102 protein-coding genes, 4 pseudogenes and 3 CRISPR repeat arrays (2 of these 109 cut by a window edge) are annotated in these 114,063 nt (G+C 70.1%); of the genes and pseudogenes, 44 read left to right on the forward strand and 62 right to left on the reverse strand.

Annotated elements, in window-relative coordinates:
- A protein-coding gene (locus tag OG912_RS10970) for a phospho-sugar mutase (protein ID WP_327709193.1) crosses the window boundary here: on the forward strand, positions 1-698 show its 3' portion. 946 nt of this gene lie to the left of the window's left edge; 698 of the gene's 1,644 nt are visible here — the last part of the coding sequence; its start codon lies off the left edge, out of view; its stop codon occupies positions 696-698.
- 93 nt (positions 699-791) lie between these two features.
- On the opposite strand, the pseudogene OG912_RS10975 reads toward OG912_RS10970, so the two are convergent.
- From OG912_RS10975 to OG912_RS11000, 6 genes and pseudogenes are all read right to left on the reverse strand, one after another.
- Positions 792-971 (reverse strand): annotated as a pseudogene (locus tag OG912_RS10975) (phosphate ABC transporter ATP-binding protein); the annotation flags it as partial.
- A 5-nt stretch (positions 972-976) separates the two neighbouring features.
- Positions 977-1,126, reverse strand: coding sequence for a hypothetical protein (locus OG912_RS10980; protein WP_327713654.1), 150 nt, complete (start codon positions 1,124-1,126; stop codon positions 977-979).
- A 287-nt stretch (positions 1,127-1,413) separates the two neighbouring features.
- Positions 1,414-2,163, reverse strand: coding sequence for a bestrophin-like domain (locus OG912_RS10985; RefSeq protein ID WP_327709194.1), 750 nt, complete (start codon positions 2,161-2,163; stop codon positions 1,414-1,416).
- A gap of 56 nt (positions 2,164-2,219) precedes the next feature.
- Positions 2,220-3,764 (reverse strand): hypothetical protein, encoded by a 1,545-nt coding sequence (locus OG912_RS10990; RefSeq protein WP_327709195.1) that lies wholly within the window; start codon positions 3,762-3,764, stop codon positions 2,220-2,222.
- A gap of 168 nt (positions 3,765-3,932) precedes the next feature.
- Complete coding sequence (locus OG912_RS10995) at positions 3,933-5,159, reverse strand: beta-ketoacyl-[acyl-carrier-protein] synthase family protein (protein ID WP_327709196.1); 1,227 nt, start codon at positions 5,157-5,159, stop codon at positions 3,933-3,935.
- Positions 5,160-5,329: 170 nt separating this feature from the next.
- Positions 5,330-6,313 (reverse strand): acyl-CoA desaturase, encoded by a 984-nt coding sequence (locus OG912_RS11000; RefSeq protein ID WP_327709197.1) that lies wholly within the window; start codon positions 6,311-6,313, stop codon positions 5,330-5,332.
- 488 nt (positions 6,314-6,801) lie between these two features.
- Here OG912_RS11000 and OG912_RS11005 point away from each other — a divergent pair, with 488 nt between their 5' ends.
- Both OG912_RS11005 and OG912_RS11010 read left to right on the forward strand, forming a co-directional pair.
- Positions 6,802-8,991 carry an acetoacetate decarboxylase family protein gene (locus OG912_RS11005; RefSeq protein ID WP_327709198.1) on the forward strand — a complete coding sequence of 730 codons (2,190 nt, stop codon included), beginning with the start codon at positions 6,802-6,804 and terminating at the stop codon, positions 8,989-8,991.
- Between the two features lie 73 nt (positions 8,992-9,064).
- Positions 9,065-9,346: a hypothetical protein gene (locus OG912_RS11010; RefSeq protein ID WP_327709199.1), complete on the forward strand. Its 282-nt coding sequence runs from the start codon at positions 9,065-9,067 to the stop codon at positions 9,344-9,346.
- Between the two features lie 35 nt (positions 9,347-9,381).
- Here OG912_RS11010 and OG912_RS11015 read toward each other — a convergent pair whose 3' ends face one another.
- Positions 9,382-10,986, reverse strand: a complete 1,605-nt coding sequence (locus tag OG912_RS11015) for a peroxidase family protein (protein ID WP_327709200.1) — start codon at positions 10,984-10,986, stop codon at positions 9,382-9,384.
- An 80-nt stretch (positions 10,987-11,066) separates the two neighbouring features.
- Entirely contained in the window at positions 11,067-12,458 is a 1,392-nt protein-coding gene (locus OG912_RS11020) for a cytochrome P450 (protein WP_327709201.1), read from the reverse strand.
- A gap of 405 nt (positions 12,459-12,863) precedes the next feature.
- Between OG912_RS11020 and OG912_RS11025 the strand changes: the two genes are divergently transcribed.
- Complete coding sequence (locus OG912_RS11025) at positions 12,864-13,937, forward strand: terpene synthase family protein (RefSeq protein ID WP_327709202.1); 1,074 nt, start codon at positions 12,864-12,866, stop codon at positions 13,935-13,937.
- Between the two features lie 15 nt (positions 13,938-13,952).
- Here the strand turns inward: OG912_RS11025 and OG912_RS11030 are convergent, their stop codons facing one another.
- Complete coding sequence (locus OG912_RS11030; RefSeq protein WP_327709203.1) at positions 13,953-14,591, reverse strand: PH domain-containing protein; 639 nt, start codon at positions 14,589-14,591, stop codon at positions 13,953-13,955.
- Positions 14,592-14,772: 181 nt separating this feature from the next.
- On the opposite strand from OG912_RS11030, the gene deoC reads away from it, so the two are divergent.
- From deoC to OG912_RS11045, 3 genes are read left to right on the forward strand one after another with little or no spacing between them, the layout of a single operon-like run.
- On the forward strand, positions 14,773-15,720 hold the full coding sequence (gene deoC / locus OG912_RS11035; protein WP_326740746.1) for a deoxyribose-phosphate aldolase: 948 nt from the start codon (positions 14,773-14,775) through the stop codon (positions 15,718-15,720).
- Between the two features lie 5 nt (positions 15,721-15,725).
- Complete coding sequence (locus OG912_RS11040) at positions 15,726-17,162, forward strand: aldehyde dehydrogenase family protein (protein ID WP_327709204.1); 1,437 nt, start codon at positions 15,726-15,728, stop codon at positions 17,160-17,162.
- Complete coding sequence (locus OG912_RS11045) at positions 17,155-18,108, forward strand: aldehyde dehydrogenase family protein (protein WP_327709205.1); 954 nt, start codon at positions 17,155-17,157, stop codon at positions 18,106-18,108. Before OG912_RS11040 ends, OG912_RS11045 begins: the two co-directional genes overlap by 8 nt.
- Before the next feature lie 57 nt (positions 18,109-18,165).
- Here OG912_RS11045 and OG912_RS11050 read toward each other — a convergent pair whose 3' ends face one another.
- Complete coding sequence (locus OG912_RS11050; protein ID WP_326738306.1) at positions 18,166-18,582, reverse strand: hypothetical protein; 417 nt, start codon at positions 18,580-18,582, stop codon at positions 18,166-18,168.
- A 141-nt stretch (positions 18,583-18,723) separates the two neighbouring features.
- On the opposite strand from OG912_RS11050, the gene OG912_RS11055 reads away from it, so the two are divergent.
- Positions 18,724-19,368 (forward strand): uridine kinase, encoded by a 645-nt coding sequence (locus tag OG912_RS11055; protein ID WP_326738305.1) that lies wholly within the window; start codon positions 18,724-18,726, stop codon positions 19,366-19,368.
- 248 nt (positions 19,369-19,616) lie between these two features.
- Here the strand turns inward: OG912_RS11055 and OG912_RS11060 are convergent, their stop codons facing one another.
- Entirely contained in the window at positions 19,617-20,378 is a 762-nt protein-coding gene (locus OG912_RS11060) for a SigE family RNA polymerase sigma factor (RefSeq protein WP_327709206.1), read from the reverse strand.
- Positions 20,379-20,570: 192 nt separating this feature from the next.
- On the opposite strand from OG912_RS11060, the gene afsQ1 reads away from it, so the two are divergent.
- From afsQ1 to OG912_RS11085, 5 genes are all read left to right on the forward strand, one after another.
- Positions 20,571-21,248, forward strand: coding sequence for a two-component system response regulator AfsQ1 (afsQ1, locus tag OG912_RS11065; RefSeq protein WP_026249390.1), 678 nt, complete (start codon positions 20,571-20,573; stop codon positions 21,246-21,248).
- Positions 21,245-22,783, forward strand: coding sequence for a HAMP domain-containing sensor histidine kinase (locus tag OG912_RS11070; protein WP_327709207.1), 1,539 nt, complete (start codon positions 21,245-21,247; stop codon positions 22,781-22,783). The genes afsQ1 and OG912_RS11070 overlap by 4 nt, the downstream gene beginning before the upstream one ends.
- A complete protein-coding gene (locus tag OG912_RS11075) occupies positions 22,780-23,397 on the forward strand; it encodes a hypothetical protein (RefSeq protein WP_327709208.1) in 618 nt (205 codons plus the stop codon). Before OG912_RS11070 ends, OG912_RS11075 begins: the two co-directional genes overlap by 4 nt.
- A 106-nt stretch (positions 23,398-23,503) precedes the next feature.
- On the forward strand, positions 23,504-24,070 hold the full coding sequence (locus tag OG912_RS11080) for a VanZ family protein (protein WP_327709209.1): 567 nt from the start codon (positions 23,504-23,506) through the stop codon (positions 24,068-24,070).
- Positions 24,071-24,181: 111 nt separating this feature from the next.
- The gene (locus OG912_RS11085; protein WP_326738300.1) at positions 24,182-24,391 is read left to right on the forward strand and encodes a PspC domain-containing protein; all 210 of its coding nucleotides are present in this window, start codon (positions 24,182-24,184) and stop codon (positions 24,389-24,391) included.
- Between the two features lie 86 nt (positions 24,392-24,477).
- On the opposite strand, the gene OG912_RS11090 is transcribed toward OG912_RS11085, so the two are convergent.
- Both OG912_RS11090 and OG912_RS11095 read right to left on the reverse strand, forming a co-directional pair.
- The gene (locus tag OG912_RS11090) at positions 24,478-24,792 is read right to left on the reverse strand and encodes a hypothetical protein (protein WP_219568771.1); all 315 of its coding nucleotides are present in this window, start codon (positions 24,790-24,792) and stop codon (positions 24,478-24,480) included.
- Positions 24,793-24,926: 134 nt separating this feature from the next.
- Complete coding sequence (locus OG912_RS11095) at positions 24,927-26,081, reverse strand: adenosine deaminase (RefSeq protein WP_326738298.1); 1,155 nt, start codon at positions 26,079-26,081, stop codon at positions 24,927-24,929.
- A 113-nt stretch (positions 26,082-26,194) separates the two neighbouring features.
- Here OG912_RS11095 and OG912_RS11100 point away from each other — a divergent pair, with 113 nt between their 5' ends.
- Positions 26,195-26,956 carry an alpha/beta hydrolase family protein gene (locus OG912_RS11100; protein ID WP_327709210.1) on the forward strand — a complete coding sequence of 254 codons (762 nt, stop codon included), beginning with the start codon at positions 26,195-26,197 and terminating at the stop codon, positions 26,954-26,956.
- Positions 26,957-26,975: 19 nt separating this feature from the next.
- On the opposite strand, the gene OG912_RS40045 is transcribed toward OG912_RS11100, so the two are convergent.
- A complete protein-coding gene (locus tag OG912_RS40045) occupies positions 26,976-27,746 on the reverse strand; it encodes a helix-turn-helix domain-containing protein (RefSeq protein WP_443060966.1) in 771 nt (256 codons plus the stop codon).
- Between the two features lie 226 nt (positions 27,747-27,972).
- On the opposite strand from OG912_RS40045, the gene OG912_RS11115 reads away from it, so the two are divergent.
- Together OG912_RS11115 and OG912_RS11120 are read left to right on the forward strand one after the other, a co-directional pair.
- Positions 27,973-28,644, forward strand: coding sequence for a DUF4097 family beta strand repeat-containing protein (locus OG912_RS11115; protein ID WP_327709211.1), 672 nt, complete (start codon positions 27,973-27,975; stop codon positions 28,642-28,644).
- Between the two features lie 70 nt (positions 28,645-28,714).
- Positions 28,715-29,533: an alpha/beta fold hydrolase gene (locus OG912_RS11120; RefSeq protein WP_327709212.1), complete on the forward strand. Its 819-nt coding sequence runs from the start codon at positions 28,715-28,717 to the stop codon at positions 29,531-29,533.
- Between the two features lie 157 nt (positions 29,534-29,690).
- A CRISPR array of direct repeats spans positions 29,691-31,793; the repeat unit is 29 nt; unit sequence GGGACCATCCCCGCGGGTGCGGGGAGCAC.
- Positions 31,794-31,886: 93 nt separating this feature from the next.
- Here the strand turns inward: OG912_RS11120 and cas2e are convergent.
- From cas2e to cas3, 8 genes are all read right to left on the reverse strand, one after another.
- Positions 31,887-32,246, reverse strand: coding sequence for a type I-E CRISPR-associated endoribonuclease Cas2e (gene cas2e, locus OG912_RS11125; protein ID WP_327709213.1), 360 nt, complete (start codon positions 32,244-32,246; stop codon positions 31,887-31,889).
- The gene (gene cas1e, locus OG912_RS11130) at positions 32,243-33,220 is read right to left on the reverse strand and encodes a type I-E CRISPR-associated endonuclease Cas1e (protein WP_327709214.1); all 978 of its coding nucleotides are present in this window, start codon (positions 33,218-33,220) and stop codon (positions 32,243-32,245) included. The genes cas2e and cas1e overlap by 4 nt, the downstream gene beginning before the upstream one ends.
- 4 nt (positions 33,221-33,224) lie before the next feature.
- Positions 33,225-34,001, reverse strand: coding sequence for a type I-E CRISPR-associated protein Cas6/Cse3/CasE (gene cas6e / locus OG912_RS11135; RefSeq protein ID WP_327709215.1), 777 nt, complete (start codon positions 33,999-34,001; stop codon positions 33,225-33,227).
- Positions 34,001-34,729 carry a type I-E CRISPR-associated protein Cas5/CasD gene (gene cas5e, locus OG912_RS11140; RefSeq protein ID WP_327709216.1) on the reverse strand — a complete coding sequence of 243 codons (729 nt, stop codon included), beginning with the start codon at positions 34,727-34,729 and terminating at the stop codon, positions 34,001-34,003. Before cas5e ends, cas6e begins: the two co-directional genes overlap by 1 nt.
- A complete protein-coding gene (gene cas7e, locus OG912_RS11145; protein WP_327709217.1) occupies positions 34,726-35,946 on the reverse strand; it encodes a type I-E CRISPR-associated protein Cas7/Cse4/CasC in 1,221 nt (406 codons plus the stop codon). The genes cas5e and cas7e overlap by 4 nt, the downstream gene beginning before the upstream one ends.
- Before the next feature lie 224 nt (positions 35,947-36,170).
- Positions 36,171-36,839, reverse strand: coding sequence for a type I-E CRISPR-associated protein Cse2/CasB (gene casB / locus OG912_RS11150; protein WP_327709218.1), 669 nt, complete (start codon positions 36,837-36,839; stop codon positions 36,171-36,173).
- Positions 36,836-38,542 (reverse strand): type I-E CRISPR-associated protein Cse1/CasA, encoded by a 1,707-nt coding sequence (gene casA / locus OG912_RS11155; RefSeq protein WP_327709219.1) that lies wholly within the window; start codon positions 38,540-38,542, stop codon positions 36,836-36,838. The genes casB and casA overlap by 4 nt, the downstream gene beginning before the upstream one ends.
- Positions 38,535-41,483 (reverse strand): CRISPR-associated helicase Cas3', encoded by a 2,949-nt coding sequence (gene cas3, locus OG912_RS11160; RefSeq protein WP_327709220.1) that lies wholly within the window; start codon positions 41,481-41,483, stop codon positions 38,535-38,537. The genes casA and cas3 overlap by 8 nt, the downstream gene beginning before the upstream one ends.
- A 230-nt stretch (positions 41,484-41,713) precedes the next feature.
- A CRISPR array of direct repeats spans positions 41,714-43,201; the repeat unit is 29 nt; unit sequence CTGCTCCCCGCACCCGCGGGGATGGTCCC.
- A 675-nt stretch (positions 43,202-43,876) separates the two neighbouring features.
- Here cas3 and OG912_RS11165 point away from each other — a divergent pair.
- Entirely contained in the window at positions 43,877-44,539 is a 663-nt protein-coding gene (locus tag OG912_RS11165) for a class I SAM-dependent methyltransferase (protein WP_327709221.1), read from the forward strand.
- 14 nt (positions 44,540-44,553) lie between these two features.
- Here OG912_RS11165 and OG912_RS11170 read toward each other — a convergent pair whose 3' ends face one another.
- Positions 44,554-45,492, reverse strand: a complete 939-nt coding sequence (locus OG912_RS11170; protein ID WP_327709222.1) for an outer membrane protein assembly factor BamB family protein — start codon at positions 45,490-45,492, stop codon at positions 44,554-44,556.
- 179 nt (positions 45,493-45,671) lie between these two features.
- On the reverse strand, positions 45,672-46,136 hold the full coding sequence (locus OG912_RS11175; RefSeq protein WP_327709223.1) for an ATP-binding protein: 465 nt from the start codon (positions 46,134-46,136) through the stop codon (positions 45,672-45,674).
- Between the two features lie 144 nt (positions 46,137-46,280).
- On the opposite strand from OG912_RS11175, the gene OG912_RS11180 reads away from it, so the two are divergent.
- Together OG912_RS11180 and OG912_RS11185 are read left to right on the forward strand one after the other, a co-directional pair.
- On the forward strand, positions 46,281-47,129 hold the full coding sequence (locus OG912_RS11180; protein ID WP_327709224.1) for a helix-turn-helix domain-containing protein: 849 nt from the start codon (positions 46,281-46,283) through the stop codon (positions 47,127-47,129).
- On the forward strand, positions 47,126-47,320 hold the full coding sequence (locus OG912_RS11185; protein ID WP_327709225.1) for a DUF397 domain-containing protein: 195 nt from the start codon (positions 47,126-47,128) through the stop codon (positions 47,318-47,320). Before OG912_RS11180 ends, OG912_RS11185 begins: the two co-directional genes overlap by 4 nt.
- A gap of 49 nt (positions 47,321-47,369) precedes the next feature.
- On the opposite strand, the gene OG912_RS11190 is transcribed toward OG912_RS11185, so the two are convergent.
- Together OG912_RS11190 and OG912_RS11195 are read right to left on the reverse strand one after the other, a co-directional pair.
- Positions 47,370-47,492, reverse strand: coding sequence for a hypothetical protein (locus tag OG912_RS11190; protein ID WP_327709226.1), 123 nt, complete (start codon positions 47,490-47,492; stop codon positions 47,370-47,372).
- 125 nt (positions 47,493-47,617) lie between these two features.
- Positions 47,618-48,866: a CRISPR direct-repeat array (repeat unit 29 nt; unit sequence CTGCTCCCCGCACGCGCGGGGATGGTCCC).
- An 87-nt stretch (positions 48,867-48,953) separates the two neighbouring features.
- Positions 48,954-49,907 (reverse strand): LysR family transcriptional regulator, encoded by a 954-nt coding sequence (locus tag OG912_RS11195; protein WP_326738284.1) that lies wholly within the window; start codon positions 49,905-49,907, stop codon positions 48,954-48,956.
- Between the two features lie 62 nt (positions 49,908-49,969).
- Here OG912_RS11195 and OG912_RS11200 point away from each other — a divergent pair, with 62 nt between their 5' ends.
- The 4 genes from OG912_RS11200 (at position 49,970) to OG912_RS11215 (ending at position 53,685) form a co-directional block, all read left to right on the forward strand.
- Positions 49,970-51,286, forward strand: a complete 1,317-nt coding sequence (locus tag OG912_RS11200; protein ID WP_327709227.1) for an MFS transporter — start codon at positions 49,970-49,972, stop codon at positions 51,284-51,286.
- 147 nt (positions 51,287-51,433) lie between these two features.
- Positions 51,434-52,150 carry a L,D-transpeptidase family protein gene (locus OG912_RS11205; RefSeq protein WP_327709228.1) on the forward strand — a complete coding sequence of 239 codons (717 nt, stop codon included), beginning with the start codon at positions 51,434-51,436 and terminating at the stop codon, positions 52,148-52,150.
- 99 nt (positions 52,151-52,249) lie between these two features.
- Positions 52,250-53,248, forward strand: a complete 999-nt coding sequence (locus tag OG912_RS11210) for a sigma-70 family RNA polymerase sigma factor (RefSeq protein ID WP_327709229.1) — start codon at positions 52,250-52,252, stop codon at positions 53,246-53,248.
- Positions 53,249-53,289: 41 nt separating this feature from the next.
- A complete protein-coding gene (locus OG912_RS11215) occupies positions 53,290-53,685 on the forward strand; it encodes a hypothetical protein (RefSeq protein WP_327709230.1) in 396 nt (131 codons plus the stop codon).
- Positions 53,686-53,725: 40 nt separating this feature from the next.
- Here the strand turns inward: OG912_RS11215 and OG912_RS11220 are convergent, their stop codons facing one another.
- The 6 genes from OG912_RS11220 to OG912_RS11245 form a co-directional block, all read right to left on the reverse strand.
- Positions 53,726-54,421: an SDR family oxidoreductase gene (locus OG912_RS11220; RefSeq protein ID WP_327709231.1), complete on the reverse strand. Its 696-nt coding sequence runs from the start codon at positions 54,419-54,421 to the stop codon at positions 53,726-53,728.
- Complete coding sequence (locus tag OG912_RS11225; protein WP_327709232.1) at positions 54,418-54,870, reverse strand: VOC family protein; 453 nt, start codon at positions 54,868-54,870, stop codon at positions 54,418-54,420. Before OG912_RS11225 ends, OG912_RS11220 begins: the two co-directional genes overlap by 4 nt.
- Positions 54,871-54,956: 86 nt before the next feature.
- Positions 54,957-55,739: an antibiotic biosynthesis monooxygenase gene (locus OG912_RS11230; RefSeq protein ID WP_327709233.1), complete on the reverse strand. Its 783-nt coding sequence runs from the start codon at positions 55,737-55,739 to the stop codon at positions 54,957-54,959.
- A 47-nt stretch (positions 55,740-55,786) separates the two neighbouring features.
- Positions 55,787-57,157: an MFS transporter gene (locus OG912_RS11235; protein WP_327709234.1), complete on the reverse strand. Its 1,371-nt coding sequence runs from the start codon at positions 57,155-57,157 to the stop codon at positions 55,787-55,789.
- 54 nt (positions 57,158-57,211) lie between these two features.
- Positions 57,212-58,345: a ferritin-like domain-containing protein gene (locus OG912_RS11240; protein ID WP_327709235.1), complete on the reverse strand. Its 1,134-nt coding sequence runs from the start codon at positions 58,343-58,345 to the stop codon at positions 57,212-57,214.
- A gap of 35 nt (positions 58,346-58,380) precedes the next feature.
- Positions 58,381-59,175: a DJ-1/PfpI family protein gene (locus OG912_RS11245; protein ID WP_327709236.1), complete on the reverse strand. Its 795-nt coding sequence runs from the start codon at positions 59,173-59,175 to the stop codon at positions 58,381-58,383.
- 303 nt (positions 59,176-59,478) lie between these two features.
- On the opposite strand from OG912_RS11245, the gene OG912_RS11250 reads away from it, so the two are divergent.
- The 5 genes from OG912_RS11250 (at position 59,479) to OG912_RS11270 (ending at position 63,424) form a co-directional block, all read left to right on the forward strand.
- Positions 59,479-60,204, forward strand: a complete 726-nt coding sequence (locus tag OG912_RS11250; protein ID WP_327709237.1) for a cupin domain-containing protein — start codon at positions 59,479-59,481, stop codon at positions 60,202-60,204.
- A 21-nt stretch (positions 60,205-60,225) separates the two neighbouring features.
- The gene (locus tag OG912_RS11255) at positions 60,226-60,771 is read left to right on the forward strand and encodes a DJ-1/PfpI family protein (protein WP_327709238.1); all 546 of its coding nucleotides are present in this window, start codon (positions 60,226-60,228) and stop codon (positions 60,769-60,771) included.
- Positions 60,772-60,867: 96 nt separating this feature from the next.
- Positions 60,868-61,599 carry an HAD family hydrolase gene (locus tag OG912_RS11260; protein ID WP_327709239.1) on the forward strand — a complete coding sequence of 244 codons (732 nt, stop codon included), beginning with the start codon at positions 60,868-60,870 and terminating at the stop codon, positions 61,597-61,599.
- A gap of 50 nt (positions 61,600-61,649) precedes the next feature.
- On the forward strand, positions 61,650-62,312 hold the full coding sequence (locus OG912_RS11265; protein WP_327709240.1) for a type 1 glutamine amidotransferase domain-containing protein: 663 nt from the start codon (positions 61,650-61,652) through the stop codon (positions 62,310-62,312).
- A gap of 215 nt (positions 62,313-62,527) precedes the next feature.
- The gene (locus OG912_RS11270) at positions 62,528-63,424 is read left to right on the forward strand and encodes a LysR family transcriptional regulator (protein WP_327713393.1); all 897 of its coding nucleotides are present in this window, start codon (positions 62,528-62,530) and stop codon (positions 63,422-63,424) included.
- Between the two features lie 186 nt (positions 63,425-63,610).
- Here the strand turns inward: OG912_RS11270 and OG912_RS11275 are convergent.
- From OG912_RS11275 to OG912_RS11285, 3 genes and pseudogenes are all read right to left on the reverse strand, one after another.
- Positions 63,611-63,730: pseudogene (locus OG912_RS11275) on the reverse strand (hypothetical protein); the annotation flags it as partial.
- Between the two features lie 1,043 nt (positions 63,731-64,773).
- Entirely contained in the window at positions 64,774-65,244 is a 471-nt protein-coding gene (locus tag OG912_RS11280; protein WP_327709242.1) for an NUDIX domain-containing protein, read from the reverse strand.
- Between the two features lie 2 nt (positions 65,245-65,246).
- A pseudogene (locus OG912_RS11285) lies at positions 65,247-65,636 on the reverse strand (XRE family transcriptional regulator); the annotation flags it as partial.
- A 39-nt stretch (positions 65,637-65,675) separates the two neighbouring features.
- Between OG912_RS11285 and OG912_RS11290 the strand changes: the two are divergent.
- The 3 genes from OG912_RS11290 (at position 65,676) to OG912_RS11300 (ending at position 66,484) form a co-directional block, all read left to right on the forward strand.
- Positions 65,676-65,837, forward strand: a complete 162-nt coding sequence (locus OG912_RS11290) for a DUF7848 domain-containing protein (RefSeq protein ID WP_443060967.1) — start codon at positions 65,676-65,678, stop codon at positions 65,835-65,837.
- A 135-nt stretch (positions 65,838-65,972) separates the two neighbouring features.
- On the forward strand, positions 65,973-66,230 hold the full coding sequence (locus tag OG912_RS11295; protein ID WP_032763654.1) for a type II toxin-antitoxin system Phd/YefM family antitoxin: 258 nt from the start codon (positions 65,973-65,975) through the stop codon (positions 66,228-66,230).
- Positions 66,227-66,484, forward strand: a complete 258-nt coding sequence (locus OG912_RS11300) for a Txe/YoeB family addiction module toxin (RefSeq protein ID WP_327709243.1) — start codon at positions 66,227-66,229, stop codon at positions 66,482-66,484. Before OG912_RS11295 ends, OG912_RS11300 begins: the two co-directional genes overlap by 4 nt.
- Before the next feature lie 162 nt (positions 66,485-66,646).
- Here OG912_RS11300 and OG912_RS11305 read toward each other — a convergent pair whose 3' ends face one another.
- Together OG912_RS11305 and OG912_RS11310 are read right to left on the reverse strand one after the other, a co-directional pair.
- The gene (locus OG912_RS11305) at positions 66,647-67,177 is read right to left on the reverse strand and encodes a hypothetical protein (protein WP_327709244.1); all 531 of its coding nucleotides are present in this window, start codon (positions 67,175-67,177) and stop codon (positions 66,647-66,649) included.
- 467 nt (positions 67,178-67,644) lie between these two features.
- The gene (locus OG912_RS11310; protein ID WP_327709245.1) at positions 67,645-67,989 is read right to left on the reverse strand and encodes an STAS domain-containing protein; all 345 of its coding nucleotides are present in this window, start codon (positions 67,987-67,989) and stop codon (positions 67,645-67,647) included.
- Positions 67,990-68,428: 439 nt separating this feature from the next.
- On the opposite strand from OG912_RS11310, the gene OG912_RS11315 reads away from it, so the two are divergent.
- A complete protein-coding gene (locus OG912_RS11315; RefSeq protein ID WP_327709246.1) occupies positions 68,429-71,710 on the forward strand; it encodes a S8 family peptidase in 3,282 nt (1,093 codons plus the stop codon).
- Between the two features lie 101 nt (positions 71,711-71,811).
- On the opposite strand, the gene OG912_RS11320 is transcribed toward OG912_RS11315, so the two are convergent.
- The 6 genes from OG912_RS11320 to OG912_RS11345 form a co-directional block, all read right to left on the reverse strand.
- On the reverse strand, positions 71,812-73,089 hold the full coding sequence (locus OG912_RS11320) for a thymidine phosphorylase (RefSeq protein ID WP_327709247.1): 1,278 nt from the start codon (positions 73,087-73,089) through the stop codon (positions 71,812-71,814).
- Between the two features lie 143 nt (positions 73,090-73,232).
- On the reverse strand, positions 73,233-73,655 hold the full coding sequence (locus tag OG912_RS11325; protein ID WP_326738276.1) for a cytidine deaminase: 423 nt from the start codon (positions 73,653-73,655) through the stop codon (positions 73,233-73,235).
- Positions 73,652-74,941: an ABC transporter permease gene (locus OG912_RS11330; protein WP_326738275.1), complete on the reverse strand. Its 1,290-nt coding sequence runs from the start codon at positions 74,939-74,941 to the stop codon at positions 73,652-73,654. Before OG912_RS11330 ends, OG912_RS11325 begins: the two co-directional genes overlap by 4 nt.
- Positions 74,938-76,053: an ABC transporter permease gene (locus tag OG912_RS11335; RefSeq protein ID WP_326738274.1), complete on the reverse strand. Its 1,116-nt coding sequence runs from the start codon at positions 76,051-76,053 to the stop codon at positions 74,938-74,940. Before OG912_RS11335 ends, OG912_RS11330 begins: the two co-directional genes overlap by 4 nt.
- Positions 76,050-77,735 (reverse strand): ABC transporter ATP-binding protein, encoded by a 1,686-nt coding sequence (locus OG912_RS11340; protein ID WP_327709248.1) that lies wholly within the window; start codon positions 77,733-77,735, stop codon positions 76,050-76,052. The genes OG912_RS11335 and OG912_RS11340 overlap by 4 nt, the downstream gene beginning before the upstream one ends.
- 283 nt (positions 77,736-78,018) lie before the next feature.
- A complete protein-coding gene (locus tag OG912_RS11345; protein WP_327709249.1) occupies positions 78,019-79,059 on the reverse strand; it encodes a BMP family lipoprotein in 1,041 nt (346 codons plus the stop codon).
- 536 nt (positions 79,060-79,595) lie between these two features.
- On the opposite strand from OG912_RS11345, the gene OG912_RS11350 reads away from it, so the two are divergent.
- From OG912_RS11350 to OG912_RS11360, 3 genes are all read left to right on the forward strand, one after another.
- Entirely contained in the window at positions 79,596-79,913 is a 318-nt protein-coding gene (locus OG912_RS11350) for a hypothetical protein (protein ID WP_327709250.1), read from the forward strand.
- 83 nt (positions 79,914-79,996) lie between these two features.
- The gene (locus OG912_RS11355; RefSeq protein ID WP_327709251.1) at positions 79,997-80,329 is read left to right on the forward strand and encodes a hypothetical protein; all 333 of its coding nucleotides are present in this window, start codon (positions 79,997-79,999) and stop codon (positions 80,327-80,329) included.
- A gap of 92 nt (positions 80,330-80,421) precedes the next feature.
- Positions 80,422-80,763, forward strand: coding sequence for a hypothetical protein (locus tag OG912_RS11360; RefSeq protein ID WP_327709252.1), 342 nt, complete (start codon positions 80,422-80,424; stop codon positions 80,761-80,763).
- A 456-nt stretch (positions 80,764-81,219) separates the two neighbouring features.
- Here OG912_RS11360 and OG912_RS11365 read toward each other — a convergent pair whose 3' ends face one another.
- Positions 81,220-82,464 carry an amidohydrolase gene (locus OG912_RS11365; protein ID WP_443061084.1) on the reverse strand — a complete coding sequence of 415 codons (1,245 nt, stop codon included), beginning with the start codon at positions 82,462-82,464 and terminating at the stop codon, positions 81,220-81,222.
- Positions 82,465-82,635: 171 nt separating this feature from the next.
- Complete coding sequence (locus tag OG912_RS11370; protein WP_327709254.1) at positions 82,636-83,154, reverse strand: hypothetical protein; 519 nt, start codon at positions 83,152-83,154, stop codon at positions 82,636-82,638.
- Between the two features lie 334 nt (positions 83,155-83,488).
- Between OG912_RS11370 and OG912_RS11375 the strand changes: the two genes are divergently transcribed.
- Positions 83,489-83,731 (forward strand): type II toxin-antitoxin system Phd/YefM family antitoxin, encoded by a 243-nt coding sequence (locus OG912_RS11375; protein WP_327709255.1) that lies wholly within the window; start codon positions 83,489-83,491, stop codon positions 83,729-83,731.
- Positions 83,732-83,870: 139 nt separating this feature from the next.
- On the opposite strand, the gene OG912_RS11380 is transcribed toward OG912_RS11375, so the two are convergent.
- From OG912_RS11380 to OG912_RS11395, 4 genes are all read right to left on the reverse strand, one after another.
- Positions 83,871-84,929 (reverse strand): hypothetical protein, encoded by a 1,059-nt coding sequence (locus tag OG912_RS11380; protein ID WP_327709256.1) that lies wholly within the window; start codon positions 84,927-84,929, stop codon positions 83,871-83,873.
- A gap of 11 nt (positions 84,930-84,940) precedes the next feature.
- Positions 84,941-85,876 (reverse strand): N-acetylneuraminate synthase family protein, encoded by a 936-nt coding sequence (locus OG912_RS11385; protein ID WP_148020346.1) that lies wholly within the window; start codon positions 85,874-85,876, stop codon positions 84,941-84,943.
- 15 nt (positions 85,877-85,891) lie between these two features.
- Positions 85,892-87,124 (reverse strand): acylneuraminate cytidylyltransferase, encoded by a 1,233-nt coding sequence (locus tag OG912_RS11390; RefSeq protein WP_326738267.1) that lies wholly within the window; start codon positions 87,122-87,124, stop codon positions 85,892-85,894.
- Positions 87,125-87,317: 193 nt separating this feature from the next.
- Complete coding sequence (locus tag OG912_RS11395; protein ID WP_327709257.1) at positions 87,318-88,667, reverse strand: DUF6716 putative glycosyltransferase; 1,350 nt, start codon at positions 88,665-88,667, stop codon at positions 87,318-87,320.
- Between the two features lie 220 nt (positions 88,668-88,887).
- Here OG912_RS11395 and OG912_RS11400 point away from each other — a divergent pair, with 220 nt between their 5' ends.
- Positions 88,888-89,871: a glycosyltransferase family 2 protein gene (locus OG912_RS11400; protein ID WP_327709258.1), complete on the forward strand. Its 984-nt coding sequence runs from the start codon at positions 88,888-88,890 to the stop codon at positions 89,869-89,871.
- Complete coding sequence (locus OG912_RS11405; RefSeq protein WP_327709259.1) at positions 89,868-91,256, forward strand: polysialyltransferase family glycosyltransferase; 1,389 nt, start codon at positions 89,868-89,870, stop codon at positions 91,254-91,256. Before OG912_RS11400 ends, OG912_RS11405 begins: the two co-directional genes overlap by 4 nt.
- A gap of 159 nt (positions 91,257-91,415) precedes the next feature.
- Here OG912_RS11405 and OG912_RS11410 read toward each other — a convergent pair whose 3' ends face one another.
- The 3 genes from OG912_RS11410 to OG912_RS11420 all read right to left on the reverse strand — a co-directional run bounded on the left by OG912_RS11410 (position 91,416) and on the right by OG912_RS11420 (position 96,046).
- Positions 91,416-93,755, reverse strand: coding sequence for a glycosyltransferase (locus OG912_RS11410; protein ID WP_327709260.1), 2,340 nt, complete (start codon positions 93,753-93,755; stop codon positions 91,416-91,418).
- On the reverse strand, positions 93,752-95,308 hold the full coding sequence (locus tag OG912_RS11415) for a hypothetical protein (RefSeq protein ID WP_327709261.1): 1,557 nt from the start codon (positions 95,306-95,308) through the stop codon (positions 93,752-93,754). Before OG912_RS11415 ends, OG912_RS11410 begins: the two co-directional genes overlap by 4 nt.
- A 246-nt stretch (positions 95,309-95,554) precedes the next feature.
- Positions 95,555-96,046 carry a hypothetical protein gene (locus OG912_RS11420; RefSeq protein ID WP_327709262.1) on the reverse strand — a complete coding sequence of 164 codons (492 nt, stop codon included), beginning with the start codon at positions 96,044-96,046 and terminating at the stop codon, positions 95,555-95,557.
- 206 nt (positions 96,047-96,252) lie between these two features.
- Between OG912_RS11420 and OG912_RS11425 the strand changes: the two genes are divergently transcribed.
- On the forward strand, positions 96,253-98,760 hold the full coding sequence (locus OG912_RS11425; protein ID WP_327709263.1) for a YfhO family protein: 2,508 nt from the start codon (positions 96,253-96,255) through the stop codon (positions 98,758-98,760).
- A gap of 34 nt (positions 98,761-98,794) precedes the next feature.
- Here OG912_RS11425 and OG912_RS11430 read toward each other — a convergent pair whose 3' ends face one another.
- Entirely contained in the window at positions 98,795-99,439 is a 645-nt protein-coding gene (locus tag OG912_RS11430) for a TetR/AcrR family transcriptional regulator C-terminal domain-containing protein (protein WP_327709264.1), read from the reverse strand.
- Between the two features lie 62 nt (positions 99,440-99,501).
- Here OG912_RS11430 and OG912_RS11435 point away from each other — a divergent pair, with 62 nt between their 5' ends.
- Complete coding sequence (locus tag OG912_RS11435) at positions 99,502-100,935, forward strand: FAD-dependent monooxygenase (RefSeq protein ID WP_327709265.1); 1,434 nt, start codon at positions 99,502-99,504, stop codon at positions 100,933-100,935.
- A 37-nt stretch (positions 100,936-100,972) separates the two neighbouring features.
- Here the strand turns inward: OG912_RS11435 and leuE are convergent, their stop codons facing one another.
- Both leuE and OG912_RS11445 read right to left on the reverse strand, forming a co-directional pair.
- Complete coding sequence (gene leuE, locus OG912_RS11440) at positions 100,973-101,641, reverse strand: leucine efflux protein LeuE (protein ID WP_327709266.1); 669 nt, start codon at positions 101,639-101,641, stop codon at positions 100,973-100,975.
- 88 nt (positions 101,642-101,729) lie between these two features.
- Positions 101,730-103,310, reverse strand: a complete 1,581-nt coding sequence (locus OG912_RS11445; protein WP_327709267.1) for an acyl-CoA mutase large subunit family protein — start codon at positions 103,308-103,310, stop codon at positions 101,730-101,732.
- Between the two features lie 228 nt (positions 103,311-103,538).
- Here OG912_RS11445 and OG912_RS11450 point away from each other — a divergent pair, with 228 nt between their 5' ends.
- On the forward strand, positions 103,539-104,465 hold the full coding sequence (locus tag OG912_RS11450) for a L,D-transpeptidase family protein (RefSeq protein ID WP_327709268.1): 927 nt from the start codon (positions 103,539-103,541) through the stop codon (positions 104,463-104,465).
- Between the two features lie 203 nt (positions 104,466-104,668).
- On the opposite strand, the gene OG912_RS11455 is transcribed toward OG912_RS11450, so the two are convergent.
- The 7 genes and pseudogenes from OG912_RS11455 to OG912_RS11485 form a co-directional block, all read right to left on the reverse strand.
- Positions 104,669-105,889, reverse strand: a complete 1,221-nt coding sequence (locus tag OG912_RS11455; protein WP_327709269.1) for a hypothetical protein — start codon at positions 105,887-105,889, stop codon at positions 104,669-104,671.
- Positions 105,889-106,731, reverse strand: coding sequence for an RNA polymerase sigma factor (locus OG912_RS11460; protein WP_327709270.1), 843 nt, complete (start codon positions 106,729-106,731; stop codon positions 105,889-105,891). The genes OG912_RS11455 and OG912_RS11460 overlap by 1 nt, the downstream gene beginning before the upstream one ends.
- Before the next feature lie 371 nt (positions 106,732-107,102).
- The gene (locus OG912_RS11465) at positions 107,103-107,777 is read right to left on the reverse strand and encodes a DNA-binding response regulator (RefSeq protein ID WP_327709271.1); all 675 of its coding nucleotides are present in this window, start codon (positions 107,775-107,777) and stop codon (positions 107,103-107,105) included.
- Complete coding sequence (locus OG912_RS11470; RefSeq protein WP_327709272.1) at positions 107,774-108,964, reverse strand: ATP-binding protein; 1,191 nt, start codon at positions 108,962-108,964, stop codon at positions 107,774-107,776. The genes OG912_RS11465 and OG912_RS11470 overlap by 4 nt, the downstream gene beginning before the upstream one ends.
- A gap of 450 nt (positions 108,965-109,414) precedes the next feature.
- Entirely contained in the window at positions 109,415-110,104 is a 690-nt protein-coding gene (locus OG912_RS11475) for a response regulator transcription factor (protein WP_327709273.1), read from the reverse strand.
- A 262-nt stretch (positions 110,105-110,366) separates the two neighbouring features.
- Positions 110,367-111,026 carry a TetR/AcrR family transcriptional regulator gene (locus OG912_RS11480; RefSeq protein ID WP_327709274.1) on the reverse strand — a complete coding sequence of 220 codons (660 nt, stop codon included), beginning with the start codon at positions 111,024-111,026 and terminating at the stop codon, positions 110,367-110,369.
- A gap of 56 nt (positions 111,027-111,082) precedes the next feature.
- Positions 111,083-111,486 (reverse strand): annotated as a pseudogene (locus OG912_RS11485) (transposase); the annotation flags it as partial.
- Between the two features lie 193 nt (positions 111,487-111,679).
- Here OG912_RS11485 and OG912_RS11490 point away from each other — a divergent pair.
- The 3 genes in view from OG912_RS11490 to OG912_RS11500 are tightly spaced (each overlapping or abutting the next) and all read left to right on the forward strand, a layout consistent with a single transcriptional unit that may run on beyond the window.
- Positions 111,680-112,747, forward strand: coding sequence for an ABC transporter permease (locus OG912_RS11490; protein ID WP_327709275.1), 1,068 nt, complete (start codon positions 111,680-111,682; stop codon positions 112,745-112,747).
- Positions 112,744-113,634, forward strand: a complete 891-nt coding sequence (locus OG912_RS11495; protein WP_327709276.1) for an ABC transporter ATP-binding protein — start codon at positions 112,744-112,746, stop codon at positions 113,632-113,634. The genes OG912_RS11490 and OG912_RS11495 overlap by 4 nt, the downstream gene beginning before the upstream one ends.
- Positions 113,631-114,063 carry the beginning of an ABC transporter ATP-binding protein gene (locus OG912_RS11500; protein ID WP_327709277.1) on the forward strand. Its footprint extends 455 nt past the window's final position, so only the first 433 of its 888 coding nucleotides appear in the window; its start codon is at positions 113,631-113,633; its stop codon lies beyond the right edge, outside the window. The genes OG912_RS11495 and OG912_RS11500 overlap by 4 nt, the downstream gene beginning before the upstream one ends.

The raw sequence follows: 114,063 nt of genomic DNA on the forward strand, positions 1-114,063 counted from the left end.
TGCTGAGCGGCGACGAGGTCGGCGCACTGCTCGCCGCCCACCTCGTCCGCCGCGGTGTCACCGGTGTGTTCGCCGAGTCGATCGTGTCCTCGTCCCTCCTCGGCCGGATCGCCGAGAAGGCGGGCCTCGGCTACGAGGAGACGCTGACCGGCTTCAAGTGGATCGCCCGCGTGGACGGTCTGCGGTACGGATACGAGGAGGCGCTCGGCTACTGCGTCGACCCGGACGGCGTCCGCGACAAGGACGGCATCACCGCCGCGCTCCTGGTCGCCGAACTCGCCTCCGTACTCAAGGAACACGGCCGCACGCTGCTCGACCTGCTGGACGATCTGGCGGTCGAGCACGGGCTGCACGCCACCGACCAGCTGTCGGTCCGGGTCGAGGACCTGTCCGTCATCGCGGACGCCATGCGGCGCCTGCGCGAGCAGCCGCCGACCGCACTCGCGGGCCTGGCCGTCACCTCGGCCGAGGACCTTGTCCACGGTACGGAGCTGCTGCCTCCCACCGACGGACTGCGCTACCACCTGGAGGGCGCCCGGGTGATCGTCCGCCCGAGCGGCACCGAGCCGAAGCTCAAGTGCTACCTGGAGGTCGTGGTGCCGGTCGGATCGGCCGACGGACTGCCCGCGGCCCGCGCGAAGGGCGCGGAACTGCTGGCCGGCATCAAGCGGGACCTGGCGGCCGCGGCCGGAATCTGACCCGGCGGAATCATCCGGCACCAGCCGCTCCGCTTGGGGGCGGTGACATTCGCCTGAGGTGAAAAGGTGGCCCCGTCCGTACCGGTGGAGGAGTCACCCGAAGCGGCCGTTCACATAGTCGGCGGTCCGGCTGTCCTGTGGGCGGTGGAACATGTCGTCGGTCGGTCCGTGTTCGACGATGACGCCGGGGGTGCCCTGTTCGGCCAGGAAGAACGCGCAGTGGTCGGAAACCCGCGCCGCCTGCTGCATGTTGTGCGTGACGATGACGATGGTCCCGCCTACTTGAGATCCGCGAGGGGTGTGTGCTGCACCCCGCCCGTCAACTCCACGGCACGCGCGCACACTTCGTCGAAGGCGGCCGGACACTCCCCGTACTCCGCGTGGGAACCGGCGGACACCGCGACCACGCGACCGTTCTGCGCGATCATCCGCCACTCGTACCCGCCGTCCGCCCCGACATCGACCCGGCACCGCGCCCCACCGGCCCCGGATCTCCCTCCGCCATCGGTTCCGCCGGAACTCGCCATCACGCCCCACCCCCCGCCGCCCGATCGGATGCCGGGCGGCAGGCGCAATGTATGGAGACAGAAGTGACCGGCGGGACCGAAAGAAGCCTGAACGGTCCGCTTTCACAAGGAAGTTGCCTGTAGGGAGCCCGGCATACACGCAAGCGTTCCGGCGGTGTCGTGCAGCGGCGGGGCCGGCCGCGGATCGCTCAGGCGAGCGGGAAGTACCGGGTGAAGGACGACGCGTCGACGGCGAGAAGGCCGCTGAACGGCTGGTTCAGCTGGTAGACGAGCACCACGGTGAACGCGATCAGCGCGGTGAGCCCCATGACCATGGTGACGTGGGTGAGGTTTCGTTTGACGCCGAACATGAACATGAACGCCACGGTGAGGGCACCGCCGATGATCAGTCCGAGCCACAGGGTCGGGGACAGGGTGTTGAGGACGTCGGCCTCCCGTCCGCGCCGTGCGTCGTCCAACGTACTGAGTTGCGCGAGGACTTCCTGCACGGTGGCCTGCTGCACGGGCGTCGCACCGTCGGGGACCTGGTTGGCGGTACGCACCTGGTGCAGGAGGGTCCAGCCCTCCGCGCCGAGCGGTTGCCCTCCCACCATCGAGGGGAACTCGGCGCCGACCACGTGGTGGACGTAGGCCGCCATCGACGTACGCACCTGCTCGGCGTTGCCCGGGGGCAGTCCGTCGGCCAGCAGATAGACCTGATGGGCCGCACTGGCCTCGGTCTGCACATGCCCCTCGGCGCCGGAACGGGTCTCCCAGACCGACACCAGCGACAGCCCCAGGATCAGCGCGTAGAGCACGCCGACCATCATCGAGATGTACTCGGCCACGTCCTCGCGCGGTTCGTCGTCGGGGTCCGCGGGCCAGTAGCGGTGTCGTACGAGCACGCATGCGGCAGAGAGCATGGCGACGCCGAGAACGATGGCGATGATTTCGGTCATCGGGGTCCGGCTCCTGTCGGCGGAGGTGGGTCACGGCGGGGCGGTCCGGCCACCCGCTATCCCCGCCGGGATCCGAGGACGGCGGCGGCGATGGCGGCGGGCATCAGCACCAGGAAGAGCGCGGTGAGCAGCCCCAGTCCGGTGGGGCCGCGTCCCGGGCGGTAGAGGCGGCTCAGGATCGACTGGCGCTGCTCCCGTTGTGCCGGTTCCTCGGGCCGAAGAGCGGCGATTCCGGCGGTGTTGGCGCCGGTGCCGGCGTCTGTCCCGGTGCTGGTGCCGGAGCTGGTGCCGGTGCTGGTGCCGGTGCTGGTGGCGGAGCTGGTGCCGGGTCGGGAGCTGGTGTCCGTGCCGGTGCCGGAGCTCGTACCGGTGCCGGAGCTCGTACCGGTGCCGGAAGCGGAACCGGTGCCGGACTCGGAGCTCGTACCCGATTCGACGCCGGTGCCTGAATCGGCGCCGGTGCCGGATCTCGTACCCGAACCGGTACCGGAGCCGGAGCTCGTACCTGATCCGGGGCTCGTACCGGAACCGGAACCAGAAACGGAGCCCCCCGCGTCGGCCCCCGGCGGCGGCTCGGCCGCAGCGGCAGCCGCAGCCAGGAGGCCGGGGGCGGCGACGCCCGGCGGTGGCAACGGCAGCCCGAGGGCGCCTCCCGGAACCGGCTGAACCGTGGGAAGCAGCGGCGGGGCCTCGGGCGGGGGCGGGCCCGCCGCAGGTGGCAGGACCGCCCCCGCCGACGGGCGAGGCGCGGTACGCGACGGAGCCGGCGCATGGTCCGGCGCACGAGCCGGGGGCCTCGGGCTGATGGCAGGCGCGGGCCTCCCGGAGAGCGTGAAGCGTCCGGACGAGCGTGCGGTCAGCCGCGGTGGCGGAACCCTGCCGCCCGTGCGGCCGATCGTGGTGATCCGGTCACTGCCCTCGGCGATCCCCTTGCTGACATACGCGCCGGGTGCGCGGCGTACGACGGCCCGGCACCGTGCGGAGCGCCCCGGCTCGATCCGCGCCACGACGGGCCGCCCGCCCCCGCAGTCGATGCCGCCCGCGGTGACGAGCGGATCGCGGAGCCGGACGTCGTACACGACGTGCCGGCCCCGGTTCGTCACCTGGTACCGGATGGCCGCCTGCCGGCCCGTGACGGTCACGCGTTCCGTGAGCGCGAGGGCGCTCACGACGCCTCGGTACCCCGACCGCGCCTCGGCCTTCGAGTCGGTGTGCAGATAGGGGATGCGGCCGGAGGCCCGGACCTCGCCCGTCCAGGTCCCGGGCCGGGCCCTCGTCTCCGCGGTGCAGCGCGTCGAGCCGAGGCCGCGCAGCAAGGGCACCCGGTCGCCGCCGGAGCAGCGGATCGCCGCTCCCGGCAGGCCCGGATCGGTCACGTGCACGTCGTACAGATCGGCGCTGCCCCGATTGATCAGCCGGTAGGTCTTCACCACCGGATCACCCACCCGGATCCCCGGTCGCAGCGCGCCCAGCCCGGGGCGGGAGTTCACGCTCACGCCGAGCGCCAGCCCGTGCGTCCCGGCGCCGTCGGCGCGGGCCGGAGCGGGAGGGCCGATGCCCGCGACCGCGGCGAGCATGGACGACAGCAGCAGGGATGCCATGCGACGGCGGCGGCGTAAGCCGGGTTCCGCGTTCCGATGTCGTCCGATGATCACACCGGGATGCTGGTGGCGTTCGGCCCGTTGCCGCTCCTGCCACGCCCGACGCCCCTTCGGTAGCGGCCGATTTTCCCTCGAACGGCGCCCGTGGGGCTCCGGTCGGCCGGTGCCTCACTCTGCGGTGGTGAGGGCGAGTACCGCGTTCTGGCCGCCGAAGCCGAAGGAGTTGCTGATCGCCGCCCGCATGGGGTGCGGACGGGGGGCCTTGGTGACGATGTCGAGGTCGAACTCCGGGTCGAGGGTGTCCAGGTTGGCGGTGGGCGGGATGAGTTGGTGCTCCAGGGACAGCACCGTGCACGCCGCTTCGATGGCCCCGGCGCCGCCGATGGCGTGCCCGATCGTGCCCTTGAGCGCGGTGACCGGCGGCGGGCGGCGGAACACCTGGTGCAGGGCGTGGTGTTCGGCGGCGTCACCGCTCGGTGTGGCCGTGCCGTGGGCGTTGACGTGGTCGACGTCCTCGGGCGAGAGACCGGCGTCGGCCAGGGCGCTGCGGATCGCTTCGGCCGCGCCGTCGCCGCGGGGGTGGGGCGCGGTGAAGTGGTACGCGTCGCAGCTCGCCCCGAACCCGGCGACGTAGGCCCGTGGCCGTGCGGCCCTGGCGCGGGCGTCCTCGGGGCGCTCCAGGACGAGGACGGCGGCTCCTTCACCGAGGACGAAGCCGTCGCGGTCACGCTCGAAGGGGCGGGACGCCGCGTGCGGTGCGCCGGAACGGCGGGAGAGCGCCCGCATCTGGGCGAAGCACGCGGCGGTCATCCGCAGCCGGGCCGACTCGCTGCCGCCGGCGAGCACCACGTCGCAGGCGCCGGAGAGCAGCAGGTCCCGGGCCAGTCCGATGGCGCTGGTGCCGGAGGCACAGGCGGTGGAGACGGCCAGGTTGGGGCCTGTCGCGCCGAGGTCGATGGCGATCTCGGCCGCGGCCATGTTGGGCACGCTGCGGGACAGCGCGAGGGGCGAGATCCGGGTGGGTGCCTGGTCCGCGAGCCGGTCGAACTCGGCCTGCCAGCTCTGCATGGAACCGTTGCCCACCCCCATGACCACGCCCACGCGCGGACCGGCCGGCCCGTCCGCCGTGAGCCCGGCGTCCGCGACGGCCTCCCGGGCGGCGAGCAGCGCGAGCGTGGCGAACCGGTCGAGCCGTCGCGCGCGTTGGTGTCCCAGGAGCTGCCGGGCGTCGAAGTCGGGGACGCGGCAGGAGAACGCGACGGGCAGCCCGTCGAGGTCGGGATCGGCCGCGGCGGCCGAGCACCCCGTGCTCAGCCCCTCCCAGGTGGCCTTCTCCCCGATTCCCGCAGGGGTGATCAGTCCAAGGCCCGTGACGGCCACAGGGCCGCGCCTCATACGTATGTCATCGCTCGGTGCATGAAAGCTGATTATGCGTTCGATGCCGGAGTTGTCCGGTCAGTACGTGGCGGGGGCTCCGCCTCAGTAGCCCGTTCGGCGCACGCCGGGCCGGGCGCGGGCCGGGCCTGTCGTCACCGCGCGGGAATCACCCGGAGATCACCCGGAGATCACCGGGGACTCACCCGGCGGGGCACCGTGCGCCCCGCGTCCAGCCGCTTGGCGGCGAGGCGGTGCTCGTCGGGCCAGCGCACGTCGTAGGCCCAGCCGAGCTTCTCGAACAGCGCGATCAGCCGTGCCGTGGGGTCCGTCTGCCCCTTGAGCGCCCCGTGACGTGCGCTGTTGGGATCGGCGTGGTGGAGGTTGTGCCAGCCCTCGCCGAAGGTGAGGGCCGCCACCCATCGCACGTCCCGCGACTGGTCCCGGGACGTGTAGTGCTGGGGGCCGAAGGCGTGCGCGACGGAGTTGACCGACCAGGTGACGTGGTGGACCAACGCGTACCGCACGAGGCTCGCCCAGAAGAAGGTGAGGGCGGCCGCCCGCCAGTCCTGGGTCCAGGCCAGGGTGAGCGCGGGCGGCAGGAGCAGGGAGAAGGCCGCGGTGGCCGGGTACCAGCGGTCCAGGCGGCGCACATCGGGGTCGGCGAGCAGGTCGGGTGTGTAGCGCGGGTAGTTGGAGCGCACCGGGGAGGAGGAGAACCAGCCGATCTGGGCGTGCCACAGCCCCTTGGCCAGGGCCCGCCGGCTCGTGCCGTACTTCCACGGGGAGTGGGGGTCCCCTTCGCGGTCCGAATGCTGGTGGTGCCGCCGGTGTTCGGCCACCCACATGGTGACGGGGCCTTCCATCGCCATTCCGCCGGCGAGGGCGAGGGCGATCCGCAGCGGACGTCTCGCCTTGAAGGACAGATGGGTGAAGTGGCGGTGGTACCCGGCGGAGATTCCCATGATGGAGATCGCGTACATGCCGACGCCGAGCACGACGTCCCGCCCGTGGATGCCCCAGCCCCACGCGAAGGGGACCGCCGCCGCGAGGACGACGAGGGGCAGCACCACGAGCATCACCAGATAGCCGGTACGCAGGGGCAGGCCGACGGGAACGGTGTCGGGGAGCGGTGCACGGTGGTGGGGCGCGGCGGGCGGAGACGACGGGGACATGGGCGGGCTCTCTTCGCTGGTCGGCGGAGGGCGGTGGGGGTGCGGTCCGCCGGCTGCGGTCGGTACGGCGAGGGCGCGACGGGCTCTCGTACGGCGAGGGCGCGAAGGTTCGGCCGGGGCCGGCGGGCGGGACAGCACATGATGATCACTGTGCAGGAACGGGAGGCCTCCGGCAGCGCCGGAACCGGCGACGCCCGGTCGGCAGCACCCGCCCGGGCGCCCCGCGTTCGGGGTGGCGGCGTCGCTCCGGGAGCATCTCCGGTGGCGGGGCGGCCGGTCCTGGGATCCGCCGGTCCGGCGGCTCGTGGACGGGGTGTGCGGGCGGCCGGGGCGGCTGCCGGCAGGGAGCGGCACCCGGGGATCACTCGCACGCACCAACCGCCGCCCGCCGTTCCGATGTGCGTCCGCCGACCGACCGGCCAAAGATGGGGTGGTCTGAGTACGGGCCCGGCCGAAGCGGGGTCCCGGTCGGCGAAGGGACCATCCTGATGGCCGAGCACCCCCCCGCGGACGTGTCGCAGACGCCGGACGGGCCGGACGGTCCGGACGCTCCTTCGGCCGTTCCGGCGAGGGAACTGCTGCGCCGGTGCGCGCGCGACGTGGTCGCGGTCGCCGAGGGTGTCCGCGCCGTGTCGGCGCGCACCACGGCCGTGCTCCTGAACGAGGAGTTCCGCGCCTCCGCCCGCAGACGCCCGCGCACCGGCATGCCCGCCCAGTGGGCCACCCTGCGCGTCCTCATGAGCAAGCAGGGCCTCGGCTCCGCCCTCACCGCGGAACGCGGGGCGGGGCGACTGCTGGGGCAGGGCGGCGAGATCCTGGGCCGGGAGAGCCTGGCCGCACTGATCGCCGTGACCTCGCTGCGGCTGCGGATCAACGCGGTCCTGCTCGACCATCCCGAACTCGTCCGGGACGCAGGCATGCGCCGGGTCGTCGACGCGGTCACGGCCGACCGCGACCTGGCCTCACTGCGTGCGCTGCGCGCCCTGTTCAAGAGCCGCGGAGCTCAGCAGGCCCTGTCCGCACTCGCCCCGATCACGGCCGAACTCCTCGCGATCAGGGCCCTGTTGGACGAAGACCCGATGAACGACGAGACCGGCTGGGCGCTGGCGACGGGCCGTGAGCTCAGCGCCGATCCGCTGAAGGGGATCAGGGCGTCGCACCTGTGCGAACTCGACCGGGGCGAGGGCGCGGCCGACCCCGTCGAACTCACCGCGCGGGAGCTCCCGCGCCTGAGCGCCCGGGGCTCGTTCCTGGGGTTCCTGCGCAACATCGACCTGCTGTCCACCGACGGCCGGATCCTCATCCAGGACGTCCGCGGCCCGGACGGCACGGTCCGGCACGTCGTGCACGCCCCGGGCATGGCACCGGGCCGGCCCCGTAACGACTCGCCCCAGGACTTCGTGGGCGCGTGGCGCAACCTGTTCATGGCCGACTCCCCGTACACCCGGTCGATCCTCCAGGCCATCGACCACTACGGCATACCCGGCGGGGCGGACGTCGCGCTGATCGGTCACAGCGAAGGCGGCATCGCCGTGATGAACCTCGCCCAGAGCGAGGAGTTCTCGCGCACCTACCGGGTCACCCATGTCGTCGCGGTCGGCTCCCCGGTGGACCACAAGAAGCCCGCCGATCCCCGCACCTGGGCGGCCACGATCACCAACCAGCACGACATCGTGCCCATCCTCGACGGCAGGGCGGCCGGCTCCGCCTTCGACCCCCACCCGGACTGGTACGAGGTCGACTACATCGGACCGACCCACGAGTTCCCCCTGAGTCACATGCTCGGCACCTACATCCACGACCTGGAAACGGTGATCGCCGACGCCGCCCTGCATGTCGACGAGGCACTCGCGCCCTACCGGGGCGAGGTGCTGCGCACGCAGTCCTACCAGCTCAAGGACCGGGCCAACCCACCGCTGGGCTATCCGTTCCTGGCCGTGCCCACCGCCCCGGTGGCGACCTCCGCCGGTCCGGTGGACACCCCCGTGCGCTACTACGACTCGACCGCCGCGCACGCGTTCTTCCCCGTCGACGCGGAGGCGGCGAGGAGCCTGCTCCCCGACGTCACCTGGATGATGCCGGCGCGCCTCGGGCGGCGGGCACTCGCGGTGCTTTCGGTGTACGAGCACCGGTGCACCACCATCGGCCCGTACAGCGAGATCGGCCTGTCGGTGATCGTCAACGACCTGTGGCGGCCGCACCCGTACGACCTCGCCCTCGACCTGACACGCGCGATGGACCTGCGCCGCACCGGGCGTTACGTCGTCGGTCTTGCGGTCTCCACCGAGGAGGCCCGCGCGGTGGCCGCGGACATCTGGGGCCAGCAGGCATCCGTCTCCCCCCTCGACGTCGACCTGCTGGGCCGGAACATCAGTGTCGGGGCGGCGGGGCCCGGCATCCGGCTGGCGGGCGAACTGGGCCCCGCCATCCGCTGCCCCGACGCGGACTGGGTGCTCTACGGCCGCAGGGGCGACCGGACCCTGCGCATCCAGGTCCGCAACCACGGCAGGCCGCGGGTCCACCCCGCACCGCGCGTCCGGCTGCGGGTGGGCCCGCACACGCACCCGCTGGCGGAGCAGCTGCACCGGCTCGGCCTGGACTCCGCGAGGCCGCGGTCCGTGCTGACCTGCCACGACTTCATGGCCCGCCGGAGCGCCGGCGCCGAACTTCCGCGCTGAGCAGCCCAGGACGGCCCGGGACAGCACGCGCAGACAGCCCAGCCCCCAGGACACCGAAGGACAGGTGAAACCGATGGTGACCGGTATCCCCGGCCGGAACCCGGCCGCCGTGACCGCCCCCGGCACGTTGCCCGGCCTCGCCGGCACGCTGCGGGCCGACGCCGCCAGGATGGAGGAGTACGCGCGCACCCTGCGCGCCACCGCCGCGACCCTCGGCGGCCTGGACGAAGCCCCGGACTGGAGCGGCCCCGCCCTGGAACGCCAGGCACTGTCGTGCCTGGTCGCCGCGGACCAACTCCGCACCGCTGCGGCGGCGTTGGACCTGCACGCCGGAACCGCCCCGGCGCCGGGCTGAGGCCTCCCGGCCCGAGCCCGTGCGGGCGGCAACGTTCAGGCGCCCGGGGCGGCCGTGGGGGCCGCGAGCGAGACGACGTACCGTCCGTCGTCCTCCGGCAGATTGCGGTGGACCAGCTGCGAGAAGCCGCGGGTCTCCCGGATGATCCGCATCCCCTCGGCCGAGAAGGTCGACGGGCTGAACAGGCGCGGTGCCAGCAGCGGGTTGTTGAGCGCCTCGGAGAAGGCGTCGACCGAGATGACGCGTTCGAGCAGCCGGCCGAAGATGGCGCCGGGACCGGGTTCCTCGGCGAACAGGCCGACGAAGAGCTCGACGCCGTCCACGCTCGCGTAGGTGTCCCGCAGCCCCTCGCAGACCTGCGGATCGCCGGAGATCTGCTGCCAGTCGGTGACGCGGGGGAAGCCGTAGTACGCGCGGTAGTCGTTGTACGGGGCCAGCCCGAGCTCCCGGCCCACGGCGATGCTCTTCGCCTCGATGGGGAGCAGCAGCGGGTCGGTGTTGAACAGTCCTGATCTGCCCGCGGGCTGGAGGGAGAGGTCCTGGAAGAGCGGCCCGAGGCCCCGGTCCAGGACGAGCTGCCCGTTGGCGACGGTCGCTGCCAGGGGTACGTCCTGGCCGCCGATCGCGTACGTGGAGGGGATCAGGCTGTGCCACCGGTAGACCAGGCTGAACTCGATGGTCGCCCAGTTCTCCCGGTGCCACACCCCCTTGTCGGTACGGACCGGGTCGAGGACGAATCGGAAGTGGTACGGCGTGATGTGGTTGATGTACTCCTCCAGCATCACCCGGATCATCATCACCACCAGGGTGTTCCGGGTGGTCTGGAAGACCCGCTCGTCGTCCCAGTCCGGGTGCGCTGCGGCGAGGACGCCGGCGACCCGGTTGTGCTCGCGCAGGAAGAGGACGTTCATGACCATCGGCCCGATGTGCGCGTGGACGCGGTCGCCGCCGCAGGCGAACAGGGTGTCGCGGAGCTGACCGGGAACTTCGTCGAAGCGGACCGGCTTGAGCGCGGCGAACTCACGCTTGATCTCTCCGCCTTCGCACAGCGCGGGCGGGAACTCGCCGCCGTTGACCGTGCGGCTCTTCAGCCTGCCGCCCTCGAAGGCCCGCAGGCATGCGGTGGCCTCCTCGCCGTCTCCGTACAGCTGGGACATGTCCAGGGTGTGCGGGGAGTCGGTCCTGCGCGGGTCGCCGGTGGCTCCGTGACCGCGCAGGAAGCCGTCCGTGAACCACTGGGCGAAGGCGGGCAGCAGTGAACTGGAGCGCTCGCAGGGGCGGGTGGGGCCGCTGCGCCGGAACAGTTCGGTGACCGTGTCCAGGGCCGGCCGGGCGGGGTGCGGGTCCGCGAGCGGGGGGAGGTGCCGCCCGACGTAGGAACGGTCGGTCAGCGACGGCCAGGAGGTGTACGGGCTCTTGGTGCTCAGCGGGTTGGGCCGGGTCGGGGCCTTGAGCACGGCGAGGTCGGTGAAGGTGGAGTTCACCCGGCGGTGCAGCGATTTCCTGCTGTGCACCATGCGCCACATCGGACCGTAGTGGGTCAGCAGGTGCGACTCGAAGCGGTTGCGCCAGCCGTCCCTGGACGGGTCCCGGCCGGTGGTCTGCGCCTGGGGCCGGGTGGAGGCGGTGGTGGTGGTCATGGGTCCTCCGGACGGGGTCGGACGGATGGGCGCGGCAACGCGTGGACCGGGTGGGCGCGACAACGAGCGGGCCGGGTGGCTCAGCGCCCGCCGGAGACCGGGCCGGCCGCCACCGCGTAGTGCTGCGGGTAGGGCGTCCCGGCGTAGTCCATCGTCTGCTCGCCGCCGGCCGGCGGCCGGATGCCGGGGCGCAGCAGCACCCGTCGCACCAGCTCCGGAACGATCACGGACGCCGCGTACCTGCCCACGCAGTCGTGGGCGCCGTACCCGAGGACGAGGTTGTGCGACGGCGGCCGCCCGGTCCGGAACTCGGTGGGGGCGTCGATCACGTCCTCGTCGAACATGGCCGAGTACAGGCAGGCCACCACGGGGGTCCCCGCGGGAATCGGCGTCCGGCGCGGCGTGCCCGCCGCGAGGACGTGGTCGCGTACGCACAGGCGGGGCGTGGCCGGCACGAAGGGGTGGAAGCGCAGCGCCTCCCAGACGTACGCGTCGAAGCGCGCGGGGTCGGGTTCGGCCGCCGCCCGCTCGGCCTCGGCGAGCACCTCGGGGCGGAGCGCCAGTTCCTTGAGCGCGGTGGCCGCGCACTGGGTGGCGTTCTGCTGGTAGCCCGTGAGATAGCCGACCAGGTTGGCGTTGATCCGCTCGTCGTCGAAGCCGAACTCGGCGGGCAGCCGGGTGCGCAGCATCCGTCCGAGGATGTCGTCGGGGCCGTCCGTCCCGTCTGCCCCGGCGGACGCGGCCCGGCGCCGGGTGATGAGGGCGGCCACCCGGTCGTGCAGTTCCTTGCCGGCGGCGGTGCCCGCCGCGTGCACGTCCGGGTCGCCGCCCGGGTTGACCGCGAACGCCCACTGCATCCGGCGCGAGTGCGTGTGCAGCATCTCCTCGGGGATGCCGTCGAAGCCGAGGTACTCGACGGCGACCCGGGCGGCCGCCAGGCAGGCGTAGTCCTGGATCAGGTCGAACGTGTCGCTGCCTCGCCCGGCGGCTCCTGCCACGGCTGCGTCCAGGACGGCGTCGGCGAGGGAAGCGGTGAGGGCGCGCACCCGGGGCGCGTCCTCGGGGGCGAGGACCATCTGCCCGTACCCGCGCTCGCGCCAGTGCACGTCCGCGCCGTCGCGGGCGAGGACGAACGGGGCGCCCAGCACTTCTTCGAGAGCGGGCCCGAGGACGCCGACGGTGAAGACCTCCGGGGTGGACAGCACCTCCAGGACGTCCGGATGCCGGGTGACGAAGACGCCGAGGGGGGTGGCGAACACGGGCCGGGCCGCACGCAGCTCCCGGAAGAGCCCCGCCTTGTCCGTGACCGTCTTCTGACGGAGCAGCTCGATCCGCCGCGGCACGTCTGTCTCGGGGACCGCGTCGTACGCGGCGAGGAAGTCCACGGTGATGACCGCCTGAGAGGGGGAGGGAAAGCCGGAGGCGTGCGCGAGCCGCTCCACGGACGGCGCGACGCCGAAAACGGCTCGCACGACTGCGCACCCGATCATTCAGACACGCGCCCGGGGCGCCCGCATGCCTACAGCGCATCCGGGTGCCCCCGTCCGCGGACCGCGAGCTTCCGGTGACGGGCGGACGCCACCAAGTCCCGTACCGGCGGGGCCCGTTCACTGCGCCGCGAAACCGGTCGGATCCGAACACGCAAGAGTCACTTTCGGGCCAACTACGCATCGGGGATGACCGATCACGAACGGGGCGCGATCAAGCACGTCCGCGGTTTCGAAGCGGCGGAGACATGGCCAGAAATACCCGATCCCCTGACGGAAGGGGCACCACCCGCAGGCCAACCCGGCCGAAAACGGCTGTACCTGTTCCCGCTACACCTTGATAGCTTCCGAAACTCAGCGTAATGAAGAAGTGCACTCGAAAGGGTGGTAATGACCTCCCCAGCTTCAGCACCGAAGATCCCTCAGCTGTGGGTTCCACTCCCGTCGGGAATCCACCCGGGCTGGCGTGAGATCGACGACCGCTCGGCCGCCTGGCTCGATCGGTTCGGCCTGTACTCCGACCGGGCGCAGCGCGAACGGCTGACACGTATCTCCGTCGGAGAGATAACCAGCCGCGGCGCCCCGTCCGGGCGGCCCGCGGCCCTGCAGTGGACGTCGGACTTCCTCATGTGGCTGTTCGCCTTCGACGACGAGTACTGCGACGAGGGACCGGTCTCGACATCACCGGACGCCACCCTGCTCATCATCACCAGGCTTCAGCGCATCGTCGAAGTCCCCTGGGCCACCCCCGCCGAGGACAGCTACAGCGCCGCCCTGCGCGAGCTGCGTCTGCGGCTCGACAACCTGACCACACCGGTGCAGACCGCCCGCTGGGCCGCCGCCTTCCGCGCCTACCTCCAGGGCCAGGTCTGGATGGCCGCCAACAGCGCCCACGAGCGGATCCCGAGCCTCTCCGACCATCTGGCGGTCCGGCTCGACTCCTCCGCGGTCAAGATCTTCTCGACCCTCAGCGAGATCATCCACGGATACGACCTCCCCGCGGCCGACTACGAGCGTCACGACGTCCGCGGATTCGTCGAGGTCTTCGCCTCGGTCATCGGCTGGTCCAACGACCTGGTCTCGTACCACAAGGAGCGCCAGCGCAGCCAGGAGGGATACGGGAACATCGTCGACCTGATCGCGTACGAGCAGAAATGCTCCCTCGCCGAAGCGGTCCGCGAGACCGCCATGATGCACACCCGCGCCATGGCCCTCTACCTGCGCCTGCGCGACCAGATCCTGCACGACGCCGAACCCGAGCTCCACCGCTGGATCACCGACTGCGACCACTGGATCCGGGCCGACTACGACTGGTCCCTCACCACCAACCGCTACGTCAATCCGGAGAACCCCGCCGACCTTCCGGCCGGCAGCGCCGCCTCACCCTTCGACGAGCGGGAGGCGGACCAGCCGCTGCCGATCGCCAGCATCGCCTGGTGGTGGACCCTGATCAAGGACGAGTGATCCGGGACGGCCGCCTCAGCCGATCGCGCCCAGCACCACCAGCAGCACCGCGCCCGCCACCGCCGGTGCGATGACCTCGTACGCCCAGCGCACCGACTTGACGGTGCCCCCGGCCACGGGCTTGTCGCCCGCGCGTTCGGCCAGCTCCCTCAGGTCCACGACCGTCTGGTCCGCGGCCGCCGTACGCGCCTTCGTGTCGCGCACGTCGGCGGTGACGGACGTCCTGCGGTACGGGTCGTCCATCGACTGCCTGGTCTGGTGACGGGCAGCCTTCTTCCGCTGCCGCAGCGACACCGGGACCGCCCAGAGCTGGAACTTCTCGTTGTCACGCGTGAAGAGCTCACTCGAATACCCGGCCCGGACATCCGCCACGTCGGTCCACGGCAGCGTGATCGTCCGGAACGGGTTGCGGATCCGGATGCGCTCGTCGTTGGCGAACACCACGGGCCGCAGGCTGAAGGCGACCACCAGCGGCACCACGGTCAGCAGCCCGGCCAGGGACAGCCACGGCACACGGCCCTCGCCCCGGATCGCGGCGTCGCCGGCGATCCAGCAGATGAGCAGGAGCAGCAGGGCGCCCCCGACCAGCCCGGCGGGCGACCGGAACGTCCGGTCGGCGTAGGTGGGCTCGGAGGGTGGCGTGGGGCTCGTCATGAGCCCGATTCTGCCTGACGCGCGCGCCGGACGCGGGGGCGGCCGCCCGGACACGCGTACGGAGACTGCCGGACCCCGTTTCGGGCAGGCGTTCGCCTCATCTGTCGGCGCCGCGCGATGCGCGAACGGCCGGGGCCCCTGTACAGGCCGCTACGCGCGTAGATATGCTCATCTGGTGACCATGCCCACCACTGCTCCCGCATTCGCCGACGCGACGGCGTCCGACAGTGCGCTGCGCCGCTTCCTGCACGGGCTGCCCGGCGTCGACGCCGTCGGCCTCGAAGCGCGCGCCGCCTCCCTCGGAACCCGTTCGATCAAGACGACGGCCAAGGCGTACGCCATCGACCTCGCCATTTCGATGATCGACCTGACGACGCTGGAAGGCTCGGACACCCCGGGCAAGGTCCGCGCGCTCGCCGCCAAGGCCGTCCATCCCGACCCCAGCGACCGCACGACCCCGCACACCGCGGCGGTCTGCGTCTATCCCGACATGGCGGCGACCGCGGTCGCCGCCCTGGCCGGTTCGGGCGTGAAGGTGGCGTCCGTCGCGACGGCCTTCCCGGCCGGGCGCGCCGCGCTCGCCGTGAAGCTCGCGGACGTCCGCGACGCCGTGGCGGCCGGGGCCGACGAGATCGACATGGTGATCGACCGCGGCGCCTTCCTCTCAGGCCGCTATCTGAAGGTGTACGAGGAGATCCTCGCCGTGAAGGCGGAGTGCGGCTCCGCACGCCTGAAGGTGATCTTCGAGACCGGCGAGCTGTCCACGTACGACAACATCCGCCGCGCCTCCTGGCTCGGGATGCTGGCGGGCGCGGACTTCATCAAGACGTCGACCGGCAAGGTCGGGGTCAACGCCACCCCCGCGAACACCCTGCTGATGCTGGAGGCGGTGCGCGACTTCCGTGCGCAGACCGGAATCCAGATCGGCGTGAAACCGGCCGGCGGCATCCGCACCTCCAAGGACGCCCTCAAGTTCCTGGTCCTGGTGAACGAGACGGCGGGCGAGGACTGGCTGGACAGCCACTGGTTCCGCTTCGGCGCCTCCAGCCTGCTGAACGACCTGCTGATGCAGCGCCAGAAGCTCAGCACCGGCCGTTACTCCGGCCCCGATTACGTGACGGTGGACTGATTCCCATGGCATCTGCATTCGAGTACGCACCGGCGCCGGAATCCCGTTCCGTCGTCGACATCGCCCCCTCGTACGGCCTGTTCATCGACGGTGAGTTCACCGACGCGGCCGACGGCCAGGTCTTCAAGACGGTCAGCCCGTCGTCCGAGGAGGTGCTCTCCGAGGTCGCGCGGGCAGGCTCCGCGGACGTGGACCGGGCCGTGAAGGCGGCCCGCCGGGCGTTCGAGAAGTGGTCGGCGCTGCCCGGCTCCGAGCGCGCCAAGTACCTCTTCCGGATCGCCAGGATCATCCAGGAGCGCAGCCGCGAGCTCGCCGTCCTGGAGACCCTGGACAACGGCAAGCCGATCAAGGAGACGCGCGACGCGGACCTCCCGCTGGTCGCCGCGCACTTCTTCTACTACGCGGGCTGGGCCGACAAGCTGGACCACGCGGGCTACGGCGCGAACCCGCGTCCGCTCGGCGTGGCCGGCCAGATCATTCCGTGGAACTTCCCGCTGCTGATGCTCGCGTGGAAGATCGCCCCGGCGCTCGCCACCGGCAACACGGTGGTGCTCAAGCCCGCCGAGACGACCCCGCTGTCCGCGCTCTTCTTCGCGGACATCTGCCGCCAGGCCGGGCTGCCCAAGGGCGTCGTCAACATCCTGACGGGCTACGGGGACGCGGGCTCGGCCCTCGTCGAGCACGGCGACGTCAACAAGATCGCCTTCACCGGCTCGACCGCGGTCGGCAAGGCCATCGCCCGCCAGATCGCGGGCACGGGCAAGAAGGCCACGCTGGAGCTGGGCGGCAAGGGCGCCAACATCGTCTTCGACGACGCCCCCGTCGACCAGGCCGTCGAGGGCATCGTCACCGGCATCTTCTTCAACCAGGGCCAGGTCTGCTGCGCGGGCTCGCGGCTCCTCGTACAGGAGTCGATCGAGGAGGAGCTGCTGGACTCGCTCAAGCGCCGGCTGTCCACGCTGCGCCTCGGCGACCCGCTGGACAAGAACACCGACATCGGCGCGATCAACTCCGAGGAGCAGCTCTCCCGGATCACCGCGCTCGTCGAGACCGGCGAGGCCGAGGGCGCGGACCGCTGGTCGGCCCCGTGCGAGCTGCCGTCGGCCGGTTACTGGTTCGCGCCGACGCTGTTCACCGGCGTCACCCAGGCGCACACCGTCGCCCGCGACGAGATCTTCGGCCCGGTCCTGTCGGTGCTGAACTTCCGTACGCCGGACGAGGCGGTCGCCAAGGCCAACAACAGCCAGTACGGCCTCTCGGCCGGCATCTGGACGGAGAAGGGCTCCCGCATCCTCGCGGTGGCGAACAAGCTCCGGGCGGGCGTCGTCTGGGCCAACACGTTCAACAAGTTCGACCCGACCTCGCCGTTCGGCGGCTACAAGGAGTCGGGCTTCGGCCGCGAAGGCGGCCGTCACGGTCTGGAGGCCTACCTCGATGTCTGACGGGCGACTGAGCGTCTTCAAGACCTACAAGCTGTACGTCGGGGGCAAGTTCCCCCGCTCCGAGAGCGGCCGGGTGTACGAGGTGACGGACTCGAAGGGCAACTGGCTGGCGAACGCCCCCCAGTCCTCCCGCAAGGACGCGCGTGACGCCGTCGTGGCCGCCCGCAAGGCGTTCGGCGGCTGGTCGGGCGCGACCGCGTACAACCGCGGCCAGATCCTCTACCGCATCGCGGAGATGCTGGAGGGCCGCCGGGACCAGTTCGTCCGCGAGGTGGCGGAGGCCGAGGGACTGTCGAAGTCCAAGGCCGCGGCCGTCGTGGACGCGGCGGTCGACCGCTGGGTCTGGTACGCGGGCTGGACGGACAAGATCGCCCAGATCGTGGGCGGGGCGAACCCGGTCGCGGGCCCCTTCTTCAACCTGTCGACCCCCGAACCGACCGGGGTCGTGACCGTCCTCGCCCCGCAGGAGTCGTCGTTCCTGGGCCTGGTCTCGGTGCTCGCGCCGGTGATCGCGGCCGGCAACACGGCGGTCGTCGTGGCCTCGGCCGAGTCCCCGCTGCCCGCGCTGTCGCTGGGCGAGGTGCTGGCCACCTCGGACCTGCCGGGCGGAGTCGTCAACATCCTGTCGGGGAAGACGGCGGAGATCGCCACGCCGCTCGCCTCCCACCAGGACGTGAACGGCATCGACCTGACGGGGGCGGACGCGGAACTGGCGAAGGAGCTGGAGATCGCGGCGGCCGACAACCTGAAGCGGGTCTCCCGCCCACCCGTCGCCCGCCACCACCCCGAGAAGGAGACGCACAGCGCCGCTCATCCACAGGCTGTGGACGGTGACGGTGCCGACTGGTCCGCCGATCCCGGCACGCGCCGGCTCACCGCGTTCCTGGAGACCAAGACGGTCTGGCACCCGACGGGCGCGCTGGGCGTGTCGGGCTCCTCGTACTGACACGGATACGACAGCGGCCCGTGCCCCGGGAGTCCCGGGGCACGGGCCGCTTCCGCGTCAGCCGTGCAGCAGCCCCGCGACCTGACCCACCACGGGCAGGTCCTTCAGCGCGCCGCCGCTGGTCACCGGGTCGGTGACGAGGGCGGTGGAGACCGGCTTGAAGTCGGCGACCTGCGTCCCCACCGCGTTGTCCAGCGGGTCCACACCCGTGCCGGCCAGCGGGTCGAGCCGCAGATGCGTCACGGGCGCGATGCCGCTGCCGAGCGAGTGACCGAGCGCCCCGGTGACGGCGCCACCGGCGGCCTCACTCGCCTCGCCGAGGCTGGTGTCCGTACCCGACGCCTGCACGAGGGGCAGCGGGGCCGCCTGGGCCGCCGCACCCCCCGCACCGAGCGCGGCACCCACAGCGGTGACGGTCAGGCCGGCCCGCAGCAGCGTGCGGCGCCGGGACTTGGAAAGTGCGTGACGTGCCATGAAGTTCCCACCTGATCGGGCCGATTCGAACCATCAATCGAGTAATCGGTTGAGTGCACAGAGTAGTTGAGGTGTGATGCCGGATACCAACCAGACCTCCGGGGATCCCCTGTGCGGGTCAATGCCTCACACTTGTGTCCCGTGAGTTCCCATGCGATTTCGACCCGCGTTGTCCTGTTGGCGGGCCCCTCCGGCTCAGGCAAGTCCTCCCTGGCCGCCCGTACCGGACTTCCGGTGCTGCGGCTGGACGACTTCTACAAGGAGGCGGGCGACCCCACGCTGCCGCTCGTCACCGACAGCACGGACATCGACTGGGACTCCGCGCTGTCCTGGGACGCCGACGCGGCGGTCGCCGCGATCGCGGAACTGTGCCGCACCGGACGCACCGACGTGCCGGTCTACGACATCTCGACCAGCTCCCGTACGGGACACGAGGGCTTCCACATCGAGCGCACGCCGCTCTTCGTGGCCGAGGGGATCTTCGCCGCCGACATAGTCGAGCGCTGTCAGTCGCTGGGCCTCCTGGCGGATGCCCTGTGCCTGCGCGGCCGCCCGTCGACGACGTTCCGCCGCCGGCTGCTGCGGGATCTGCGCGAAGGCCGCAAGTCCGTGCCGTTCCTGCTGCGGCGGGGCTGGCGGCTGATGCGGGCCGAACGCCGGATCGTGGCGCGCCAGACGGAGCTGGGGGCGTACCCCTGCGGCAAGGCCGAGGCCCTGGGCCGTCTGGCCGCCGCCGCGGCGGGCCGGTGCCGGACGCCTGCCAAGAACAGCCCCTCCGGCGTCTGAGAGGAGCGGGGGGTCCGGGGGCAGCGCCCCCGAACCCCCCGCACACGCACTGAGGGGCCGGACAAGACCCCCCGGCCCGTCCGACCCCTCAGCTTCCCCCGTACACCGCCGCCTCCCCCGAGACAGCGATCCCGTTTCCCCCGTACACCGCCGCCTCCCCCGAGGCGGCGGCCCCGTTCCCCCGTACACCGCCACTTCCCCCGAAGCGGCGGCCCCGATTCCCCCGTATCCCCGTTCCCCCCGCTGCCTCAGGCCACCAGCTCGCCGAAGGACTCCTCCTCGTCACGGCCGAAGCTGAGGACCTCGTCCTCACGCAGCCGGCGGAGCGACCGCCAGATGCTGGACTTCACCGTGCCGACACTGATGTCGAGGATGGACGCGATCTCCGGGTCCGTACGGCCCTCGTAGTAGCGCAGGACCAGCATCGTGCGCTGTGTCTCGGGCAGTCGCGCCAGCGCCTGCCAGAGCACGGCGCGCAGCTCCGTACCGCGCATCGCGTCCGTGTCGCCCGCCGTCTCCGGCAGCTCCTCGGTCGGGTATTCGTTCAGCTTGCGCCTGCGCCAGGCGCTGATGTGCAGATTGGTCATGGTGCGGCGCAGATAGCCGCCGACCGCCGCCTTGTCACTGATCCGGTCCCATGCCCGGTACGTCGAGAAGAGGGCGCTCTGCAGCAGATCCTCGGCCTCGAACCGGTCACCGGTCAGGTGATAGGCGGTGGCGTACAGGGAGGCGCGGCGCTCCCGGACGTAGGCCGTGAACGCCGCTTCGGCGCTCTCGGCCTGCGCCGGGGCCTGCCGCTCCCCCGTGACCTCCCCGTACGCGCTTCCCCCGTTGCCCGCCCCCGTGGCGGCAGGTGCGTCGACCACCGTCATGTACGACGGGTGCTGACGCCCGGCGCCTCGAACGCACCCCCGCCCGTTCAATGCGGCGCCGGACTTCTCGGTGCTCCGCCCGACGTCGTGGAGACGCGTGACAACTGCGCTCGTGGTGATGCTGTGCGTTGTGTTCATCTCGCGCCCCCCATCGGTGGAGTCCGTCCGTTCCTTGTGTCAACGAGCTTGCCGGGGCGATTTCATGGCCCTGTCCGCTGACTGTCACAGACCTGTCACAGGGCCCGGCGCCGACACGATTCGGGGCTGCCGGATGTATGAGAGGGCACCAACTGTCGAACTAGGGCTCCCCCATGGGTCAGAATGACCAGCGTGCCTTTCCTGTTGCTGATCGAGGACGACGACGCCATCCGCACGGCCCTCGAACTCTCGCTGTCACGCCAGGGCCACCGTGTGGCCACCGCGGCGACGGGAGAGGACGGCCTCAACCTGCTGCGCGAGCAGCGGCCCGACCTGGTCGTGCTGGATGTGATGCTGCCCGGGATCGATGGTTTCGAGGTGTGCCGGCGCATCCGGCGCACCGACCAGCTGCCGATCATTCTGCTCACCGCGCGAAGCGACGACATCGACGTCGTCGTCGGACTGGAGTCCGGCGCCGACGACTATGTGGTGAAACCCGTGCAGGGCCGGGTGCTCGACGCCCGTATCCGCGCGGTGCTGCGCCGCGGCGAGCGCGAGTCCACGGACTCCGCCACATTCGGCAATGTGGTGATCGACCGCTCCGCCATGACCGTGACCAAGGACGGGGAGGACCTGCAGCTCACACCGACCGAGCTGCGCCTCCTGCTGGAGCTGAGCCGCCGGCCCGGCCAGGCCCTGTCCCGGCAGCAGTTGCTGCGCCTGGTCTGGGAGCACGACTACCTCGGCGACTCCCGTCTGGTGGACGCCTGCGTCCAGCGGCTGCGCGCGAAGGTGGAGGACGTACCGTCCTCGCCGACCCTGATCCGTACCGTGCGGGGCGTGGGATACCGGCTGGACTCGCCGCAGTGAGTACGGCTGTGCGGCGGAGCCTGCTCGCCGGGCTCCGCTGGACCAGCCTGCGGCTGCGGCTCGTCGTCGTGTTCGCGCTGGTCGCGCTGACCGCCGCGGTGTCCGCGTCCGGGATCGCGTACTGGCTGAACCGCGAGGCGGTGCTGACCCGTACGCAGGACTCCGCGCTCGGGGACTTCCGCCAGGAGATGCAGAGCCGGGCCGCCTCGCTGCCGCTGCGCCCCACCAAGGAGGACCTGCAGACCGCCGCCGTGCAGATGGCGAGCAGCAGCCCCGGCTACAGCGTGCTGCTGATCGACGAGCGCGATCCCGGCAAGCCGATCGTCGGCAATTCCGACCTGGACACGTTCACCCTCGACAACGTACCGGCGTCACTGCGGAAGCAGGTCGACAAGAAGCAACCGGTCAAGGACGGCAACAAGTACCAGTACCACCTGTTCTGGCAGCGGATATCGATCCGCGGCACGCCCTATCTCGTCGCCGGTACGAAGATCATCGGCGGCGGCCCGACCGGCTACATGCTCAAGTCGCTCGACCAGGAACGGCAGGACCTCAACTCCCTCGCCTGGTCACTGGGGATCGCCACCGCGCTGGCTCTGGTCGGCTCCGCCCTGCTCGCGCAGGCCGCGGCGACGACGGTGCTGCGTCCCGTGCAGCGGCTCGGCGACGCCGCCCGCAAGCTCGGCGAAGGCAAGCTCGACACCCGCCTCGTGGTGTCCGGCACCGATGAACTGGCCGACCTCTCCCGTACGTTCAACAGAACCGCGAGCTCCCTGGAGAAGAAGGTCGCGGACATGAGCGCGCGGGAGGAGTCCAGCCGCCGCTTCGTCGCCGACATGTCGCACGAACTGCGCACCCCGCTCACCGCGATCACCGCCGTCGCCGAGGTGCTGGAGGACGAGGCCGACAACCTCGACCCGATGATCGCGCCCGCCGTGCACCTGGTGGTCAGCGAGACCCGGCGCCTCAACGACCTGGTGGAGAACCTGATGGAGGTCACCCGCTTCGACGCGGGCACGGCCCGCCTCGTCCTCGACACCGTCGACGTCGCCGACCAGGTGACCGCCTGCATCGACGCCCGCGCCTGGCTGGACGCGGTGGACCTGGACGCCGAGCGCGGCATGATGGTCCGCCTCGATCCGCGCCGGCTGGACGTGATCCTGGCCAACCTGATCGGGAACGCGCTGAAGCACGGCGGTTCGCCGGTGCGGGTCGCGGTACGGACCGAGGGCGACGACCTCGTCATCGAGGTGCGCGACCACGGGCCCGGAATCCCCGAGGACGTGCTGCCGCACGTCTTCGACCGCTTCTACAAGGCCAGCGCCTCCCGCCCCCGCTCCGAGGGCAGCGGTCTGGGGCTCTCGATCGCCATGGAGAACGCGCACATCCACGGCGGCGACATCACCGCCGCGAACTCGCCGGACGGGGACGGCGCGGTGTTCGTCCTGCGACTGCCGCGCGACGCCGAGGCGCTGGACGGCACCACCGAGGGTCACGACGCCGAGATCCCGGACCAGGAGGACGACGCGACGTGACGCCCAGCGAACGCCGGGGCCGCCGCCCCGCCGCAGCCCTGGCCGGTGCCGCGCTCTGCGCCGTACTGGCGGCGGGCTGCGGGATCAGGACCACCTCGGTACCCGTCGACGCCGGCCCGGCCCCGTCCCAGGTTCCGTGCACGATGCCTGCGGAGGACATCACCACCCAGGCCCAGCAGGGCATCCCCGTACAGGTCTATCTGGTCTGCGCCTCTGAACTGGTCACCGTGGACCGCACGGTCCAGGTCCAGGAGGCGACATCGGACCGGCTCCGGATCGCCCGCGCCCTCCTGGACGAACTGCGCGAGGAACCGCCCGCCGCCGAGCGGCAGGCGGGCTTCTCCACCCACGTACCCGCGGCGCTCCGGGTCGGCGGCCCCCGCGCGGGCGACCCGAAGGGCACGCTGCGCCTCAGCGAGCAGCCGGAGGACCTGCCGTCCGAGGCCCTGGCACAGATCGTCTGTACGTACACCGAGAGCGAATCGCTCGTCCCCGACGGCTCGGTGGTGCTCGGCGGCCCGGGCAGCTACGCGCCGCGCGCCTACCTGTGCACCACGGAGACGAAGGCCAGCCCGAAGGCCGTACCGACGACGGGCACGGCCCTGCTGCACTGAGCGGGACCGGTACGGGGCCCCGCCGTGCGGCTCGCTCGGGCGGGGTGAGCCAGGTCTCCCCCGCCCGAGCGGAACCGATCCTGCCGCCGCCCGCGTCTTGGGTTTCGTGCGTCAAGGTTCGGGCGGCCAAGCCGTCATCCGCTTCCGCGCGGTCGGAGTGTCCCTGCTCCTCGCGCATCTGCTGCTCGTCGGGTGGCTGACTCTGCGCCCGCTGGACGTGCCGTGGATGACCGCCGCCAACCTCCAGCCGTTCGCCGGCATCAAGGCCGACCTCTCCCTCGGCCCGGCCACCGCCGCCCGCCGCATCGGCAAGGAACTCCTGCTGCTGGCACCGCTCGGGGTGCTGCTGCCGCTCGCCGGGGGCCGCCTCTTCGTCTCGCCGTGGGCCTCACTGACCCGTACCGTCGCCGCCGGCGCACTGATCTCGCTGGCCATCGAACTGGGCCAGACCGGAGTGCCCGGCCAGGTCGTCGACGTCGACTCGCTGATCCTGAACACCGTCGGCGTCGCGCTCGCCCACGTCCTGGTCGTGCCGGCCTGGCGGGCACGGCTGCGCCGCCGCAAGCAGCGGCGGATCCGAGTGCTTCCCCCCACCGGGACCACCGGGACCACCGGCCATGAGGCCCCTCAGGGATCGACCCCGACGATTTCCAGGGTCGGCATCGCCCCGTAGAGCGACGCTTTGCCCCCGTTGCGCGAGCCATCCTGGATACATCGGGAGCGCAACGGAACGCTCCCTCAGCAACGGACCGCTTCCCAGCAACGGTTCGCGAAGGAGCCCACCATGGCCGCACTTGCCCGCCCTCGTGACGGACGCATGCTCGGCGGAGTGTGCGCAGCGCTGGCACGGCGCTTCGGCACCTCCGCGAGGACCATGCGCGTCATCTTCGTCGTCTCGTGCCTGCTGCCGGGCCCGCAGTTCCTGCTCTACCTGGCGCTGTGGCTGCTGCTCCCCGAGGAGAAGGCGTCGTCGACCACCGCGACCGCCTGGTAGTTCTCGTACGTACACCTGTGGGATACACCTGTGGGCGGGCACCCGATACCGGGTGTCCGCCCACAGGCAGGTGTGAAGCCGGCGCGTCAGCGGCCGAGCGGCAGACCGTTGGCCGACAGACCGCTGGTCGTCAGACCACCGGCGGGCATGCCGCCGAGGAGGCCCTTGGCCGGGGCGGCGACGTCGCCCAGGACCTTCGTCTGGCTGGTGCCGAGGAGCTCGGTGGCGGTGTCCTGGACCGGCAGGGTCGACGTGGCGTTCGCCAGCGCGCCGGCGACGGGCAGGGCGCTGGTGGCAGCGTCCAGCGGCAGCGCGGAGGCCGACGCGGTACCGGCGGCGGCAGCGGCGAAAGCGGCACCGAGAGCGGCGACGCCGAGAGTCCTGGCAGCAGACTGCTTCATGTGAAATTCATCCTTGGGGAAGGGGATGTGAGCGGCTCTTGAACGTAGTCAGCCCCCCGCCCGTCCCGCAAACATCGAAAAACGCGGAAAACGGCCGGGAATCACATTCCCGGCCGTTTCCCGAAGGCGGCTGTTCAGCCGGCGACCGAGGTAGAAACGCTGGTCGCAGCGGTCTGCTCGAAGAGCCATTCGGACTTCAGCTCGGCGTATCCGGGCTTGATGACGTCGCTGATCATCGCCAGACGTTCATCGAAAGGAATGAATGCTGATTTCATCGCATTGACGGTGAACCACTGCATGTCATCGAGCGTGTATCCGAATGTCTCGGTCAGCTTCTCGAATTCCCGGCTCATGCTCGTACCGCTCATCAGCCGGTTGTCCGTGTTCACGGTGGCCCGGAAGTGGAGCCGGCGCAGCAGCCCGATCGGGTGCTCGGCGTACGAGGCCGCGGCACCGGTCTGCAGGTTGGAGGTCGGGCAGAGCTCCAGCGGGATGCGCTTGTCCCGTACGTAGGAGGCGAGGCGGCCGAGCTTCACACTGCCGTCCTCCGCGACCTCGATGTCGTCGATGATGCGGACGCCGTGGCCGAGCCGGTCGGCACCGCACCACTGGATGGCCTGCCAGATCGACGGCAGGCCGAAGGCCTCACCCGCATGGATGGTGAAGTGGTTGTTCTCGCGCTTGAGGTACTCGAAGGCGTCGAGGTGCCGGGTGGGCGGGAAGCCCGCCTCCGCGCCGGCGATGTCGAAGCCGACGACGCCCTGCTCGCGGTAGCGGTTGGCCAGCTCCGCGATCTCCAGCGAACGCGCGGCGTGCCGCATCGCGGTGAGCAGCGCGCCCACCCTGATCCGGTTGCCGTCCCGGCGGGCCCGGCGCTCGCCCTCACGGAAGCCCTCGTTGACCGCCTCGACGACCTCTTCGAGGCTCAGACCGGCTTCCAGGTGCTGCTCGGGCGCGTACCGGATCTCGGCGTAGACGACACCGTCCGCGGCGAGGTCCTCGGCGCACTCGGCGGCGACCCTGACCAGCGCGTCACGCGTCTGCATGACGGCGCAGGTGTGGGCGAACGTCTCCAGATACCGCTCCAGCGACCCGGAGTCGGCGGCTTCCCTGAACCAGACGCCGAGCTTGTCGGGATCGGTCTCCGGAAGTCCGTCGTATCCGTTCGCGGCGGCGAGTTCGACGATCGTCCCGGGGCGCAGGCCGCCGTCGAGGTGATCGTGGAGAAGGACCTTGGGGGCACGCCGGATCTGATCCTGGCCGGGCACATTGAGGGTCGGGCTCATCATCCACGCACTCTAGCGCCTACGCGCGTAGAGCGCTGCGGGGAACGGCTCGCCGATACGTAACAGAGACCGCGAATACGGGTGGCGTACACCTGCCCTTCTGACACTGTTGCGTCATGGCACAGCGCGCACTCCCCCTGCCTGCTGCAAGGCTGGGACGGGCCGTCCGGACGGCCGGAGAATCCACCACGGTCAGCGGCGTGGTCCTGCTGCTCCCGGACGGCGAGCCCTACTCGCACCGCCGCCCCTCCTCCCTCTCCTACGCCCTACAGCTCCCCCTGGCCCGCTCCCTGGCCCGCGCAGGCGGCGACGACGGCCTCGCCGCCCACGTCGTGCACTACCGCTGCCGCGGCTGGAACACCTCGGACGCCCACCTCGCGGCGGACGCCGAATGGGCGGTGGACGAGGTCGTACGCCGCTACGGCGACATCCCGGTCTGCCTGGCGGGCCACGGCATGGGCGGCCGCGCGGCCCTCCGCGCGGGCGGCCACCCGGCCGTCACCTCGGTCCTCGCGATGGCCCCCTGGCTGCCGGGCGACCCGGACGCCGAACCGGAACCGGTGAAACACCTGGTCGGCCGTCAGGTCCTGCTGGTCCACGGCACGAACGACGCCCGCTGCGACCCCGAACTCTCCTTCCGCCTCGCCGAACGCGCCAAGAAGTCCAACCGCAACACCTGCCGCTTCGAGGTCCACTCGGACGGCCACGCACTACGCCAGCACCACTCCGAAGTCGCCTCCCTGGCCGCCGACTTCGTCCGCGGCTCCCTCTTCGGCCGGGGGTACGCCCGCCCGGTCGCCGACGCACTGGCGGCCCCGCCGCCGCTGGGGCTGCGGATGCCGCTGGCTGCGGGGTTCGGGGAGTCGCTGGGGCGGTGAGCGGCGGGCGCGCGGTGTCCTAACCGCGGTCCGCGTCGGGTTCGGGTTCGGGTTCGGCAGTGCCGCCGCCCGAGCCCGCTTCGGGTTTCGTGTGGAGGATCTCGCGGACCTGCTCCGCGGCCCGAAGGATGCTCTCGCTGATGAAGTCGCTGAAGCGGGCGATGTTTTCGAGGCGGGCAGCGGCGGGGCTGTCGCGGCCGAGGATGCCGACGCCCTGCCGTGCGGTCTCGGCGATCAGGGCGGTGCCCTGGGCGCTGGCGATCGTCGACCGGTACCAGACGTCGTCGTCGACGAAGTAGCGCTCGCGGCGGCGTTCGTCGCGTTTACGCAGGACGAGACCCTGGTCTTCGAGGAACCCGATCGCCTTGGAGACGGATGCCGGGCTGACCTGGAGGCGCTGGACGAGTTCGGACGCGGTGAGGCTGCCCGCGTCGGCGATGAAGAGACAGGTCAGCACCCGAGCCGTCATCCTCGGAAGGCCCTGCTGCATCAGGAGGGTGGTGAACGCCTCCTCGTACGCACGCACGGCCTCGTCGTCACGCCCGTCGGCCGGCACCGGCGCCCCCTGCCCTCGGGGCTGGGCGTGCTTGCGCCGGTGGGCGCGGCGTTCGGTGGCGCGGTGGGCCGCGTCGGCACGGTAGGCGGCGGGGCCGCCGTTGCGCATCACCTCACGCGTGATCGTCGAGGTGGGGCGGTCGAGCCGCCGGGCGATCTCCGCATAGGCGAGGTCGTCGGCCAGCCCCAGTGCGATCTGCTGGCGTTCCTGCTGGGTGAGTCTGCCTCCCGGCATCGCGGCCCCCTTCGTCGTCCGTGGTGGCACCAACGTAGCGTTCACCGTCACCTCAATGCAACGGGCTGCCGCCTCGTCATTGCGTTAGCCGCAAATCCATTGCAACGAAATCCGCACTCCGACCTGCAATTAAGGGAGTTGGACGCAAAAATCTCGTTGCCACATCCTCGAACGCAACGTAGCTTTTCCGTTGTAAGAAACAAAGAACGCACACGAGGAGAGCACCATGCAGAAGTTCGACACCCCCACCACCATCTCCGCCCTGGTGGACATCGCCGCCGGCCGCATCCAGGTCATCGCCGCCGACCGGACCGACACCACCGTCACCGTCCTGCCCGCCGACGCCTCCAAGGGCCGCGACGTGAAGGCGGCCGAGCAGACCACGGCCGAATACGCCGACGGCACCCTGCGGATCAACGCCCCGGCAGAGAAGAACCAGATCCTCGGCGCATCCGGATCCATCGAGGTGACCGTCCAACTGCCCGCCGGCTCCCGCATCGAGACGAAGTCGGCGAGCGCCGAGTTCCGCGGCGTAGGACGGCTCGGCGACGTCACCTGCGAGGGCGCGCACGGCACGGTCAGGATCGACGAGGCCGCGAACGTGCACATCACCGCCCACGCCGCCGACATCACGGTCGGCCGCCTCACCGGCGCCGCGGAGATCAGCACCCAGCAGGGCAGCATCCACATCACCGAGGCCACCTCCGGCACGCTCGTGCTGCGCACCCGGACGGGCGACGTGACGGTCGGCGCAGCCCGCGGAGTCTCCGCCGCGCTGGACGCCGGCACCGGCTACGGCCGGATCGACAACACCCTGAAGAACACCGAAGGCGCCACGGCCGGGCTGAACATCCGGGCAACCACCGACCACGGCGACATCACCGCCCACAGCCTGTAAGGCCCTCGCCGGGGCCTTCGAAGAGCCGTACCAAGCACGCGCCCCACACGCACACGACCAGGAGAACCACATGACGAAGAACAGCCCTTCCTCGACCGGTTCGACGTGGACCGGCATGGTGCCGGTCGACGACACGGCCCTGGCCGTGACGGACACCGGCGGCTCCGGAATCCCCGTGATCTACCTCAACGGCCAGTTCGCCACCCAGGGCTACTGGCGGCGGGTCATCGCCGAACTGGGCCCGCAGTGGCGGCACATCACCTACGACGAGCGGGCCCGCGGCAAGAAGTCGAAGCGCTCCGCGGACTACTCCTTCGAGGCCGCAGTCCGGGACGTAGACGCCGTACTCGCGGCCAGAGGTATCGACCAGGCGCTCGTGGTCGGCTGGTCCTACGGGGCGTTCGTCGCAGCACACTGGGCCGCCCGCAACCCCGACCGCACCCTGGGCGTCGTCATGGTCGAAGGCGCCCAGCCGCACGACTGGCTGGACGAGGCCATGGAACAGCGCATCCGCAAGACCTTCCGCCGGCTGAACCTCTTCATGCCACTGCTGCGCCCGACGGGCCTGACGCCGCGCATGAACGCCACCGAGATGGCGGACTGCAACATCGAACTCGGCAAGCTCGCCCGCGAGCGCGAACTGGGCCCCGTACTGGACAGCATCAGCGTCCCGGCGCGCTACGTGGTCGCGTCGGGCAACTCCCTCGGAAGCAAGGGCGACGAACAGGAACTCATCCGCGCCAGCCTCGACGGCGTGGTCGCCCGCAACACACACATCAAGATCAGCGCGAAGGTCACCAGCAACCACGACGCGATCCTGAAGAAGGACTTCCTGGCCGTCGCCGAGGCGGTACGCGAGGTCGCCGGCCTTGGCCAGGGGCCGCGGTGAAGGGACGGGGACGGTTTCCGAGCCCATCTGGTGGAGGAGGCCAAGGGCGACCTTGCCCGGGGTGGGGAGCGCAGCGGCTCGGCTTCGAGCACCGCTCCCCCGGGTGGGACCGCCCCGGGGGGAGCGCGGCTGGCGAACTGCGGCAGCGCATCACAGCTGGATCATCCCCGCAGGTGCGGGGAGCACAACACCGCGGTGATGTCGATCCACTTGCCCTCGGGACCATCCCCACGGATGCAGGGAGCACCTCCGCCTGACCAAGGGGGTGATGCTGGCCTGGGGACCAACCCCGCGGGTGCGGGGAGCACGGTGTCGCGCCCGCCTGACGTCGACACCGCCCGGGACCATCCCCGCGGGTGCGGGGAGCACCTCCTCGTCGAAGGTCCGGCTTACGAGGTTCAGGGACCAACCCTGCGGGTGCGGGGAGCACCAGCCTGAGCTGGAGGGCTGGGAGCAGGCCGAGGGACCATCCCCGCGGGCGCGGGGAGCACGGCTTGAGCTGAGGGTGTCGGCCACGGTCGAGGGGACCATCCCCGCGGGTGCGGGGAGCACGGCGAGGGTGGAGCTGCTCATGTTCGGTCCTCGGGACCATCCCCGCGGGTGCGGGGAGCACTCGGTCGCGGCGGCCGGGACACCCTGGGTGGAGGGACCATCCCCGCGGGTGCGGGGAGCACAGGTTGCACCACATCCGTCGCCCTCGTATGCGGGGACCATCCCCGCAGGTGCGGGGAGCACACCCCGCAGGCAGCCCCCGTATGGGTATCGCTGGGACCATCCCCGCGGGTGCGGGGAGCACTTCGCGTCGTACAACACCATTGGCACGAAGGAGGGACCATCCCCGCGGGTGCGGGGAGCACTGTTCGTGCCTCAGACCCTCGGGAACGTCGTCGGGACCATCCCCGCGAGTGCGGGGAGCACGCTTCGGTGTAGCGGGCGGCGTGTACGGATCCGGGACCATCCCCGCGGGTGCGGGGAGCACCGCACGGGGACTGCCTGTGTCTGATCGCCCGCGGGACCATCCCCGCGGGTGCGGGGAGCACCAGTCCTCGACCTCTTCGTAGTCGATGGTGTGGGGACCATCCCCGCGGGTGCGGGGAGCACTACTACGAAGCCAACGTCACCAAGAGCCTCGAGGGACCATCCCCGCGGGTGCGGGGAGCACGACCCGGCCTACCGCAACTCCGGTCGAGTCCAGGGACCATCCCCGCGGGTGCGGGGAGCACGGAAAGCGGAATGGCCGATACAGCACGTGCAGGGGACCATCCCCGCGGGTGCGGGGAGCACTCCCGGCCGGCCTGTCCACCCAATCCGTTTCTGGGACCATCCCCGCGGGTGCGGGGAGCACGACCAGCGCCAGGCAACGGCGTTGCCGTACGCGGGACCATCCCCGCGGGTGCGGGGAGCACGACCAGCGCCAGGCAACGGCGTTGCCGTACGCGGGACCATCCCCGCGGGTGCGGGGAGCACGACCAGCGCCAGGCAACGGCGTTGCCGTACGCGGGACCATCCCCGCGGGTGCGGGGAGCACTCGGGGTACTCAGGGGCGTGGACGAGGCCCATGGGACCATCCCCGCGGGTGCGGGGAGCACCATCGTCGGTGTGATTGGTGCGGCCGTCGGTGGGGACCATCCCCGCGGGTGCGGGGAGCACGCGGATGCTCCGCCCCGCGCCGTCTCCGGCGCGGGACCATCCCCGCGGGTGCGGGGAGCACGTGAACCCTTCGTGCAGGTCCACCCGCCACCCGGGACCATCCCCGCGGGTGCGGGGAGCACGCTACTGGCCGTTGGCGGCGGGGAACCGCACGGGGACCATCCCCGCGGGTGCGGGGAGCACACGGGGATGGACGGTAGCGGGGGATCGGGTGAGGGACCATCCCCGCGGGTGCGGGGAGCACCCCACGATCGCGACGGCCCCCATGATGAAAATGGGACCATCCCCGCGGGTGCGGGGAGCACTCGCTTCACTTCTCGGGCAACTGCCTTGGAGCGGGACCATCCCCGCGGGTGCGGGGAGCACCGGTGCCGAGCACGGATGTACCGGGGACGCTGGGGACCATCCCCGCGGGTGCGGGGAGCACCGGTGCCGAGCACGGATGTACCGGGGACGCTGGGGACCATCCCCGCGGGTGCGGGGAGCACGACACACGATTCGGAAAGGAGTACTACGCCGTGGGACCATCCCCGCGGGTGCGGGGAGCACGACGCCTACCAGCGGGCGGAGCGGGAAGCCCGGGGACCATCCCCGCGGGTGCGGGGAGCACTCTCCGTGACCTGCAGTTTTACGAGGGGAACGAACGGTTCCTTACCACTTTCACCGAATCCGACAATTCTCCGTAACCCCGCATCGACGACATTCACCCCCTCCCGAACCGACGCCTCTTCGACGCCCTGCTCCAGCCAGGTTTCGCGCCGTCGGGCTGCTTCTGCCTCGACTCCGCGTCCACGCCCGGCCGGCACATCAGTGTCAGGCCCTCATGATCGAGTGGGTGCCACTTGTGATCGTGCGTCCGGAAGGTGAAACCCTGTTCATTGTTGGTCGTGTGGGCCAACAGCGCGCGGCCTTGGTCCGCATACTCCTGAACTTCGGCCCACAGAACGTCGCGGACCCTCGCCGACGGATTGCCGATGAACACGCCTGCGGAGATCTCCAGGAGCCAGCGCGTGAGGAACCCCCGTAAGCCGGCGGGACAGTTGGTCAGCACGATCACTGTCACCAGAGCAACGCCCCGCCCTCGCCCATCCCCGCATCCGACTCCCCGTAGTTACGACCTGCCGCTACTACACGGCCGCCGTCACTCTGGAGCGTGACAACATCACGGTCGTTGGACATCGCTTCGTCCGTGTCGCCCTGGAGAAGCAGACCCTTGATGTCGTCGACACAACGGTCGAGCAAAGAAAGCTCGTTGATGCGATCGCGCAATGCCCGTCTGGTGCGGGACGCAATATCCTCTTCACCCTCCGCAGCCACATCGAATGCCAGCGGGATGCCGACTTCCGTCTTGTACAAGTCGGCGATGTCGAGCACGAAGGACAGCTCGTGGCCGGAGTGTACGAATCCCAGGGCCGGGCTGCAGCCGAGTGATGACACCACCGCGTGGGCGATGCCGTACATGCACTGCGCAGCGGCCGTGATTCCCTGGTTGACCGGGTCACCGGCAGAGAAGTCCCCCGGGGTGTACTTGCGGCCGCGCCACTTGATACCGGTGCGTGCCGCTTCCGCCCGGTAGCAATCCTTCACACGACGCCCTTCACAACCGAGCAGTCCCTTGCGGGTGAGTCCCGCCGGATCCTCGTCCGGGAAGCGCAACCGGTACATCGCGCGGGCGACCGACAAGCGGCTGCGGGTGTTCGCCCACTGAATCGCTTGAGCCTCTGCAAGTGCTGACGAACGCGTCAGGGCTCGGCCACCCGCGTAATAGCGCACGCCCTGCTCCCCGACCCAGGCCACGGCAGCGCCGGTCTCCCCGAGGACGCTCATCGCCTGGTGCGTGATCCGGGTCCCGGGTCCCAGCAGCAGAGTGCCTATGGTCGCCGAGGGGATGTGGGTGGTGCCTTCCGTGTCCTCTGCGGTGATGGCGTTGGCATCCCGGTGAACCGTGCAGCGTTCCAAATAGATGAACGACAGGCGGTCACCTACACGTGTGAGGTGGCGCGGAGTAAGCGCCGTGCGCTGGGAAACGGTTGCCATCGGTTCATTCCGTTCCAGCGAGCGGCGCCAACGTGAGCAGGCCGCATCCGTACGCCTTCGCCTTGCCGATTCCCCGCGTGAGGGTGCGACGCATGGCGTCGGGATCGGTTACCTCCAGCCGGCCATCGAAAGTAACCGTCACGAGGCTGACCCGGCTTCCTCGCCTGCCTTCTTCACTGCGGGACTTGTCGAAAGCCAGACCGCACCGGTCTCCAACTGTCAGTTCGTAACGGTCACCATGGTGCTCGTGGTTGTTGTACGTGGTCCCACCAGGGAGCAGGCGCTCACTTTGCGGCTTCTCGACCACTCGGAATCCTCCGCGCGTCTGACGGTCCAGGAGCCACGCCGCCTGGTGCACTGGGGTCAGGTGCGCGGTCCGTTTGCGCGGCTCGTCCGGCTTCCGCCGGATGTTGTGCACTGGGTTGGCCGTCAGCCGGAACGCCCACCGCTGTCCCTCTGCCAGTCGGTCGAGGAGCGGGGCGTAAGGCCTGGTCTGCCAGCCCGGCGTCTTCGGGTCCGCGGCGGCAGCGGGCCAGCCCGCCTGCTGCACGAGGTGCGTGAGGTCGGGACTGTCCGGGCTTACGACGTACAGCAAAACCTCGGCCCGCGCGTTCTGGTCGAGGCGCCACAGCACCCGCGGCCCGTCGGGGGAGACCGCCGCGTCCGTGGGCAGAAGTGCGGGAAACGACGCCATGACGGCTGCGTGCAGCACCTGGGGCGAGGAAAGCAGGCGGCGCGCACCCGGACGCGCCGTGTTCATACGGAAGCGGGTCAGGAACATCAGGCGCTCGCCTCCAGGGCATCGAACGGATCGTGCCGGGGCTGCTCAGCTCGCCGGAGCGCAGCATCCGGGTGAGGAACGTCCACCGTCCTGCTGACCACCGTGCGCAGCGCGTGCCGGCGGTGTTCGGCTGCGAAGCTGAGGGGCTGGTCGCGCTGGTAGTCCGCGTCGTGTTCGCCTTCGTCGACCTCGCGCAGAACAGCCAGGGACACCGTGGCCTCACGCCTGTGCCGGCGGCGGTACCAGGGCGCTGCCTGCCACGGCTCGTCCGCGAGGGCTTGATGGACGGAGTCTCCATCGTGGAGTGCGAGTTCCACCGGGTGGGCCGGCGGGCAGGAGCGTCGGCCGAGGAACGGCGGGTACACGGGGGCCCGCAGCGCGGCGTGCAGGCCGGTCAGGACGCCGGTCTCACCGGCGAGTGCGGCGACGAAGACCGCGTCGGCCAGGTAGAAGCGCTCGGAGAGTGGCATGGAAGCGCCGGTGACGCCGTGGTGCGCTGTCTGGAAATCCCTTACTCGGGTGCCTGGTTGGTCGATGCGGACGCCGAACCTTAAGGCGCCGAGCGTAGCCAGTGCCTCGTCGTCGCCCCTTTCGATGCCCGCCGCCGCCGCGAGCAGGCCGATCACGCCACTCTTGGTCGGTGCAGACTCGGTCGTGCGGCGTGCGAAGCGGGCGGACGCACCCCAGGACTGCAGGGGGCCTGCCAGCCGCAGCGTCAGCACGCTCATGCGGACTTCTCCATGCGCTCGGAAACGGCCTGCCCCACCGACGTGACGAGTTCGGTGATGCTGACCGACTCTGTCCCGATGCCCGCGAGCCTCTGGGTGTTCGGGCCCACGCGGAGCACCCACGTGAGGGTGGAGCCCTCGTCGCCGTATGCCCGCTCGATGTCGGGGATGTACTCCGCCAGGCGCGCGGAGGCCTCGGACACATGTCCGCCGAGGTCGCCGCGGACGGGCTCCTCGAAAGCCGCGACGAAGCTGATGGGCCGGGTGGTCCGGAGTTTGACGACGACGGCGTCGGGGAGCGTGTGATGGCCGAATGTGTTGATCTTGCCGGTGGGCAGAGACTCGATGAAACCCTGGACGAATGCTTCGACTGCACGGCGCACGGGGGTGGTTCGGGATTCGTCGTCCCGAAGTCCCTCCCCCAGGTTGGCCGCCAGCTGGTGAACGCCGAGGGCCGCGTAGCGGTAGAGCGTCGCCGAGTTGAAGTCGACGGTGCCGATCATTCCGGCTCCCGGCTCGGCGTCGGTGTTGCGGTCGTCGACGGCCGTGTAGTAGTCGGACTCGGTATCAACACGGTGGACGCTGATGGCGTGGGCCACCTGAACCGCCGCGTCCACGTTGAAGTCGGTCGAGTCCGCGACCATACGGCCGAACAACGCGATGTCCACCGAGTGGCGGGTGTCGGCGATCTGCTTGACCTGGGCCTTGTTGTCCTTGTCCTTCAGGAACGTCTTGATGTCGGCGGCTCCCGCGACAGCGAGCCGGGCCAGTCCGTCGAGCTGACTCGCGCTGAGGAAGACCAGGTACTTGGCCTGGGGCGCCGGCTCCTTCGTCTCCTCGTCGCCCTCGTCCCCTCCAGCCGCTCCCTTCTTCGCGGAGCCCTTCCGCGTGGGGGTCTCGATCTTGAGGCCTGTGGCGGCGATGACCTCGGCGGCCAGCTCCAGCGCTTCGGTCTCCGTCACAGAGGGGTCGTGCTCGCGAACGCGGTCGGCCAGGACCTCGACGACCTTCTTGGTCCGCACACCGAGCTCGCTCGGTTCGAGGAGGCTCTCGGCCCCGAAGTAGTCCCGGGTGGCCTTCTTCCACGCCTGGCTGGAGACCCGGGCCCGGGGCACTCCTCCATAGATCGCGGATTTCGGGGAGCCCGTGTCGTCCCGGTTCAGATTGCTCGGAGGAACGGTCTGCAGAGCGTGCACGTCGATGTAGAAGCGACTCACGAGGCGTCCTTGTCGTTCTGGCTGGTGTCAGCTGGATCGGTGCCGTGGCATCGGCTCGGTGTGGGTGCGGGTGGAGGCGTAAGGGTTGGCAGCGTCCGGTCGGAACAGCCGTTCGGACGTACCGGATCGTGTCCGGTCGGGCAGTTCCGGCGTCGTCCGGTGCCGCCCGATCTCGCGGTCCCGTGGCGAGGGCCGTCTGTTGCCCGCACGGGCTGGGGCCTTACCTACAGATCCCGCAGGGTTTCGCTGCTTCCGCTTCCGTCCTCGCCCTTCCCGCCCCCGTCGTGCCAGGCGTGGAACGACCGCCCCCATTCCCTGCGTACGTCATCCGGGCCGCCCGGCCGCTGCCATTCGTAGAGCTGTCCGGCGAGCAGCGCGTAGTCGAGCGGGAGCTGCTCACGGCGCAGCAGCAGGACGATGTCTCGCAGCCGCTGCGCGAGGGTCGGCAGATCCGGCGCCGATCCGACCCTGACCAGCCGCTTGCGCAACGGCTCGTCGATCTCCCCCGGCTTCATCATGCGACGCACGGCGGCACCCACCCCGCGCGGCTTCCCGCGGCTGTCCAGCTGATGCATCCTCGCGTCGCGGCGGGACTGCTGATGCAGCGCCCACAGCGTGAGAGCCGCGTGGAGCGCCTCTTCTGCGCGGACCAGTTCCTTTTCGCTCAACTCACGGGCGCCCTTGAACGGTTCATGCAATGGGGAGGTGTCGACGAGGTTCCACAGGTCGGGGAGGCGTCCCGCCTCCTGACCGGCACCTCTGCGGAGCCTGGCGAGAGCCGCCACCGCGTTCGACTCATCGGCCAGGTAGCCGCGTTGGTACGCAGCGACTCGTTCACCGGCGAGTTGTTCTACGCGTCGGCGAGGTGTGGACGGAGCAGTGGTCGTCGTCATGCGTGCCCCTTCGTGGCGGTCGCGGCAACTGCTGGTGCGCTATCGGCGCTCAACAGCTCGTCGGAGGGCCGGGAGTGGTCCAGGCCCTTGTCCAGGCGACGGCGGAACCATCGGTTGGCGAGACTGGAGTTGAGCCACTCGGTGCCGCCCTTGACCGCGATGATCCGGCCCTGCCAGGCGGCATCCCCGGCTTGGTCGATGAGGCGGTCGCCCAGGCGGCCCACGGTCCGATGCACCTGCCGCTGCCACTCGGACCGCAGTTCGTACGGGTCCCCGCTGCCGTCCAAGGCGGCGAGCCAGGCGCGGTAGTGGGTGCCCAGCACGGCGAATCCGGAGTCGCGTGCCGCGGCCCGGGGCCCCTCGCTCTCCGTGCCTGCGGCACGGGCGAGGTTCGTAGCAAGATCGCCGAGCGAGGTGACTGCGTCGTCGGCGTCCGTCGCGGCGCTGATCGCCTGTTCGGCGAACTCACGCTTGCGCTGATGGAGCAGGACCACCGCCATGGACACGTGATCGTCGACGACTTCGTCGATCACCGACTGCTGCGTCCCGTACTGGGCACCGATGATCCGCGCCCTGACCAGGAACCCCGGCTCCAGCTCGCCATCCGTCACCAGCCGGGAGATCCACTCGAAGACCCTGGGCGGCAGGTAGGAGGCAGCGTCTGCCCCCTGTGTCGCTTCGCTCCGGCCGGCGATCAGGGAGCCGATCCCCCGCCAGGCGGACCGGGCGGGATCGTGCTCGCGGGGCATGTAGACGACCGGCTCACCATGCTTCTTCTCCTGGGCCTTGCTACGGCGCCAGGCGGTCATCGGCTCGCAGCCGTGCATGTTGCGGGCGGTGAGCGGATCGCCGTACCCCAGGACCACGCCGTGTACACCCTCGCCGTCCGCATGCAGGAGGAGCCGCCGGGTCTGCCAGGTGTAGAGGTCACGGACACCCGTCGGTCGGCGTAAGGGCCCCGCTCCCGGCCCGCAGGGCTCGCGACGCCAGGCGGGACGGTCGTCGCCTCCCTCCCATTCACTCAGGCCGGGAGTGTCCGAAGGGGCCACCAGGTTGAGCAACAGCGTTTCCCGCAAGGTGCGTCCCTCCGCGAGGACGCCTCCGAGGTTGCCGGCCCAGCCGACCCCGAGTGGGTAGACCCGACCGCCCTTGACCCGGTCGTCGCCCACGACGCCGGTCTTGATGCCGGACGTGTCGTACGCGTGCGCGTGGATGACCCAGCGGGCAGCCTCCGCGTACGTCAGCCGGTCGACGGCGGGCATCCGCGAGCTGAAGAAGGGTGCCCCATTGGGGACGTCGGCCACGATGCGGTTGAGGGAGAAGACCTCCCCCTTCGCCGTGTGCAGGCCGGCGACCTGGAAGAACGGCGCCTTTTCGTCGAAGAGGGCGAACCGGTCCCGGTGTTCATCGAGGTAGCGCTCCACTGGAGCGAGACAGTCGTCATCGGCCCAGAGCTCCGCCCAGTGCTCGACGTCGCGCGGCCCGTCGAGCGCGTCATGCACCACGGCGAGCAACAGCCGTATCAGCGAGAACTCCTGGGTGGGCAGGTCCCCGACGAGTCTGCGCAGGCTGCCGGCCTGGGCGAAGACCTGCCGCAGAGACAGCTCGTCCTGGGCACCATCCTGCCGCAGCACCGGAATCCAGGGCTGCGTGGTGAGGTCGAACGACAGCACGGGCGCTGCCACTTCATCCAATTCAGACACGGGTCACCTCAAGGCCGTCGCTCTCGCTGTAGCTCAGGGAAAAGCCTGCCAGGTGGGTCTGACAATCCTCGTCGAGCGCCAGAATCAGCTGGCCGGAGAGCCAGTGGCTTTCCTTCACCTGCCAGGCGGGAACGTACAGTTCCTCCAGCTCGGCGATGGCACGGTCCATGACATCGGCATAGGAGAACTGGATCGGCAACCTCAGCCCACAACTCGCGGCCGCCCGCGCCGCGCGCAGGGGCGGGGGCTGGTCACGGGGCAGGTCCAGTCCCGCAAGCGGGTTGCCATGACGGTCGGGGGCCAACCACGGAACCGTCGCCAGCGACCCGTCAGCACGTCGCTGCACCACCACGACTTCGAGGCTCTCCCTGCTGTCACGGACCTGAGCCCGCCCGGCCCGGGTGTCGTCCGCATCGCCCACCCCGGCCGCGACCCATCCGAACAGCGGCCTGCCCGCCGCTCCCACCTTCCCCAGCCGGAACACAGCCGCACGCTCCGCCTGATCGGCACGGTGCCGCTCGTACCGTGCGCGCGCCTCGGTCATCACGTCCGACCAGCCCGCCGGCCCGTCAGGGCCATCGGCGTACGCGGCCTGGACGAGGGGACTGATGTCGTCGGGCAGCCGTACGGGACGGGCGCCCGCCTGCTCGAAATAAGGCAGGAGCGCGGCGGCGGACCGCAGGAGCGCGTACGCGCCGTAGACGGCAACTGATCCCCGTACCGGCATGGGCACTTCAGCCTCCCAGTCGACACCGGTGACCAGACAACGAGCCCGGCGCAACCGCTCGGGGCGGTCCCGCTGGGCTTCGCCGCGCGCATGCCTGTGGAGACGCCCCATGCGCTGGAGCAGGAGGTCGACCGGGCAGAGGTCGGTGACGAGCAGATCGAAGTCGACATCGAGGGACTGCTCGGCCACCTGGCTGGCCACGACGATGTGCGGCCCCGCCGGACGACCGCGCGCCGTGCCGGGAGGACCGAAGCGCTTCAGGAGATCCGCGTCCTTCGCCGCCCGGTCGACGTCGATGAAGCACGAGTGGGCGACCGTCACGTGCTCGTCGCCGAACCTGTCCCGGAGCGCCTTGGCGGTCTCCAGCACCCGCTTGACCGTGTTGCGTACGACGAGCGCACAGCCACCGCCGTCCAGCTCGTCGGCGAGCCGCCCGACGAGGAGGTCGATGCCGTCGTCGATCCGTTCCAGTACGACGTCCGTTCCGCGGCCGGACGCCTCGGGCTGCCGCATGACCGGCGATCCACCGTGGCTCACCGCGGTCAGCAGCGGATAGGCGGTGGCCCCGCCCACCGCGTCGAGCGCTGCCTCGAACGCGGCCTCGCTGTCGGGGCCTCCTCCGTCACGGCCGGCGTACGCCTCGACCAGTTCGCGGCGCCTGCCCGCAGGAAGGGTCGCCGACAGCACCACGACAGGCACCCGGTACGCGCCGAGCCACGCCAGCACGCGGTCGAGATACACGCTCATGTACGTGTCGTAGGCATGCGCTTCGTCGATGACCACGACTTTGCCCGCAGCTGCGAGGTGGCGCATCGCCAGGTGACGGCTCTTGAGGCCCGCGAAGAGCAGTTGGTCGATGGTTCCGGCAACGAAGGAGGCCAGCATGGCCTTCTTACGTCCACGCAGCCAGGCGTGGGCGACGAGTTCGGCGGGAGCGGCGTGCGTCGTGTCGCTCGGGCGCCAGCGCGGTGCGTCCGGTGCGTCGAGGTCGACGGCGGCGATCCGCTGGCCACTGTCACGCATCAGCTCGGCAAAGTCCTCGTTCAGTGCGGACTTCGAGTGGGCGAGCAGCACGGTTTGCTCAGCGCCCTGAGCGGAGGGGAGCCGTCTGATCCACTCCAGAAGACGCGGAAACATGGCGTTACCGGTGGCCATGGTGGGAAGCGCGAAGAACACGCCACCGGCCCCGGAGCGGGCGGCGAAGATCTCGGCAACCGCGAGGGCGGCCTCGGTCTTGCCTTCCCCCATAGGTGCCTCGATCACCATCAGACCGGGCTCATCCATGGAACGTGCCAGTTCGACGGCCGCCTCCTGCACCGGCCGCGTCTTCGCACCCTCCGGGAGGCCGAAGCGCGAGGCGATGAGCTGCTGAGCGTCCTCTGCGGGCTCGGCCGGCTGCCACGGCGCGGGAAGGTCGAGCCCGCGCCAGGCCGCGGTTACGCGATCCTCGCTGCTGCGGGCGGCGTCCTGCGGAAAGTACGGAAAGAGATCGGCATTGCTGGCGATCCAGTCGGCGACGATCACGAGGGAGGTGAGCAGCACCTGCACGGTCTGCGGCAGCTGCACCGACCCCCACACGGCCAACCGGTCTCGTACGCCGTACTCGTCCGCACACGCATCGAGGAGTTCGCCCTGCACGCGCCGCCACACGCGCTCGCCGGGCCCAGGGGTGCGCAGCAGGTGCCCGTGCTTGTACAGAGCGGCGATCTGCCCGTGCTCCGGCGGCACGCCGTGGTGCCCGCCGACGACGACCGTGACCTGCCCGGTCTGCTTGACCGTCCAGCCGTGCCGCTTCTGCAGCCACTCTCCCAGGAGAACCTGGCCCGCGAGCCCGTGCGGCGCGAGCCTGCGGTCCGACCCGATGGCCTTGGCCGAGCGCATCGCCAGCCCCTGGTCACGCATGCGATCCGCGAGCGGATCGACCTGACACGCGAAGGCGGGTGTCGCCTTCCCGATGTCGTGCACACCCGCCAGCCATACGGCGAGCCTCCGCCCGTCCCGCTGACCGTCGGGGAGCGCCGATCCGACCAACTCCCTTACGCTTGCGGGCAACCACGTGTCCCACAGCAACCCGGCGACTGCGGCACTGTCCTCCATGTGGCGCCACAGCGGCAGCCATCCGTCGGAGTCCCAGTCGTGTTTGGCCCACACCGCGCGGACTGGGCCGGTGAGTCTGGCCTGGAGTCCGGAGCGGGTGTCTCGCTCGGTCGTCATGCCAGATGAATACAGGGAGATGGCGACGCGAGATGTTGATACGACGAAACTTGTGGAATTTCAGGGGACGTTGAGGCGAAGGTGTATCGGTAGAGAGATTCAGGCCCTATAGTCACCTCTTCACGTCGAGGCCCCTTTGCCGGATTAGAGAGCACTTAACCGCTATGTCGGACTTCACGCAAGTGGTAGAAAACCGCACTCCCCCGCCGTGAAACCGCAGGTCACGCAGACTGCTCCCCGCACCCGCGGGGATGGTCCCCGTCCTTGCGCCACCGGATCTTGATGAAGCGCCTGCTCCCCGCACCCGCGGGGATGGTCCCTCCCGCTCGATCCGCAGTTCCCGGGCCAGGCTCTGCTCCCCGCACCCGCGGGGATGGTCCCTTCCCGGCCTGCTGGAGTGCCTGCGGCATCCGCTGCTCCCCGCACCCGCGGGGATGGTCCCTCGTTCAAGGGCGCGTCGGCTGTCGCGAGCCGCTGCTCCCCGCACCCGCGGGGATGGTCCCCTGCTTGCGCAGCGCACCGACCAGACCGACCGCTGCTCCCCGCACCCGCGGGGATGGTCCCGGCTACACCGGGATCAAGCGCGGCGACGTCGTCTGCTCCCCGCACCCGCGGGGATGGTCCCGATTCCGGATCACGCACCTCATGCAAGGCCTTCTGCTCCCCGCACCCGCGGGGATGGTCCCGACACGCTCCTCGGCCACCGGAAAACGTGCACCTGCTCCCCGCACCCGCGGGGATGGTCCCACGGACCCGAGGACGCTGCCCACGTTGCCGATCTGCTCCCCGCACCCGCGGGGATGGTCCCACGAGGACCTGGCCGGCCTCCGGGTCCTGGTCCTGCTCCCCGCACCCGCGGGGATGGTCCCCCGAGGCGGCCGGCCGGTGCGTCCTTGATCGCTGCTCCCCGCACCCGCGGGGATGGTCCCACCCCTTCGCATGACGAAGGGAGACCTCTGGCCTGCTCCCCGCACCCGCGGGGATGGTCCTCACCTTGGGCTGCTGTGCGAGAGCAGGACTGCTCCCCGCACCCGCGGGGATGGTCCCACGTGCAGCTCGGTGAAGAGTTCCCCGAAGGACTGCTCCCCGCACCCGCGGGGATGGTCCCGGACAGATCTACAAAGGGGCCACCGCATGAGTCTGCTCCCCGCACCCGCGGGGATGGTCCCCCTTGATGCCTACCTTTTGAGCCCTTGATGGCCTGCTCCCCGCACCCGCGGGGATGGTCCCCCCGTGCAGTACCAGAACGGTCAGTACCCGATCTGCTCCCCGCACCCGCGGGGATGGTCCCTTTTCACACCAAGTAACGTGATCTTGCTCCGCCTGCTCCCCGCACCCGCGGGGATGGTCCCTTGACGAGGCCGACGGCTTCGACGTCGTCCATCTGCTCCCCGCACCCGCAGGGATGGTCCCAGTACGACGGCCGCCGCGCGGAGGCGGAGGCGCTGCTCCCCGCACCCGCGGGGATGGTCCTCGCGCTGCCGATCGACAGTGCCTTGTCAAGATCTGCTCCCCGCACCCGTGGGGATGGTCCCGCCAGGGCGGTGTCGCCGGGTGTTGACCAGGGCTGCTCCCCGCACCCGCGGGGATGGCCCCGACACGACGAACAAGCCGATCATTGGCCCGTTCTGCTCCTCGCACCCGCGGGGATGGTCCCGTGCCGGTCGGCATGTTCGAGGACATCGAAGACTGCTCCCCGCACCCGCGGGGATGGTCCCTTCAGTCTGACCGCAGGGTGCGCACGTGGTGCCTGCTCCCCGCATCCGCGGGGATGGTCCCCAGTACATGAACTCGGCGGCCAGGTGCTTGTCCTGCTCCCCGCACCCGCGGGGATGGTCCCTTCAGTCTGACCGCAGGGTGCGCACGTGGTGCCTGCTCCCCGCATCCGCGGGGATGGTCCCCAGTACATGAACTCGGCGGCCAGGTGCTTGTCCTGCTCCCCGCACCCGCGGGGATGGTCCCCGCCCATACCGGAGTGCCACCGTGCCGTTTCTTCTGCTCCCCGCACCTGCGGGGATGGCCCTCCTCTGCCCAATCGGACCGCAGCATTCCTCGCCGCGGGCGCGGCGCTGCCCCGCGTCGCGCTGTCGCCGAGCAAGCCTGTCGACATCGGCTGGCACACCTGGATCCTCCACACCGTTGAATACGCTGCGTTCTGCGACCACGTCGCCGGCCGGTTCATCCACCACGTCCCGATCCCCGAGGCCGAGCGCAACGAGCGTGGCCTTGAGGCGGAACGGCGGCGGACCCTCGACGCGCCAGGATGGGTGAGTGCTCCCAGTGCCACGCGGGCTGCACCGACAGCCCCAAAGGCGGCAAGAAGTAGCACCAGTTCCCCGTAGTCAGGCCGCCCAGGTTCGATACCGGGCGGCTGACCCCATGAACGGAGCGGCATGACCGAGGCCCAGGCGTGGGACACCTACTCGAAGCAGAAGCCCGAGCGCCGCCCCACCAACGCAGCGGGCGAAACCACCTGGTTCAACTGGACCCAGTACCCGGACCACGGCCCCGGCGCCGAGCTCCTCGGCGTGGGTCCGGGCGCGTCGGTCCTCGACCTGGGCTGCGGCAAGGGCGGCAACCTCGCCCACCTCGCCACGCTCGGTGCCCGCGCTGTCGGTGTCGACGTCTCGCTCGCACAGGTCAAGGCTGCAGAATCCCGCTGGCGCCACACCGGCATGACTCTCCACCGCACGGGGGCCATCCGGTTCCTCAAAGAGAGCGGCGAGCGCTTCGATGCCGTGTTCTCCGTGTTCGGGGCCGCCTGGTTCACCGATCCGACCGCTCTGCTGCCCGCGATCCGCCAACGACTGCGGCCGGGCGGAGTCCTCGCCATTTCTCAACGGCCCCCGATCGAGGGCTGCTACGGCTGCCAGGCCTCGTACATCAACCGGTCCGAGGACGAGGACCCGCTTGTCGTGAAACGCTGGGACCACGAGCCGGACCGCTGGGTGGAGATCCTCGCCGAGCACGGCTTCACCGCGGCAACCGCACGCATCCTGCCGGCACCGCCCGGCCACCGGAAGATCGGCACCCTGCTGGTCCGCGCCCACGGGTAGGCCGACGTGCCCGGTCAGCGCGGCCGGCGTGAATCCAGAGCAAGCGCCTTGAGCGTTCCTCTGGTCGTGGCGATCACCTCTCCGGCGCCCAGGTCTCGAAGGGCGCTGATCCTCTGCGCGTGGGGCGCCCTCTCCACGACCTGTCCGTCCGGTCGCAGGCGGAAGAGCGCGCCCTCACTGGCCACGACAAATCCGCCACCGGCTCGCACCACACCGCTCGCCAGCGGCTGCCCGACATCCACCCGCCACAGCGCCGATCCGGCATCGGGGTCCACGGCCGAGTAGCCGGCGCGCAGCTCCCGCAACCACACAGACCCACCGACGAACTCCGCAGCCTGGCCAACCAAATCGACGTCGTGCCGGACGAGCTCATCAACGGCGCCGGACGACAGGTCAAGAGCTATCAGGGACCGAGGACCGCAACGCGCGAGACAGCGATCAGGGCTGACGGGGGTGAACACCGGGCGAAGCTCGTCGCCGATCAACGGCTCGGGCAACTGCCACCGAGCCATCTCGCCGCCGTCGCGTGGATCCATCAGCCATGCATCAGAACCATGGCCCAGCAGCACACCACCACCCCATGTCAGTGGCAGCGCCGCCCGCACAGACGCCGGCGTCTGCCACAGAGGCCGCCCGTCCCAGAGATCGAACGCGGCCAGGGGCGTATAGCCTCGCCAGCCGCCTACGAGAACGGTGTCGCCGACAGCGACAACATGCCCGGAGAAGCGGGGTAGGTCGATATGCCACAACTCTGCCCCCGTCCTGAGGTCGAGACAGACCAGCTGGTCGGGAGACTGCGGCAGGACCAGGCAACGGCCGTCGGCCACCACGAGGTCGCGCGGCCATGTACCCATGGGGACATCCCAGCGAACGGATCCGTCTTCGCGGTCGAGGCACACAAGGCGGGTGCGACGCTCGTGCACAACAACGCATTCCTCCGTCGCGAGGAACAACGAAGAAGAACCCCTTTGATGGAGCACTCGCTCCCACCGTGTCTCCCTGATCATTCGCCGAGTTGACCAGCCGGGCCTCTATCACCGCAAACCCATTGCTCGCCCTGGTTACAGGCGACGAGCCCATGCGCCCGAAGCGGGAGTCCACGTCGCTCTGCGGAGCCAATTTGCCGCCCGCATCACCCCACAGGCCGCCCCGGCGCTCCGCCTGGCGCCGTTTCCGCCCACACCGTCTTTCCCGGCCCCACCCGGTCTTTCACCCCCCAGCGGGCGGCGATCGCCTCGACGATGAGGAGGCCCCGGCCTCCGTCTGCCTCCGCGTCGGGTTGCGACACGGAGGCGGTGTCCGGGCGGGCCTCGTGGGTGTCGGAGATCTCGACGCGTACGACACCGGTCGTGTACGCGTACGAGAGCCGCAGCTCGAAGTCGCGGCCCGGTACCCGTCCGTGCAGGACCGAATTCGCCGCGAGTTCCGCGACGAGGAGGGCCACGGTGTCGGAGAGCGGAGTGCTGTAGGGAATCCCCCAGACGTCGAGCTTCCATACGGCAAGGCGCCGAGCGAGGGTCGCGCCCAGGCGGGTGGCTGAGCACCTCTGAACGAACACACTTACGGTTACGGGAGGTTGGGCTTGCAGTGCTGTCATGCGCCAAGCGTTCCGCCTCGACCCTTGCTTCCATCAGGAACGCCGCCCATACAGAACCGCCTGTATGGGTTGACGCTCTGGACGGGGCGGGTAACCGTCCGTGATCATTGTCGAGTTGATCGATGCGCGGAGGACGGGGCGACGATGACGGCGAACCACGAGAGCACTACGGCGGGCAGCGAACCCGAGCTGTCCGACGGACTCAAGACTTTCGGTGCAGTCATAAAGGCCCTGCGCGAGGCCGCCGGCCTCACCCAGGAAGAGTTCGCGCCCCGCGTCCAGTACTCGCCCGCCTACATCGCCAAGATCGAGCAGGGCAAGAGATTCCCGCCCGAGAACCTCCCGGAGCGCGCATCCGAGGCCTTGGGGGCGGTAGCGGGCAAGGTCCTCGCCGCTGCCGCGCGAAGTCTGCGAAGGAGGGCCGGTCTGGCCTCCTGGTTCCAGCAGTGGGCGGGGATCGAAGAGGAAGCGATCACGCTGTACGCGTACGAGTGCCGCGGGGTCCCGGGGCTGCTCCAGACCGAGGGGTACATCCGGGCCGTCTTCGACCGGCGGCTCCCACCACTCGCGGAGGATCAGTTCGAACAGCAGGTGGCCGCGCGCCTGGCGCGACAGGACCTTCTACCCGAACGCCCCAACAGCTCATTCTCTTTCCTCATCGAACAAGCAGTCATTGAACGCCAGTTAGGGGGTACTCAAGTCACGTCCACGCTCATCGACAACCTGTTGACGCAGGGCGGACGCCGCAACGTCGAGGTACTCGTCATGCCGCTCAGGCAGCCGGATCACTCCGGCATCGACGGGCAGATGTACCTCGCCGAGACTCCCTCGAACAGTTGGTTCGGCTACGTCGAAGGCCATGACAGCAGCACACTCCTCACTGACCCGAAAGTGGTCAGTGCCATGCTCCAGCGCTATGGCAAGATGCGCTCACAGGCGCTGAGTCACGAGGCCTCGGCGGGCCTGCTGAAGCAGATGCTAGGAGCGCTATGAGTACCGAACTGGCCTGGTTCAAGAGCAGTTACAGCGGCAGCGGCGGCGACAACTGCATCGAGGTCGCCCTGCGCCCCCACGCCGTACACGTCCGCGACTCCAAGGACACCGCCCGCCACCCGTTCACCGTCTCCGCCACCGCCTGGACGGACTTCACCGCGTACGCCTCCGCCACCGCCCGTACCGCCTGACCCGCCCCCTCAGTCCTGCAGCAGGTTCCCCCACCGCGACAGCAGGAACTTATTGAACGCCGCCGACTGAGGGCCCGCGCAGCCAGGCCACGCCGATCTCACCGGCCCGCATGAGGCTGCGCCGTTCGTCCACCGAGGCGGCGAACACCACATCGCTTCGCTCGCCAACCATGCCGATATCCTCTTCTGTATCACTACAGCCTGATTCCCAAGTTGGGGCTTTTCGCCGTTATGTCGGACTCCGTGAAAGTGGCAGAATCACGCACCCCTGGCCCGTATAACCGCAGGTCGCGCAGTCTGCTCCCCGCACGCGCGGGGATGGTCCCTTCTCGCCCACACCGGACGCCCGGTCAGCAACCTGCTCCCCGCACGCGCGGGGATGGTCCCGGAACCTTGTCGGGCCCGAGGACTTCGCGCATCTGCTCCCCGCACGCGCGGGGATGGTCCCGGGGGTCCAAACGGGCAGGGCCTGAACGGGGGCTGCTCCCCGCACGCGCGGGGATGGTCCCGGCCAGTGGAGCACCCACCCCGCGCCCGATTCCTGCTCCCCGCACGCGCGGGGATGGTCCCGGCACCCGTCCGGGCGGGGCCTGGCCGGTGAGCTGCTCCCCGCACGCGCGGGGATGGTCCCAACGTGCAGGCCCCCGTGCAGGGTGCGGGCATCTGCTCCCCGCACGCGCGGGGATGGTCCCGGGCGCGGGAGCGCGCAGGTCGCGTTCGGACACTGCTCCCCGCACGCGCGGGGATGGTCCCGAGTCGATGTCGGGCGTGTTCTGCGGGAGAGCCTGCTCCCCGCACGCGCGGGGATGGTCCCGAGGGCTGGCCGACCGGGGCCGAATGACCCGCCTGCTCCCCGCACGCGCGGGGATGGTCCCGGACGTCAGCCACGTTCGGGAGCGCGTTCTGACTGCTCCCCGCACGCGCGGGGATGGTCCCCAGGTGATCGCCGAGTCCTACGGCACCACCCCCTGCTCCCCGCACGCGCGGGGATGGTCCCGTGCGCTGGATTCGCCCCGAGGGCGGACAGAGCTGCTCCCCGCACGCGCGGGGATGGCCCCAGGTTCGTCGGGTGCTGACTGAACCGCTCGCACTGCTCCCCGCACGCGCGGGGATGGTCCCCGATCACGAGCAGGCCCGCCACCTTCGCGGAACTGCTCCCCGCACGCGCGGGGATGGTCCTGTGGGCGTGCGCTGGCGACACCCCGGGCTCAACTGCTCCCCGCACGCGCGGGGATGGTCCCGACGTGGCCCCGGCGGGCCCGATCTTCATGGACTGCTCCCCGCACGCGCGGGGATGGTCCTGGTGACGTGCTGGCCGTCTTTGTAGTGCCAGCCTGCTCCCCGCACGCGCGGGGATGGTCCTGTGCCGTCGAGGGTGATGGAACCGCCGGTGGTCTGCTCCCCGCACGCGCGGGGATGGTCCCCTCGCGGGCCCTTCGGACCTTGGCCTTCCCGTCTGCTCCCCGCACGCGCTGGGATGGTCCCCGGGCTGCTCCACACGTCCCGCCGCACGTCGGCTGCTCCCCGCACGCGCGGGGATGGTCCCGGCTAATGCGCCTAACCGACGCCTGCCCCGCGCTGTTCCTTGCACACGCAGGGATAGCCTCCCCAACCCCGGCCCTGTGCGGCCCCCTCACTCCGGCAACAGGTTCCCCCGCCGCGACAACAGGAACTTCTTGAACGCGGCCACCGGCGGGGTGTCCGGGTGCCCGTCCAACCAAGCCACGCCGATCTCCCGAGCAGCCCGCGGTGCCGTCACCGTCAGCTCCACCACCCCGGGGCGGGCCACCGCCGGAGGCGGGAGCAGCGCCACGCCCAGGCCGGCCGCCACCAGGCCGCGCAAGGTCTCCGCCTCCTCGCCCTCGAACGCGACGCGCGGGACGAAGCCCGCCTCCGTGCAGAGGTCGTCCGTGATGCGGCGCAGGCCGTAGCCCGGTTCCAGGGTGACGAAGGTTTCGTCGGCGGCCTCCGCCAGGCGGACGCGGCGGCGGGTGGCCAGGCGGTGGTCCTCGGGGACGACCAGGCGCAGTCGCTGTTCGTCCAGGCGGCGGGCGACGAGGTCCGGGGCGTCGGGGACGGGTGAGGTGAGGCAGAGGTCGAGGCCGCCCGCGCGGAGGCGTTCGAGCATGGCCTCGCCGTAGTTCTGGACGAGCTGGAAGCGGACCCGGGGGTGGTCGACGCGGAAGGCGCGGATGAGGGCGGGGACGGTTTCCGAGCCCATCGTGTGGAGGAAGCCGAAGGCGACCTTGCCGGAGGTGGCGTCGGCGTCGGCGCGTACCGAGTCGGCGGCCTTCTCCACCTCCTCCAGTGCCCGCTCCGCCGAGCCGAGGAAGGTGCGGCCCGCGGGGGTGAGGGAGACGGTGCGGCCCTTGCGGGCGAACAGGGCGACGCCCAGGTCCTGTTCCAGCCGGACCATGGCCCGCGAGAGCGTGGACTGGGGGACGCCCAGCTCTTGCGCGGCGCGGGTGACGTGCTCGTGGCGGGCGACCGCCTCGAAGTACGCGAGGCGCGGCGCGAGCACCGCGCGAATGTCTTCTTCGTAACTGCTTGGTGACAGCCGAGGCTGTGAGCTGTACTGATGCGCCATGGGATTGATTATCGCGTGTTTGTGCATTGGACGCATGAAAGGCCGCGGCATACGTTCGTGGCATGCCTCCTGCCAGTACCGGGGCGTCCACCCTCATCGTGGCCGCCTCGACCCAGTCGTCCCCCGCACCCGTCGCGCCTGTCGCATCCGTCGAATCGGACCGGCTCGAACCCGGTCGGCCCGGCTATCGCCGGATGAGCTTCGCGCTCTTCGCCGCCGGTGTGGCGACGTTCGCGCTCCTCTACTCCACCCAGGCCCTGCTGCCCGCCGTCTCCGCCTCCTTCGGTGCCACGGCCGGGCAGGCGAGCTGGACAGTGTCCGCCGCGACGGGTGCGCTGGCGCTGTGTGTGCTGCCGATGAGCGCGCTGTCCGAGCGGTTCGGGCGGCGGCAGATGATGACCGCCTCGCTGGTGGTCGCGGTGACCGTGGGGCTGTTCGTGCCGTTCGCGCCCTCGCTGGGCTGGCTGATCGCGCTGCGCGCCGTCCAGGGCGCCGCGCTCGCCGGTCTGCCCGCCTCCGCGATGGCGTATCTGGCGGAGGAGGTCCGGCCGAAGGCGCTCGTGGCCGCGATCGGGCTGTTCGTGGCCGGTAACAGCATCGGCGGGATGAGCGGCCGGATCCTCACCGGCTGGATCGCCCAGGCGTGGGGCTGGCGGGCGGCGCTCGGCGCGGTCGGGCTGCTGGCCGTGGCCTGCGCCGTCGTCTTCCACTTCATGATTCCCCGGGCCCGGCACTTCACCCCCGGTTCGCTGAACCCGAGGGCGCTGGCCAAGACCGTCGGCGGGCACCTCGCCGATCCGCTGCTGCGTCGGCTGTACGCGATCGGCGCGCTGTTCATGACGGTGTTCGGCGCGGTCTACACGGTGATCGGCTACCGGCTGGTCGAGGCGCCGTTCAGCCTCCCGCAGGGTGTCGTCGGGTCGATCTTCCTCGTCTATCTGGTCGGTACGGTCTCCTCCGCCACGGCGGGGCGGCTCGTCGCCCGGCTGGGGCGCCGGGGTGCGCTCTACCTCGCCGTCTCCACCACGGCGGCCGGTCTGCTGCTCTCGCTCGCCGACCACCTGGCCGCCGTGCTCATCGGCCTGATCCTGATCACGGCCGGCTTCTTCGCCGGGCACGCGGTCGCCTCCTCCTCCGTGAGCCGTACGGCGACGAAGGGCCGCGCCCAGGCTTCGGCGCTCTACCAGTCGGCGTACTACCTGGGCTCCAGCGCGGGCGGCACGCTCGGCGCGGTCGCCTTCCACGCCGGTGGCTGGGCGGGCACGGTGGCGCTGGGACTGCTCGCGGTGCTCGGAGTCGTATCGATCACGCTGTACGGGTCACGGGCGGCGCGTGCCGAACGGCTGCGGCCGAGCACCGTGGTCTCCGTGCGGGGCTGAACCGTGCAGGGCTGAACCGTACAGAGCTGAGCCATACGGAACCCACCTGTACAGAACTGAGACATTCGGCGCACAACCAACCACTCCCCGACGCGCGTCTAGCAGGCGGAAGCACCGCACGGCGCGCGAAGGGGAGTTGGGGTTTACATGAGAGTCACGGGGAACATGCGGAGCGTACGGACACGGCGCGGGCTCGCTCTGGCCGTCGCCGGTCTGACCGCGATACCGGCGTTCGTGCTCGGCACCGGCGGCACCGCCCAGGCGGCGTCGTGCACGGCGTCCAAGGGGCCGTACCAGAAGCAGGCCGAGAAGTATCTGCACCTGAAGGTGGACGGCAAGCAGTCGGCCGCCGACTGCAAGGCGATCCGGTCGTTCCAGAGCACGTACGGGGTCACGCCCACCCTCGGCTACGCGGGGCCCATCACCTGGCGCACCATGCAGACGCTCACCGCGCAGAAGGCGGCCGGGAAGACCCCGAACAAGGCCAAGAAGTGCCCCACGAACAAGGGGCGCATCGCATGCGTCGACCTGACCCGGCAGATCACCTGGATCCAGGACGGCAGCAAGCTGAAGTTCGGGCCGGTGCCGGTGCGGACCGGGCGGGACGGGTACGAGACCCGGACCGGGGCCAAGAAGATCTACTGGAAGCACAAGAACCACGTCTCGTCGATCTACAACGTCGCGATGCCTTACTCCCAGTTCTTCGACGGCGGACAGGCCTTCCACGCGGTGGGCGTGAAGATGTGGAACCCGCCGGGGTCCCACGGTTGCGTCAACATGCGCACCGCCGACGCGAAGTCATACTGGAACCTGTTGAAGAACGGCGACGACGTGTACGTGTACGGGCGCAAGCTCGGAACGTGACCGCTTCTGCTCTTCCCGCCCCCGTTGTCAGTCCTCTGCGGTAGCTTCCGAAGTGCTGAAGTGAGCGGTGTCACAGCGCAACAGGGGTGAGCGAAAGCGATGACTGATCTGACGGCGACGACGACCGATATCGACAGTCGTCTGGAGGGACACCGGGTCGAGCTGACCGGCTACTGCTACCGGATGCTCGGCTCGGCCTTCGAGGCGGAGGACGCGGTCCAGGACACCCTGGTGCGCGCGTGGCGCAGCATCGAGAAGTTCGAGGGACGTTCGTCGCTGCGGTCCTGGCTCTACCGCATCGCGACGAACGTCTGCCTCGACATGCTGAACGCGGGCAACAAGCGGGCCAGGCCGGTCGATCTGACCGGCCCGACGCCGCTCGCGCAGGCCGCGCTCAATCCGCTGCCGGAGAACACCTGGCTGGAGCCGATGCCGGACGGGCGGATCCTGCCGTCGGTCGCGGACCCGGCGGAGGCCGCCGTCGCGCGTGAGTCGGTGCGGCTCGCGTTCGTCGCCGCGCTCCAGCATCTGCCGCCGAAGCAGCGGGCCGTGCTGATCCTGCGCGAGGTGCTCGCGTGGAAGGCGAGCGAGGTCGCCGAGCTGCTCGACACCTCGGTCGCCTCGGTGAACAGCGCGCTCCAGCGGGCCCGTGCGACGCTGACCGACCACCAGGACGACGCCGCCACCGCCGACGCGGCCGACCCGCTCGACGAGGAGCAGCGCAAGCTGCTTGAGCGGTATGTGGCGGCGTTCGAGGGCTACGACATGAAGGCGCTGACCGCGCTCCTCCATGAGGACGCCATCATGACCATGCCGCCGTTCGACCTCTGGCTGCAGGGGCACGACGACATCGCCGGCTTCATGACGTCCATCGGCGCGAGCTGCGCCGGCTCCAAGCTGATCGCGACGTCCGCGAACGGCACTCCGGCGTTCGCGCACTACAAGCCGAATCCGGAGGGGCCGGGCTTCGTGCCGTGGGCGGTGCAGGTCATCGATATCCAGGACGGTGCGATCACGGGGATGCACTGCTTCCTGGACACCCCGCGCTGGTTCCCGCTGTTCGGGCTGCCCGACCACCTGGACGCCGACGCCGCGTGAGGCGGCGGCTGGTGCGGGGGCTGGTGGCGGGGTGGGTCGTTGTGGCCGTCGCCGGGTGGGGCGTCACGCTGTGGCTCGGTGAGCCGGTGGCGACGTCCGGGCCGGGGCCCGCCGTGCCGCCGGCCTCGGGGGCTGAGCCGGGGCCGCAGCCGGAGTTCGACTGCAAGGAGGCGGTCGCGCGGGCTGCGGAGCGGTCGCGGGCCCGGACGGCGGATCCCTCGGCTCCCACGGATACGTCGGCCCCCACGGCTCCCGCCCCCACGGATACGTCGGCCCCCACGGCTCCCGCCCCCACGGATACGTCGGCCCCCACGGCTCCCGCCCCCACGGATGCGTCGGCCCCCACGGGTCTGCCGACGCATCGTGCACCCGTGGCGGAAGGCGGACAGTCGGTGCTCTCCGTGGTGGCCTGCGACTACTCCGTGGCGGGCGATTGATCCGAGGTGCTGCGGCCTCACGGCCACCTGGAGGCGCCGTTCAGTTGGTCTGCCCGATGGGCCGCATCTGAATGTGGTTGATGTCCATGCCCTCGGGCTGGTCCAGCGCGAACAGAATGCTGTCGGCGATGTTCTCCGCGGTCATCGCGGGGCCCGGGGGTGTCCCGCCCCGGCTGTCCCAGAACGGGGTGTCGACCTTGCCGGGCGCGATCAGGGTGACGCCGATGCCGTCGCCGGTGACAGCCATACGGGTGTTCTCGGCGAGAGCATGTGCGGCCCATTTGGTGACGGAGTACAGATTGCCGGGTGTGTGCTTCACTCCGGCCACGGAGCCGATGATGACAATCCGCCCGCGGGTGTCCTTGAGGTGCGGCACAGTCGCGCGGACGACCAGAGCGGGGCCCAGCACGTTGGTCAGGACCATGGCGCGCATGGCTTCGGGTGTGTGATCGGTCAGGGCACCGGGCAGGGAGAAGCCGGCGTTGATGATGACGTTGTCCAGTCGGCCGAAGGCCTGGATGGTGGTGGTGACGGCGGCCTGTACATCGGAGGCATCGGAAGTGTCTCCGGGCAGGGTCATCAGATCGGCACCGGCTCCCTGCCTGTTGGCGAACGCGACCAGCTTCTCCGGGTCGCGGCCGGTGATGGCCACTCGGTGACCGCGCTTGAGCAGCCGTTGTGCGGTGGCGGCACCGATTCCGGTGCTGCCGCCAGTGATCAGGGTGGCGTTGTTCACGGTGTGCTCTCTTCGTCGATGACGGGCATCATCGGCCCGCCGGGGTTCCAGGTCTCCAGGAAGGACGGCTGCTGGACGGCGTCGACCAGTTCGACGTGGCCGCCGACCGAGTCCATCCGGTGGTAGGCGAACGGGCGGCCGTGAGGGCACCCGGAGAAGACTTCGGGGAACCCACGGGCGGCGAGGCGTGAGGCCCCGGCAGTTATGTCGGACGTCCAGAATCCGATGTGGTGGAACTGCGCCCGGGTCGTATCGCCCCAGGGGCCGCCCGGTGCCGCTTCGATGAGTTCGATGAAGGGCGGTCCCTGCGCCGTGAAAGCGATGCGGTAGGGCCAGTCGCCGATGCGTCCGTCGACCGGGTCGTGCCACCGGACCGCGGAGACGGCAGTGAGATCTTCCATCGCTCTCCCCAAGTCGGGCACGGAGAAACACACATGATAGAAGGTCATGCACTCTCCCCCAAAGGGTCGTTGGACTCGCCTGGTGTCCTGCGCGCCTCTGCCGGGCAGGCCCGGCCGGCCGGCCGGGCGGCTGTCTACCGGCCCTCCAACCCCGGGTAGCGGCCGGTGTTCACCCACTCGTCCATGGCGGGCTTGTCCGCGATGTCCACGTACTCGATGCGTACTCCCTGCAGGTCCGGGGCCGTGATGAGCGCGAAGGGCGTCTCGCCTGCGGCGGGGCGGAAGTAGGCGTCGACGCCGACACCCGCGGCCTCCAGTTCCTTCACCCGGGTGGCCATGTCGCGCTCCCACACCCCGTAGTACAGGACCTTCCCGGCATGCTCGACGGAGGTGATGCCGTCCCCGTCCGCCTGGATGAGTTCGTACTGCGGATAGGCGGTACGGGAGAACGCGGCCGTCATCTTCCCCGGGGCGCCCTGCCCGCCCTGTTCGAGATAGGGGATCTCGAAGGTGGCGGGTTCGCTGAACTCGATGCCGAAGCGCTTGGAGTACTGCTCGACGGCCTCGGCGAGGTCGGGCACGACTACACCCACGTGGAAGCACGACTCCGGGAGAACCGTCCTGGCGGCGGCGTGGCTGAAGGACTCCAGGACCGGCGGCTGGAGGAGACACTCCAGGAGCTGGGGGATGAACGCGGCCAGGTACCCGGTGTTCCTGTGGAAGTCCAGGGCGGCCTCGTCGGCGTATTCCTCGATGACCAGACGCTCGCCGGGGTTGTCCTGGGAGATGACGTAGTCGAAGCGCAGGCAGCCGGGTTCGTTGGCACGGATGTCACGCTCCAGACCGGCCATCAGCGCGTCGAGGCGCTCTTCGGCTCCGGGCTTCACTGCCTGCCGGGCGGTCGCGGTGATCGTCACGATGGTTCCTCACGTTTCGATGGGTGGAAGCGGGGTGATGGGGCGGCTCAGACAGCGGTGGGCCTCGGGCGGCGCACAGCGGCCACCAGGATCAGGGCCAGCGCTCCGCCGCAGGCCAGTACGGCGCCGGAGGACGTCAGCGTGGACAGGGGCGCCAAAGCCGCGACGCCCAGTGCGCTGCCGGCCTGTCGTGCCGCGTTGAACGCGCCCTGTCCGGTCGCGGCCAGTTCCTTCGGCACGGCGATGGCCATGTCCGCGGTGGCGGCGGGGATCGCGAGGGTGGAGCCGAACGAGAGAACCACCTGGGCGATGATGACCAGGGCGAGAGGGGTGTCGGTGGAAGCGAAGCCCAGCACCACACCGGCAACGGTGTCCAGGGCGAGACCGACCAGAATCACCTGGCGGGCGCCGATCCGGGCCACGACCCGTCCGGTGACCAGCGGCATGAAGCACATCGGCAGTGTCATCGGCAGGAATGCCAGGCCGGTCTCCAGCGCGGAGAGACCTCGCTCGGTCACCATCCACTGCGTCAGCGCGAACAGCACTCCGTAGAAGACGAAGGAGGCCATCGCGCCCGCGATGATGTCCGCCCGCACCCGGGGAAGGCCGATCAGGGCGGGCGGGAGGATGGGGGCCTCGGCGGAGCGCTCGACGAAGACGAGTGCCACGAACGCCACGGCGGAGAGCGCCAGGGCCACCAGTGGTACGGGGCGTGCCCAGCCGTCCGTTCCGGCGTCGATCAGGCCGAACGTCAGGGCCGCCAGCGCAAGGATCGACAGGCCGATACCGGAGCGGTCGACCGTTCGCACCCTGTCCGGCCGGCTCGATGACAGGCCTCGGGAGGCGAGCAGGGTCACGGCGATGATGGCGGGGTTCACGAGGAACACCAGCCGCCATCCTCCGAGTTCGACCAGGACACCGCCGAGGACCGGGCCGGCGATCAGGCCGATGGAGGTGACGGCTGCCCAGGTGCCGATCGCCCTGGCCCGCTCGCCCGGATCCGCGTACAGGCCGGCCAGAAGGGCGAGGGAGGCAGGGACCAGACCCGCGGCCGCGACGCCGAGGAGGGCCCGCCCTCCGATGAGGGATCCGGCGTTGGGCGCGGCGGCGCAGGCCAGGGATACGAGTCCGAAGGCGATCAGCGCACCGCGGTAGACGTTGCGGGGGCCGAACCGGTCCGCGACCGCGCCCGCGGCGAGCAGCAGACCGGCGAAGACGATGGTGTAGGAGTCAACTGCCCAGGGCAGGGCTGCCGCACCCGTGTGCAGGTCCGATCGGATGTCGGGCAGGGCTACGTTGAGAATGGAGGCGTCCAGGAGGACCAGGAAGTTGCCCACAGCGATACCTGCGAACAGGCCCCGCCTGCGTGGGCGGGTCTCGTTTCCGGGCTCGACGGCCTTGCCATTGGCGAGTGTCATGAAGAGCTTCCGTTCAAAGGGGACGGCCGGGACCCCAGGGCGGACTGCCCCGGGTCAGATGGCGTTGTTGGTGAACCGCGGCCCGTAGAACACCGGCTGGTCGAGGTCGGTGTAGCGCTCCAGAGCGCGGTGCTGGGCGGGGTACAGCTCCGGCAGCCGGTCGATCGCCGTCTGCGGTATGCGGTTGCGCATGATGTTGAAGCAGGACCGCACGCGCATCTGGTCCATCTGGGTCACCGCGGCCCCGAGCGAGGGCCACCAGGTCTCCACCGGTCCGTTCCAGGAGGTGTCCAGCGCGATCATCATCTGCGTGTAGGCATCGTCGAACCCCTCCAGCTCCTTGCGCACCTCCGGTCCCTGCGGATCGAGGGCGAGGATCGCCGCGTAGCCGTCGTCGGGGACGGCGAGAACGTTGATCACCACTGGCCAGGCGATCTCCTCGCCGGCGAAGAACTCCCGTTCCGTTTCACGGGAGATGGTCAGGTCTTCGGGGGCGGCGTAGCGGCGGCCGTAGCGCAGTTCGGCGAAGCGGGCGTAGTGGGAGCCTTCCTTCTGGAAGTCCTCCGCCGCGGTCTCCACGGTGCCCTCGCCCCGGCCCTCGCCCTGCTCGGTGATGATGTCGAGCCCCTGGAGGAGTTTGCCGACCGGGTCCGGGTCGTCCGTTTCGAAGGTGAGGTAGCCGAGGTTGCCGCCGACCTGGTTCGCCGGCCCTCCCGCTCGCATGGCACGCTCCACCGAATCGGAGTTGCGTACGACAGCCGCCCGGATGGCGTCGTAGAACGAGCCGATGGTGGGGTATGCGCAGGCGCGCTGCCGGGTGTTGAGCATGAACTCCGGTGCCTCCAGGCGCATGAACGCCTCCAGGCTGACGTGGGACAGCTTGGCCAGGTGCAGGCGCAGGTCGGGGGCCACGTGGCCCGGAAGCCCGCCGGCGCCCGGGAAGGACGGCTTGAGTCCCTTGATGTCAGGGCTGCCACCGAGAGCGGCGACCATGTTCGCGGCGATGGCCATGTGGACCATCTCCTCCATCAGCACACTGCGGATGGTGTTGTAGGAGGGGTAGTTCTGCACCTCCAGCGAGTACATGGCGGAGCAGTACAGGGGCATGGTGGAGTGCTCCAGCGCAATGGCTGTCTGCAGGGCTCCACGGATCCAGCTGATGTCTCTGAGTTCCACAGGGGTGGGCATGCGACGGCTCCCGGCTGTCCTCGTTCGCTTCGGGCTCAGGCGTTCTCGTCCAGCGGCGGATAGAGCATCGGCTGGAAGAAGTCCTGGAACGAGGACTCCAGTTCGGGGTGCTGGTAGAACTCCGGCCCGGTCTGCTCGAAGATCGCGTCACCGATACCGCCGATGGTGTCGAACATCATCGACACCATCGTGCCGACCTCCCGCCCGAAGTAGTGGGCGACCAGGGCGACGGCGCCGCCGTTGACTCCGTAGGAGCCGGTGAACGTCCAGAGCCTCGACGCGGGGTTCGCCACCCACATACGGCGGGCCTCGGGCACGTTGAAGCCCTCCCCCCGCAGTCCGCGCGCGACCGCGGCGACACAGGTCAGGGGTTCGTCGTTGACGATTCCGGAGCGGGCGACAATGCCGACGCCGGAGCAGTTGGCGGCGATGACCTTGCCGGCCTCGTGGTGCCGGCGGATCAGCTTGTGGACGCGGTCGTTCGTGAGCAGCGCCCCGGAGCCGACCCCGCCGGGGATGTAGAGGATGTCGAACAGCTCGTCGTCGTTCAGGACCGAGTCGGCTACGACGTTCGTACCCATCTGCATCTTGATGACTCCGGGCTCCAGCGACACCAGGCGCACGTCCAGCTCGCGGTCGGCGGCCTCGCGCTGCCACGGGGCGATCTGGCCGGACGTGACCATCGCCGCGCCCTTGAAGATCTCCAGGGGCGTGATGGTGTCCTGCTCGGAGCAGGCTTCGTAGCCCAGCACGCCGATGGAGTCGATCTGCGTGACGGCCGGCTTCGCCACCTCGGTCCGGCGGCCACGGGTGGGCGTAGGTGTACTCACGGCGTATCCCCATTCGTGTTGGCGGAGTGAGGAAACGGCCCCGGCGTCATGCGCGTCGAGTGCCGGACCGTATCCCTTCACGCAGCCTGCCAACCACCGCAGAGCGGTTCAAATAAGCGTTCAGACAGGGGGGCATTACATCCGCGGGGACCCGCCGAACCGTTATCGGGGTCTGCGGCGGCCGCTATTTGGATCAACGAGGGGCGCTGTCTAGCGTCCATGACCGGACCGGGGGACCACGGCCACTGACGAAGGGGGACCAGCGTGTCTGAGATGACGCACGAAGCGCAGGTGACTGAACTGATGGTGAGCATAGAGCCCGGTCCACGCGATTTCTCCGCCCTGAACGAAGCCGTCCGCAAGGGCGCGCGCATCGGCAACGAGGACCTGGAGGAGGACGATCACCTCAACCAGATCATCCCGAAGCCGTGGGGTATGGAGTACCGCGTCTTCGTGGACGACTTCATCGACGTGTGGAACCTGAAGATCGACGAGGGCGAGTCGACGTCGATGCACGTCCACCCACGAAAGCTGACCTACCTGCTGTGCCTCGGGGGACAGGGCGTCACGGAAACCCTCACCGGCCGGATACCGGTGGGGGCGGGCACGATCCTGCGGATCGGCGGCGGAGCGTTCCACTCCTCCACGAGTGTCGGTCCCGGACCGCTGTGGCTGGTGGAGGTCGAGGCACCGCGCAACAAGTTCGACCTGATCCGCCTTCGCGACAACTACGACCGCGAGGGCAAGGGCTACGAGAAGGGACACACCGCGATCCCCGATCTGCCGGCCAAGTCCGTGTCGTATCTCCCGCAGGCCCGCCTGCGGGACCACTCCCCGGGCAAGGAGTTCGGCTTCTCCATCCGCGCCGGCGCGGACATCTTCTACCGGCGCCAGCCGGAGGACCTGTTCCACATTCCGCTCGGCCTGACCGGTGTCGTCACCGGGGAGTTCGACATTCTCGCTCCGGCCCAGGGCGATCTGCGCCGACCCGCGCTCGACCAGTACTACCTCTCACTCGCCGTCAGCTGAACACGAAGGAGCAACAGGACCATGCCCAGTGCTGTCATCATCACCGGACCCGGCTTCCAGGACCACGACGTCGTCTACACCTACTACCGCCTGCTCGAAGCTGACTGGCACGTCGACGTGGCCACCAGGAACGGCGCCGACGTGATCGGGAAGTACGGCATCCCGCTGCCGATGGACAAGACCGCCAAGCCCTTGGTGGCCTTCGACCAGCTGGATGTCGCGAACTATGACGCGGTGATCCTCACCGGCGGCCACGAGGCGCCGGACCGGGTCCGCCAGGACGCGCACGTGCTCGACTTCCTGCGCGCCATGGACGCCGAGCAGAAGGTCATAGCCGGGCTGTGCCACGGGCCGTGGATCATGGTCAGTGCGGGTGTGCTCAAGGGGCGCAGAGCGTGCGCCTACATCGGCCTGCGCGACGACGTCATCAACGCCGGCGCCGATGTCGTCGACTCGGACGTCATCGTGGACGGCCACATCATCACCTGTTCGTACTACGCCTACGTCGGCCGGTTCATGCAACGGGTCTTCGAGACCGTCGAGAAGAAGACCGCCGTCGCCGCCTGAGTCCCGGCCGACCGCCCATGACACGCAAGGGGCGGGCCGCCGTCGCATTCCCCCGGTTCGGCGCCCGCCCCTTGCGTACCCCATTGGAGACACCTCGTGCTGATACTCGACTTCGACGGAGTCATCGCCGACGCCTTCACCGAGTGCGCCGTAGTCACCTACTACGCCGACCACACCGCCGACGCCGTCGCGGAGAAACCGCTCACCGAACTCGCCGCGGCCATGCCCGCGGGATTCGTACGCCGCTTTCGGACCGTACGCGGCTATGCCCGGCTCCTGGACGATTTCATGGTGGCCCGGGACCCGTCCGCGGAGTCCATCCGCAGCGTGCGGGAGTACGAAGACCTCCACGCCCGCATTCCGCCGGTGAAGCTCGCCGGCCTGACCAAGGGCGCCACCGCCGTACGTGCCGCCCTGAGGGCCCGCCAGCGGGATGCATGGCTGGACATGCACACGCTCTACCCCGGAATCAGCGACCTGCTGCGCCGCCACCAGGGGCGGGGCACCTCCATCGTCACCGCGAAGGACGAGCAGAGCGTGTGGGACATCCTCGGCCACCACCAGCTGGAGACCACCGTGACCCAGGTCATCGGGGAATGCTCCGACAAGCGCACGGCGGTGGCGCAACTGGCCCTGGACGACGGGCTGCCCGCTTCCGCGGTGACCTTCGTCGACGACCACATCACCAACGCTCTGGCCGTCCGCGACACCGGCGCCAACTCCCTGTGGGCCTGGTGGGGCTATCACACCGCCGAGCACATCGAGCGGGCGGTCACACGCAAGCAGCGGCGCGTGTACCTACCCGAACTCGCCGGTCTGGACGCCTGATTCCCGTATCTCGTTCCGCATCCTCATCCCTCACAGAAAAGGACTGCACTGTGCCGAAGGTATTGTTCGCTCTCACCTCCCACGGCCGGCTCGGCAACACCGGCCGGAACACCGGCTTCTACGTGCCCGAAGTGGCCCACCCCGCCAGGGTCTTCCGCGATGCGGGCTGGGAGATCGCGTTCGTGTCCGTCGCCGGAGGGAAGCCCCCGCGAGACGGCGTCAAGCCCGATGACACGGTGACGCAGGAGTTCCTGGCAGCCAACGACACGGCACTGTCGGCGACTCCGGACGCGGCATCCCTCAACGCCGGGGACTACGACGCCATCTACTTCGCCGGTGGCCACGGGACCATGTGGGACTTCCCCGACGCCAAGGAACTCGCGGACCTGGCCGCCGGTGTCTACCAGGCCGGCGGGGTCGTCGCCGCCGTCTGCCACGGCCCCGCCGGGCTGGTCAACCTCACCCTCCAGGACGGCTCCCACCTCGTGGACGGCAAGCAGGTGTCGGCCTTCACCAATGAGGAGGAGGACGCCGTGGGCCTGACCGACGTCGTCCCGTTCTCTCTTGAGAGCACCCTGATCGCGAAGGGCGCGAAGTTCAACAAGACGGACAACTTCGCGGAGTTCGCCGTCGCCGACAGCCGGCTCGTCACCGGCCAGAACCCCGCCAGCGCTGCGAAGGTCGCCGAGCTGACCATCGCCGAACTGGCCTGAGCCGTCAGCGGGCAGGCGCCTCCCAGCCGGTGGACCGCCGGAATCCGAGAGGGCCTGCCCGCGCCCGCCGACGGTCGTCTTTACGTTTGTGACGCATTCATGAGGGACCCTTTGCGAAATCAGTCCCGGTTGTTGGGTAGCTTTCGTGCAGTGTTCGGGAAGGCGCCCGGGGGGTGGTGCCACCAGCACGAATGGTGCCGGGGGTCACCTACTCAATGCAACTGGGCTGGCTGCAAACATTTACAGCCGTGTACCGCACCGGCTCGTTCACCAAAGCGGCGCGCGAACTGGGGATCACACAACCTGCTGTCACCCAGCACATCCGCGGCCTGGAGAACGAGCTCGGCAAACCGCTCTTCGTTCGCACTCCTCAGGGTGCGACACCCACTGCCGAGGGAGAGTCGCTGGCCCACGGGGTCCAAGGCTCCATCAGCGATCTCAACGCCGCCGTCGCCCGGCATTTCGGCACGGCCTCCAGCAACCGGCCGTTACGACTCGGTGGGCCGGCCGAACTGGTCTCGGCACGGGTCCTGCCGTCCATCAGCCGGCTGATCGCCGACGGGATGGACGTCAGCGTCACTCTCGGCGAGGCCGACCATCTCCTGGCGGACCTCAAGTCCGGCCACCTCGACATCGTCGTCTCGACGATCAGGCCACGGTATCGGGGCCTGGACGCCGCACCTTTGGCCGACGAGGAGTTCGTCCTCCTCGCCTCTCCGCAGACCGCCGGCACACTGGCGGAGGGAGCCTTGGCCCTCGACGGGCCCCGGGCACTGGAGAAGCTCCCGCTCATCGCCTACGCGGAGGCCCTGCCGATATTCCGCCGGTACTGGCGCACCGTGTTCGACGCACCGCCTCCTACACGTCCGGCCGTCGTCATCCCCGATCTGCGTGGGGTCCTCGCCGCCGTCATCGCGTCCGCCGGCATCTCGGTCCTGCCCACCTACCTGTGCGCCGACGCACTGGCCGCCGGGACCGTGGTTCCCCTCCTTGAACCGGAGGTGCCGCCACTCAACACCTTTTACCTCGCCACCCGATCCGGTGCGCTGGCCGACCATCGCCTCGCCGCCGTCCACGGCCACCTCCTGGCGCAGGCCAAGGACTGGACGTGAGGCGGCCTGTTGGACGGGGCCCGCCAGGGTGGTGATCCGGGGCGTGCGCTCCCACCCGCTGGCCACGCCGCCCGAGCATCGGCCCACAGTGAGTCGTGATCGACCGCCGGCGATGTCAATGCGAATCGCGTCGTGTCAATTAGGTGGAACATCGGGGTCGCAGAGAACCGTAGCGGTATCACCACGGTTGTGGACGAGGACCGGAGTGGCGCCTGCGAGCACATAGTACGTGTGGAGCTCTGTGACGGTGAGGTTGTAGGTGCGTACGTGTTTCCGGTAGTGGCGGTTGCCGGTGACGACCAACGATCAACCATCTACATGGCCAACCTCCAGATTCTGCTGGGCGTACGAAGCATCGAGGTCAGCGAGCCCAGCTCACACACCCGACTAGGCGAGATTCTCTCCTCATGACGTCGAGCGCCGCCCGGAGCCCGTCTACAGCTGCTTGGAATGCCTGCGTCGTTTCCGGCCCTAGCGACGGAGACACCGCGGCGCCCACATCATCAACCGAAACACCGTCACCAACCTTTACGGAGAAGCGCCGCCACGCTGATTCATAGAGACTCATGCATCGCTCAAGTTCGGCAGCGCAGTCCGACCACACCGCATCTGTCAGTTTTCCTTTGGTGCGTGCAAGAAGGTGGTTTACTTCCACATATGCAGCGACAAAGTCTCCGGTCAGAGCTCGCCGATGAGCACCCGCATGGCGATGGGCTAGGACATCGATAAACACCTGATATGAATTCACATACGCGTCCACGCTTAGTCAACCTCCTTACTTTCCATACAACCCGGGCGGGACATGACTGCGGAGCAAAGACGTTCCCGGCGCACCTGGGAGGAACTCATCGAGGCCGTCCACCCTAAGAATATCGGCGCAGTGTGTGATGCAGCTATTAATCGCCTTATTCCATTCGCCGAACATGTAACTTGACCTTGCGAACAACTCGTCGATGTGCGCCATAGCTCCCTCGGGATTCGGAAGCGTGAAATCATGCGCGAATGCTCCTTCTCCAGGAGCTTTGACGATACGGGGAAGTTTGAGGCTCTCGATGCCACCCCATGGCGGTTCCACGTAGTCAGGAAGAGCATCAGTCGTCACTGTCCGATCCCCAGACTTCACAGTAATTGATGCATGTTGATTTGCGGGGTCCCAATGGAACGTAGCGTTAGGACCACAGGCGTTGTGCATCAAGATCGGCGTCTTGCCCGCGAGCACATAGTACGTGTGCTGCGCGAAGCCTTCGACCTGCTTTCTCGCAGGTCAAGTGCAGTTTGCTGGTCCGGTGAAGTGCGTGGATGTCCGTGGTTGTGCGGGGTTGTTGCCGTCGCTACTGCCGTCAGACGGTTCAGCCCAGGTACGGCCTTTCGCGCTGTTCCAGAAAGTGTTGGAGCCTGAGTCGCTGAGTGTGGTGCATCGGCAGTTGCTCAATCCATTCCGGCGGCACGAACCGGAGCTCGGTGGACTCGTCGGAGATGGTCAGTTGGCCGCCGGTGATGCGGGCGGTGAAGCAGACGTTGAACTGTCGCCGGACCTCGCCGTCGGTGTAGGCGATGATGTGTTTGGGGTCGGTGTAGGTGCCGACCAGGCCGGTGATCTCGACATCGAGGCCGGTCTCCTCTTTGACCTCGCGGACGGCTGCGCCTGGCAGGGAGTCGGTGAGGTCCATGCCGCCTCCGGGCAGTGCCCAGAGGTCGTTGTCGCGGCGGCGCTGGAGGAGGATGCGCCCGTGGTCGTCAGTGACGACGGCGGAAGCGGCGACGACCAAGCTGTTCGGCTTGGGCGCGTTGGGGTCGTCGTAGTACTCGGTGCGGGCCACGGTCAGTCTTCCTCTCGTACGGGGGTTGCGGTCGCCCACACGGCGTCGAAGCTGTCGGCGTAGGTGTCGAACAAGCCGCCTGTCTCGTGACGGCGAAGGTGCCACACGGGGGCTGCGTGGGCGTTGACGCCCCAGACGAGTGCGTTGACGAGTTGCTGGTCGTCGGCCCGGCAGAGGGAGTTGTAGAGCGTGGTGCCGTGGGTGCGGACTTCGATGCCGGGAGTGTCGGCGAGCGGCTTGTCATGCATGAGTGCGAGGCGGCAGCGGGATTCGATGCCGTGGCCGAACCGCTCTTCCCGGCCGCGGGCTTGGACGTTGTCGCTGTCGGGGTCCCCGATCGCGATGCGGGCGGTGCAGCCTTCGGCGGCGCGTTCGGTGAGGAGTTCGTTCAGCCCGACCGCGAGCCGGACGCGGAGCCGGTCCATTACGCGATGCAGTGCGCCGTGGACGGAGAGGCCTCGCCGACAAGCGAGGACTTCGCCGAACCGCAGGATTGGGTCCTGCGGCACTGCGGCCAGAACCCGTCCCACCGGAGCGGGCGGCGGTCGCCGACCGCCGGCGCGCGGCGGCCCGCGTCAGCGGGGCGCCCTTGAACCAGCAGAGAAACTCTGAACAGCTCAGACAGACGCAACGCCGCAACTTTCACCGTACCGAATAACGTACATGTGTAGTACTGTTTTCAGTACGTCTTTATCGAAGGCTGGCGACATGCACAGGAGGAATCCATCATGACCATCAACGCAAGCGAAGCGCGGAAGGACTTCTTCGGTCTGATCCGTCGCGTCACCGAAGACCACGCGCCGGAGCGCGTCACGTCGAAGGCGGGCACCGTCGTGATCATGTCCGAGGAGGACTACAACGCCTGGGAGGAGACGATGTACCTGATGCGCTCCCCCCGCAACGCCGCCCGCCTCATGCGCTCCATCGAGCAGATGGACGCCGGACGCGGCACCGTACGAGACCTGATCGACACGGAGGACGCGTGAAGACGTCGTTCTCGGATGACGGGTGGGAGGACTACACCCACTGGGCCGACAGCGACCGCAAGACGCTCCGCAGGGTCAATGACCTCATCAAGGAGATCAAACGGACCCCTTTCGAAGGCAGGGGCAAGCCCGAGCCGCTGAAAGGGAACCTGTCCGGCTGGTGGTCCCGTCGCATCACGCAGGAACACCGACTGGTCTACCGCGTCACCGACTCCGACGGCCTGGAGATCATCCAGGCCCGCGACCACTACTGACCGGCCCGGGCAGGAAGAAACTCAGCAAGCTCTCCGCCAAGGACGTACGCGCCTGGCTCAACCAGCTCCGCCCCACCTGCCGGTGCTGCGCGCGGCATCGACGCCCGGCGCGACCAGCCCCGCTGCTGCGCGTCGGCCAGCGCTGCCACAAGCAGGGTGCGGCTAGTCGATCACAACCCTGCGGAGACGACCGTCCCAGCCACCCGGAGTCGCAAGGGTCGGTGACACTTGCTTCACTTCGATCCTCATCTCCATCATCGACTCGTCGGCTTCCACAAGCCGGACAGAGAATTTCCGCTCCGGGAATGCGTAGACGAGTCGCGCATGCCAGGACTTGACGAGAATTGATCCGAGTTCGCGGTGCAGCGAGTCGAAATCTTCACTGTGCACGGGCACCGCGCTGAACAGGTGGCCCAGCTCGAACAGGTTGAAACTGTCGACCACCTCAGCCCAGGAGAGCTCCTCCCCGTCGGGGATCGCACGGCCGGTAGTGGCGGACAGCCTCTCCCGGATCTCCTCCTCGTCATTCCCGCTCAGGCCGAGGAAAACCGCGCCATGAAGCTCGACGAGGTGAGGCCAGTACAGGAACGAGTACATGAGTGCGTTGACCGTGTCGCCCGCCTCGCTCAGATACGAGACGGGGTCATCTGTCTCGACATCCGGAAAGAACTGGCGAAGGTAATTGATCAGCATGTGACTACAGTCCTGCCTGCTTGGACATTTCGAGATCATAGCCGGGTGGAATTTCCTCCGGGACCTCGAATCGCTCGAACACCTTTCCCTTGCCCTTGGGACACCAGAGCGGAGGGCTCATGTTGGAGTGTATTCCTCCGGTTCCCCTGAAGCGGGGATCTGTACCCAACCGCCCGGGGCCCGCTCGTTCACTTTGCACGCCTGACAGAGCGTCACCTTCGGCTGACGACACGCTCGAACACCGTGTGATCTCCTGTCGCACTTTCATCCCCCGTTCTCGCACTGTTCCGCTGGCTTGAATTTGACCACCGGAACAAACGACAGATGCCAGAAATGACATGAAAGCCGCAATGCGATGAAACCACCACGCGAGGAGGCGGCCGGCCGTAACGCGGGGCGACATCTTCGCCTCGCCGCATCTGCCTCACCTGCCCCCACCACGCACGAATCCCGCGGCGACGACCAACTCAGGGGGCTGCTTCCGCAAGCCCAACTACATCTCCCAACCCCACCAGATCAATCAACAGTTGGAGTTCCGGCGGCGTCCCGAGCAGCCGTAGCCGTCGGCCGCCCGTCCGGCGCGCGACCAGCGAGAGGCGGGCGATCGCCTCCACTGCGGCCAGATCCGGTTGGACGAGTCCGCCCACGTCGCAGTCCACCAAAGCCACCTGCGTGTCCGTGGTGGCCAGCAGCGCCTCCAGTTCGGCACAGAGTCCGGGGACGGTGGCCCGGGTGACGCGTCCGGAGAGGACAAGTACGGCCGGCGACAAGGGATCCATAACAAGGAGACCGATCCGGCGGCCGAAACTCATCGTCCCGCCGCTTCTCCGCTTCCCGCCGGACCCGAGCGCCCCTCGCCCGCCGGCTCCTCGTGGGCGCCCCGGTGCCCACGAGCTGCCCATGGACCGCTCCGGCCACCCTCACAACGGCCGCTCCCCCGTCTCGCAGGTCCAGCCGGCAGGCGACCCGCAGGCGCGCGACAGCCCACGGTCAGGCGACCGGCGGCCGATGAAGATCCGCCAACTCCGGCCATCTGTGCGTCTGCTGTGAACCTGTTCGATCACATCCCCCTCTATACGGGTGAAACAGCCGGCGCCGGTGCACGCATCGGTGCCGACTGCCCACCGGCCCTCTCGGGGGCCGCCTGATTCTCCAGGGGGAGAGTTGCGCAGACACGTGAGTAGAGCGTGTGTTTCAACCGTCGCCACAGCGGCGGCCGTTGCGCTCGCGGCCGGGTTGACCACCCCGGCCATGGCCCGCGACAACAGCCCGTACAACAGCGCGTCGCAGTCGGCTCCGGCTGCCGGTTCGTCCGGCGCACGGCACCAGCTGACGCTCATCACCGGCGACCGCGTCACCGTGGACGCCAAGGGCCGGGTCGTGGGCTTCCGTCCCGCGGCGGGGCGCGAGCACATACCCGTGCAGCGGCAGACGCGGGACGGGCACACCCTGCTCGTCCCGGCCGACGCACACCGGCTGATCAGTTCCGGAAAGCTGGACCGCCGGCTGTTCGACGTCACGGAGCTGAGCCGGGCGGAGAACCGCAGAGCGCGGAAGTCGGGCCTGAAGCTGATCGTCTCCTACCGGGGAGCCGCGGCCACGGCCGCGAAGGCCGAGGTGCGCGACGCGGGCGCCACCCGCGTCGGGCCCGTACTGAAGTCGCTGAACGCCCAGTCCGTGACCACCCCGCAGGAGGACGCCCGGTCCGTCTGGCAGGCGCTCACCCGTAAGCCGTCGGGAAGCGTCCAGCGGACCACCGCCGCCGGTGTCGACCGGGTGTGGCTGGACGGCGTGCGCCGGGCGAGCCTCGACAGGAGCGTCCCGCAGATCGGCGTCCCGACCGCCTGGAAGGCGGGCTACACCGGCAAGGGCGTCAGGATCGCGGTTCTGGACACCGGTGCGGACGACACCCACCCGGACCTCAAGGGCCAGATCCTCGCGTCGAAGAACTTCTCCGGGGCACCCGACACGAAGGACCACTTCGGCCACGGCACCCATGTCTCCTCGATCGCGGCCGGTACGGGCGCGAAGTCGGGCGGGAAGTTCAAGGGCGTGGCCCCGGACGCCAAGCTCCTTGAGGGCAAGGTGCTCGACGACGACGGCTTCGGCGACGACTCCGGCATCCTGGCCGGCATGGAGTGGGCGGTCGCGCAGGGCGCCGACGTCATCAACCTGAGCCTCGGCGGCACCGACACCCCGGGGATCGACCCGCTGGAAGCGGCGGTCGACAAGCTCTCCGCCGACAGCGGCGTGCTGTTCGCCATCGCGGCGGGCAACGAGGGCGACGGGGCCGGCACGGTCGGCTCCCCCGGCAGCGCCGACTCCGCGCTGACCGTCGGCGCGGTCGACGACAACGATCTGCTGGCGGACTTCTCCAGCCGGGGCCCCCGGGTCGGCGACGGTGCGATCAAGCCCGATGTCACCGCTCCCGGAGTGGACATCACGGCGGCCGCGTCGCCCGGCTCCGTCATCGACAAGGAGGTCGGTCAGAGCCCGGCGGGCTATCTGACGATCTCCGGTACGTCGATGGCGACCCCGCATGTCGCGGGCGCCGCGGCGCTGCTCAAGCAGCAGCACCCCGACTGGAAGTACACCGAGCTCAAGGGCGCGCTCACGGCCTCCACGAAGCCGGGGACGTACACCCCCTTCCAGCAGGGTTCGGGCCGGATCGCCGTCGACCGGGCGATCGCCCAGTCCGTCGTCGCCGACCCGGTCTCGCTGAGCTTCGGCATCCAGCAGTGGCCGCACACCGATGACGTGCCGGTCACCAAGAAGGTGTCGTACCGCAACCTCGGCACGACCGATGTCACGCTCGCGCTCACCGTCCAGGGCACCGGTCCGACGGGCAAGCCCGCCCCGGCCGGCTTCTTCGCCCTCGGCGCCACCGGCGTGACCGTCCCGGCCGGCGGCACCGCCGAGGTGCCGCTGACCGTCGACACCAAGCTCGGCGGCACGGCCGACGGCGACTACTCCGCGTACGTCGTCGCGACCGGCGGCGGGCAGACCGTCCGCACCGCGGCCGCGGTCGATCGCGAGCGCGAGTCGTACGACCTCACGCTCAGGACCATCGGGCGCGACGGCAAGCCGGCCCCGTACACCACGGGCGACGTCTACGGCATGAGCGGTGCCGCGGTCGGCGTGTGGGAGTCCCCCGAGGTCGTCGACGGCACGGCGAAGATCCGCGTCCCCAAGGGCGGGTACGTGCTGAACTCGGCCGTGTACAGCGACCCGGAGGACCTGGGCAAGGGCGTCGACTGGCTCGCTCAGCCCTCTCTGAACCTCACCGGGAACACCACGGTGACCTTCGACGCGCGCCTGGCCAAGCCGGTCGACATCACCCTTCCGGCCACCGGCACGAAGGCCCTGCTCGCCTCGCCCGACCTCCAGGTCGAGAACGAGGACAACAGCTACGGCTACGGCTGGGTGCTCGACTCGTACAAGCAGCTGCGCACCGCGCACATCGGTCCGAAGGCGACCGGCGTCCAGCTCGCCCAGCACTGGTACGGCACCTGGACCAAGGGTGCGGCGACCCGGTACGACATCGCGCTCGGCGGCCCGGTGAGCCGGGTGGCAACCGGGTACCACCGCGCGTTCGGCAGCGGGCAGCTGGCCAAGGTCACGGTCCGCGCCGGTTCGTCCGTCAAGGGCAAGACCGGCGACATCTCCGCCTGGGGCGAGCTGCCCGGCTCGTACGGCGGCTGGTCGGCCGCGACCACCCAGAAGCTTCCGTCGGCCACCACCGCCTATGTCTCCACCGCCGACAAGGTGCGGTGGGGCTTCGACTTCGGCCAGAACGGTGCGCCCGACGAGGACGGCTACCCACGCAGCGACGCCTCGTACTCCCTGGGTGACCCGCAGAGCCTCAAGGCCGGCAAGACGTACACGAAGACTGTGAACACCGCGGTGTTCGGGCCCTACGTCAACGCCGACTTCGGGGTCTTCCGCGAGGACAACGCGCTCGTCGGGTCGCTGCCGCTGTTCGCCGACGGCCGGGGGAACGTCGGCGGGTCCGTCTACAGCTCGGTGAAGACCGTGCTCTACCGCAACGGCAAGGTGTTCGCCAAGAACGCCGACCCCCTCGCGGGCGAGACGCCCATCACCGTGCCGGCCGCGGCCGCCGACTACCGGCTGACCACGTCGGTGCGGCGCGCCGCCGACGTCGCTTCGGTCTCCAGCCGGATCGACGCGAGCTGGACCTTCCGCTCCGGCCGGACCAAGGATCTCGTCGCGCTGCCGGTCTCCGTGGTCCGCTTCGCACCCGCGGTCGCGCTCGACGGCACCGCCAAGGCCGGGAAGACCGTGTCCGTGCCGGTGACGGTGCAGGGAGCGGCAGCCGGGAAGAACCTCAAGTCGCTCACGGTGTACGTCAGTTATGACGCCGGGAAGACCTGGAAGAAGACCGCGGTCAAGAAGGGCAAGGTCTCGGTGAAGAACCCGGCCAGGAAGAAGTCGCTCTCCTTCAAGGCCGATGTCACGGACAAGAAGGGCAACAAGTCCTCGGTGGCGATCTACGACGCCTACTTCGGCAAGTAGGTCCCGCCCGGGTCCTCCCTGCTCCGGCACGCATGACAGCGGCCCGCCGGGACGGTGTTTCTCACCGTTCCGGCGGGCCGTCCGTGTGCCGGCGCGTGTGGTTACGCGATGCGTTCCCGCACCACCGGGGTGGCGGCGAACGGCGTGCCCGCCGGGGCGATGTCGTACGAGTCGGGCAGCGCCTTCAGGGCGTACTCGAACTTCTCCGGGGTGTCCGTGTGCAGCGTCAGCAGCGGCTGTCCGGCCGTCACCTCGTCGCCCGGCTTGGCGTGCAGTTCGACGCCGGCGCCGGCCTGGACCGGGTCCTCCTTGCGGGCGCGGCCCGCGCCGAGGCGCCAGGCGGCGACGCCGATGTCGTAGGCGTCCAGGCGGGTCAGGATGCCGGAGGACAGGGCCCTGACGACGTGCTGTTCGCGGGCGACCGGGAGTGCGGCGTCGGGGTCGCCGCCCTGGGCGGAGATCATCCGGCGCCAGACGTCCATCGCGGAGCCGTCCGCGAGGGCCTTCTCCGGGTCGGCATTCTTGAGTCCGGCCGCGTCCAGCATTTCGCGGGCGAGGGCCAGGGTGAGGTCGATGACGTCCTGCGGGCCGCCGCCGGCCAGGACCTCGACCGATTCGCGGACCTCCAGGGCGTTGCCCGCGGTGAGGCCCAGGGGGGTGGACATGTCGGTGAGGAGGGCGACCGTGCGCACTCCGCTGTCGGTGCCCAGCGCGACCATGGTGGAGGCCAGTTCGCGGGCGTCCTCGATGGTCTTCATGAAGGCGCCGGAGCCGACCTTGACGTCCAGGACGAGTGCGCCGGTGCCTTCGGCGATCTTCTTGGACATGATCGAGCTGGCGATGAGCGGGATCGCTTCGACGGTGCCGGTGACGTCGCGGAGCGCGTACAGCTTCTTGTCGGCGGGGGCGAGTCCGTCGCCCGCCGCACAGATGACGGCGCCGGTGGTGTCGAGGACGTTCAGCATCTCGGTGTTGGAGAGGTGGGCGCGCCAGCCGGGGATGGACTCCAGCTTGTCGAGCGTGCCACCGGTGTGGCCGAGGCCGCGTCCGCTGAGCTGCGGTACGGCGGCGCCGCAGGCGGCGACCAGCGGGGCGAGCGGCAGGGTGATCTTGTCGCCGACGCCGCCGGTGGAGTGCTTGTCGGTGGTGGGGCGGGAGAGCGCGTCGAAGTTCATCCGCTCGCCGGAGGCGATCATGGCGGCGGTCCAGCGGGCGATCTCCGTGCGGTTCATGCCGTTCAGGAGGATCGCCATGGCCAGTGCGGACATCTGCTCGTCGGCGACCTCGCCGCGGGTGTACGCGTCGATGACCCAGTCGATCTGCTCGGGGGTCAGCTCGCCTCGGTCCCGCTTGGTGCGGATGACGGAGATGGCGTCCATGTCCTGGAGTCCTTCCGGCCGGTACGTACGTACGCATGAGCACGCATGAGTTCCGTTGACTCTACGCGCATAGAGGATGGGAGAGACGCCGGACGGGCCCGCTGTGTGCGGGCCCGTCCGGCGGGTGGGGACCGGAAAGGTGCTCAGCCGAGGTGCGAGGGCCCGAAGGCCTGCGGGAGCATCTCGTCGAGCGTGCGGAAGCCGTCCGGGGTCTCCAGGACGAGTTCCGGTCCGCCGAACTCGTACAGCAGCTGCCTGCACCTGCCGCACGGCACCAGGATCTCGCCCGCCCCGTCCACGCAGGTGAAGTGGGTCAGCCGGCCGCCGCCGGTGGCGTGGAGCTGGGAGACCAGCCCGCACTCGGCGCACAGCCCGATGCCGTACGAGGCGTTCTCGACGTTGCAGCCGACGATGGTGCGGCCGTCGTCGACGCGGGCGGCGACGCCGACCGGGTAGCCGGAGTAGGGCGCGTACGCACGGGACATGGCGTCCCGGGCGGCGGCGCGCAGGGCGTCCCAGTCGGCTCCCGCGACGGCGGCGGCGTCCGCACCGGCGGTGGGCGTCACTTGCCCTGGCCCTTGCGGTAGCGCATGCCGTCGGCCTTCGGCATCCGCAGCCGCTGCGCGGAGAGCGAGAGGACGAGCAGCGTGACGACGTACGGGGTGGCGCTGACGAACTCCGTGGGCACGGTGTCCGTACCGAGGTACCAGACCAGGATGACGGCGGCGATGACCGCGCTGACGGCTCCCTGCACGAAGCTCTTGCGGTAGAGCTTCCAGGCCGCGATGCCGGCCAGCGCGACCACGAGCAGCAGGAGCAGCGCGTGGACGGACTCGCCGCCGTTGCGCAGCTGGAGCGCGTCGGCGAAGCCGAACAGGCCGGCGCCCATGGCGAGTCCGCCGGGACGCCAGTTGCCGAAGATCATCGCGGCGAGACCGATGTATCCGCGGCCGCCGGTCTGTCCCTCGTTGTAGATGTGCGAGGTGACCAGGGAGAGGAAGGCGCCGCCGAGTCCGGCCATGCCGCCGGAGACGAGCACCGCGATGTACTTGTACGTGTAGACGTTCACGCCGAGCGATTCGGCGGCCACCGGGTTCTCGCCGCAGGAGCGCAGCCGCAGGCCGAAGGCGGTCTTCCACAGGATGAAGAACGTCGCGACGAAGAGCACCGCGGCGACGATCGTCAGCAGGGACACGTTGGTGACCAGGCCGCCGATGACGCCGGCCAGGTCGGAGACGAAGAACCAGTGGTGCTTCTCGATCGAGTGCAGCCAGTCGGAGAGGCCCGGGATCGTGACCGAGGTGATCTCGTCGGCCGGTGGTGACTGTTTCGGTGAGCCGCCCTTGGCCGCCGCTTCGCCGGAGTTGAACCAGAGCTTGGCGAAGTAGGTGGTGAAGCCGAGCGCCAGGATGTTGATCGCGATACCGGAGATGATGTGGTCGACGCCGAAGGTGACGGTCGCGACCGCGTGCAGCAGTCCGCCGAGCATGCCGCCGATGACACCGGCGAGGACGCCGAGCCAGGGGTTGGTCTGCCAGCCGGCCCAGGCGCCGAAGAAGGTGCCCAGGATCATCATGCCTTCGAGGCCGATGTTGACCACGCCGGCGCGTTCGGCCCAGAGGCCGCCGAGACCGGCGAGGCCGATCGGCACGGCCATCGCGAGGGCCGCGCTGATCTGTCCGGCCGAGGTGACGTCCTGCGCGCCGGTGATGGCGCGCACCGCGGACAGCGCGAGCAGGACGCCCGCGATGATCAGCAGGACGACGGGGAAGGAGAGCCTGGTGCGGCCGCTCTTGCCGCCGGAGACCTTGGGGGCCGCGGGGGGCGGGGTGGAAGTCGCCGTGACGGTCACGCCGACACCTCCTGCTGGTCGGAGTTACGGGCGGCCTGTGCGGCGAGTTCCGCGCCGACCTTGCTCTGCTGGCGCTTGAGTCCGTAGCGGCGGACGACTTCGTAGGCGATGACGACGCACAGGACGATGACGCCCTGGATGACACCGACGATCTCCTTGTCGTACCCCTCGAACTCCAGCTTTCCGGTGCCGCGTTCCAGGAAGCCCCAGAGCAGTGCGCCGAGCGCGATGCCGATGGGGTGGTTGCGGCCGAGGAGGGCGATGGCGATGCCGGTGAAGCCGATGCCGACCGGGAAGTCGCCGCTGTACTCGTAGCTGTCGTTGAGCAGGGTCGGCATGCCGATGAGGCCGGCCACCGCGCCCGAGATCAGCATCGAGGTGACGACCATCTTCTTGACGTTCACGCCGCTGGCCTCGGCCGCGGAGCCGGACTGGCCGACGGTGCGCAGATCGAAGCCGAAGCGGGTGCGCGAGAGCGTGAACCAGTAGGCGATGCCCGCGACGACCGCGACCACGATGAAGCCCCAGACGGGCGTCGGGGTGGTCGGGAACTCGAAGAAGTGCGAGGACTCCGGGAGCGGTTTGGTGGAGATCTTGGTGCCGGCCTCGTCGAGGTGGCCGAGGCGGTTCTGCTGGAGGAGGTAGCCGATGATCGCGGTCGCGATGGCGTTCAGCATGATCGTCGAGACGACCTCGCTGACGCCCCGGGTGACCTTGAGGACACCGGCGATACCGGCCCACATCGCGCCGACGATCATCGCGGTGAGGATGATCAGCGGGATCTGGAGGGCGCCGGGCAGGGTCAGCGCGCCGCCGACCGCCGCCGCGAAGAAGGCGGCGAGGCGGTACTGGCCGTCGACGCCGATGTTGAAGAGGTTCATCCGGAAGCCGACGGCCACCGCGAGACCCGCGAGGTAGTACGTCGTCGCCTTGTTGAGGATGTAGACCTGGCTGTCCGACTTCAGGCCGTAGTCGAACATGATGCCGAAGGCGCTGAAGGGTTCCTTGCCGGTGGCGGCGAGTACGAGTGCCGTCACCAGGAAGGCGACCACGATCGCGAGTACGGGGGCCGCGATCCCCAGGAGCAGCCGCTCCTTGTCGATCTTCTTCATCGGTCCTCTCCCCCGTCCCGGGGGTCGGTGTCGGTGCGGTCGCCGTCGGTGCGGTCGGCGTCGGTAGGGCCGGCGGCCGGGTCGTCCGGTGTGAGCGACTTCCCCGGGGCCGGGGGCTCGGCTGCCGGGGGCTCCGCCGTCGGGGGCTCGGCTGCCGGGGGCTCCTCGGGCGCTTCGAGGTGGCCGCTGGCCGCACCCGTCATGGCCGAGCCGAGCTCCTCGGGGGTGACGGACGCCGGGTCGGCGTCCGCGACCAGCCGGCCGCGGTACATGACCCGCAGGGTGTCGGAGAGCCCGATCAGCTCGTCCAGGTCGGCGGAGATCAGCAGCACCGCCAGTCCCTCGCGGCGTGCTTCGCGGATCTGGTCCCAGATCTGGGCCTGTGCGCCGACGTCCACGCCCCGGGTGGGGTGCGCGGCGATCAGGAGCTTGGGCGAGTGGCTCATCTCGCGGCCGACGATCAGCTTCTGCTGGTTGCCGCCGGAGAGCGAGGCCGCGGTGACCTCGATGCCGGGGGTGCGCACGTCGTACTCGCGCACGATCCGCTCGGTGTCGGCGCGGGCCGCCTTGAGGTCGAGGAAGGCGCCCTTGCTGTTGGGGCGTTCGGTGACGTGGCCGAGGATGCGGTTCTCCCAGAGGGGGGCCTCCAGCAGCAGTCCGTGCCGGTGGCGGTCCTCGGGGATGACGGCCATGCCGTCCTCGCGGCGCTTGCGCGTCGGGGTGCGGGAGATGTCCGTACCGTCCAGGGCGAGGGAGCCCGCGTCGAGGGTGCGCATGCCCATGATGGTGTCGACGAGTTCGGACTGGCCGTTGCCCTCGACGCCGGCGATGCCGAGGACCTCGCCCTTGTGGATGGTGAAGGTGATGCCGTCGAGCACGGCACGCACCACCCCGTCCGGGTCGGTCGCGGTCAGCCGCAGCCCGTCGACGGTGAGCATCGGCGTGTCGGTGACGGTCGACTCACGGGTCTCCGGCGACGGCAGCTCACTGCCGACCATCAGCTCGGCGAGCTGCTTGGTCGTGGTGTGCTTCGGGTCGGCGGTGCCCACGGTCGTACCGCGCCGGATGACGGTGATCTCGTCGGCCACCGACAGCACCTCGCCCAGCTTGTGCGAGATGAAGATGACGGTCAGGCCCTCGGCCTTGAGCTCGCGCAGGTTGTCGAACAGTGCGTCGACCTCCTGCGGTACGAGGACGGCGGTGGGTTCGTCGAGGATCAGGGTGCGGGCGCCGCGGTAGAGGACCTTGAGGATCTCCACGCGCTGGCGGTCGGCGACACCGAGGTCCTCGACCATGGCGTCCGGGCGGACGCCGAGACCGTAGGCGTCGGAGATCTCCCGGATCTTCGCGCGGGCCCGGTCGCCGATGCCGTACAGCTTCTCGGAGCCGAGTACGACGTTCTCCAGGACGGTGAGGTAGTCGGCGAGCATGAAGTGCTGGTGCACCATGCCGATACCGCGGTCGATGGCGTCGCCCGGGTTGGAGAACGTGGCCTGTTCGCCGTCCACCGCGATGGTGCCCTCGTCCGGCTTCTGCATGCCGTACAGGATCTTCATCAGAGTGGACTTGCCGGCGCCGTTCTCACCGACGAGAGCGTGGACGGTGCCGCGGCGCACGGTGATGTCGATGTCGTGGTTGGCCACGACCCCGGGGAACCGCTTGGTGATACCGCGGAGCTCCACGGCATGAGGACTGCTGGACGCGTTGATGGCGCACTCTCCTTGGCAGGAGCGGAGGGCGGAGGCGATGGGGCGGAGACGGTGGGACGGAGACGGGAAGACGTGAGCGGGGGGCGGAAAAAGGTACCGCGCCCGAGCCGGAGCTACGCGCGTAGCGCCACCGAATCGTTGGCCACCTGATCACAGATGGCGGACCGGGGCCGGTGACCCCCTGTGCGGGGGTACGCGATCGGGGCCCGGGCGGGCGGCCGAAGCCGCTCGTCCGGGCCCCGATCTACGGGACGGATCAGGTCGTGGTCTTGACCGTGATGTCGCCGTCGACGATCTTCTTCTTGGCCGCGTCGAGCTGGGCCTGGATGTCCTTGAGGTGGTCACCCGTGGTGGTCAGGCTGACGCCGCCCTTGGCCAGGGAGTACGTCTGCGTGCCGGTCAGCGGCTTGCCGTCCTTGACGGACTTGACCAGGTCGAAGACGCCGGTGTCGACGTTCTTGACGACCGAGGTCAGGATCGTGTCCTTGTACTTGGACAGCGCCGGGTCCAGGGCCTGGTCGGAGTCGACTCCGATGGACCAGGCACCCTTCTGGCCCGCGACGGCCTCGATCGAACCGGCACCCGAACCGCCCGCGGCGGCGAAGATGACGTCGATGCCCTTGTCGAGCATGCCCTTGGCGGCGGCCTTGCCCTTGTCGGGGCTGCCGAAGCCGGACAGGTCCGAGCCGGTGGACAGGTACTGGATCTGCACCGTGGCGCTGGGCTTGGTGTCCTTGACGCCCTGCTGGAAACCGGCGGCGAACTTCTTGATCAGCGGGAGGTCCACACCACCGATGAAGCCGACCTTGCCGTCCTTCGACTTCAGCGCGGCCGCGACACCGGCGAGGTACGAGCCCTGCTCCTCGGTGAAGACGATCGAGTCGACGTTCTTCGCGTCGGCGACCGAGTCGACCAGGCCGAAGTTCACCTTCGGGTACTTGGGCGCGATCTTGTCGACCGCGTCCTTGTACGCGAAGCCGACGGCGATGACCGGGTTGTAACCGCCCTCGGCCAGCGACTGCAGACGCTGCTCACGGTCGGCGGGGGTCTCACCGTTCTTGGCGGTGAGCTCCTTCGTCTGGGCGTCGAACTCGGCCTTGGCCTTGTCCAGGCCGCGAGCGGCGGAGTCGTTGAACGAGTTGTCGCCACGGCCGCCGACGTCGTAGGCCATGCCGATCTTCATCTGACCCGAGTCGGAGCTGGTGTCCTCGTCGGACGAACTGCCGCACGCGGTGGCGGTGAGCGCGAGAGCTGCGGTGACAGCACACGCGGCGGTGATCTTGGATACCCGGCGCAAGGGAAGGCTCCTTCAAACCTGACCGAAGCGCCTCTTCCGGCGCTGGTTTCGCCGCGATCGTAACGCGCGTAGATGTCAGATAATGACCTGTACGGCAGCCGTTATCGGATCGTCGCGAACGGGGGGTGGCTCGTCCGGGTACGGATGGCTGCGGTGGAGCAGCGAGGAAGCGCGGCGCTCACCACGCCTCCCGTCCACGTTGATGCACCCACGAGAGGGAGCAGATCCGCATACACCCGGCTCCCCCGGCGCCGACCATGACCAAGTTCCACAACCCGCCGCTCGACGCCGCGGGCCCATGGAACTCACCACTGTGGCTCAGGTGACGACTCACGGGCCTGCCAACCATTCGAACGAAACCGGCCACACCTTCGGGTGCAAAGCACCCCAACCTCACCCCTAGCGCACATTTCGAGTCCTTTAACTTGCATTATCCAGTCAAATCTTGCAAAAAAGTTGACCCAAACTTCAAAGATTCATTAAATAAATCCGTTCACTCAATCGTGATGCACTTTTCCGGACCGAGGGAAAAAACCATGAAGCGAACATTCTCCGTTCTTTCCATCACGGCAGCGGTGCTGGCGACCGCTGGCGCAATGGCTCCAACTGCATCGGCCGGCGTAGGAAACTGCAAGACCTGGACGTCCAACAGCGCTCCTTATACCGGCTCCGCCTATTGCAGCGAAATCGCTTCGGCTGACAAGTTCCGAGTGAAGGTCACCTGTGTCGATCCTCGCGGGAGCACCTGGGTTGTGTACGGCCCGTGGGTGAAGAACACCAAAACCTCGACCGCCAAGTGCTCGGACAACCCGAACGTCGGCATCCTCAAGACCGGAGTCTCGTTCAGCGCCTGACTCCAGCCTCCCCTCGCGCTCAGCCAATCGGGGACGAGGGTGACCACACAGATATCCGACCGCTTACCACGTAAGAGGTACGTATGAAGAGGACGTTCCGTCTGGCCGTCGGGGTGGCTATTGCAGCCGGCTCGGTCGCGGTCACCGCACCCACCGCGACCGCCTCAGAGGTCGGCACAGCCTCCATCGACTGCAAGACCGGAAAGTCAGGCAGCGCGCCCTATTACGCCTTCGCCCGCTGTAACGAAATGGGCAGCTGGGCCAAGTTCCGAGTGCACGCCACTTGCGTCGATCCTCGTGGAGGCACCTGGATCGTCAACGGTCCTTGGATGCGAAAAACGCAAACCTCGATCGTCAAGTGCTCGGACAGCCCGAACGTCGGCATCCTCAAGATCGGGTTGACCCTAAGCAACTGACCCCAGTCACCCTCGCCCCGCAACCAGTCGGGGGGGGCGAGGGTGACCACACACGGACATCCGACCGCTTACCACGCAACTGAGGGATAATCATGAAGAAGATGTACAGTCTGGCCGCCGGGCTTATCGTCGCAGCCGGCTCGATCTTCGTCGCCGCACCCACCGCGACCGCCTCGGAAGTCGGCACAGCCTCCGTCGACTGCGATACCTGGAAGTCGAGCACCGCGCCCTACAAGGGATACGCCAAGTGCACGGGCATGCTCCCCTACCCGCTCGAGGGTGTACAGGTGCGGCTCACCTGCATCGACCCACGCGGTACCCAGTGGCACGTCAACGGAAACCGGGTGGGCAACGGCAAGACCTCCAGCGCCCAGTGCTCCGATAACTCGAGCGTGGGCATCTACAAGGTGGGCCTGACGCGGACGCGCCTGTAACAGGCATCCCTTTCTTGGATATCACCAATCCTGGGATATTCCGCGAACAGGCTCATCGGTGACCATGTAGTTCAAAATTGCACTCGCCTCATATCCCTTCGAATCCGCACCGCCAACGACTGCCGAGCAGTCCACGATTATTCACATCGCGCGTGAGCGGAAGCCTCCCTTCCGCTGCCGACCGGCAGCGGAAGTGAGGCTGGGGGAATCCGACAGGCACCTCCGGAGCGCCGCTGCCCCAAGATCAGGCAGTACAACGACCTCCGGAGGCCACCTGGAGGAAACAGCCCAATTGTGGATACCGGTTGCGTGCACAATAGGCACGTCACCGGCCCGCCATTCGACCAGGCGGACGATAGACCTACAGGCCTCTCCACAGTGCGGGCGGCAGCGAAAAGATTCAATCCCCCGCATACTTGGTGCCTGCCCGTGCCTGAGGGCTGGGCCAGTCCGCCCTCAGTCCACCATGTGAAGCAGCGCGGAGGCGGTGAAGAGCTCCACCCCCACGGTGATCGCCTCCTCGTCCGCGTCGAAGTTGCCGCGGTGCAGGTCGAGCCCGCGCGTGTCGCCGGGCGTACGCACTCCGAGGCGCGCCATCGCCCCGGGCGTGTGCTCCAGATACCAGGAGAAGTCCTCCCCGCCCAGGCTCTGTTCGGTGTCCTCGATTGCATACGAACCGCGGCGGGCGGACATCGCTCCCGACAGCAGGTCGATCGCGGCCGCGTCGTTCACCACGGGCGGGACACCCCGGATGTAGTTGATCACCGTCTTCGCGCCGTGCATCCCGGCCACCTCGTCGATCGCAGCGTGCACCAGGTCCGGTGCCTCCCGCCACGCCTTCAGGTCCAGGCAGCGAACCGTGCCCGACAGTTCGGCGTGTTGCGGGATCACGTTGCACGCGTGCCCTGTCTCCAGCCGTCCCCACGTCACCGCCAGCCCGGCCCTCGCGTCGACCCGGCGGGCCAGCAGCGCGGGCACCTCGGTGGCGACCTTGGCGGCGGCGGTGACCAGGTCCGTGGTCAGGTGCGGGCGGGCGGTGTGGCCGCCGGGGCCGTCCAGGGACAGCTCAAGGCGGTCGCAGGCGGAGGTGATCGCCCCGACCCGCAGCCCGATCCGGCCCACGTCGACCTTGGGGTCGCAGTGCACCCCCACGATCCGGCCGACCCCCTCCAGCACCCCCGACTCGATCGCGTCGGGCGCCCCGCCGGGCAGCACCTCCTCGGCCGGCTGGAAGATCAGCCGCACCGGGTTGGGCAGCAGCCCCTGCCGGTCCAGCTCGGCGAGCACGAGGCCGGCACCGAGGACGGTGGTGGTGTGGATGTCGTGCCCGCAGGCGTGCGCCCGGTCGGGCACGGTGGAGCGGTACGGGACGCCCGTCTTGGTGTCCGGGATCGGCAGCGCGTCGATGTCGGCCCGCAGCGCCAGCATGGGCCGCGTCCCCTCGCTCCGCGTCCCGACGTCACACATGAGCCCCGTCCCGGAGGCGAGCACCCGCGGCTCAAGCCCTGCCTGCTCCAGCCGGGCCTTGATGGCCGCGGTGGTGCGGAACTCCTGGTTGCCGAGCTCGGGGTGCATGTGCAGATCGCGGCGGAAGGCGATGAGCTCGGCACGCAGGGATTCGGGCAGCGTGCCGGGCAGTACGCGGCTGCCCTGGCTCACGCCGCCACTTCCGGGCTGATCGGCATCGGACTCACGGGACATCAACTGGTTCACCCGTTGAAGGGTAGGCCCCTCACCCCGTCAACTGGCCACAGATCAACAAAAGTTCAGCCACATAGAGGAACAAAAGTCGGCGCCGACATGTGTGACATGAGATGGAGGCGGGTAAACTCTGCCGATTTCTACCCGCCGGAATCCCCCTGTACGGCCCACTCAGCCCCGCAGTCCCCGGCGCATCGGGTACAGCGCCAGCCCGACGCACAGGGCTCCGGCCGCCAGCAGGTCCAGGCTCATGGCCATCATGACGATGCCGGCAAGCACCAGCAGCGGGGACCGGCCGGGGACCTCGCCCCGGCGGAAGAACGCCAGCAGCGTGACGAGCCCCAGCAGCCCGAGCCAGAACAGCATCGGCACCACCGTGTAGACGGCCGGCATCACGCCGGGCACGCCCTGCACCTTCTCGAACATGTCGCTCATCGCCTGCTTGTCCGCCGCGAGGAACCCGACCACCAGGTCGATCACCGCCTGGACCGCCACCGCGGCCGCTCCCAGCAGCCCGATCCCGGCGGCCACCCGGACGCCGGTCCGTCTGCCGCCGCGCACCCCGGCCGGCAGCCGCAGGCCCAGGAACACCGGAACGAAAGCGAGCACCCCGGCCAGGAACAGCAGGTGCGCCACCGACCACCACATCCCGGGGCCGTAGTCACCGGCTGCCTTTCCGATCAGCCGCACCACGCCGTACCCGGCCTCAGGGCCGGGCCTGCGAGGAAGGCGGTCGTGCCGGTCGTGGCGACGGTGCCGTGGTGAGACTTCGTCAATTCCCGTGTCTGCATGCCTCGATGATCGATTCCCGGCACCGTCGGCGGCTATCGGGGATGCCCCTGGGGCGCCCCTGACGTGGCCCCCGCGAAACCCAGGGGCGAAGGGGGTTCCTCTCAGGGTGCGGCCGTCCCTCCAGCGGTGTCCACACCAGTCGCAGACACGGGAGTCGAGCATGGCGGCGAATCGCGGAATACGCTTGATCCAGTGGTTGGCCCACCCCCGCACCCGCCCCCGTGAGGCAGCCGTGGAAGCAGTTCGTCAGTACAACGGCCATGAGGCCAAGACCCACCTCGCGCACATCCTGGAGCAGGTGGCCACCTGCGAGGAAGTCGTGATCTCCAAGGCGGGACAGCCGGTGGCGAAGGTCGTGCCGCTGGGCGCCCGGGTCAAGCGGACCGGGCGTGGCTCGCTACGGGGGCAGATCCGCATCAACGACGGCTTCGCCGAACTGCCGGACGACATCGCTGACGCCTTCGGGATGCGCTGATGAAGCCGCTGCTCGGCACGCATGTCGTCCTGTGGTGACTGGCCGACTCCGCCGAGCTCACTGACGAGGTCAAACACCTCCGGTCTTCGTCAGTGCAGTAACGCCGCGGGAGATCGCGATCAAGGCATCCCCCGCCGGTTCACGCCTCCGTAGTCACCGCCGTAACCCGCCAGGGCGCCAGCCGCTGGACGTCCCGGGCCGTCTCCGTGACCCCGGCCAGGAAGCCCTGGGCCCTCGGGGACGCCGTTTCGCGGAGCCATTCCGGGGCGATGTCGCAGACCGCGACCTTCACCTCGGTGCCGACCAGGGCCAGCGGCAGGGTGTGGACCACCGTGGAGGGGAAGCTCAGGACCGTGCGGCCGATGGGGCCGCGGCGGGCGATGAGTTCCAGGGGGAGGTCGGGGCGGACGATCTCCAGGCCGGTGGCGGCCTCCAGGGCGTGGAGCTTCTCGGTGGACTCGCGGCGGTGGGCGAAGTAGCGGGTGGCGCCGTGCGTCCGGGCCAGGGCCGCGACCGCCTCCAGGTACTGACCGCGGTCGACCACGCCCGTCTCGACCAGCGAGGTGCCGACCATGTCCGCGCCCTTGGTCAGCAGCGGCGGGCCGAAGCGCGAGCGGGTCCAGGAGAAGGTGTTGGGGATGAGGGTGATGCCGGGCGGCGGGATCACCGGCATCGCGGTGAAGAGCTCGACCTCACGCGCCGCGGACGGGGTGAAGCGGCGGCGGGCGGTGGCGGAGACCGGGGCCAGGGCCAGGTCGCGGGGGCCGGAGCCGCCGCGGCGGTGCCAGCGCACCAGGCGCTCGCCTCGGGTCAGCAGGGCGACGAACTCCATGGTGGCGGTGCCGTCGTCGACCACGGTGAGCCGGCGGGGGCGGACCAGGGACAGCAGGAGCTGTACGTAGCGGGAGAACGGGTCCCCGATGACGATGTGGTCGGCGTTGCGTACGAGCTTGGTGAGGGCGCGCAGCGACTTCAGGGGCGTCCCCGAGTCGCCGCGCGCCTCCTGCCAGCGCACGGTGATGCCCTCGTCGCGGGCCAGCTCCGCCATCCGGCGCAGCTGACCGCGCGACATCGGGTCGACCGGAGGGAGGACGACGACGGTGACGTCCGGGACGACACGGCCGCCGCCTCCCTCTGTGTAGGCCCACTCCAGGACGTTCAGGAGCTGGACCGGGCTCTCGACGAAGGCGAGGTTCACCGGTCTGCCCGTCAGACCGCGACCGGCTCGGCGGCCTGGGCCGTCTCGCCGCTCTCTGCCACGACGCCCGGGACCCGGCGGAGCTTCTTCATCGGGCCGAGCTCCGACTCGTACACCTTCTTGACGCCGTCGCCGAGGGAGGCCTCGATGGTGCGGATGTCGCGGACCAGGCGGGTCAGGCCCTGCGGCTCGACGGACGCGGCCTGGTCGGAGCCCCACATGGCGCGGTCGAGGGTGATGTGGCGCTCGACGAACGCGGCGCCGAGTGCGACGGCGGCCAGCGTGGTCTGCAGGCCCGTCTCGTGGCCGCTGTAGCCGATCGGGACGTTGGGGTACTCCTGCTGGAGGGTGTTGATGACCCGGAGGTTCAGCTCCTCGGCCTTGGCCGGGTACGTCGAAGTGGCGTGGCAGAGAAGGATGTTGTCCGAGCCGAGGACCTCGACGGCGTGCCGGATCTGGCGCGGGGTCGACATGCCGGTGGAGAGGATCACCGTGCGGCCGGTGGCGCGCAGCGAGCGCAGCAGCTCGTCGTCGGTGAGGGACGCGGAGGCGACCTTGTGGGCGGGGACGTCGAACTTCTCCAGGAAGGCGACGGCCTCGGTGTCCCACGGGGAGGCGAACCAGTCGATGCCGCGCTCGGCGCAGTGCTCGGAGATGGCCCGGTACTCGGTCTCGCCGAACTCCACGCGGTGGCGGTAGTCGATGTAAGTCATCCGGCCCCAGGGGGTGTCGCGCTCGATGTCCCACTGGTCGCGCGGGGTGCAGATCTCGGGGGTGCGCTTCTGGAACTTGACGGCGTCGCAGCCGGCTTCGGCGGCCACGTCGATCAGCTTGAGGGCGTTGTCGAGGTCGCCGTTGTGGTTGATGCCGATCTCGCCGGTGACGTAGACGGGGTGGCCGGGGCCGGCGGTGCGGTTGCCGAGGGTGCGCAGTCGGGAGGTGCTCATGAGGGCGTTCCTTACTTACTTGGTGGGAGCGGTGGGGGTGGAAGTGGTGAGGGTGGGGCCGAGCAGCCAGGCCGCGATCTCGCGGATGGCGCCGAAGCCGCCGGGGGTGGTGGTCACGGCGCGCGCCGCGGCGCGTACCGAGTCGTGCGCGCTCGCGACGGCGACGGGCCAGCCGGCGAGTGCGAAGCAGGGGAGGTCGTTGACGTCGTTGCCGACGTACAGGACGCGTTCGGGGGCGATGGACTGCTCGTCGCACCACTGCTTGAGCGCGAGGTCCTTGCGGTCGATGCCGTGCAGGACGGGGACGCGGAGCTTGTGGGCGCGGGCGGCGACGACCGGGTTCTGTTCCGTGGAGAGGATCAGGAGGGGGAGGCCCGCCTTGCGCAGGGCGGCGATGCCGAGTCCGTCGCCCCGGTGGACGGCGACGGTCTCGCGGCCGTCGGAGTCGATGAGGACCCGGTCGTCGGTCTGGGTGCCGTCGAAGTCGAGGACGACCGCGTCGATGTCCTCGCGGGTGGGCAGCGGCGCCGGGTCCAGGAGCGGGGCCAGGGCGCGGGCGCGTGCCAGGTCGTGCGGGTCGTCGATCTCCAGGACCCGGGCGGGGTCGGTGCGCACCAGGGCGGTGTGACCGAAGAAGCGGTGGCGGTGGGTACGGAATCCGGCCGCGTCCATCGCGTAGGCGGCGCCTGTTTCGAGGAGGTCCTCGGGGCGGTCCTGGCGGCGGGGGCGGACGGCCTTGTCGTGGTTGACGCCGTAGTTGTGGTCCTCGACCGCGCTGCCGTCGCGCCACAGGAAGCCGTGGAACGGGGCGACGGTGACGGCGGTGTCGGCGCCTTCGCGGGCGACCGCGGCGGCGACGCCGTCGATGTCCTCGCGGGCGACGAAGGGGCTGGTGCACTGGACGAGCAGCACCACGTCCACGGCCTTGCCGTGCTCCGCCTCGTACGTGTCCAGCGCGTGCAGCACGGCGGCCTCGCTGGTCGCGGTGTCACCCGCGATGGCTTCGGGGCGCTGGACGCAGTGCAGCCGGGCCGATTCGCCGAGGGCTTCACCGGCGGCGCGGGCCGCCTCCGCGACGGCGGGGGCGTCGGTCGTCACGACGACGTCCGTCACCTCGCTCGACGCCAGGCAGGCGCGGACCGCGCGGACGACGAGCGGTACACCGCCGACCTGGGCGAGGTTCTTGGCGGGTACGCCCTTTGATCCGCCGCGGGCGGGGATCACGGCGAGCACGGTGGGCTGCGTCATCGCTGCTCCAGTGAGTGACTTGGTAGAGGGGCCGGCAATTGGGGGGTGGAAGAAGGAGCGGGGCTGGGTGCGTGCAGCTGCAAGGCGGAGGATTGAGGCATGGCGGAGCCATGGTGATTGACGACAACGCCGCAGATGTGCGTGCCCAGCCCCGCGACGCCGCCCCCCAATTGCCGGCCCCTCTTCGTGGTGTTCACAGCTCGCCCATCCGTCGGATGACGGGGGCGACCCGCTGGACGCCGTGGCGGTACGCGCCCCGGGCCGCGTCGCGGACCGCCTCGCGCACCGCTCCCCTGACCCGGCCGGTCTCCCTGGGCGCCGCGGCGCCCGGGAGCGGGTGGCCGTCGGGGGCCAGGTGGTGGCGGGCGAGGATGCCGGGGAGGTAGCCGGGGGCGGTGGCGGGTGTGTAGTAGGGCGCGAGCCTGGGCAGCCGGTCCTGCGCCAGCAGGGCGGTGACCCGGGCGCGGGCGGTGTCGTAGGCCGTGGCGTAGGTGCCGTCGGCGGCGACGCCCTGGCCGGCCAGCCATGCGGCGTCGGGCTCCGGGTGGGCGCCGCCGTCGAGGTGGTCCCAGGAGGTGAGCAGGCCCGAGCCGATGAAGTGGTGGTTGCCGAGGGTCTCGCGCACCCCGAGGTCGGTGAGGACCGCGGTGGGGATGCGCCGGTGCAGGGACTCCAGGGCGGCGGTCGAGGAGACGGTGACCAGCAGGTCGGTGCGGTCCAGGACCTCGCCCATGTGCCCGTACACGAGCCGGAAGTTGGGCGGGAGGCCGCCGGGCAGTTTCTCGGCGAGGCGCTGGTACGGGAGTTCCTCGATGTGTGTGGTGTGCTCGCCGGGCTTGGAGCGCAGCTTGAGGAGCACCTCGCGCCGCGGGTGCAGCCTGGCGTGCTCGACGAGCCTGCGCAGCAGGTACGTACGGTCGGCGCGGGAGGCGGGCACGGAGGGCTGGGCGGCGAACACGACGGTGTCGCGGCCCTGTTCGGGGGTGTGCGGGGCGCCGCCGAGGAACGGCAGGGCGGCCTCCGTGACGGCCGATGCGTCGGCGCCCACTCCCTCGTACACGGCGCGGAATCGCTCGGCGTCGTGGCGGGAGTTGGCGAGGACGACGTCGGCGCCGTGCCGCAGCAGCAGTCCGTCGGCGAGCTTCTCGTAGACGACGCCGACGTAGCCGGTGACGACGACGGGCCGGGCCGACAGCCGGAGTGCGGCGAGTCCGTGCAGCATCGCCTGGACGGCGCCGCCGACGAGGGCGAGGACCACGAGGTCGTACCCCTCGTCGCGCACGGTCTGCAGGAACTCGACGGCCGTCACCTCGCGCACCCGGTCGGTGTCGATGCCGACGTCGCCGACCTCGGCGAGCTGCCGGGGTGTCGGGGTCGCCCGGCCGCGCAGCAGCAGTCCGCTGATCTCCGTACGGGGCGTGGGCGCGCCCCCGTCACCCGTGGTCAGTCGGCGCGCGGTGAGCGCGCCCCACTTCCATCGGGTGTCGGAGTCGGCGAGTACGGCTACCCGGAGGGTGCTCGTCTTTTCGGTACGTGGGGGCACGTCCCAGACGTTAGGAAGGCCCGGGGGTGGACAGCCCAACGCGACAGCAACAGAGGGTTAACAGCCTGCCGACGATTGCCGAACCAGCCGTCCGGCTCGTTGAAACGGGATGGAGAATTCCCCTGCGGGCCTTCTGGTTAACGAATCCGACGGGCGTCGTTCACCTACCGTCTGCACAGCCGACAGGACGAATGCGCGGCCCGGAACTAGCGTGATGCGGGTGGTTAAGCTCTCCGTCATCGTGCCGTTCTACAACGTGCAGACATACGCGCCCGACACCCTCAGAAGCCTGCTGGCCAACGCCCGCGAGGACTTCGAATTCATTCTCGTCGACGATTGCTCGACCGACGGGACGGCGGACATTCTGCATCGTGCCCAGGAGGACATTCCGGGGGTGGTGGTGCTCAGACACGAACAGAACGGCGGACTGGCCACCGCACGCAACACCGGTCTGGACGCGGCCCGCGGCGAGTACATCGCCTTCCTGGACGGCGACGACTGGCTGGCACCCGGCTACTACACCGAACTCGTGGCCCGCGCCGAGAGCCTGGACTGCGACTTCGTCCGTACGGACCATGTCCAGGCCAACGGCCGGGAGCGCACCGTGCAACGCGCACCGCACGGACTCAGGGACGTACCCCTGGATCCCCGCGCGGCGATCCTGCCCGCCACCCGGTCCACGATGGTCGACTATCCGTACGCCTGGGCCGGGATCTGTCACCGCCGGCTGCTGGACCGCGGTCTGCTGCATTTCACGGACGGGCTGCGCACGGCGGAGGACCGGCCGTGGATCTGGCGGCTGCACCGGCAGGCGGAATCCTTCGCGGTGACCGGAATGCTGGGTCTCTTCTACCGGCGCGGTGTTTCCACCTCACTGACCCAGATCGGGGACGTACGCCAACTCGATTTCATCCGGGCGTTCGACCAGGTCGTACGGGAAACGGCAGCGGACCGTGACGCGGATGCCCTGCTGCCGAAGGCCGTGCGGACGTATTGCGCCGTCATTTCTCATCACGTCAACTCGATCGAAAGGTTCGAACCCTCCGTGGCGCGGACATTGAAGTCGCTCAGCTCGGCGGCCCTGAAGCGCATGCCGCAACAGGTGCTCGACGAGGCACTGGACTCGATGGACGGGCAGCGTGCGACGCTGCTGCGCCGGCTGCGCCGTCGGCCGCACACCGCGAGGGAGGTCGCTGCCGCATGAGCACCACCGTGCGCACCACGCGCGTCTTCGTGGCCTCCACTCTCTACGGCGTGGCCACGCTGGCCGCCGCGATGGACGCGGGCCGCTTCGAGACCGCCGACCGTTCGCTCCTCGTGCTCTGCAACAACGCCTCGATCCCGGAGACCTCCCCGTCCGTCGACACGATGCCCGGCTTCGACGCGTTGCGCGGCCGCTTCGACGGCGTGCTGTCGTGGAACGAGGCCATCGCACCCTTCCACCCCGGCGTCTGGGCACCGCGGGTGGACGACGTGCCGCTGTGGGAGCGCCATCTGCGGCTCGCCTGGGGACTCGGCGACGACCGTGTCGAGCTCGTCGTCGAGTCGATCCAGGTCAGCCCGGCCCTGTCGATCTGCCAGATCTTCACCGCCGCTCCGATCGACGTGTACGCGGACGGCCTGATGAGCTACGGCCCGACCCGGAACAAGATCGACCCGCTGATCGGCACCCGGGTGCGCCGGCTGCTCCATCCCGATCTGGTGCCGGGGCTGAAGCCGTTGCTGCTCACGGAGTTCGGCGTCGAGCCGGAGACGCTGAGCACGGACCACCTGCTCAAGGTCTTCGCCGAGCTGGCCGACATGCCGGTGGAGGTCCCGTCCGTGGAGGCGCCCGCCCTGCTGCTGGGCCAGTACCTCTCGGCGCTCGGGCTGATCGAGGCGGCGCAGGAGGAGGAGCTGCATCTGCGGATGATCCGGGGCGCCGTCGCGCTCGGGCACACCCGTCTGGTGTTCAAGCCGCATCCCACCGCGCCGGAGCAGTGGGGGCACGCGATGGTGGCCGAGGCGAGCGCGCTGGGCGCCGAACTGACCGTGCTGGAACGGGGATCCGGCCGCGCCGACATCTCGGGCGCGTCCCTGCTCGCGGAGGTGCTGTACCAGCGGATGCGGCCGGCCCTGGTCGTCGGCTGCTTCTCCACGGCTCTGCTGACTGCGGCCGCGTTCTACGGGCTGCCGGTCGCCAGGACCGGCACGGACCTGCTGCTGGACCGGCTCGCCCCGTACCAGAACAGCAATCGGGTGCCGGTGACGCTGGTCGACGCGCTGCTGCCGGACCTGGGTGACGCCGATGCCGTACGCGGATGGTCGCCGCCCTCCGCGGAACAGGTGGCCGAGCAGGTGTCCCCGCTGCTCACGGCGGTGGGCTTCGCGATGCAGCCCCAGATCTACCCGGACCTGCGCCCGGCGGCCGAACGCTACCTCGCGCACCATCTGGACGACCGCACCTGGCGCTACTTCAAGCGTCGCCGCCTGACCACGCTGGCCCTGCCGGGGGCGGTCCCCGCCCAGCTCGCCTTCATCCCGCGCAGCCCGGCGCTGCGGAAGGTGGCGCGCCGGGCGCGGGCGTTGAAGCGGGCGGCGTTGGGGTGACGGCCGGTCGCGGCCGGGCGGAGGCGTCCGGCCGCTCCTCGCAGGACACGCAAGAGGCCCCGTCCGGTCACTGGATCCGGACGGGGCCTCTTGCTGTCGGGCGTCCACGGCGGGAGGGGCGGGGAAGCCGACCGGCGCCCCGCCCCTCCCCCGGTGCGGTCAGACGCGCACGCCCCCCCGGATGAACCGCAGGTCCGCCGCGTTCGCCTCGGTGACCTTCCACAGTTCCTGCTGCCGGCCGTGCACATCGGCCACCGCCGCCGCGTGGTCGTCGAGCAGCCCGGCCGCCCGTTCCACGAGCCGGGCCCCGAGGTGACGGTCATGGACGGAGATGCCCCACTCGGGCCGCTCGATGTCGGCCAGGAAGTACGCCATCTTCGGGTGCGATATCAGGCTGATGATCGGTGTCCCGCAGCCGAACGGGATCATGCCCGCGTGCCCGCGCATGCCGATGACCAGCTTGGTCCTGGCGTACGTGTCACGGATCTCGTCGTTCCCGAAGTCGTACATCGGGATCACCGGCAGCGCGATGCCGTGCTCGCGCCGCAGGTCGAAGGCGATCCGTTCGTCGTCCAGCGAATGGGCCACGCACTTGACCTCGGCGTGGGCGCCGAGCCCCTTCACCGCGGTGGCCATCTCGGCGAGGAAGTGCGCGTAGTCGTGGCCGAAGCGGAGCCCCGAGCGGTCGTACGCGGCGTTGATCAGCACGGTGTTCTCGCGCTGTACGGGGTCGGTCCAGCCGTCCACCAGCTGCCGGGTGACCGTGGTCGGGCAGGGCTGGAAACGCACCTTGTCGTGCAGGGACGGCGGCAGCAGCTCGCGGACCTTCTCGATCGAGCCGTGGTTGCGCAGCCCGAAGAACGAGGAGCGCTCGACCAGTCTGCGCAGCGAGGAGAGGAACCGGTCGCGGCCGTGGCCGTAGGCCTGGCCGTCGAAGGCGTTGAACCCGACCGCGTACACCATGACGGGTACGTCGATCCGCTCCAGCAGTTCGTCGGGGACGTTCCACTGCCAGCCGCTGTTGCCGTTCGGGGCGGTGTCCGGGATGAAGAGCCCGCCGCCGCCGATGACCAGTCCGCGACGGGCGTTGACGCGTTCCAGGGCGGCCTCGTCGAACAGCCGGTGGGCGTGGACGGAGTGCCAGCGGGCCGGGCCGGTGTCGCGGTCGAAGGCCAGCCGGACGCTCTCCGGGAGCAGTTTGTCGCCGGCGTTGCCCTGCCGGTCCATGTAGAAGGCGACGTGGGCGAGTTGCCGGCCGGCGGGTCCCTCTACGGGCGTTTCGGCGTCCGTGGTGCGCTTGTACATCAGCCGGTTCGCCCGGTGGGTCGGGTCGACGCCGAGCCCTTCGAGGGCGTACTGCGCGGCGGTGGTGTCGTCGCCGTGGATCCAGGCGATCTGGGCGAGGCGCGAGAAGGCGGTGGCTGCCCGGTTGGGGGCTGCGGCGGCCAGCAGAAGCTGGATGCGGGCCTCTTCGTAGCGGGAGACGCTCAGCAGCGCGTTGCCGAGCACCTCGTGCGGCCAGGCCTCGTCGACGGGGATCCGGACGCCGCCGAGCAGGTCGGCCGCCTCCTGGTACTCACCGGCGCCGATGTGTGCGAGGGCGACCTTGCGGGCGCTCTCGGGGTCGGCGGTGCGCCGGACGTGCGGAGTGCCGTAGTGCACCAGCAGATCGTGGTGCTTGGCGCCGGGCAGTGCCAGGTACGCGGCGTGGAACGCGGCGTCGGACAGCTCGAACTCACGCCAGCGGTCCTCGGCCTGGCTGTAGCCGGCCTCGCCGCCCTGCCATGGCTTGTGCCGGCCGGTGAAGTGCAGGATCGCGGTGGTGTCGGGCACCGGGAGGTCGCCGGAGAGCCGCCGCTTGACGAAGTTGTAGCGGGCGTCGAGCTGCACGAAGTCGCCGTCGAGTACGGCGTTCAGGATGCCCTGGTCGTGCTTGTCGAGTTCGTAGGTCCCCTTGCGGCCGACTTCGTCGATCTTCGCGCAGAACGGGTCGCTCAGATACTCGCGCTGGATGACCAGCAGCCCGCTGTTGAGCTTGTGCTGCCCGTAGAAGAACTGGGGGACGGCGGCGAGGCCGTCGCGCAGCCTCAGCAGGTCGCCCAGATCGCCGAGGACCACCATGTCGGTGTCCAGCGTGATCACGGTGTCGTAGTCGCGCACCCGGAAGACATCGAGGATGAAGTAGGCCTTGCGCACCAGGTAGTTGTCCTGGTCGCCCTTGGCGTACGTGTCGTAGTGCGCGGCGTCGACTCTGCGGAAGTCGATGCGCGGGTGCAGTGCCCGGATCCGCGCGACGGACGCGGGGCGCAGCCCGTCGTGCAGGACGATGAAGTCCTCGCAGACCGCCGGGTTGGACAGCGCGAGGCTGCGCAGCAGGGTGAGGAAGCCGGGCAGGTAGTTCTCGTCCACGAAGCTCGCGAAGGCGACGCGGCGTTTGCCGGTGAGCGCGTTGGCGGGGGCGCGTGGTGCGGGCGCGGCGGTAGGGGGCGTCGTCGTCATCGCAGTCGGATCCTCATGTCGGTGACGCTCTGGGCGCGTTCCATGACCCACGCCTTTTCGCTGGTGTACTCGTGGACGGCGGTGATGGGCATCTTCATCGCGGCGGGCAGCCGGTAGGCGCCGCTCTCGTAGAAGTCGAAGCCGATCAGGTACAGTTGAGGGCTGACGTCCAGGTGGTCCAGCAGCCACAGCATGTTGAAGCCGCTGGTGGGGATGGCCGGCCAGACGTCCGTGCCGACCCTGCCGATGTTGCGCAGCGGCCAGCGCAGGGATTCGTCGCCGAGGTACTGCTGGGCACCGGGCACCAGCCGGTTGCGCAGCGAGTACTTCCAGTCGCCGGATACCCCGCCGAAGACCAGCCGGGTGTGGACCTTCTGGTCCCAGTTGAAGCCGTGCTTGTGGATGGTGGCGTGGATGTCGGTACGGCTGCCGGTCGCCGCCGGGTCGATCCGGTACGAGTTGAAGCGGACGACCAGGTCGTACGCGTCGATCTCGGCGCCCATCGAACCGTCGCCGACACGGCGGGAGTTGGCGATCAGGCAGATCGACTTGCCCGCGATGCGGTTACGGAACTCGCCGAGCGTCGTCCATTCGACGCCGCCGAACGTGGGGTCGTCGACCGGGCCGCGCATCCGGGCCCGACGCTGACCGGCGTAGAGCTCCACGAGTTCGGTGAGGAGGGTGGGATCGCCGTTGCCCGCGGTGGTGCGGGGACTGCCGCCCCCGCCCGGCGCGCCGCCGGCCTCCAGCGCGAGGGCGACGTACTGGCTGAGGGCCTCCTGGATCTCCGGCACGGGCGCACCTGACCGGTCCTGGGCCAGCAGCGCGCCGATGAGCCGGGACTGCGCCCGGTTCCAGTCGCCGCGCGCGTACAGCGCCAGGCCCTCGGCCCAGGTGTCGGTGACGGACCCTGCGGCGAACGCCGCGGCCTCGGGGCAGCCCTGTTCCAGCTTCCGCAGCAGTTCGCTCTGGCGCTCCGCGCCGGCCCGCAGACCGGCCGTCTTCGCCGCGATTCCGAAGCCGTCCTCGTCGGTGAGGGCGAGGTAGCGCTCGTACGCCTCGACCGCGTCGCTCTCCGCGCCCATCGCCTCCAGGACACGGGCCCGCAGCCGCCAGGCCGCCCGGGACTTCCTGCGCTGGGTCAGCACGGTGTCGGTGATGAGGACGGCGAGCTTCAGCTCGTCCTCGTAACCGCAGTCCAGCGCCTTGGTGCCGACCGCGAGCAGCGGGTCGAGCAGCTGGTCGCCGAGGACCAGCGCGGAGCCCGGCCCGCCTTTGCCGGCGCGCCGCAGCAGCGGGAGCGGGGAGGCCGCCTCGGAGGAGGGCTGCTCCATGGTCGCGTGGGTGGCCAGCAGATTCCGCAGGGCCTCGGCGAGCGCCGTGCGCCGCCGGTCGAGTCCGGCGACCAGCTTCCCGCTGTGCGCGGCGCAGGCCCGCAGACAGGTCTCCAGTTCCGTCGGGCGGACGGCGGCGAGGGAGGGCGTGCCGCCGTCGGGCGGTGTCGGTTCCTCCGCGTCACGCTGCCGTGGCCAACGGGTGCGGGCTTTCGTCATGGCGCTCCAAGCGTCTGCTGCCCGTGGGGGGAAGGGGCGTAGGGAGGGAGGTACGGATGTTCGTCAACCGTTCGTGGTTCCGTAGCACGCTAGGAAACCTGAACGGCCGGAAGATGAACTCGCCCTGTCAGCACGGAAAACTGCCGCCCTCCGTCCGTGGGGGCCGGCCGGCGGGCCGTCACCGGTGCCTCGCTGACCGCCACGCCCCGCGCTCGGAGGCGGCCGTACGCGGGGAGGAACGTCGCGTCACTTCCCCAGTCGGCCGGCGCAGCGCGCCCGGTGGAAGGCGAAGCGCTCCTCGTCCGGATCGACGTACTCCAGAATGTCCAGGGCCGCCTCGGTGTGGCCGTCGGCGGCTTCGGCGTACAGCTGCCAGAGCCCCTCCCGTACCAACTCCGCGCACTCCTCCTCCAGGCCGGGCCGTCCGGCTGCCGCTTCGCTGCGGTGGGACTCGCCCGTGACGAGGAAGCCGAGGGTGCTCAGCAGGGGGCCGCGGACGAAGTCCGGCGGGCGCTCGGCAAGGCCGGCCAGGATCACCGGGACTGCGTGCGGGGCCGCCTCGAAGAGCATGGACTGCTCCTCCAGATGACCGGCGAACGTGTGGCCCACGGTCCGGTCGGGGGCGGTGGCTCCCAGGAGCCGTTCGAAGGTGGTGGGCAGGTGCCCCGCGCCCCTGCCGCAGCCGCAGCGCAGGGCCGCCCAGTCATGGCGCCGAAGCTCCCACTCCCATGCCTTCACAGTCTTCCCCTGCCGATCGTCATCGGGCCCCGCCCGGGGCGATGAGGACGCTCCGCGGTGGAGCGTGCCCGTCGGCACTCTGCACGAGCCGCCGCCGGCGCAGGATGGCCGCGCGGGGACGGCCGCGTGAAGGCTGGCGGGCCATCAGGTGAACCGCCTTTTCACCCGCGGGATTTGGCGATGTTCGATGGCATATTCGACCCATCATGAGGACTCCGTCGATGCTCCGATCGCCGCGTGGCCAGGGTGCCGCCCTGGCCGCCGTACTCACCGTCGCGACCGTCTGCGCCGGCGACGCGGTGGCCCGCAGCTACCCCTTCGGCCCGCACACCCGCAGCGTGAACGACCTGGGCAATCAGTTCGTCCCGTTCCACGCCCGGCTCTGGGACCTGCTGCACGGGCGGGCGGACGGTGGGCTGCTGGTCAACTGGCAGTCGGGCTTCGGCACGAGCTTCCTGCCGGACCTCGGCACGTACCTGACCAGCCCCTTCGCCCTGCTCGTCGGGGTGTTCCCGAGGGACCGGATCGACCTGGCCGTGTACGTGGTCACGCTGGTGAAGACGGGGGCGGCAGCGGCGGCCATGACCTGGCTGCTCACCGCGCTGCGCCGGGGGCGCGGCCGGGAATGGCTGGCGGCCGTGCTCGGTGCGTCGTACGCGCTGTGCGGCTGGTCGGTCGCCGAGGCCGTCTACAACCCGATGTGGCTGGACGGGCTGATCGCCTTCCCGCTGCTGTGTCTGGCCGGCGAGTGGGCACGCACCGGGCGGCGGCCGGTGCTGGGCACGCTCCTGGTGACGCTCGCCTGGGTGTCGAACTTCTACACCGCGTACATGGCCACGCTCGGGGCGGCCCTGGTGCTGGTGGTGCGGCTGCTCCTGGAGGACGGGACGTCGCGGGAGCGGGTCCGGGGTCTGGTGCGCGCGGTGCGGACGGTGCTGATCGGTATCGGTCTGGCCGCGCCGGTGCTGGTGCCGGTGTTCCTGGGGACGCGCCACGCCTACCCGGGCTGGACCCGGGAGTTCGCCCGGGCCGCCTGGCCGGACGTCGCGGCCCGGCTGCTGCCGGCCACGTACGGCTTCTTCAGCCCGGCGGTCTTCCTCGGCACCGGCTCCCTGCTCCTGGCCTGCGTGCTTGCCTTCCACCGTGCCGTGCCGCGCGCGGAGCGGTGGGTGTGGCCGGGGCTGGTGGCTGTGGTGGCGCTGTCGTTGCAGTGGGGGCCCACGCATCTGCTGTGGCACGCCTTCGCGACGCCGAACGGGAGCCCGTTCCGGCAGACGTTCGTCCTCTCCGGCATCGTGGTGATCGCCGCCTGGGCGTCCGTCGCCCAGGCCTGGCCGGACCGGCGGGCGCTGCTGGGCGGGGGCGGGGTGCTGGTGCTGATCGCCGCCGCTGCCGCCCCCAGCGAGCTGGTCACCCGGTGGACCTATCCCCTGTTCGCCGCCGGACTCGTGGCGGCGGTCGGCGCTCTCGCGCTGGTGCGCAGCCGCAGGTTCGTCCTGCTCGCGGCGCTCCTGCTGGTCGGGGCGCAGGCCGGGCAGGCCGCCGCGACCACCGCGTACGCCGACCGGCAGCGGCTGGACCGGCTCGACGACTACGCCCCCTGGGGCGAGCGGCAGAGCGCCCAGGCCGCCGCGGTCGCCGGTGCCGACGGCTGGCCGCGCTACCGCACCGACCCCGGCCTCGAACAGAGCACCGCCAACGATCCGATGCTGGTGGGCGGGCAGGGCGGGGCCTACTACAGCAGCCATACGCCTGACGTGACGACCCGCACCTTCCTCGCTCTGGGCGCCGGCTGGACCTCGCGCGGCCGGGCGCTGCAGAGCCTGGACAACCCGGTGACCGACGCGGTGTTCTCGGTCGGGGCCCGCGTCCATGTGCCGCGCGATCCGCATCAGGTCTGGAACCGCCCGGACCGGCGGCCGGTGACCGTGACCCGGCAGGACGTCCCGCCGCTGGTGACCGTGCGGCCCTCCGGCTCCGGTGCGTCCGGGTGGGGGCGCTCACCGTTCCGCAATCAGGAGAAGCTGCTCGGCGCCTCCGTGTACACCTTGCCCACGACCGCGCTGCGGTCCGCGGACGGCGCGGCCGCCGCCGACAGGAATGCGAGTACCTACGCGACAGGACCCGGCACGTACACGTTGAGCGCGAGCTGCCCGGCGGGCAGCCAGGTGTTTCTGTGGGCGCCCGACCTTTTCGGCACCGCCCGACTGGGTGCGACCGGCGAACCGAACGACATCCGGGGCGATATGCCCGCGCGCCGGGCCGGGATCCTGCCACTGGGCGCCGGTGCGGGCCGGATCGCCGTGACCCTGCGGGCGGAGCGGGCGGGAACCGTCCCGCACGAGGCCGTCGGCTGCCTGGATCCGGGGCGTCTGGCCTCGGCGGTGGAGCAGCTGAAGCACACGGGCGCGACGCGGGTCACCGTCTCGGACGGCACCGTGCACGCCGAACTCCCGCCGCGGACCGAAGGGGTGGCTGTGCTGGCCGCGCCCCGGATCGCGGGCTGGAGCTGCAACGGCCGTCCGGCCGACTCGTATCTCGGCCTGGTGGCGGTGCCGGTCGGCGGGGACCGCACCTCGGTGGACTGCGCCTTCCGGCCGCCGGGGCTGCGCGCCGGGACGATTGCCGGGGCGGCCGCGCTGGCGGCCCTGCTCGCCGTGGCGTTCGGACCGGCGGTCCTGGCGCGTGTACGGCGGCGGCGCGCGCACCCGTGAACGGCACCGGGCGCGCACTCCAGCGCGGCGGCGCTCACCCCGTCCCGTACCGTGCCTCGATGCCCGCGACGATCAGCCGCAGCCCGTCCTCGAAGCGTTCGTCGTAGTTGGCGAAGATCTCCGCGCCGGCCGCTGCGGCCAGCGGGTAGCGGGCCAGGCGTTCCGCGCGTTCCCCGATGTCGAAGCCCTCGCGCTGCTGGTCCGGCATCGGGCGGACGCCCTGCTCCTCGCTGACGAAACCCATCGTGTAGGAGTACGCGGTGGTGCCCGCCCGGACCGCCTGCCACAGCTCGAAGCCCGCGTCGACCATGGTCCGCAGATGGGCTTCGAGCCCGTCCGCGTGCTCGGTGCCGGTGAACTTCGCGCCGCCGTAGACCTTGGCCCCGTCGCGGTAGCGCAGCAGCGCGTTGCGCAGGCCGCAGTTGTACGCGACGAGCTGGTCCTGCCAGCGCTCCGGGGTCGGGCCCGGCAGGCCCTCGTCGAGCATCCGGCGGAACATCACGGTGGCCATCTCGTCGAGCAGCGCCTGCTTGTCCTTGAAGTGCCAGTAGAGCGCGGGCGCCTTGACGTCCAGCTCCTTGGCGATGGCGCGCAGGCTGAGCCCGTCCAGGCCCACCTCGTTCAGCAGCCGCAGCGCCGTGTCGGCCACCCGGGACCGGTCGATCTTCGTCGTACCCACCTCGACAAGTTAACAGCCCCCACCCTTGACAACTTAACAGCGTTAAGCGCAGACTCCGGAACATGGAACTTAACAGCGTTAAGGAAACCGTCACGGAGACCTCGGTCCTCATCGTCGGAGCCGGTCCCTGCGGCCTCGCCCTCGCCTGCGACCTGGCCCGTCGCGGCGTTCCCGCCCTCCTCGTCGAGCAGGCGCCCGCCCTCTTCCCCGGCTCGCGCGGCAAGGGCATCCAGCCCCGCACCCGGGAGGTCCTCGACGACCTCGGGGTCGGCGACGCGGTCCGCGAGCACGGCGGTCCCGCCCCCGTCGGGATGGCCTGGCAGAACGGTGAGCGGATGGGCGAGCACCCCATGTTCCGGGTCGCCGCCCCGACGGACGCGGAGCCGTACGGGGAGCCGTGGATGATGCCGCAGTGGCGCACCCAGGAGATCCTGCTGGCCCGGCTGCGCGAACTGGGCGGTGACGTGGTGTTCTCGACCGCGCTGACCGGCCTCGCCCAGGACGCCGACGGGGTCACCGCGCAGCTGAGCACCGGCCCGGTCCGCGCCTCCTACCTGGTCGCGGCGGACGGCGGGCGCTCCACCGTGCGGCGGGCCCTGGGTATCGCGATGACCGGGGAGACGGTGGACCCGGCCCCGATGCTGGTGGCCGACGTACGGGTCGCGAGCGATGCGCTCGACCGGCTCAACTGGCACATGATGAGCACCGACGCGGGGTTCATCGCGCTCTGCCCGCTGCCCGGGACGGCGGACTTCCAACTGGTCGCCCAGTTCAGGGAGGGCGAGCCGGACATCTCCCTGGAGGGGGTGCGCGCCGTCGTCGCCGAACGCACCCATCTGGACGCGCAGGACGTCACCGAGGTGCTCTGGTCCTCCGACTTCCGCCCGCGCGCCGCCCTCGCCGACCGGTTTCGCGACGGGCGGGTCCTCCTGACCGGGGACGCCGCCCACGTCCACTCCCCCGCGGGCGGCCAGGGGCTCAACACCAGCGTGCAGGACGCGTACAACCTGGGCTGGAAGCTCGGCCAGGTGCTGGGCCACGGGGCGCCCGCGGCCCTGCTCGACAGCTACGAGGAGGAGCGCCGCCCCATCGCCGCGGAGATGCTCGGCCTGTCCACCCGCATCCACCGCGGCGAGCAGGAGCGGGGCGCGGCCGCCCAGCAGCTGGGCCTCGGCTACCGCGAGGGGCCGCTGTCGACGGGACGCGCGGGCGTCCTGGAGGCCGGCGACCGGGCCCCCGACGGGCCGACGGGCGAGCGGCGGCTGTTCGACGTCTTCCGGGGCCCGCACTTCACGCTGCTGGCGGTCGGCACCGACGCGGAGCTGCCGGAGTTCACCGGCTCACAGGTCGAGGTGCACCGCATGGACGCCTACGAGGCGTACGGAAAGGGGCTGTTCCTGGTCCGGCCGGACGGCTACGTCGGCTGGGCGGGCGAGGACGCGACCGGGCTCGCGGAGTACCTCGCACCGCTGGGCCTCGGCCTCAGGGCCGGCTGAGACCGCCGGCCTCCGCCGGCTGTGCCGACCCCGCCGGTCAGACGCTGCTGAGCGAGAGCTTCGCCGCGAAGCCGAGGAACAGCACCCCCGCCGCCGAAGTCGCTCCCGCCGAGAGCCGCTTGCGGCGGCGGAACGCGGCGGACAGCCGGGTGCCGCCGAAGATCAGCATCGACAGGTACAGGAAGCTGGCGATCTGGAGCAGGGTCCCCAGCAGCAGGAAGGAGAGCGCCGGGTAGGCGTACCCGGGGTCGACGAACTGCACGAAGAACGAGATCAGGAACAGGATCGCCTTCGGGTTGAACAGGCTGACCACCAGCGCCCGCCGGTACGGCCGCTCCATGGTGCCCGCGGTCCCGGCCCCGTCCGCCGCCTCGCCCGTGAGCTCCGCCACCCGGCGGTGCCGCTCGCGCCACATGGACACCGCGGCGCGCAGCATCCCGATCGCCAGCCAGGTCAGATAGCCCGCACCGGCGAACTTCACCACGGTGAAGAGCACGGGCGTCGTCTGCAGCAGGGACGAGGCACCGAGCGCGGACAGCGTCATCAGCACGGTGTCCCCGGTCCACACCCCGGCCGCGGCGACATAGCCGGTCCGCACCCCGCGCCGGGCGGCGACGGACAGCACGTACAGGGAATTCGGACCCGGCAGCAGAACGATGAGCACGAGGCCGGCGAGATAGGTCGGAAGGTCGGTGACACCCAGCATGAAACGGAGTCTCGCACGGGCGTACGACACTCCGGAAGCGGGGGTTCCGGTGCGGCGCTCCTGCGAGCGGCGGACCCGCGAAGGTGCCTCAGAACGCATCCGCCGGCACGTACGTCCCCCACACGTCCCGCAGCGCGTCGCACACCTCGCCCACCGTGGCGCGGGCCCGCAGCGCGTCCTTCATCGGGTGGAGCACGTTGTCCGTGCCCTCGGCCGCCTTGCGCAGGGCCGCCAGGGCCGCGTCCACGGCGCCCTGGTCGCGTTCGGCGCGGAGCTTCGCCAGCCGGGCCGCCTGCTGGGCCTCGATCGCCGGGTCGACGCGGAGCGGCTCGTACGGCTCCTCCTCGTCGAGCCGGAAGCGGTTGACGCCGACGACGACGCGCTCGGCGCTGTCCGTCTCCAGGGCGATGCGGTAGGCGCTGCGCTCGATCTCGTTCTTCTGGAAGCCCTGCTCGATCGCGTGGACGGCTCCGCCCATGTCCTCGATCCTGAGCATCAGCTCCAGGGCGGCGGCCTCGACGTCGTCGGTCATCTTCTCGACGACATAGCTGCCCGCGAAGGGGTCGACGGTGGCCGTCACGTCCGTCTCGTACGCCAGGACCTGCTGGGTACGCAGGGCGAGGCGCGCGGACTTGTCCGTAGGGAGCGCGATCGCCTCGTCGAAGGAGTTGGTGTGCAACGACTGCGTGCCGCCCAGGACCGCGGCCAGGCCCTGCACCGCGACGCGCACCAGGTTGACCTCGGGCTGCTGGGCGGTGAGCTGCACGCCGGCCGTCTGGGTGTGGAAGCGGAGCATCAGCGACTTCGGGTTCGAAGCGCCGAACTCCTCCTTCATCACCTTCGCCCAGATCCGCCGGGCGGCGCGGAACTTGGCGACCTCCTCCAGGATCGTCGTACGCGAGACGAAGAAGAAGGAGAGCCGCGGGGCGAAGTCGTCGACGTCCATGCCGGCCGCGACGGCGGTACGCACGTACTCGATGCCGTCCGCGAGCGTGAAGGCGATCTCCTGCGCGGGCGAGGCCCCGGCCTCCGCCATGTGGTAGCCGGAGATCGAGATGGTGTTCCACTTCGGGATCTCGGCCCGGCAGTACTTGAAGATGTCGGCGATCAGCCGCAGCGAGGGCGCGGGCGGGAAGATGTACGTACCGCGGGCGATGTACTCCTTGAGCACGTCGTTCTGGATGGTGCCCGTGAGCTGCTGTGCCGGGACGCCCTGCTCCTCGCCCACCAGCTGGTACATCAGCAGGAGCAGCGCGGCGGGTGCGTTGATCGTCATGGACGTGGAGACCCGGTCCAGCGGGATCCCGTCGAACAGCACGCGCATGTCGTCGATGGAGTCGATGGCCACCCCGACCTTGCCGACCTCGCCGGACGCGATCTCCGCGTCGGAGTCGTGGCCCATCTGGGTGGGCAGGTCGAAGGCGACGGACAGGCCCGTCGTGCCGTTCGCGATGAGCTGCTTGTAGCGGGCGTTGGACTCGGTGGCCGTACCGAAGCCGGCGTACTGGCGCATCGTCCACGGACGTCCGGTGTACATGGTCGGGTACACGCCGCGGGTGAAGGGGTAGGCGCCCGGCTCACCCAGCTTCTCGGCGGGGTCCCAGCCGTCGAGCGTGTCCGGTCCGTAGACCGGCTCGATCGGCAGTCCCGATTCCGACTCGCGCGTCATCTGCTGTGCCTCCCGCTGAAGCTGCCCACTGGCGGCCAGTGGCTCTGGCGACGGACTGTAGCGGCGGGTGCGCAACCGTTGGAGTGGGCCGGGCCGGGACCTTGCTCACAGCCCTGACGCCTGACATCCTCCGGTCCTCGGTGCCGCTTTCCCCATCATGCGCAGGATTGGGCAACCGGGCAGAGCGGGAATCCGTCCCATGAGACAACGCAGATCCAGGGGGCCGAGATGATACGCAGCAGCAGGACCGGGCGCGGCCACGCGCACAGAGGCGGCCGGGGGGCCGGTGCGGCATCCGCCGTCGCCGTGCTGGCACTGGTCGCCGTGACCGCAGGATGCAAGGCCGAGCCCGCCGGCAGCGCGTCGGCCGCACCGTCGGCGAGCAGCTCACCCACCGACGACGCCAAGCCCGGCACGAAGGCACCGGAATCGGCCACGCCGTCCGCGAGCGCGAAGCCGAGCGCGCCGCCGAAGGCCACGCCCGGCTCCACGCCCCCGTCCACGCCGTCGGCCGATCCGCAGGCCGAGGTGCTGATGGCGAGCGGGGCGCAGAGCAAGCAGGTCCGCGAGCTCCAGGCCCGGCTGCGTCAGATCGGCCACTTCGACCGCAGCCCCACGGGCTACTACGGCTCCGTCACGGTCGCCGCCGTGCAGTCGTTCCAGGGCAAGCGCGGGCTGTCCCGTACGGGGAAGACGGACACGCTCACCTGGCAGAAGCTGCTCGGCATGACGCACGCGCCGACGGCCGCCGAGCTGAACCCGCCGACCACCCGTCCGGTCGCGAAGCCGGACAAGCGCTGCATGACGGGCCGGGTGATCTGCATCAGCAAGAACAGCCGGTCGCTGTCCTGGATGATCGACGGCAAGGTCGTCTCGTCGATGGACGTGCGCTTCGGCTCGCAGTACACGCCGACCCGCGAAGGCACCTTCTCCGTCTACTGGAAGTCCCGGCACCACGTGTCGACGATCTACCACACGGCCATGCCGTACGCGATGTTCTTCAGCGGCGGCCAGGCGGTGCACTACTCGTCGGACTTCGCGGCCCGCGGCTACAACGGCGCCTCGCACGGCTGCGTCAACGTCCGGGACGAGGGGAAGATCGCCTCGCTGTTCGACCAGGTCCGCAACGGCGACAAGGTCGTCGTCTACAAGTGAGGTCGTGAAGCCCGCGGGTGCGGCCATGAATGAGGGGCGCGGGCGGGACCGGGGGAACGTGTCCCGCCCGCGCCATTGCGCCGAGCCGTAGGTACGGGGGGAACCCCGGCTCCGGGCGCTGCCGATGACCAGTCGGCTCACTCAGTACTGCGCCCACAGGCAGAAAAACGTCACACCCGGTGGCGCAGCGGCGGTGCGGACCCTCAGCGCGCCGCGAAGGAGAGCGCCGGCGCCGGGGAGTACGAGGACCCGGGGTCCGGGGCGGCGGTGGCGGCCGGGGGCTTGGGGGAAGCGGGGGCGAACCGGATCAGGGGCAGGGTGCGCGAGCCGGTGCCGGACCAGCCGTCGCTGCCGGCCAGGTCGTCGTCGGCGTTGTCGTCGCCGTTCTGGCTGCTGCTCTCTCCGTCGCCGCTCTGAGCACCGGTGCTCCGGCCGTCGGCCTGGTCGAGCATCCGGTCGCAGAACCGGTCGAGGTTGCGGGCCCCGTTGGCCAGCGCTTCGAGGCGGCTTCTGCGCTCTTCGCTGAGCTTGCCGTCGCGGTAGTCGCGGCAGGCCTTCAGGGTCTTGGCGTACCAGGCGGCCGTCTTGTCGCCGGTGTCGCCGGACGTCCCGTCGCCCTCCTGGCTGTCCTGGCCGCCTTGCCCCGGCGTCGCGTCGGCACCGGCCGACGGGCTGTCCTCTGCGCCGTCGGACCGGTTGTCGCCGGTGCCTTCCTCGCTGTCGGGTGCCCCGTCGGTGGTGCGGCCGGCGTCGTCGGGACGGCCGCTCTCCGGGCTGCCGCTCCGGCCGGGACCGGGATTGCCCGGCGTCGCGGTGTCGTCGCCCGGGGATCCGGGCGACGGTGCGGACGTCTCGTCGTCGGTGGTGAGGCCGGAGCCCAGCTCCTCGGGGGACGCCGCGGCCGACACCGAGGTGGCGGGTGTGGGGGTGTGCCGGCCGAAGGGTCCGGGCAGCACCCCGGTCCCGGCGGCCACGGCCACCCCGCCGATCGCGCAGCACGCGAGGGAGGCGACCAGGCCGAAGCGGATCGGCCGGCTCCAGCGGATCGGGCGGTGGCCGCGGGTACCCGCGGCCACCGACGCCGCACCGGAGCCGGCCGGGCGTATGTGTACGGGCGCGAGCATCCCGGAATCGGACGCGGACTCGCCGGATCCGTCCGCCCCGGCGGTCCGGGCGGCGCGCACCGAATCCGCCGGCGCGGACACGGCGGTGGCAGGGCGGGCGGCGCGGAACGCGGCCAGTGCGGCGGCCTCGCCGGGCAGTTCGGCGTCGGCGGGGCGGACGGTGCGGGCCGCGGCGTCCAGGGCGGCCGCGAGTCTTTCGGCGTCCTGCCGGGACCGGCCGTCGGCAGGGTCGACCGGTTCGCGGCGGAGCAATTTCTCCGCCGCTTCCTTGTCAAGCCATTCGTGCTGCTCGTCGGCCATCACATGTCCTTCTGCGTCCACAGACGCGAATGCGTCACACCGGCGGGCGCCACCAGGCCGGTGCGGGAGAGGCGTTGCGCGGGAACGGCGCCGAGTTCCGCCGTCCGGCCCGCCCCGTTCGCCTGCGGGGACTGCGCCGGGGCCGTGTCGTCGGCCGGCCCCCTGGGCGCGCCGACCCCGCCGTCAGGTCCGCCGCCGCGCGGAAGGCTCCCTTCCGCGGAACCGGCCGCCGGCGGACCGCCGTCGCCACCCGGGCGCCCGGCACCGTCCGCGGCGTCCGCAACGTCCGCGCCATCGGTCCGCAGCAGTTCGGCGAGCCGCTTCAGCCCGCGGTGCGCGGCGGTGCGGACCGCACCGGGCCGCTTGCCCAGCGTCTGCGCCGCGCTCTTCGCGTCGAGACCGACCACCACGCGCAGCACCACGGCCTCGGCCTGGTCCTGCGGCAGCTGGGCGATGAGCGACATCGTGCGGCCGGTGGCCAGCGCCTCGATCGCCTCGTCGGCCGTGTCGGACCCGGCCGGTTTCTCGGACAGCTCCGTCTCGTCACCGCCGATGGCGGGCCGCCTGCCGCGCATCCGCAGATGGTCCAGGGCCCGGTTACGCGCTATCCGCGCCGCCCACCCCCGGAACCGGTCGGCGTCACCGCTGAAACGGTCGAGGTCCCTGGCTATCTGCAGCCACGACTCGGACGCCACGTCCTCGGCATCCGGCTCCCCCACCAGTGTTCGTATGTAGCCCAGCAGCCGCGGCTGCACAGCGCGGTACACAGTACGGAAGGCGTCCTCGTCCCCGTCCTGCGCCGCGAGCACCGCGGCAGTAAGCCCCGCGTCGTCCCCCAGCACTCCCTCAACCCTGCCCTGCTGTCCTGAATCGCAGCTGGTCACCACTGCCGCGCCACCCTGCGCGACTCAGCACGCTACGTCCTTCGCGGGCATCACGTCCACGACTTGTACAACTCGCAACATTGCGCGGACAGCGCGAGGTGTGACAGAAAACGCAGTCACGGCGCTGAGATGAGTACGGGGCCGTCCTGCGGCCCCGCGGAAGACGACCGGGGCCTCTCCTGTGGGGGGTGGCGGCCCCGGTCGTCCTCCATTTTCCCCCTCTGACCGGGGAAAACGTGGCTCGCAGACTCGTGACGTGGCCAACGCGTGGCCAACGCATCCGGGCACGGCGCATCGCACCAGGGGCGTCCGGGCACGGTGGGTGCCCGTCAGTCGTACCGGGCGGGGCTGGGGGCGGGCCAGAAGCCGAGCAGGTCGCCCGCTGCCAGGCCCAGGGAGCGTTCGATATCTGCCGGGGCGGTCTGCTGGAGGTGGTCGGCGGCTATGGCCGCCAGCTCGTGCCAGTACCCACGCAGGGTCGACTCCGACAAGTGCATGGTCCGGCTCATCTCGCTGTACGTCTGGCCGCGTGCCCGGCCCGCCAGGACCTGACGCTGACGGGGGGACAGGATGGTGAGCGAGCCCTTGCGGACGAGGAGTTCGGTGAGCGCGATGAGGCTCTGGGGAACCACGACCTGTCCCGCGGCGAACTGCGCGATGGACTCGGCGACCTCAGGCAGGGGCGCGGACTTGCGGATCAGGCCGCGTGCGCCCGCGGCCAGGCAGGCCGCCAGAACGAATCGTCGTTCCTCCTGCGTGTAGAGGCAGACCCGGTATCCGGCGGCGACGAGGTCGGTGACGGCGGCGACGCCCTGGGTGGTGTTCCGCTGGCCGCTGTTCGTCAGGTGGAGGTCGAGGAGGATGATGTCGGCGGCCGGGCGCGCGCTCAGGGCTTCCTCGGTCCGGGCGAAGGTCGCCACGAAGGTGATGTCGGGCAGCAGGGTGGGCAGTCCGAGCCGGATCGCGGTGGCGTCCTCGATGAGGATGGCGGTGACGCCGGTCATGGGCGGAGCTTCCCTTCGATGGTGATCCGGGTACCCAGGCCAGGACCCGAGGCGATGCTCGCGGTAAGCGCGTGCCGTTCGAGTTCGGCGAGAACCTGGCGCCCCAGTCCGGTGCCCAGGGTAGTGGTGGCGGTGTCGAAGCCGATGCCGTTGTCGCGGATGGTGACGATCCAGCGGGCACGGTCCCGTTCGGCATCGGCGTGGACGATGACCATCGTGGCGCGTGCGTGGCGGCGGACGTTGTGCAGGACGCCGGCCATGGCGCCGCGCACCGCCTCGGCGGTTGCCGGGTCCACCGTCACGCCGTCGGCCAGGTCCAGGGCGGGTTCGAGGCCGAGGTCCGCGAATCCCGACATCCCCTCGTTCAGGACGTCGAGGAGCGCCACGTCACCGGTCGCGCCGGGTTTGCCGGCGCAGGACCGGTACGGGGCGTCGGGTCCGTCGCGCAGGTACGCGCGCATCCGCCGGATCTCGGCGGCGGCCTGTTCGCAGAGCTGGGCGCGAGTGGCGGCGGGGAGGGTGGGATCGGTGAGCAGATGCATGATCGCGATGGAGTCGTGCATGGTGAGCTCGGCACGCCGCTTCTCCTCGTCACGGGCGAGTTCGGCGACCTGGGCGCGCGCGGCGTCGGCGTCGGCGGCGACGCGGCTGATGTAGCGGACGATGATCCGTGCGATGCAGCCGAGGACCAGGAGAGTCAGAATGTTGCCGGTGATCGTCGAGTGACTGGCGAAGTCGGTGGCCTCGGCGGTGAAGAATACGTAGGCGGCGGTCACGACGGTGACCATGACGCACCAGGTAGCGATGCGCAGTCCCGCCATACCCACCACCACGGCCACGGAGTACCCGGGTGCCCAGCCGACCCAGGATCCGACGCGGTCCTGCACCGGCACCACGAGGGTGCCCAGGACGAGGAACACGGTGCACAGCGCCGCATCCACGACCACGCCGGCCGGTGACAGCCCGCGGCGCCGCAGCACGGCAACCATGAGGACAACAGCAGCGTTCGCGGCGGCGAGCAGCCAGAGCACGAGGTAGAGGCGGGGCCTTGGGCTCACCTCCATACCGAAAGGCAACGAGGGCAGCATCTGCAGGATCGTCCCGGCACGTGCGCAGCCGTAGGTGAGCGCGAGGACGTTCTCCACCCCGGCGGCCGACGTGCGCGCCGTCAGTCGGCCTCGCGACACCGCAGCACCCTGCCCGACTCGTCCGCCACACTCCCCGAGCACACGCCGACGTTCCGTCTCGAGATCCTTCTCCACACGGCTGCTTCGGCGAGTGGAGGCCGCTGCCCGACGGGCGCCGTGGGCGCGGCGGAGCGGCACCTCCCCGAGGCGACAAGTCCGCGCTTTCGTTGGGTTGACGCCTCCACGAGCCCGTCCTTTGATGGAGGGGCCGCCACGGGAGTCGCACTGTGCTCCAGGGTGACGGACGAGCTCCGATTTCCGTCCCGTCCACGCATGTTGGAGAGCACCAGTGAACGCACACACCCCCTCCGCTCGTTCGCGGGTGTGTCCCGGGAGGCGGCGGGGCCGTTCCCTCCCGACGGGCGCCGGGTCCCCCCTTGCCGCCGGATTCTCCTTGGCTGTGCCGCCGATGACCGCGAGAGGCGGCTTCCCGGCTCACCCCGCTTGATTTCATCGAACATTGCCACCGGCCCGCACGATACCTTTTTCGTAGGCGTATATGACGGCGTGCACCCGGTTGCGCAACGCGAGCTTCCCCAGCATGCGCTGAACATGGGATTTAACCGTGCTTTCACTCAGGAAAAGCGCTTCCGAAATTTCTGCATTGGAATACCCGCGGGTAACGAGTTCCAGCACATCGCGTTCTCTGGGAGTTATTCCGATATCTTCCAGCGGTAGATCCGGAACATTCGCCCGCGTCACCTGCGGGGGCTCTTCGGCGTCCGGTTCCTCGCTCTCGCGGTGCGGCACGACCAGCCGATAGCCGGCGCCGATCATGCGGACGGCGGCAGCGATGCACTCGGGGCTGGCCCGGCTGTCCAGTACCCCCCAGGAGCCCGCCGCCTGCCAGCTGTGCACCACCCGGTCCAGCCGCGGCACCATGACCAGCACTTTTGGGCCGACCTCGCCCGCGCCGGCGACGAGCAGTCTGATCTCCGCGGAGGAGTGCGGTTCGAAGTCCTGGCCGTCGATGATCACGACGTCCGGCGAGAGCTTGGCGAGACTGGGCAGTGCGCTCGCCGGGTCGGCGGCCACGCCGACTACATCCAGACCCGCTTCACGGCCCAGCAGAACACTCAGCCCAACCCTCGAAACAGCGCTCGGATCCACCAGAAATACCCTGGCGGCAGCCTCTTGCATTACTTGCCCCCGTACGCGTAATCCAAGCTTCCAGATGCAGAATATGACCCTAGCATGTCCGTCACATCGCGGGCCATATTGAGAATTAGAGAAGGCCACCTCCGTGCGCAATTCCGGAGGGATGCACCGATCCGTCCGTCATCGTTTACAGCCCCATTCGACGGGCGCGATCTCCCGAAGAGCGGAAGAGACCCGCACTTCCCCGGTATGAAATCACCCGGGTCCGAAATCCGGTGCGCCCGGTTGCCGGTCCACGGGGTGCTCAACAGGCGGTTCCGCCGGTGGAGGCAGACGGCGGGGGCGGCAGGGGTCCGGTGAGGTAGTGCTGGATGGCCGGGCCGACGCATGCCGCGAGGTGATCGACGTCGGCCTCGGTGAGGGGCTGGAGGGTGAGGATGTGCCGGCCCATCGCCAGGCCCACGAGGTGGGTGGCGGCCAGGGTGATGCGCAGGCCCGGCTGGTCCCGGCCGGAGGCCGCGGCCAGCGGACCGAGGATCGTGGAGGTGAGCACCTGCTTGAGGATGTCCGCGGCCTCCGGATCGGACATGCCCGTGCGGACCATGGCGGCCAGCGGACGTGCGGTGGACGGGTCCTGCCACATCGTCAGATAGAGGCGGACGATGTAGCGGCCTATGTCCTTCATGTCGCCCGCAACGAGTCCGGGCAACTGGCCGACGAGCGGCTCCGGCAGTTGCACGGTGGCGGCGAACAGGTCGCGCTTGGTGCCGAAGAAGTGGTGCACCAGTGCCGGGTTGACATCGGCGGCGGCGGCGACGGCGCGGATCGTCGTGGCGCCGTAGGTGCGGCTGGCGAACAACTCCCTGGCGGCCTCCAGGATCCGCACGCGGGTCTCGGTCTCGCCGGAACGGCTTCCCGCGGGCCGTCCGCGGCTGCGTCGAGGGGTGGGGCCTGTCGTTGTCACCCCCCCATCCTACTTAGCCGGAGATCATCTCATTTGGCTTCTCTGCGGCAGCAGATGACCTCCGACCCGCACTTGCCCCGGCCGACAGGATTCGAGCCCGTCAACTCCCCCCTTTCAGGGCCCGCATGTTCACCGAGTCGATCGCGCATCTCGACCAGTCCAGGTCTCCGCCGGAGCCGAGTTCGTCCAGGACCAGGCGGTGGAGCCCGACCCAGACCCGATCCCTTGTCCATTCGGCGAACCGGCGGTGCGCAGTTGCCCCGGACGGCCCGAACGACGCCGATGGCAGCTGCTGCCAGGCGCAGCCCGACGTGGCCACGAACACGATCGCCGCCAGAACCTCCCGATCACCGTGGCGGCGCCGGCCACCCCCTTGGGGGCGCGACGGCGCCTCCGGCACCACCCGCTGGAACAACTCCCACAACTCATCCGGCACCAGCCGCTCAACGATCCCCACCATGATCGACAGGGTACCGAGCCCCACCAAATGAGATGGCTCGTAAATAAACGCTTGTTGCATTTCCTCTTCCGCGCCCCCTACCGTGTGCCCAGTCCGGCCCGCCCTCCGGCGGCACTTCGGGCGTGGACCGGCCCTCATTCCGGAGGCGGACCGGGGCAGAAGCGGCCCGTCACACAAACAGTTGGGTGACGCCATGTGGGCGATGATCCTCAAGGAATTTCTCGAACTGCGCCGGGACAGACGGACGATGGCGATGATCATCGCCCTGCCGCTCCTGCTCCTGGTGATCTTCGGCTACGCGGCGAACTTCCATGTCGACGAGCTGGAGACACGCGTGGTGGGCCCCCGGGCCGAACAGGTGGCCCAGCAGCTCAGCTCGCCGTTCGACGTCGCATCGGTGCGGCCCGACGAGGGACGCGAGGATGCCGAGCAGGCATTGCGGTCGGAGAGGGCCGCGGTCGTGATCGTCACCTCCGACGGGGGCGAGAAGCCGAAGGCGCTGATCGACGGCTCGCAGCTCTTCTCCGCGCAGTCGGCGTCGGCCGCGGTGGCGGCGAGCAACGGCGCGCTCGAACCCGAGGTCCTGTTCAACCCGCGGTTGAAGACCTCGTGGGTGATGGTGCCCGCCCTGGTCGGCATGATCATGGCCTTCATCGGCACGATCGTGACCGCGATCGGGCTGGTCCGCGAACGACAGGCCGGCACTCTGGAGCAGCTCGCGGTGATGCCCTTCCGGCCCTCGGACGTGATCGCCGGGAAGATCGCGCCCTACTTCGTGCTGGCAGCGGTGGACATGGTGCTGGTCACCGTCATCGGATGCCTGCTGTTCGGAGTGCCCTTCACGGGCAACGTGGCGATCTTCGCGCTGGGGGCGGCGCTGTTCCTCTTCGTGGTGCTGGGTCTGGGCGTCCTCATCTCGACGCTCTCCCAGAACCAGGGCCAGGCCATGCAGATGGCGCTGATGACGGTGATGCCGCAGATCCTGCTCTCCGGCATGATCTTCCCGCTGGCCGCGATGGCCGCGGGTGTGCGCTGGATCGGATATGTCCTGCCACTGACGTACTTCAACATGATCTCCAACGGGGTCATGCTGCGGGACGCGCCGGTGTCTTCGCTCGCCCTGCCGCTCGGGGTGCTGGCGCTGATGGCGGTGCTGGTGTTCTCCGCCGCGGTGCTGCGCTTCCGCCGCGACCTGGCGCCCGGCGCACCCAGGCGGACGACCGCCCCCCGGACCTCCTCGCCGGTGGGAGAGGGACGATGAGCCGCCTGCTTTCCACGTCCGGACAGGACGTGCCGTCCGCCGGGACACCGGGTCCCTCCGACGGCTGGGGGATTTTCGGGGCCACCGTCGTGCTGGACCGCACCACGGCTCTGGAGGACGTCACGCTCGCCACCCCTCGCGGCGAGGTGACCGCCGTGGTCGGAGGAGACGGCGCGGGCAAGACGACACTGCTGCGCACGCTGGTGGGCCGGGTGCGGGTGAGCGGCGGCAGAGTGAGCGGTCCCCCGTCCGCACGCTGCGGGTTCATGCCCACCGGTGCCTCCGGGGTCTGGCGCGACCTGTCAGTCGAGGAGAACCTCGAATTCGTCGCTGCCGCCCACAAGCTGGGCGGGCGGAAGCTGACCGAACGGAAGAGCGAACTCCTGGCGGCAGCCGGTCTGACCGATGCGGTGGGCCGGCTCGCGAAGGACCTGTCCGGAGGCATGCGGCAGAAGCTCGCGTTCTGCCTGGCCATCCTGCACCGCCCGGACCTGCTGGTGCTCGACGAGCCCAGCACCGGCGTCGACCCGGTCAGCCGGGTGGACCTGTGGCGGCTGATCTCCCGGGCCGCGGCCGAGTCCACGGCCGTCGTCATGGCCACCACCTACCTCGACGAGGCGGAACGGGCCACCACCTGCCTGGTCCTGGACCACGGCACCACCCTGGCTTCCGGCGCCCCCGCCGAGATCCTGGAGAGGACACCGGGCACGCTGACCACCGGCCGCGCCCCCGCCGGCCCTGCGGAGCTGTCCTGGCGCCGCGGCTACGAGACCCGGTCCTGGCACCCGGGACCACCCCGCGACGGAGAAGACCCCATCCCCGCAGACATGGAGGACAGCGTGATCGTCTACACCTTGGCGGCGCAACGGGCCGGAGACAACTCGTGAACGCCCCCCAGGCCGCGCGGCCCCTGGCCTCGGTGGTCTCCGTCGGCAGGCGCTACGGCTCCTTCACCGCCGTGGACGACGTGAGCATGCAGGTGGGCGCGGGCGAGATCGTCGGCCTGCTCGGCGCGAACGGCGCGGGCAAGACCACCCTGATCCGGCTGATGCTGGGCCTGTCAGTCCCCACCAGCGGGTCCGTCGCCCTGTTCGGGCAGACCCCCGACCGCACCACCCGCCGCCGGCTGGGCTATGTCCCGCAAGGCCTGGGACTGTGGGAGTCGCTGAGCGTTGCGCAGAATCTGCGCTTCGCCAACGCCGCCTTCGGCGTCGACGACCCGAAGCTGCCGCCCGCCCTGCGGGCCGTCCGCGACCGGCCGGTCGGAGCGATCGGCCTGGGGCTGCAACGGCAGCTGGCCTTCACCATCGCGCTCG

This window comes from Streptomyces sp. NBC_00464, from assembly GCF_036013915.1.
Lineage (GTDB): Bacteria > Actinomycetota > Actinomycetes > Streptomycetales > Streptomycetaceae > Streptomyces.

Excerpts from the sequence above, each read along its gene's own strand:
- OG912_RS10980 (WP_327713654.1), bottom strand. The coding sequence starts at position 1,126 with ATGATCGCGCAGAACGGTCGCGTGGTCGCGGTGTCCGCCGGTTCCCAC.
- OG912_RS10985 (WP_327709194.1), bottom strand. The coding sequence starts at position 2,163 with ATGACCGAAATCATCGCCATCGTTCTCGGCGTCGCCATGCTCTCTGCC.
- OG912_RS10990 (WP_327709195.1), bottom strand. The coding sequence starts at position 3,764 with ATGGCATCCCTGCTGCTGTCGTCCATGCTCGCCGCGGTCGCGGGCATC.
- OG912_RS10995 (WP_327709196.1), bottom strand. The coding sequence starts at position 5,159 with ATGAGGCGCGGCCCTGTGGCCGTCACGGGCCTTGGACTGATCACCCCT.
- OG912_RS11000 (WP_327709197.1), bottom strand. The coding sequence starts at position 6,313 with ATGTCCCCGTCGTCTCCGCCCGCCGCGCCCCACCACCGTGCACCGCTC.
- OG912_RS11005 (WP_327709198.1), top strand. The coding sequence starts at position 6,802 with ATGGCCGAGCACCCCCCCGCGGACGTGTCGCAGACGCCGGACGGGCCG.
- OG912_RS11010 (WP_327709199.1), top strand. The coding sequence starts at position 9,065 with ATGGTGACCGGTATCCCCGGCCGGAACCCGGCCGCCGTGACCGCCCCC.
- OG912_RS11015 (WP_327709200.1), bottom strand. The coding sequence starts at position 10,986 with ATGACCACCACCACCGCCTCCACCCGGCCCCAGGCGCAGACCACCGGC.
- OG912_RS11025 (WP_327709202.1), top strand. The coding sequence starts at position 12,864 with ATGACCTCCCCAGCTTCAGCACCGAAGATCCCTCAGCTGTGGGTTCCA.
- OG912_RS11030 (WP_327709203.1), bottom strand. The coding sequence starts at position 14,591 with ATGACGAGCCCCACGCCACCCTCCGAGCCCACCTACGCCGACCGGACG.
- deoC (WP_326740746.1), top strand. The coding sequence starts at position 14,773 with ATGCCCACCACTGCTCCCGCATTCGCCGACGCGACGGCGTCCGACAGT.
- OG912_RS11040 (WP_327709204.1), top strand. The coding sequence starts at position 15,726 with ATGGCATCTGCATTCGAGTACGCACCGGCGCCGGAATCCCGTTCCGTC.
- OG912_RS11045 (WP_327709205.1), top strand. The coding sequence starts at position 17,155 with ATGTCTGACGGGCGACTGAGCGTCTTCAAGACCTACAAGCTGTACGTC.
- OG912_RS11050 (WP_326738306.1), bottom strand. The coding sequence starts at position 18,582 with ATGGCACGTCACGCACTTTCCAAGTCCCGGCGCCGCACGCTGCTGCGG.
- OG912_RS11060 (WP_327709206.1), bottom strand. The coding sequence starts at position 20,378 with ATGAACACAACGCACAGCATCACCACGAGCGCAGTTGTCACGCGTCTC.
- OG912_RS11085 (WP_326738300.1), top strand. The coding sequence starts at position 24,182 with ATGGCCGCACTTGCCCGCCCTCGTGACGGACGCATGCTCGGCGGAGTG.
- OG912_RS11090 (WP_219568771.1), bottom strand. The coding sequence starts at position 24,792 with ATGAAGCAGTCTGCTGCCAGGACTCTCGGCGTCGCCGCTCTCGGTGCC.
- OG912_RS11095 (WP_326738298.1), bottom strand. The coding sequence starts at position 26,081 with ATGATGAGCCCGACCCTCAATGTGCCCGGCCAGGATCAGATCCGGCGT.
- OG912_RS11100 (WP_327709210.1), top strand. The coding sequence starts at position 26,195 with ATGGCACAGCGCGCACTCCCCCTGCCTGCTGCAAGGCTGGGACGGGCC.
- OG912_RS40045 (WP_443060966.1), bottom strand. The coding sequence starts at position 27,746 with ATGCCGGGAGGCAGACTCACCCAGCAGGAACGCCAGCAGATCGCACTG.
- OG912_RS11115 (WP_327709211.1), top strand. The coding sequence starts at position 27,973 with ATGCAGAAGTTCGACACCCCCACCACCATCTCCGCCCTGGTGGACATC.
- OG912_RS11120 (WP_327709212.1), top strand. The coding sequence starts at position 28,715 with ATGACGAAGAACAGCCCTTCCTCGACCGGTTCGACGTGGACCGGCATG.
- cas1e (WP_327709214.1), bottom strand. The coding sequence starts at position 33,220 with ATGGCAACCGTTTCCCAGCGCACGGCGCTTACTCCGCGCCACCTCACA.
- cas6e (WP_327709215.1), bottom strand. The coding sequence starts at position 34,001 with ATGTTCCTGACCCGCTTCCGTATGAACACGGCGCGTCCGGGTGCGCGC.
- cas5e (WP_327709216.1), bottom strand. The coding sequence starts at position 34,729 with ATGAGCGTGCTGACGCTGCGGCTGGCAGGCCCCCTGCAGTCCTGGGGT.
- casB (WP_327709218.1), bottom strand. The coding sequence starts at position 36,839 with ATGACGACGACCACTGCTCCGTCCACACCTCGCCGACGCGTAGAACAA.
- cas3 (WP_327709220.1), bottom strand. The coding sequence starts at position 41,483 with ATGACGACCGAGCGAGACACCCGCTCCGGACTCCAGGCCAGACTCACC.
- OG912_RS11165 (WP_327709221.1), top strand. The coding sequence starts at position 43,877 with ATGACCGAGGCCCAGGCGTGGGACACCTACTCGAAGCAGAAGCCCGAG.
- OG912_RS11175 (WP_327709223.1), bottom strand. The coding sequence starts at position 46,136 with ATGACAGCACTGCAAGCCCAACCTCCCGTAACCGTAAGTGTGTTCGTT.
- OG912_RS11180 (WP_327709224.1), top strand. The coding sequence starts at position 46,281 with ATGACGGCGAACCACGAGAGCACTACGGCGGGCAGCGAACCCGAGCTG.
- OG912_RS11185 (WP_327709225.1), top strand. The coding sequence starts at position 47,126 with ATGAGTACCGAACTGGCCTGGTTCAAGAGCAGTTACAGCGGCAGCGGC.
- OG912_RS11190 (WP_327709226.1), bottom strand. The coding sequence starts at position 47,492 with ATGGTTGGCGAGCGAAGCGATGTGGTGTTCGCCGCCTCGGTGGACGAA.
- OG912_RS11195 (WP_326738284.1), bottom strand. The coding sequence starts at position 49,907 with ATGGCGCATCAGTACAGCTCACAGCCTCGGCTGTCACCAAGCAGTTAC.
- OG912_RS11200 (WP_327709227.1), top strand. The coding sequence starts at position 49,970 with ATGCCTCCTGCCAGTACCGGGGCGTCCACCCTCATCGTGGCCGCCTCG.
- OG912_RS11205 (WP_327709228.1), top strand. The coding sequence starts at position 51,434 with ATGAGAGTCACGGGGAACATGCGGAGCGTACGGACACGGCGCGGGCTC.
- OG912_RS11210 (WP_327709229.1), top strand. The coding sequence starts at position 52,250 with ATGACTGATCTGACGGCGACGACGACCGATATCGACAGTCGTCTGGAG.
- OG912_RS11225 (WP_327709232.1), bottom strand. The coding sequence starts at position 54,870 with ATGACCTTCTATCATGTGTGTTTCTCCGTGCCCGACTTGGGGAGAGCG.
- OG912_RS11235 (WP_327709234.1), bottom strand. The coding sequence starts at position 57,157 with ATGACACTCGCCAATGGCAAGGCCGTCGAGCCCGGAAACGAGACCCGC.
- OG912_RS11240 (WP_327709235.1), bottom strand. The coding sequence starts at position 58,345 with ATGCCCACCCCTGTGGAACTCAGAGACATCAGCTGGATCCGTGGAGCC.
- OG912_RS11250 (WP_327709237.1), top strand. The coding sequence starts at position 59,479 with ATGGTGAGCATAGAGCCCGGTCCACGCGATTTCTCCGCCCTGAACGAA.
- OG912_RS11255 (WP_327709238.1), top strand. The coding sequence starts at position 60,226 with ATGCCCAGTGCTGTCATCATCACCGGACCCGGCTTCCAGGACCACGAC.
- OG912_RS11270 (WP_327713393.1), top strand. The coding sequence starts at position 62,528 with ATGCAACTGGGCTGGCTGCAAACATTTACAGCCGTGTACCGCACCGGC.
- OG912_RS11290 (WP_443060967.1), top strand. The coding sequence starts at position 65,676 with ATGCAGTGCGCCGTGGACGGAGAGGCCTCGCCGACAAGCGAGGACTTC.
- OG912_RS11295 (WP_032763654.1), top strand. The coding sequence starts at position 65,973 with ATGACCATCAACGCAAGCGAAGCGCGGAAGGACTTCTTCGGTCTGATC.
- OG912_RS11305 (WP_327709244.1), bottom strand. The coding sequence starts at position 67,177 with ATGCTGATCAATTACCTTCGCCAGTTCTTTCCGGATGTCGAGACAGAT.
- OG912_RS11310 (WP_327709245.1), bottom strand. The coding sequence starts at position 67,989 with ATGAGTTTCGGCCGCCGGATCGGTCTCCTTGTTATGGATCCCTTGTCG.
- OG912_RS11315 (WP_327709246.1), top strand. The coding sequence starts at position 68,429 with ATGGCCCGCGACAACAGCCCGTACAACAGCGCGTCGCAGTCGGCTCCG.
- OG912_RS11320 (WP_327709247.1), bottom strand. The coding sequence starts at position 73,089 with ATGGACGCCATCTCCGTCATCCGCACCAAGCGGGACCGAGGCGAGCTG.
- OG912_RS11335 (WP_326738274.1), bottom strand. The coding sequence starts at position 76,053 with ATGAAGAAGATCGACAAGGAGCGGCTGCTCCTGGGGATCGCGGCCCCC.
- OG912_RS11350 (WP_327709250.1), top strand. The coding sequence starts at position 79,596 with ATGAAGCGAACATTCTCCGTTCTTTCCATCACGGCAGCGGTGCTGGCG.
- OG912_RS11355 (WP_327709251.1), top strand. The coding sequence starts at position 79,997 with ATGAAGAGGACGTTCCGTCTGGCCGTCGGGGTGGCTATTGCAGCCGGC.
- OG912_RS11360 (WP_327709252.1), top strand. The coding sequence starts at position 80,422 with ATGAAGAAGATGTACAGTCTGGCCGCCGGGCTTATCGTCGCAGCCGGC.
- OG912_RS11365 (WP_443061084.1), bottom strand. The coding sequence starts at position 82,464 with ATGTCCCGTGAGTCCGATGCCGATCAGCCCGGAAGTGGCGGCGTGAGC.
- OG912_RS11385 (WP_148020346.1), bottom strand. The coding sequence starts at position 85,876 with ATGAGCACCTCCCGACTGCGCACCCTCGGCAACCGCACCGCCGGCCCC.
- OG912_RS11390 (WP_326738267.1), bottom strand. The coding sequence starts at position 87,124 with ATGACGCAGCCCACCGTGCTCGCCGTGATCCCCGCCCGCGGCGGATCA.
- OG912_RS11405 (WP_327709259.1), top strand. The coding sequence starts at position 89,868 with ATGAGCACCACCGTGCGCACCACGCGCGTCTTCGTGGCCTCCACTCTC.
- OG912_RS11410 (WP_327709260.1), bottom strand. The coding sequence starts at position 93,755 with ATGACGACGACGCCCCCTACCGCCGCGCCCGCACCACGCGCCCCCGCC.
- OG912_RS11415 (WP_327709261.1), bottom strand. The coding sequence starts at position 95,308 with ATGACGAAAGCCCGCACCCGTTGGCCACGGCAGCGTGACGCGGAGGAA.
- OG912_RS11425 (WP_327709263.1), top strand. The coding sequence starts at position 96,253 with ATGAGGACTCCGTCGATGCTCCGATCGCCGCGTGGCCAGGGTGCCGCC.
- OG912_RS11435 (WP_327709265.1), top strand. The coding sequence starts at position 99,502 with ATGGAACTTAACAGCGTTAAGGAAACCGTCACGGAGACCTCGGTCCTC.
- leuE (WP_327709266.1), bottom strand. The coding sequence starts at position 101,641 with ATGCTGGGTGTCACCGACCTTCCGACCTATCTCGCCGGCCTCGTGCTC.
- OG912_RS11445 (WP_327709267.1), bottom strand. The coding sequence starts at position 103,310 with ATGACGCGCGAGTCGGAATCGGGACTGCCGATCGAGCCGGTCTACGGA.
- OG912_RS11450 (WP_327709268.1), top strand. The coding sequence starts at position 103,539 with ATGATACGCAGCAGCAGGACCGGGCGCGGCCACGCGCACAGAGGCGGC.
- OG912_RS11455 (WP_327709269.1), bottom strand. The coding sequence starts at position 105,889 with ATGGCCGACGAGCAGCACGAATGGCTTGACAAGGAAGCGGCGGAGAAA.
- OG912_RS11465 (WP_327709271.1), bottom strand. The coding sequence starts at position 107,777 with ATGACCGGCGTCACCGCCATCCTCATCGAGGACGCCACCGCGATCCGG.
- OG912_RS11475 (WP_327709273.1), bottom strand. The coding sequence starts at position 110,104 with ATGCAAGAGGCTGCCGCCAGGGTATTTCTGGTGGATCCGAGCGCTGTT.
- OG912_RS11490 (WP_327709275.1), top strand. The coding sequence starts at position 111,680 with ATGTGGGCGATGATCCTCAAGGAATTTCTCGAACTGCGCCGGGACAGA.
- OG912_RS11495 (WP_327709276.1), top strand. The coding sequence starts at position 112,744 with ATGAGCCGCCTGCTTTCCACGTCCGGACAGGACGTGCCGTCCGCCGGG.